Here is a 115343-nt window from a genome sequence, read left to right as displayed (position 1 = left end):
CAGACGCCCCAACAGCAACAGCGCAAAACTGCCCGCTGCCGCGCTGAGCAGGTTGGCAGCAACGAACACTAGTAATGCCGCAGACAACAGACGTCGGCGCGCCACCCTGGCGCTGACGTAGATCAGTACCGGACCGACCAACGCATAGACCAGTGCGTACAGGCTCATCAGCAAGCCCGCCTGCCCTTCAGTGACCGCAAAGGTGTTCGCCAATTGGTCGAGAATACCGGCAACTACCAACTCCACGGTCCCAACCACAAAGGCCAGCCCGGCCAGCAGCCAGACGCCGGGGGCAAAACGCTCATGGTGTGATACAGCCTGTGTGGCCTGGCTCATGTTTGCTGCCCTCCTGATGGCTGGGTAACGGTCCGGCCCGGTGTGGCAACCTGGCCCGGGTACGACGCAAAGCCCAGCAGGCTCAACGCCGCCAGTAAAAACGCGCCAGTCAATGTCCATTCGGCGGTGGCATAAGAGCCAGTCTGGTCATATAGCAGGCCCAGCAGCCAGGCCCCAAAGCTGATCGACACCGCGAAAGTAAAGGGCTGCACCGCGCCATAGATCACGCTGAAGCGGCGCAGGCCAAAGTAGCGGGCGACGAAATACTTTGTGGTGCCACTTTCTCCGCCACCGCCAAGGCCGACCAGAAACACCGCGCCCCACAGCCAGAGAAACCCGCCGTCCTGCTGAAACAGCAGCATCCCGAACACCGCGATCACCGCAAAGGGCAACGCCACTCGCGGCGTCTGAAAGCGGTCCATCAGTGCGCCCATCAACGGTTGCGACACCACCATGCCGAGCGACAGCGCCGACAACACGGTTGCCGCCTGGGCACGCGACAGGTCGCGCTCGACCAGCATGGGCACACCGTGAGTCATGATCCCCGACATGACAAACACGGTCAGCACTTGGTTGAGCAGCAACAGCCAGAAGGTCAAGGTGCGCCAGGCGTCAAACTCCGACACCCCATGCTCGGCAACGGGCGGTCCCTCGGCAGGTACCTTGACAGGCAAGGCGGGCGGCTCGCGAAACAGCCAGTACAGCAGCGGCAAGGCGATACCCAGTTCAAGCAGGCCATAAACGACATAGGTGGCGCGCCAGCCCCAGGTCTCGATGCTCAGGTGGCCAATGAACAGCCCGATCGGCCCGCCGAGACCAAAGCCCAGCCCCAACAGCCCATAAGCCATTCCGCGCCGCTGCCGGAACCAGACGCCCAGCAGTTTGCCGTAAGGCATGTTGCCCGGCGCGACCAGCCCGACCATCAAGAACAGGCCGCGCAACTGCCACACCTGCTCCACCGCCGCCAGAGCCATCAGTAACGGCGCCAGCGCGACGGTGCTGGTCAGCATGAGCCTGCGTGCTCCCCAACGATCGATCAGCCAGCCCTTGAACGGGCTGCTGAACGCCACCGCCAGGCCAAATACGCTCACCAGTAACACCGCCTCGGCCCGGTCCCAATTGAATGCCTGGCTCATGGGCTCGATGAACAGGCTGAAGGTGCCAAGCAGAATGCCTGTGGGTCCGAAGATGATCGCCACCACTGCCGTCAGCAGCAGGCCAATCGCCCTGGGCGACCATTCGCTGGCCGGCGGCGGGTCAAATGACAGCGTTTCACGTGTCATTGCTCAAGCGCCTCAGTTCACGGACCAGTTCGCGGCGCCACACTGTATCGTCTGCCTCCTCAAGGGACGCCTCGATCTGAATGATGTCGATACCCGCGCGATAGAACGCCAGCAATTGTCGCGCGACGGTCGGCACCGAGCCGACCAGCCATTGGCCGAAAGTGTCGCGTAAGTCCTCCTGCACCCAGCGTTGCAGGGCCTGCGCCTCGTGGGCGGCCTGCCCTGCCCGCTCACGGTCGCGGGCCACTTGCGGTGAACTGAACAACTGCGCCACCGAGCGCTGGGCCACCTGGGTTTCGGCAAGGCGATACAAGTGCAGCGCGCGCTCTTGGGCATGGGCATCGGTGCTGCCAAGAATGACCTTGAAATGCTTCCAGAAACGCAGATCGCGCGCATGCTGCGCAGCCAGGCCGCGCAGCCCCTGGACCACATCGGCGGCCTGTTCCGCAGTGGCGTAGGAGCCGGCATAGACCGTGGCAAAACGTGCGGCCAGGTGACGGGCCTGCTCCGACGCCCCGCCGATGGAAATCGGTGGGTGCGGCCTTTGTTGTGGCAAGAATCCCGAGCCGCCGTCGGCCACGCGGTAGAACGTGCCGGCATAATCGAATGGCTCGGTCTGCTGCAAGGTGCGGGTGAAAATTTCCAGGTACTCGACGGCCCGCTGATAGCGCTCGCCCTTGGCCAGAAAGTCACCGTCGCGCTGCACATCCGCATCGCTGGAACCGATCACCACATGCACCCCGGCGCGCCCGCCCGACAGTTTGTCCAGCGTCGCCAGGCTGCGGGCCGCTGCCGTAGGCTGAGTGACGCCGGGACGATGGGCCACTGTGATACGCAGCCGATCAGTGGCCGCCAATGCCCAACCCGCCACCAGCCACGGATCGGGCCAGGCGCTGTAAACGGTGACCAGCGCACTGTCCAGGCCATCGGCCTCCAGTTGTCGTGCCTGGGCCTGAATGAACAGCGGGTCGGCTTCACGCTCGCGCAGGTCGCCCAGCAGGCGGGCGGCCTGGCGCTCGGGAGGGGTCTGGCCAGGCAGGGCGGCAGCGCGCACGCCACCACGAATGTCCAGGGTCATGAGTAATCGTCCTTGAGGGGTTGGCAGTCAGAATTCATAGCGCGCCTTGAGGTAATAGAACGCACCGTTAAAACCGATCTGCGAGGCATAGGTGTCGTAACGCAACACGTCGCCATAGGTGGTGTTTTCAGCCGGCAGCTTGTCGGGACGAATGTCGAACACGTTGTCGGCTCCGGCGCTCAGTTGCAGGTGGCGGTTGACCGCGTAGCGCACGGCGATGTCGGTGATGTACTTGGGGCTGTTGACGAAGTGGTTGAACTCGGTGGCCGACCAGGCGTTGGGCCCTACGGTGTAGTCCAGTTCCGAGGTGGTCCGGCCATAACGGGTCACCCGCAGGCTGACGTCCAGATCGTCCAGGCTCCAGGTGCCGCCCAGCGAGACCTGGCTGCGCGGTGTCGAGGTGGTGATCCAGGCGATCTGCTGGGCATTGAGCAGCTCGGCACCATTGGCCCCACGGTGGTTTTTTTCGACTTTGGTGCGGTTGAAGTTGGCCGAGGCCTCCCAGTTGATCTCACCCCAGGAGCCCAGAGGGGTAAGGTAATTACCGGTGATGTCCAGCCCTCGGGTCAGGGTGTCGGCGCCGTTGGCCAGGTAATGGGTGCTGATGGTGTCCAGCCCGGTGGGCAGCGAAATGCCTGCGGTATTCAACGCATTGATCGCCTCCTGACCGGAATAGGTGCCGCTGTCGACGATGCGGTCACGGATACGGATCTGATAGGCATCGATGTTCAGGGTCGCGTTGGTAAATGGCTTGAGCGCCAGGCCGATGTTGAAGTTGGTGGACTTTTCCGGCTTCAGGTCTTCGGCACCCAGCAACCTGGCGGCTGATGAGTTGGCAGCCAGCAGGCCCAATGCAATGTCCGGCCCGACGCTGAGCCCGGTGTAATGCTCCTGAACCAGCGATGGTGCCCGAAAGCCGCTGCTGACACTGGCGCGTAACGCAGCCTCGGGGCTGAAGTCGTAGCGGGTCGCCAGTTTGCCGTTGGTGGTGCCACCAAACTCGCTGAAGTCTTCATGGCGGGCAGCGACGTTCATTTGCCATTGTTCAGTGATCGACGACGACAGATCGAGGTAGGCCGCCAGTACATCGCGCGACCATTTGCCGGCACTCAACGGCGACAGCCCGGCCAGTGCCTCGGCGCCCCCCTGGTCATAGGACGCCAGGTCACCAGCGCGAATCGTGTAGGTGTCGCGGCGCTGCTCCAGCCCCAAGGCGACGTTCAGTGGCTTGGCCAGAAAGCCGACATCGTAGCGGCGCCCCATGTCCAGGTTATGGGTCCATTGGGTGTTGCGGTAACTGGCCAGGTCAAAGCGCGTCGGGCTGCCGCCGGTGGCCCGATAGAGGGCCGCATTGACCGAGTGGGTCATGCTGATCTGTGGCTTGTCGACCCCGTAGGTGCTGCTCAGATCCCAGTGCCAGTGATCGAACAGCGAGTCGCCCCGCACCCCCAATACCACGGAGTAATCATCTTCGTCACTGTTGGGCCGGGGCGTAAAACCACCGGGGTACAGCGCCGGAGCCACCGACGCCAGGCGGTAGTTGGCCGCCGAGGAGCCCTGGCGTTTGGTGTAGGTGCCGAAGCCATACAACTCGATGTTTTCGCCCAGGCCGTAGCCTGCGTTGTAGGCCACCGATTGGCGGTGAAAAGCCGGGTCGCCGATGGAAATGTTGTCGCGTGCACCGGTGCGGTTGTCGATACCGCTGCGGATGGTGCGCTCCTGCTCGCGGTATTCGGCGCTCAGATTGAGAAAGCCGCTGTCGCCGAACGCCAGCCCGCCATTGACGCCCGAGCCGTGCGCCAGCCCGTCGCCGGCACCGTACTGACCGACATCGGTGGTGAGCTGCGCGCCCTGATCGGCCGACTTGAGGATGATGTTGATCACCCCGGCGATGGCATCCGAGCCGTACTGCGCCGAGGCGCCGTCGCGCAGTACCTCAATGCGCTCGATGGCGCTGACCGGGATCATGTCCAGGTCCGCGCCGGTGGTGCCCTTCTGCAAGCCACCGCTGATGTTCAGGTTGGCCGTTTCGTGGCGGCGCTTGCCGTTGACCAGTACCAGCACATGATCCGGGCTCAGGCCACGTAGCGACTGGGTACGGGTCAGGGCCGAGGCATTGAACGGTTGCGCCTGACGGGTCAGCGAAGGCAGCAGCTTGACCAGCGCCTCACGCAAATCGGTGGCACCGCTGCGTTGCAATTGCTCGCTGCCAACCACGTCAATCGGGCTCAGGCTGTCGCTGGCCTTGACCCCAGCCTGACGAGTACCGGTCACCACCACCGTCGCCAGCGCGGTGGCCGGCACAGGTGCCACACTGCGCGGTGCCTGGGGCGCCACAGCGGCCGGTACGGCAAGCGGGTGCAGGCTCAGCACGCCAGCGCCGCTGCGGCTGTAACCCAGACCGCTGCCCTGCAAGGCCTGTTCCAGCGCCTGATCGACACTCAAGGCGCCACGAATCGCCGGCCCCTGCAGGCCCTGCACCAGTTGCTGATCGAACGAGATCGGCGTACGGCTCTGACGCACGATGCTCAACAGCACCTGCGACAGGTCGCCGGCGGGAATATCGAACGTCAGCACCTGGGCATTGGCCGCAGGACTGGCCGACTGCGCCAGCGCCTGCTCGCCGCTTAGCAACCAGATAAAACCGGCCGCCATGAACATCGGTTTCAGGCGCCGGTGAAACGTACGCTCAGTGCTCTTCATCACAGTTGCCCCAAAGGATTCACGTACACAGAAGTGCAATAACCCCGGGGCTTTTTTACTGATGGCAGAGACCGATTAGGCATAAGGTTATGCCTGCGCTCGGGTCGCGCGCACCACACGCCAGACACTGACAGGAATGTCAGTGACGTGGCCCTGGCGCGCCATGCGCCGTTGCGCACTGCTGCCCAGCCGGGCAAAAAACTCCTCGACCCGCGTTTCAGGCACCAGTGCTGTGAAATAGGTGCCGAACGTGGCGGCGTGAAAACGCTGGTACTCCTCGACACTGGCAATGCGCAAGGCGGCCGAACGGCTGGCGATGGAGCTGACCTTGAAATGTCGCTGCACAATCGCGCGCAGCTCATCGGCAGGGCGGGTCCGAGTGCCCATGGGCACGACTGCATGCTCGACAAAGTACTGCCGTAGCGTCTGCGGGCTGGCCAGTTGCATCTCCAGCAGCGCCTCGGCCACCAGATCATCCTCGCCACCCAGGCCGTGCGGCGAAAGTGGGTGATGAGAGGTAAACAGAAACTCGCCTTGCTCATCCAGATGCTCGGCCACCCACTTGAACAACTGCTCTTCATGCGGGTACAGCCAATGCAGTACCGCGGTCATGCTGATCAAGTCAAAGCGTTGCTCAAAGGTCGGCAATGCCAGCAAGTCACCCTGGCGCAACACCACCTCGGCACGAGTGTCACGCAGTTGCTCGCGGGCCTGTTCAAGGCGTAGTGCCGATTGCTCGACGCCCCACACCTGCGTCAGTTGCGGCCAGCGCAGCACCGCGCCGTGCAACAACGAACCGATGCCGCACCCCAGGTCGAGCACACGAGTGGGGCGATACAGGGCGCGGTTCAAGACCCAGTCACGGTCGCGCAACTGCAAGAGCTGGCTGGTGTTTTCATAACCGCCCAGATGACGGGCCTGCTCAATGATCGCGTTCATGCTCAAGGGCTCCTGTGCGTGAATGACTAAGGCTTTGCGGGGTGATGGTCCACTCACAACCGTGGTCCTGCGCGTCGCTGAACAACGCCCAACGGGCATCGCAACCCTTGGCCTGAACCAGCGAAGACAGCAGCTTGGTGCAATAGGTACAGGCCGACTTCAGGGTGATCGGCACCCCTCTGGCGCGGGCTCGTTCGCGGTAGTCCCAGATGCCGCAGTGCTGCACAGTGAACAGGCTGGCACCCGCCCCGGACGGCTGAATATCGAAACGGGTGCCGTACAACGAGGCCTGGCGCCCCAGCCGCTCGGCAGCGGCCAGCGGCTCACCCTGCCCGGCCGGTTCCAGCGCGCGATAGATCTGCCCGGTGGCGGCCGCCCAGCTATCCAGGTCGTACGTCTCGGCCCGTTGCACGATGAACTGCTCGATCAGGGCCTGGGCGCGAAAAAATACCGCCTGCCACTCGGTACTGCTGCCCGCGTCAGGCAATGGCAGGTCATGGAAAATCCGCTCGGTGACCTGAACCCAGTCGGCCAGGTCCTGAACGCGGTGTTGTTCGACCAGGTAAGCGGTCATGGCGCTGTGTGCCTCGAACATGCGCTGACGCCAGAGGGAGCCTTGTTCGGCTTGTTCAAGCATGATGGCGGTCATGGATTCACCTTTTTCTGCACGCGCTGCAAGAACCCCAGCACCTGCTCAAGCACCGCTTGAGGTGCGTCTTCGGCAAGCATGTGACTGGACTGGATTGCTGCACCCTGAACGTCTTGCGCCCAGCCTTGCCACACCGTCAGCGGGTGGCTGGCGGGCGCATAAGGACGGTCTTGCCAGAGCACCAGCACCGGGCACTGCACCTTGCGCCCGGCCTCGCGATCCGCCTGGTCAGCCGCCGCATCGGCGCCCGCCGCCGCCCGGTAGTCTTCGCACATGGCGTGCAGCACTTCAGGACGGGCGAATGCGCGTCGGTAACTGTCCAGCGCCTGCGGGTGATAGATGTCCCGGCCCTGAGCCATGCGCTGCAAGGTCCAGTCAATAAAGTACCCAGGGTCGGCACCGATCAACCGCTCCGGCAAATCGAATGGCTGGGCCAGGAAAAACCAGTGGTAGGCGTTCAGGGCAAAGGCTTTGTTGACCCCATTCCAGGCATCCAGAATCGGCACCACGGTCAATGACACCAGCGCACTGACCGCCTGTGGATGCTCCAGCGCCAGACGATAGGCAACCCGTGCACCGCGATCATGGCCGACTACGGCAAAGCGCTCGAAACCCAACTGGCGCATGACCTCGATCTGATCCTGCGCCAGGGCGCTCTTGTCGTAGGCACCCGCCGCGTCGCCCTGCAACGCACGGGATTCGCCATAGCCGCGCAGGTCGGCCAGCACGACGGTGTAATCCTCGGCCAGGCGCGGCGCAACACGGTGCCAGGCCAGATGGTTCTGTGGATAACCGTGCAGCAGCAGCAACGGCGGCCCACTGCCGTTGACTGCCACCTGAATCCGCGCCCCGGCGGTGGTCAGGGTCGAGTAGGCAAAACCTGGAAGCAATGAATCGCTCATGAATGACTCCTGCCTTACAGAATGATGCTGATGCGCCGCTGGTCATTGATGGTCTCGTGGTCCAGGCGGATGTCACGGCGCAGAATCCGCAAACCGTCCGGGCTGTCACGCAACACATGGGTGGCCTCACCAATAAAATTCCAGCTTTGCTGGTGACGAAACTGATGCACGACAAAGTTGCTCTTGATGGTCAGTTGTTCGCCGTCGCGGGTCTTGATCCGTACATTGCTGACCTGGCGCCGGGTACGTGACAACGGCTTCTCCATCCAGGTATGGCCACTGAGCAGGCTGTCGACCCGCTCACGCAAACGGGTGTAATCGTCGGCAATGATGAACAGACTGCGGTCTGGCTCCTGCTCGACCAGGTGACTCTGCAATGGCAGCACGCGGTACTGCGCCGCTTGATCGAACAGGCCAAACCAGGTTTCCAGCTCGCGGTTATCCAGCAGTTCGGCTTCATTGATCAGAAAGTCGCTGACCCGCAGCGGCAAGCTGTGGGCGCTGTCATGCAATGGCAGGCTCATGGGTGTTCCCCCTGAAAATTGGAAGAGGCATTACAAACGGATATCCACCTGATACAGCCGTAGCCAGCGGTCCAGATTGAGCAGGTAAGCAAGGCCGGCGGTGGGACTGCTGGAGGCACGCGGGCTGGGCAGTGGCTGCCCGAATTCAAGCAACTCGCCAACCCGTCGCGCATCGATCAGCGTGAACAGCGGCGAGTCGCCATCAATCAACAGTTGCCTGACCTGGCTGCGCAAAAGCTCCAGGTAGCGCGGATCGGGATTGGCTGGAAAACCACTTTTCTTGCGCTCGACAATCTCCAGCGGCAGCTCATCGCGCAGTGCATTGCGCAACAGGGTCTTGCCCTCGCCCGCCACGCTCTTGATCGCCCAGGGCACGTTCCACACGTAGTCCACCAGCCGGTGATCACAGAACGGCACCCGTACCTCCAGACCGACCGCCATGCTGATGCGGTCCTTGCGATCAAGCATTGCGGGCAGCCAGCGGGTCAGTGCCAGATAGGTGACTTCGCGCTGCCGGCGCTCGACCGGACTCTCACCTTCCAGGTGCGGCACTTCTGCCAGCGCTTCGCGGTACCGCTGGTCGATGTACGCAGCGGGCGCCACCTTCTCGGCCACTTCAGGGCGCAGCAATTGCCACAAGCCACTTTTGCCGGCCAGCCAGGGAAAGCCGTCGTGCGCCAGCGCCTGTGCATCGTGAAAGAACGGATAGCCACCGAATACCTCATCGGCCGACTCGCCCGACAGTGCCACCGTGGTGTGCTGGCGCACCTGCTGAAAAAGCAGGTACAGCGAGCTGTCCAGCTCTCCCCAACCGGGTAAGTCACGGGCGCGCAGCACCGCGTCTTCCTGCGCCAGAACCTGTTCGGGTGCAACCTGCAACGTCGTGTGCGACGTGTGCAGATAAGCTGCGGCCTGTTGCGCGTAGGGTTCGTCCCAACTGCTTTGCCAGGGCGTCGGCACAAAGCCCTCGTCACCACGGGTGAAATCCACGGAAAAGGTCGGCAACTCACGCTTATGCGCTTTCAATGCGTGGGCGGCATAGGCGCTGATACCGCTGGAGTCCAGACCACCGGAGAGCAGACTGCCCAGCGGCACATCGGCCACCAGTTGCTCCTCGACTACCTGGCGCAATAGGTGACCTACCTGCCGAGCGGTCTGCTCCGGGCTGTCATTGTGCGCGTGGGCTGTCAGGTGCCAGTAAGGCCGCTCTTGCCAGCCGTTGGCATCGAAGCGCAACGCATGGCCGGGCTTGAGCTGATGCATGCCTTGATAAATTCCATGGCCCGGTGTGGGCGCCGTGCTTAGCGCAAACAACTCGGCAACGCCACTGGCATCGAGTACCGGGCGCACCTCGGGATGGGCCAGGATTGCCTTGGGCTCAGAGCCAAACAGCACACCACTGGCGGTTGGAAAGTAATACAGCGGCTTGACCCCGAATCGATCGCGCACCAGCCACAGGCTCTGGTCGCGGTCATCCCACAGGGCAAAGGCAAAGATCCCGTTCAGCCGCGCAAAGGCCTGCTCGCCCCATTGCAGGTAGGCGCGCAGCACCACTTCGGTATCCGATAACGTTCTGAACAGCTGCCCCAGAGCTTGCAGGTCGCGGCGCAACGCCTGAAAGTTGTAGGTTTCGCCGCTGTAGGTCAGGACGACCTCGTCACCGGCGCTGGCCATGGGCTGTGCGCCATTGGCCAGGTCGATAATCGACAAACGTCGATGGCCCAGCAGTGCATGGGGCGAGGCCCAGAGGCCTTCGGCATCCGGCCCGCGTTGCACCAGGGTACGGGTCATGTTTTCGATGATATGACGCTGGTTTTGCAGGTCCTGCGTCCAGTCGATCCATCCAGCAATTCCACACATGAATAACATCCTTGCAGTGCCCGATATTCCCCACGTAGCCAAACCTGTTGGCGCGCGGCGGATCTGCCAGGAATCAGTGAGAGGGTTGGACTAGACGGCAATGGCCAGATGACGCAACACGCCAGCGCCATGGCCGACCGGCTCGCCCAGGCGCCGGCCCCACTCGCGCCAGAAGCTGCGGTTCTGTTCTTCGTCGGTATGCCGCTGCGTGCCGGGCCCCATGCCGCGCGAAAAGTCGCTATAGCCCAATGCGGCGTGGGCATAGGCCTGCTGGCAGGATTCGAGAATTTCAACATCGTCCGGGGTGCCAAAACCTCCAGGACCGATAAACGAGATCAGGCCGTTGATGCGGGCTGCGCGCTCTTGCGGACTCTCGTCGCTGAAACCTGCGCCCCATACCGTGACATTGACCTGGCCCGACGAAACGGGAAAAAACGTGCGGATGTTAAGGCCAAGGATGTCGTTGATCACCAGGTTGGGAAAGATGAACAGGCTCTTGTTGGTGTGGGCGATGGCCTCGGCGCGCTCTCGGCCAAAACGCTGCACCAGGTGCTCGAACTTGGCAGCAATGGAGGGTTTCAGTTCCTCGGGAAACAGCGGGCTCCAGTAGGCAATCGGGCGGCCGGTGGAAGGCGGACCGCTCATGATCAGCGCATGCCCGTTGCCCAGTGCCAGCCCAAGGCCGGTGCGTTTGTGCGAGGCCGGATCCGTGCCCAGGGTGTTGAGGTATTCAAGGTAACGTTTATGCGCAAATGGCAGGTGATAGGCGTCGACCCCGTTCTCGGCCAGCAGCTTCCAGTTGGCCTGGATCGCATGTTCGAAGCCGCCCGGAATAATCTCCAGGGACGCCTCGGACTGGTCGAGGATCAGGTCAATATAATCGGTCGCTTGCCCCAGATAGTCCTCAAGCGAATTCTGCGTGCGGGCGAAGTGAACGAACACAAACCCCTTGTAGGCAGAATGCTTCACCCGGTGCAATTTCAGCCCGGCATCGCACTGGCCCTTGTACTCATAGGCAGCCTTGTCAGGCTGGCCGACCAGTGCGCCATTACCGTCATAGGTCCAGCCATGGTAGGGACAGGTGAAACGCTGGGTATTGCCTTGCGGCTCGGCACAGACCTTGGCACCACGGTGCGCACAGGCATTGAGAAACACGGTGACATCACCGCCGGCCTGACGCTGAATGATCACATTGCGCCCACCCACATTACGGGTCAGGAAGTCCCCGGCCAACGGCAGCTCACTCAAGTGCGCCAGATACAGCCAGCTTTTGTCGAAGACGACCTCCAGTTCCTGTTGGTAAAGCTGCGAAGACACGTACGCCTGCCGATGGACTTTAAAGTAACTAAGGTTATCGGTCTCTATCAATCCATTCACGCCAACACCTCCATTAACGCGCCGCGAGAAACGATTAAAAACCTAGCACGTAAAATCGGGACCAGTTATAACCTTTCACCATTACCTCATAACCGGACGACAAACTTACAACCTGTAAAAAATATTTCTTATTTTTGAGTAAAAAAACAGGACCGTTATTGCACTCTTAAGGAGGGAAGGTCTGAACATTGGGTGCACGCCGACGAAAAACCTAGCAAACACTGGACAAGAGGCTATTAGCGATTATTCATTGCCAAGCTAATCCCATGTAGCGTTTATCGAATACCGACTATCGGACACCCTGTACGACCACACGGCGAAAGTCTGTTTTTTGGGCACGGTATAAAAATTTCAAGCACGACTTATATTCAACGCGGCCTATTAAAAGCGGGCCACTGTCAGAAAAGCCACAGCACTTTATTCCCCTCTAAGAGCACTCACTGCAATCACGCCCTTTTACTCATGCCATTGCCCACTCGCGGACACGGCGACGCCTTGGCGCCCTTCAACCACACGCTTAACCAGATAGCGGCTGTCCTGGACAGATTGGCAGATCGGATTGAGCCTGCACCCTTTTGCGTGGGGGCGCGCAACAGGATCAATAGCAGATGACGCCCGAATCAATGATCGTCAGGGCGGTGGTCGCCTGGACGTGCCCGCCGGCGTCCGGTGAGCATCGACAGCGGCAGGTTTTCACGCAGGCGCAGGCTTTCTATCACTGCGGCACAGACATGCAGGCCAACCAGAGCCACCAGGCTATTGGCGATCCAGCGGTGCAGGTCTTCGGGCCAGTCGGCGCCCCACAGGGCATCGACTTCTTGCATCAGAAAGCCGGTCAGCGCCAGCGCCGCCATGGCGGCCATCATCAGCACCATCACCAGCGCACCCAGAGGCGAATGGCCCAGGCGATGAAAATCCCGGCCATGGCGCAAGGCACTCAAGTGAGCCCGCACGCGCGCAGGTGTCGGCCAGAAGTCTGCCCAGCGTGCGCTTTGCGGACCAATAAAGCCCCACACCAGCCGCAGCGTCAGCCAGCCGGCAGCGTAATAACCCAGCCAGGTGTGCCAGTCGTCACCGGCCTCGTTGAAAAAGTAATTGGCGACGAACACGCCGGCCACCGACAGGTGAAACAGTCGCACCAGCGGGTCCCAGAGGCGTATCGTCGCCGCCTTCATCAGCCTTTGATCTCGGTCTTCACCGCCTTGCCGCTGACCGGGTCGTGGTAGATCTCGACCTTGCGTTTTTCCTTGTCGAAGCCATAGATCTCGTAGCAGTTTCCATCGGTGACCTTGAACTTGCTGATCTCGTAACCGGCTTCGCGCAGCTTGGCCTGAAACGCTTCGGCGTCTTGCCAGGTGGCGCGATCGGCGGTGGTGCATTGCGGGCCGGCATAGGCGCCGACGCTGGCCAGCAATAACGTGGGGAACAGGGCAACGCGCAGCAGGCGGGACATGGTGGGGCTCTCCATTGTTTGGGAGCCCTAAAGTGCGGCGACAAGCTTAATAAAGTCTTAATGAGTAACGCGCGGTAACATTTGCTTACTGGCGGGCGGCAACCGAATCGCCATGATTGCGGGCTGAAAACAGAGGTCACACGCATGCGCGTACTGTTGGTGGAAGATGATCGCGCCCTCGCCCAAGGGATTCGCGTTGCCCTGCGCGGCGAGGGCTATGTGCTGGACTGGGTCGCCGATGGCCTGGAGGCCGAGCACGCCTTGAGCTGCGAGCCGTTCGACCTGGTGCTGCTCGACCTGGGCCTGCCGCGTCGCGACGGCATTACGCTGTTGCGCGGCATTCGTGGCCAGGCCGAAGGCAACGTGCCGGTGCTGATCCTCACCGCCCGTGACGCCGTGGCCGACCGTATTCAGGGGCTGGATGCCGGTGCCGACGATTACCTGGTCAAGCCGGTCGACCTCGATGAGCTCAAGGCGCGTATCCGGGCGTTGCTGCGCCGCAGCCAGGGCCGCGCCCAGCCGCGTCTGGAGCATGCCGGCGTCAGCCTCGACCCGGCCACGCAAGAGGTGTTCTACCAAGGTGTCACGGTGGTCATGACGCCGATGGAATATCAGTTGCTGCACCAGTTGCTGACCCGTCCCGGCGTGGTGGTCACCCGCGAACGCCTGAGCAGCACGTTGTACGGCTGGCAGGAAAGCGGCCCCGGCAACACCCTCGAAGTGCTGATTCATAACCTGCGCAAGAAGCTGTTTCCCGGGCTGATACGCACCGTGCGCGGCGTTGGCTATCTGGTGGAGCGCAACCAGTGATCTCTATCCGTACGCGCATTCTGGCGCCGACTCTGCTGCTGATGATCATCGGCAGCCTGACCCTGGTATTGCTGGCCCTGCGCGACAGCCACCGCGAAATCGAAAACGTCTACGACGCGCAACTGGTACAAGCCGCGCGGCTGATGCAGGGCGTGCTGCAGCAATCGCCCGCCGGACGCGATTGGCAGGCGCTGGAAGGTGAACTGAACAACGCGCTCAACCGCTCGGTACCGGGCATTGTTTCTCACCCGTATGAGATGAATGTCGCGTTCCAGATCTGGTCCGCCGACGGCCGCCTGCTGCTGCGCTCCGAAAACGCCCCGGCGCTGGCCGAGGTGCCCTCGCCCGGCTTGCATGACCTGATGTACGAAGGCCAGGACTGGTGCGGTGTGTTGCTCGAAGATCAGGCGCTGGGCATCCGCATCTGGGCCGGCGAGCGTGACGATTTACGCCAGGACCTGATCCAGAAAATCGTCCATCACGCGCTGTTGCCGACGCTGGTCGGCCTGCCGCTGTTGACCCTGTTGATCTGGCTGTTGCTTGGCTGGGGCCTGCACCCGTTGCAGCGTCTGGCAAAACAACTGCGCGATCGCCCGCACGACAGCCTCGAGCCGCTGCCGGTCCAGGCCCTGCCACCGGAACTGGAGCCGATGCGTTCGGCGCTGGATCATGTGCTCGACCAGTTACGCGCCCTGCTCGACCGCGAACGCCGCTTCATCGCCGATGCCGCCCACGAGCTGCGCACGCCGCTGGCCGTGCTCGACATTCATGTGCGCAATGCCCAGGCCGCCAGCGACCCGCACGAGCGCGCCGAAGCGCTGGCGTTTCTGCAACAGGGCGTGGGTCGCATGACCCGCATCGCCAGCCAGCTACTGACCATGGCGCGCCTGGAACCGGCGGCCCTGCCCAGCCAGCCCCTGAACCTGACCGAGCTGATGCGCGAAGAACTGGCCGAGCTGACACCACTGGCGTTGCGCAGGGACGTCGAGCTGGTGCTGGACAGCGAAGAAGACTGCCTGCTGCTCAGCGAGCCGGCCGCGCTGACGATCATGGCGCAAAACCTGATCAGCAACGCCCTGGCCTTCTCACCGGCCGGCAGCGAAGTGCGCCTGCACCTCAGCCGCCATGCCGACAACAGCCAGATGCGCCTGCAAGTACTGGACGAAGGTCCGGGCGTCAGCGAAGCGGAGCTTGAACGTTTGTGCGACCGCTTCTACAGCGCCGGCAACCCCGAAGGCGCAGGCCTGGGGCTGGCCATCGTCGACATGATCTGCCGCCGGCTGGGGCTGACCCTGCGGTTTTCCAACAGGGCGCAGGGCGGGTTATGCGTTGAGGTGCTGATTCCGCTGACAGGGTGATGGCGGCGATCAGCGCTGCACGTACACCCAGGCTTCAGCGCCCGAAGCCAGCACCACGGCCACGCGCTGGTAATCCGAGACCTCATAGGCATCTGCCGCCGCCAGTTCCGCCGGCGTGATTTCAAACACGCTGCCGGGCACGCGATCGTCGGCCACGCCGCTGTGGCTGACGATGGGGTGATGGGTCTTGCCGCTGGTGGCCAGCACCGCAGGGTCGGTGATTTCCACCCAGTCCTGACGAAAGCCCACCAATGCATCGGCATGATCGCTCAACCAAACGTCTGAATAAACGGCCCTGCACTCTGCCTGATCGCCGCGACTACATGTGGCGCCTGTGCACAGTGTTCGGGAAAACGGGCCAGGACTCGTTCCAAAGCATGCAGCAATCCGCGAATCACCTCTGCCGGCCGCTCGACCGCGCAATTTTCCGCAAAATCCAGAAGCCCCTGCCGCGAGGCAAACAATGATTTGTTGCCTGCCAGATCAAGCGCCAAAACGTCTTGCGGGATATAGGCAGTGGTGTTGACGATGTCGTAAGCCGGCGCCAGTCGTGCGCTGCGCTGGGTGGGGTCGGTGTACAGCAAGCCAAAGTTTTTAAGGTGCGCATCGCCGTTACCGAGGATGCAACTCAAGGCGACGATGGCGAACAGTTGCTTCAGTGAGCCTTGAACCTGATCGGGCGCGCAGTACATGCGAATCGCCTTGGCAATCGCCGAATAGCTCTTGCTGTACTTCTGCTCGGTCGCCAGCCCCATGAGCACGGCCATGTCTTCAAAACCGACAGGCTCAAGTTGCTCATTGCGATCAAAGCGGCGCATGACAAACAGCTTTGCGTTATCGGACAGGTAGAACGGAGGCACTTCAATACCCGCTTCTTGCGCAACCGACATGCAAAGAAATTCATTGATCGCCAGACCAGGGTATTCATCCCTGCCGCTTTTTATGATCAGTTCCGGGGTTTTCGAGGTGAACCTCTGCGCGTCCGCCTGGACTTGCTCGGGCACCATCACCTTGGGCTGAACGCCGGAAATTCCGGCGCGCAAAATGTATCGGTCGACCAGATCGGCAAAGATGTCTTCAGTGCCATCCCAGGTCAGGATTTCATTCAACCGTTCGCCCGCAAAGACCTGACGCTTCAATAACGCATCGACGTCGGGCGAGTTTACGAACACCCGGCCGATTGGCGAACTGCTGCCCGATAACGCCAATAGCAGCATCGGATCGACATTCACGGTTTTGGCCAGTCGATTGCGCAACTGCTCAAGTACATAGCCTTCGGGCAGGTTCATCTGAAAGATCGGCATCAGTTCGCGATGGCGATACTCATCGGCCCGCACCGGCATCAGCAAACTGATCGCGGCCTGTGCAGGCGCCTCTTCGTTGTAGCGAAACAGGTAATCCTCACCGCTGGTGAGGACCTTGCCGCTGCCACCCTGAGGCGTGGCGACCTTCAAGATTGCACGCTTCAATCAAATAACCCCTGCACTTCTTCCAGCGTGGGATATCGCGCGGGCACCACATTCAACTCGCAATCCAGCGCCGCCAGCGCCTGGGCATAAGCGGCCAGGCTGACCGACAGGCTGCCTTGCTCGATGGCAATGATCTTCTGCCGGGTCAGGCGCGACAATGCCGCAAGGCTGGCTTGGGTATGGCCGCGATTAAGGCGCTTTTCGCGTATTTGTTGGCCTAGGCGAGTGGCGATGAGTTCATAATCCATGTCTTGTATACGTGACAAACCAAATGAGATGTAACGTATACGCAACCCTGATAAAAATCAAAGTCGGCCGCTGTACGGCAGCTCAGATCACCGAAACAGCTGAACGAGCAGGTGCCTTCAGCACGTTTACCGCCGCCACCAGCACCAACAGCGCCAGACCCACACACAGCCAGTTACTGCCCTGCCAGCCCATGCCGCTCAGCAACAGCGCCGGCGCGAAGGCGCCAAGGGTCGCGCAGATGGCGATGGCCAGGTCGTTCTGGCCTTGCACCTTGAAGGCCTGCGCCTGGCCGTCAAGCTGTTGGGCGAGCAAGGCGCCGCTGCCGACGTAGGTCAGGTTCCAGCCCAGGCCCAGCAGAATCAGCGCGGCGCTGACGGCCACGTAATGGCTCGACGCGATATTGACCGCTGCGCTGGCGATCAGCAGCCACAACCCAAGGCACAAGGTGGTTTTCAGCCCGAGTCGCTCGATGATCCAGCCGGTGAAAAACGACGGGGCAAACATCGCGATCACATGCCACTGAATGGCCAGACGCATGGCGCTGAAGTCCTCATGCATGTGCTGCATGTGCATCGAGGCCTGGATCATCAGCAGGTGCATGATGAAGTAGCCCAGCGCCGCGACCGCCATGGCCAGCAGGATCGGTGGTGTCAGAGACGAGCGCTGGCTGCCGGGTTGCGATGCGGTGCGCGGCCGTACGGCCAGGCCGCTGTCGCTCGGCAGGCAAAGGGTGACCAGTGTCGCCAGCGCAGCCAGGCCGATGAACGCGACATAGCACAGTGCAAAGGCCTCATGAGCGCCCACATCGCGCAGCCATTCAGTCAGCGTCGGCCCGACCACGGCGGCGATCACGCCACCGGCGACCACCAGCGAAATGGCCTTGGGCTTGAGGTGCGCGGCCAGATTGTCGGTGGCGGCAAAGCGGTTGAAGTTAGCGAATGCGACATACACACCGAGCGCGGAATGGCAGACCACCAGCAGCAAAAAGCTGTGCTGGACGACCGCCTGATAGCCGCTGATGCCGGCAATGGCCAACGCAACGTTGCCCAGCAGAAAGGTACGTTTTCGGCCCCAACGGCCCATCAGCCAGGCCACCGGGTAGGTCGCCAGCATCAGCCATAAAAACTGAAAACCATATGGCACCGTCGACAGCGCGGGCGCGGGGGCCAGTGCAGCGCCGACGGTGGCGGCCATGGTCACCGACATGACCGCGCAGGTCAGGTTGATCGATTGAGCGGCGAAATACAGCCAGGTTCGGGCCGGGAGTGTACGCATGGGGTGTGCTCATCCAGTGGTCTGGTTGATGGAGTACCGAAACCGGATAGTGCCGTGTACCCGTGCGCAGCAGGCTCACAGTCGACACCCTTTGCAGCGAACTGTTAGGCTGTTTTTCCTAACAATAATCCGGGATCAGCCATGCCCAGCCAGCCTTTCCATGCCCAGCTCAAGGCGCGCCTGCAAGCCGGCGAATGGACCGTGGGCCAGCGCCTGCCGTCGATTCGCCGCTTCGTTGCCGACACCGATGCGACCTACCACCAGGTGGTCTCGGCCTTCGCCCGGCTGGTCAGTGAAGGCGTGCTGGAAGCCCACGCGGGCAGCGGTTATTTCGTCGCCATCGGCGCACGCCCGCAACACAGCGAGCCGGAGCCTGAGTGCATGGCCGGTGATCCGTTGTTCAACTTTCTGCAAGGCGGACCGCACTACACCAAGCTCGGTTGCGGCTGGTTGCCCGCCGGCTGGAAAGACACCGACCTGCTGACCAAGGCGATTCGCCGCACGGCGCGCCTGGAGCAGAATTCGCTGGTCGAGTACGGCGATATTTCCGGCTATTTGCCGCTGCGCAAACAGTTGTGCGTGCACATCAAACGCCTGACCCGCATCGACACCCGCCCCGGCCAGATTCTGACCACGCTGGGGGCGACCCACGCACTGGACCTGATCGCCCGGCTGTTGATCAAACCCGGCGATACGGTGCTGGTGGATGAGCCGTGCAACGGCAACCTGGTGCGCCTGTTGCAACTGAACGGCGCGCAGGTGATCGGTATCCGGCGCACTGCCGAAGGCCCCGACATTGCCGAACTCGAAAGCCTGCTGGCACGTCAGCCCGTCAGGGCGTTTTTCTGCAACAGCACGTTCCACAATCCCACCGGCGGCACGATCACGGCGAACAACGCATTCAATGTGCTGCGCCTGGCCGTCAGGCATGACTTTTTCATCATCGAGGACGATGTCTACGGCGACTTCAGCCCCACCGCCCGGCAAACCTTCGCCGAGCTGGATAACCTGGAGCGGGTCATCTACGTCGGCAGCTTTTCCAAGTGCCTGTCGGCCTCCTTACGGGTCGGCTACATCGCCTGCCCGCCAGCGCTGGTCGAGCCGCTGACGCGCCTGAAACTGCTGACCTGCGTGGCGGTGCCGGCGTTCTGCGAGCGCTTCGTCAACACCATCCTCGCCGACGGCACCTACGCAGGGCACATGAAGCACCTGCGGCAGAAACTGATCGAGCAACAGAACAAGACCCAGCGCGTACTGAAAAACCGTGGCTGGCAGTTCGAGATCGCCCCTGAAAGCGGCATGTTCATCTGGGCACAACACCCAGCCATTGCCGACCAACAGGGGTTTATCCACAGGCTTGAACAGCACGACATCCTGTTGCTGCCAGGCTCGGTATTTTCAGTGAGCCGTAACTACCAGGCCTTTCTGCGGATCAACTGCACGCACTTTTCCAAGGGTGTGGAAAAGCACTTCGTGGTCTGAAAAGGCTATGCCTGCATTATGTGCTGCACCGTCGCAGGACCGTAGGACCGACTTTAGTCGGGAACAGTCGTTACGCGGTGCCTGCTTCCCGGCTAAAGCCGGTCCTACGCACCAATACGCGCTTGGAATATATTGAAAACGCCCGCGCTTACCACTCCCGTGGTGCAGTCAGCTCTTCGATGTCGGCCTCGGCGAAACCATACGCCGTGGCGATCCAGGCAAAGTCTTCGGCCAGCGCATCGCGGGCGGTGCTTTCGATTTCGCTGCCGTGTTCTTCGAAGGTTTCCTGCAGGCCGTTAAGCCGCTCGGTGGCGGCATGGCTCAGCACGTACAGCGCTTCAAGGTCGGCCGGTTTTTGCTGCTCGATCTGTCGGCACAGGTCGACCAGCACGTCTTTGCACAGGTCGACGACCTCGTCGGGAAAGTAGTCATCGGCGTACATGCCTTGCAGGAAAACGTGGTCGCCCATAGCGGGATTATCGATGCTCATGAAAGCTCCTTGGTCGTGATTTAAAGAATGCCTTTGTCCCAGTTCAGCGTGCCCCAGGGACGGGTCTTTTTACTGTCCAGCCGCCAGGTGTCGTCGGTGCGCACGGCGGCGTAAAGCGCCTCATAACGCATCGGGCCATCCGGCGCCTGGCGCGTCATCAACGTGGCGCGCCGGCCTTTGTTTTCGATACTCACCAGCGCTTCGCCGGGGGTGTAATCGGGCGGCCAGCCGATGCTGTTGCCACGGCCCTGCGGACGCGGCTTGAGCGTGCAGAACCGCTCGAAAATGCCTGCAAGCCCTTGACGGACGAAGTCCCAGTCCAGCTCGCGAACGCCAACCTGTTCGCTGTGTTGATAGCATTCGGTTTCCCAACGATTCATGGCCAGGATAAAGCCACGCAACACGCTGGCAGGGTCGCTGTGGTCGACATCGGACAGGTTATCCGCCACGGGCGGCCACGGCAGATAAACTTCTTCGGGCAGCAGCGGCGGGCAGGCGCCACGGCTCAGCAGCAACGCCACGACCTCGGCATGCCCGCGCTCTTGCGCCATCGACAGCGCATTGCGGCCATGACGGGTCTGCGCCTGCACATCGGCACCGGCCTCCAGCAAGGCTTCGACGATCTCGACACGCCCTTGCAGCGCCGCGACCATCAACGGTGAATGCTCATAATCGTTACCGGTCAGGTCTACCCCCGCACCGGCGCCGAGCAACAACTCAAGAATATGCAGGTCACCGGAATGCGCCGCCCAGCCCAGCGCGGTAAAGCCCATGGCACGGTCGTGCAGGTCCAGGTCGGCGCCCTTGTCGATCAGCAAACACAGCGTCTCGATGTGCCCCGCAATCGCCGCTTCGATCAGCGCCGTACGGCCGGGCATCTTGTCGGCAAAATTGATGTCCGCCCCGTCGTCCAGCAACGCTTGCAAGCGCTCGTTCTGCCCCGCAGCAGCGGCCTTTAACAATGCTGTACTCATGAGATTTCTCTTATTTGTCAGTCGTCCGGCAGCGGGCAACCCTGATCGACCCACGCCAGCAACTCATCGGCCACCCCATGAAACTCCTCGCGGGCCATGCTGCCGTGATCGACCAGAAACACCGTTGCCGGTTTCAAGCCGGGCGCCACCATCACCGCCCTGCCCCCGCCATCGTCACCAATGGTTAACCAGCCTGGGCAGTAAGACTGCACCTCATAGGTTTTGTTACGTTCAAGCAGTTCATCAGGGGCGTAAAAGCGGACGTAGTCGCCATATTCGGCACCGTTGGCGTGTTTCAAGTGCTCACGTAATGACGTGGCCAGGGGCTGGCCGAGCCAGTGTTCGAGGGCCTGAAAGTGGTCTTCGTGGGGACAGGACATACGCAAAAGTCTTGTGGGGAAATGAGCCGGTGAGCATACCGCGATCGGGCAGGGTCAATGTGTGTGCGAGGGGAAGTTCAAAAGCGGTAACGCACCTGAAGATCAGGTGCGCCAGTGAGCGGTAAAAATCAGTAGGTGTACTTCAGGGAGGTCATGAAGTTGCGTGGCTCGCCGTAAACACCACAGCATCTCGGGCCGCCGGCAAAGTATTCCTTATCGAACAGATTGTTCAAATTGAACGAAGCGGTAAGGTTCTGGTTGATTTCGTAACGTGCCATCAAGCTGGCAAGCGCATAGCTACCTTGCGTGAAGTACTTGAGGTCCGTCCCGGTCTTGCTCTGCCAATTGATGCCACCGCCCACGGTCAGTTTGTCCAGCGCGCCGGGCAGACGGTACGTGGTAAACGTTTTCAAGCTATGGCGCGGTACTTGAGTAACGATACGCGCGCCTTCGTTATCTTCGATGACACTGTAGGTGTAGCCGCTGGTGAACTGCCAGCCATCGACAAGTTCGCCACTGAGTTCCATTTCCAACCCTTGGCTGGTCGTGCCCTGTTCGGAGGTGTAGTTGGTGAACGTACCGTCATCCACAAGGACGGCGAGATTATCTTGCTCGGTTTTGAACAATGAAAAGCTTGAGGTCAGGCGACCGTCGTTGAAGCTGGCCTTTGCCCCGATCTCGTAGCTACTGCCCTCTTCCGGCGCCAAAGGCGATTGGTTGATATCGCGCACATAAACAGGTTGAGGATTGAAGATCTTTGTATAACTGGCATACAACGACCAGGTCTCGTTCAACGCCTGGACCAGGCCGGCGTAGGGAATGTAGACGCCGCTTTCACGATGGCTGGTCTTGCTCGTGACTCCATTAATACTTGTGCTGTCCCTGTTGCGCTTCCAATGGGTAACCCGATTACCCAGGATTAACTGAGTCGAGTCCGTAAGGTGCAAGCGCGTGCTCAAGTAGGCTCCATACTGATATTCATGCATGTCGATATCAGCGGTCTTTGGAAAGGCAGGTTTATTGAGGCTGCCGTCCCAGTCGAGCAGGTTGGGAATACTGCCGTTATAGCCGGTGTAGGGGTACATCCAGCTTCCGTAGGCCGGGCTGTCTTCACTTAAATCCGACAACGTGGCGCCTGTGATCAGCTCGTGCTCGCGGTTGAACAGCGAAAAGGGCCCTGTGGCGTACAGGTCCAGGCTATTTTCCTTAGGGTCACCTCTGAAACGCGCCGGTGCAATATAGGCACCGGCCCCCGTTGCCTGATTAACAGAGCCCGCCATATAAGGCACCACGGCACTACTACGGTACTGGTTATATCGATACTCGGCCTTGGCGCTCCATCCCGAGTCGAATGAATGCTCCAACGAAGCGAAAACACCGCTCAACTCGTTATCGTAATAGGACCAATCGGGAGCATTGTTGGCCGAGCGCTTGAAATCGATACGCTGACCATTGTTGTAGTACATGAGGTATCCGCTGCGCATCGGCGAATTTGCATCGCTGGTCTGAAAGTTAAACCCGAGTGTCAGCAGCGTGTTTTCGCTCAGGTCGATCTCGCTGATGCCGTAAAGCACCGATTCTTCTTTTTCGAAACGATCTACCCAAGCATGCTGATTCTTATAGTCAGCCACCAGGCGACCGCGAATGTTGCCTGACTCGGTTAATGGCCCCGACAGGTCAAATCCGCTGCCGTAGCGATCCCAACTGCCCGCCTCCGCTGTAAAACTGAATTGTGGTTCCAGGGTCGGGCGCTTGCGGATCAGGTTAATGGTTGCCGAAGGTGTGCCCATACCACTGATCAGGCCGGTAGCGCCACGCACAACTTCGATGCGGTCGTAGACCGCCGCACTTAAACGCTGATTGGCCAAGGATGAGGATGTACGAACCCCATCAATTGCGTAGTTATTGAGGATGAAACCGCGTGAATAGAGCAAGTCATTGTCGATATCCACCCCGGCACGGCTGACCGTTATTCCGGCGGTCGCATCCAGCGCATCAATAACATTTTCGATCCGTTGATCATCCAGCCGTTGGCGTGTCAGTACAGTGACCGATTGCGGCGTTTCTTTAGGGGTCAGGTTGAGTCGCGTCGAGCTGCTCGTTGAGTAGGTCGTGTACAAACCCGTCCCTTCGGTAATCGACCCCGGCGCCTTGCCGGAAATCGTCACCGACGACAGCTCCAGCGCCTGCTCTGCACTGACACTCGGTACCACCGTGACATTGCCGCTGCCGGTCACCAGCACATCCAGCCCGCTGCCGGCCACGGCCTGTTGCAACGCCTGGCTGGCGGTCATTTCACCGTGGATGGCCGGCGCCTGTTTGCCGCTGACCAGCGCCGGGTCCAGTGACAGGATCAGGCCGCCCTGGCTGGCGATGCGATTGAGCGTATCGGCCAGCGCGCCGGCAGGCAGGTTGAAGGTCTGGGTGCTTTGCGCCATGACCGGGGCGCTGATGGCGGCGACGGCGATGGCCAGCGCAAGGGCGGGAAACCAAGGGTTGTGCACAGCATGCTCCTGATGATGTTTTTAATTGTCTTCAGGAGATAGGTGGGACGAAAGATGAAAACCGGACACGAATGAGAAAGACTTTCAAAAAAATGCAGAAATCCATTGATGACACGCACATCAACGTGCCCCGATCAACGTCACCCACGGCGTATAACGCTCGATCTTGATAGGCAGGGTTTCGGCCAGCGCCTGCAAGGTGCGCTGCGGGTCGTCGAGCGGGAAAACGCCCTGTACACGCAAGCCCTGAACCTCGGGCGCCAGATGCAGAATGCCGGTCGAGTACGGGCGCAAGGCGTCGATCACTTCGCTCAACGGCTCGTCAAGCACATTGAGGCGGCCGTCGAGCCAGGCGGTTCGGCGCAGTGGGTCGTCGTTCAGTGTTTCGATGCGCCCGGTGCCCATCAAGACGGCCTGGCCTTCACTCACATCGCGTTCGCTGCCGTCGAGCAGGCGGGCGCGGACGCTGTGTTCCAGCACCACCAGACGGGTGGCGTCGCGCTCTTGGCCGACCATGAAGCGGGTGCCCAGCGCGCGGGCTTCGCCTTGGGCGCTGCGTACGCGCAGTGGCCGTCGCGGGTCGGCGGCCACCTGAATGATCAGCTCGCCGCGACGCAGGATGATCAGCCGCTGGCTGGCGCTGAAATCCAGGTCTACGGCGCTGTCGGCATTCAGGCTCAGGCGGCTGCCATCGGCCAGCTCGACAGTGCGCCGCTCGCCGGTGCCAGTGTGCAAATCGGCCAGCAACACCTGCCCGGTGCTGCTGCGTGCTGCCAGCCACAAACCGCCGCCCAGCAGGCCGATGGCGGCCAGGCCGCGCAACACATCGCGGCGCGAGGTCGAGGGCGTGAGCAACAGGCGCCGGGCTTCGTCCGCCTGGCCGGGCTTGTGTCGCTCCAGCGAGCGCACCACGTTGAACGAACCGCCGATGCGATCCTGCAGGCGCTGCCAGGCTTGCGCATGGGCCGGATCGTGCTGCAGCCAGGCGTCGAATTCAGCCTGTAGACCGGGCTCGTGATGCCCGGCACTCAGGCGCACCATCCAGTCGACGGCCTGCTCGCCCAACGGATCGATCACCGGCCGGCTCACGGCAGCGCGTCCGCCAGATAGCACTGGCACAGCGCCTGTTTCATGTAGCGGCTTACCGTGCGCTCGCTGAGGTTCAGTTTGCTGGCGATGTCGACATAACTCAGGCCGTCGAGCTGGCTGTAGAGGAACACGCTTTTGACGATCGTCGGCAGGCCCTCAAGGACGCGGTCGATGGTCAGCAGCGCCTCGATCAGCAGGTGTTGTTCTTCCGGCGACGGCGCCACCCGCTCCGGCAGCAGGGCCAGACGCTCCAGATAGGCGTTTTCCAGTTGCCGGCGCCGGTGGCGATCAAGCAGCAGGCGTCGGGCGATGGTCGACAGGTAGGCGCGCGGCTGCTGAATGCTGTCGGGGTCGACCTTGGCCGCGAGCATCTGGCAGAACGCCTCGGCAGCCGTGTCCTCGGCGTCAGCGCGATTACCGGCATGGCTGCGCAGCCGTCCCTGAATGTGCTGCAGCAGCCAGCGATGATGGTCACTGAAGAAGAAACCCAGCTTGCGAGTCGAGGATGTAGACACCGTTCATGATCCGGGATTTGAAAATCGTTCTCATCTTACGGGGCCATCAGAAGGCCTGCAATGCCGTCGTCCGACGCTCGTCACCGCCATCGAACCGCATGACCGCTTAGCAGTCTACCTAGCTGATTGTTCATTGCAGGTTCCAGCGCGTGCCCAGAATCATTACCGACGAAACGCCCGAAGACGTGGTGAAAGACAAGAGCACCCGGCTGTTTGGCACCCCCAAGGAGCGCCTGGATTTCTATCGGCGCGAGATCCAGTACGAAACCACCAACCTGTCCAACCGCACCAATGCCTATCTCACGGCGCAGTCGTTTCTGGTGATTGCCTACGCCTCATCGATGGCCAACATGAATCCAGACTGGGGCATGATGTTTACCCTGGTGATCCCGCCAATGCTCGCCCTGCTCGGCCTGCTCAATACCCTGAGCGCCTGGCCGGGTATTCGCGCGGCCTGCGAGATCATTCAGCACTGGCATCACAAGCAGGCGCAGTTGCTGAGCAGCGAGCCGGTCATTGGCCTGACTTATGACGACTCGCCGCTGTTCAGCGACTGGGAATCCAGCGAAACAGGCCCGAAGAAATCCTTGCTGTTCTCCAAGCGAGCGCCGTGGTTGTTCAGCATCTTCTGGGTGTTTTTCGGATTTTTCGCGTTGTTTCTGCAGATTCTGACCCTCGACAGTTAGGGTCAGGGAATCAGGATGATCTTCTCGCTGCGGCCCTCGTTGACCTCGGCATAACGCGCCAGCCCTTCGCTCAGCGGCGACTCCACCAGGCCGCCGGGCAATGCCAGCTTCCCTTCGTCGAAGAAGCGCCCGAACTGGTCGAGCATGCCGGCACAGGCCTGGCAGTCGTAGAGCAGCGAGTTGATACCGACCACCGAACCGCCCTTGCGGTACAGCGCCAGCGACGGCAATTGCACCTGGCCGTCGACCGGGGCGGCGATGATCGCGATGCGTCCCCAGGTCGCCAGCGCCGCCACCGACGCCGGCAGCCAGAAGCCGGTGGTGTCGAAGATCACATCGGCGCCACCCTTGAAGTGCTCATTCACTTGCCCGGCCAAGGCCTGCGGCTCACCCAACACAATCGACTCGAAACCCTCGGCGGCCAGCGCCTGTTGCTGATCGGGGCGGCGCACCGCACCCAGTACCTGGGCACCGAGCACGCGGCCCAGCGCCAGTGCCGCGCTGCCGACGGCGCCATTGCCGCCGATCACCAGCAAGCGTGTTTGCGCATTGACCTGACTGCGCTGCAACGCATCCCACGCGGTGGTGTACGGCACGCCGAGGCTGGCGGCCTGGGTAAAACTCAACGCCTCGGGTTTGAGTGCCACGCCGCTGGCCGGCAGGGTCAGCCACTGCGCATGCGAGCCGTTACGGAAGAAGCCGGGCTCTTTGCCGGTGCCCCACACATCCTTGCCCACCAGGGCTTGCGGGCCTTCGACCACCACACCTGCAAAGTCGCGCCCCGGTACACGCGGCAAGGTGGTGTAGGGAAAGCGCCCGAGAACGTTTTTCACATCGCTGGGGTTCAGGCCGGCGGCTTTCACCTGAATCAACACCTCGCCTTCGGCGGGCGCAGGGGTTGGCAGCTCGACAAACTCCAGGGCTGCGAGATCGCCAGTACGGGAAAATTGCAGTGCATTCATGGGTAACTCCGATCACAAGGGAAAAAGATTCAGGACAGCCAGTGGCCCAGCAACTGCTTGCCCGCCGGCCAGGCCTTTTCACCGAGCTGCATGCCCAGCAGGCCGATCAACGCCACGGCGGGCGGTGCGGGCGAGCGAAAATCCAGTGCGCCGTAGAGCAGGCCGACAGCGATGCCAATGGCAAGAGAGATGACAAAACTCATGATGAGCTCCGGGCAATCAGGGAATGCCCGCAGTCTAGGGAGATGGCGGCCGGGCTACCGGCCAAGGACTTCTGGATATCGGTCAGGTTGGGGAATCGGCAAGGCGTTGCCGAATACTTTCACCCAAGGACGTCAAACGATACTTCTGGTTTTTACTGGTGGGTTTGTCAGGAAGCGTCATGACGATGACGCCCTGCTCCAGAGCCGGAATCAGGTAGTGTTTGCGAAAATGTTCAGCATCGCTCAGGTTCAGCAAACGCTGGAGTTCTGCCCGCCTGGCGTTTCCCGTAAAGAGTCCTGCCAACCTGACGACTTCCGGGGCAACTTCCGGGGTAACTTCCGGGGCGAAGAATGTCAGCGTCACACCTGCCGACTTGCTGGAGCGCCAAACGGGTGCCCGCAGACCTGCTGCTTTGCACGATTGTGTGATCAGCACGCTACCGCGCCCCAGTTTCTCCATATACCCCAATAGATACAGCACATGAGCGATGTCGGGATTGCGCAGTACCGAGATATGCGCGCGGTCCAGTCGGTCTGCGTCGATCCCCTCAGGCAACTCGCCTGAATTCCAGATTTCAACATGACTTGGGCTGATCTCGACTTTGATACCGCCAGAGAAGCTGCCGTAGTCCCGATGAGCAAACGCATTGACGATGCCCTCACGGATCGCAGCTTCCGGGTACACGGCAATATCTTCTCGTTGAGTGCTGCCGTGGCTGAAGCGTGCTCGCGAAGGTGTATTGCGCATGACAAAGGCAAAAAGCTGTTCGATCACCTCGTTCATGGGGCCTGAAAAGTGCTGCAGATCCTGATATTCATCAGCGGTTTTGCTGCTATAGCACACGGCACGAACCCGGCCCTGCGGGTGCCGGAGAGCGGGATCCCGAGCCAGTAATATGTCGGCCGCATTGGTTAAACGGCCGTAGTGCGACAACGACAATTTTTGCAGTTGTTGCAAGAGCCCCAGGTTCTTGAGTTGCTCAACGATACGCGAGGCAGAAATCAGCTTGCGACACGCCTGACTGGACAGTTGCTCCACTTCCAGCTCCGATGAAAGCAGGCGCTCCCAGCGTTGCGGCTCTATCTGCTTGCGCAAGACCATATCGCGAATGGTGTCGATATCTGCCTTCTGCGTACGCTCATCCTGGCGGATGTAAATGTCGTTGCTGAATGCGTAGGGAATATCCTTTCCAGAGGGCACCTCGAACACGAGCAATTGAAGTCCATCTGTTTTCTGGACCTCAACTGAAAACAGCACAGGTGGCTGAATTCGTGACTTGAGTACAACCTCAAGCTGATGCGCTACATGCAGGGCATCTTCAACGCCCAGAACCTCGCCATACTCACCGATACCGCACAGCAGGTAGCCGCCTTCGCTGTTAAGAAATGCACAGACTGCGGGGCCACAGCTTTCAATATCGGCTTGAGGCAAGCACGCGAGCACCTGGCTTTTGCCGAGCGACAACAGTGCTCTGAGTTCAGGGAGTGTCCTATTCATTCTGACCTGCCAGGCGTTGGGCAACCGCAATCACATTGCCCAGGTGGTCCTTGAGGCGCTGCTCGACATCCTGATAGCGAGAAAACTGAGCCACCACAAACAAGTCGGCGTCATCGTGGCAATCAAATTTTTGTACCCAATTGCCCTGCCGGTCTGTGAGGGGCAATTGTTCCATGGTCGCATCTTCGTACATATCGATTATTTTCAGATCTGTGATGGACGCCGATCTGGGCTTGAGCGTGAGCTGTTCGCGCTCTTCACGTTTGCGGTAGCCGAGGTCGGCCAGCAAACGCCTGGAAAATACCACCTGATCGTGAGCGAGAAACCAGCGTGGTTTTTTCAGCGACACCGCTTTCTGGATTTCCTGATGAGTAATGGAAATACCGCTGCCATCGACACCGCTGCCATATTGCGGCGTGATGATGCCCAGAAAAAGATCGCATTGTTCTACGGCGGCCAGACAACTTTGAAAGGCTGTTTGACTGGATGACACCGGAACGGTGCCTTTATGCGACATCCAGACCTCATAACCAAAACTGGTCAGCAAGGTGTAAATCCGGTCAAGAAGCTCTTCCACGCCATAAACGGTGGAAGACACCATGATGATGGGCTTTTTCTTTTTCATACTCTGGGCTTGCCTGCCTTCGCTTCCGGCCCCTCAGTCGCCTGATGACCCGGTACTCCATAGTGCTGCCATCAAACGTGCATCCGGGCTCTTGAGCCTGAAGCCGTGAAGCAACGAAGGTCGAAAAGGTACAGCGCACAGATAGCAGGACCTAGCGAAAGCTCACTACTGCATGTGAGCATTGATCAGCGTATGTAACAGGCTCAAACACCCACGCCGTACTGCGACGGCGCCACGCCCAGCTCGCGGCGAAACATGTCGCTGAAGCTGCTCGGTGAGTAGCCCAGCGTGCGGGCGATCGCGCTCACCGGCTGGCCCTGGATCAGCCGGGCCACGGCGGTGGCCAGTTGCACTTGCCGGCGCCATTCGGCGAAGCCCATGCCCAGGCGGGTCTGGAACAGACGGGCCAGGGTGCGCACGCTGGCGCCGGCGGTTTCGGCGTGTTGTTCGAAGGCAATCGCCAGCGACGGTTCGTCGATCACCGCCTGGCACAGGTTCATCAGGCGTCGATCGGCGCCGTCGGGCATGGGGATGCGGATCAACGAGCGGCGCGCGCGTTGCAGTTCCAGCAGCGCCAGGTTGACCAGTGCTTCGTAGTAGTCCACCTCGCCTTCACGGCCCTGTTCGACCAGATTGATGATCAGCTCACGCAGCAGGCCGCCGACTTCGAGCACTTGCACGCTGTTTTCCAGGATGCTGGCGATGGCCGGGCGCAGGTAGATGTTGCGCATTTCCAGATCCGACACCACGCGAATGCCGTGGTCGACGCCAGGCGGCAGCCACACCGCGCGCTGCGGTGGCACCACCAGCGCTTCGCCGGGCGTTTCGACCCACATCACCCCGGATACGGCATACAGCACCTGGCCCCAGACATGCTGGTGCGGCTCGATATACAGCCCGCGCGGGTAGGTACGCGCCAACGGCTGCACGGGGACGTCGGTGTCGGTGAGGTCAGGCGGAGCGGCCAGGGCCATAAAGGGTCATCGCAGCCAATAGGAAGGTGGCACCCATGGTAGCGAAGACCTCACGGCGCAATACATCGCTTTAAAAGATCACGGAAAATTGTCCACCATAAGTAGACAGTGAAACCTGTTTCAGCCGATTTATCCGTTCATGGCGAATCATTAATCTGTACCCATGTTGAGCGACACCCCTGATTAACGAACTTCAAATCTCTCAGATAAAGGATCTACGCCATGACCGCACCGACTTACAGCCGCCTGAACAAAGACGACGCCATCGTTCTGCTGGTCGACCACCAAACCGGCCTGATCTCGCTGGTGCAGGACTTCTCGCCCAACGAGTTCAAGAACAATGTGCTGGCGCTGGCCGATCTGGCCAAATTCTTCGAGCTGCCGACGATTCTCACCACCAGCTTCGAACAAGGCCCGAATGGCCCGCTGGTGCCGGAGCTGAAAGAAATGTTCCCGGACGCGCCGTACATCGCTCGTCCTGGCCAGATCAATGCGTGGGACAACGAGGATTTCGTCAAGGCGATTAAGGCTACAGGTCGCAAGCAGATCATCATTGCCGGCGTGGTCACCGATGTCTGCGTGGCGTTCCCGACCTTGTCGGCGCTGGCAGAAGGGTTTGAAGTGTTCGTGGTGACCGATGCCTCGGGCACCTTCAACACCACTGTGCAGCAGGCGGCGTGGAACCGTATGAGCCAGGCCGGTGCGCAGTTGATGAACTGGTTCTCGGTGGCCTGTGAGCTGCACCGCGACTGGCGCAACGATATCGAAGGCCTGGGTAACCTGTTGTCGCAGCGTATCCCCAACTACCGCAACCTGATGAATGGCTATGCCGCGCTGACCGCGCATCAATAAACCGCAACCGCCATAAAAGCCAAGGCCCGCATTATGCGGGCCTTGGTTGTATCAAATCGAAGCTACATGATCAGAAAACGTTGATCGGGTAGTCGACGAAGATACGGGTTTCGTTGCCTTCGCTGTTGTAAGCGCTGGCGTTGTCCGACACACGCAGGAACGAGTTGCGCAGGCGCAGCGACAGGTCTTTGGCCGGGCCGCTTTGTACGACGTAGGACAGCTGGCTGAAGATTTCACGCTCGGTGCCATTGCCGCGGTTGGTGCCGTCGTCAATGTTGGTACCGCGCACGTAAGCGGCCTTGTAGCTCAGGCCAGGCAGCACCAGACCGCCCAGGTCGACGCCGTAGCCCACTTGCCACGAGCGCTCGTCCTTGGCGTTGAAGTCCGACCAGAAGGAGTTGGCCAGGTAGATGGAGTTGCCGCCATCGCCGAATGCGCCGGCATTCTGGTAGAAGCCGTAGTTGTAGCCGGTGTCGCCGGTGCTACGCTGGTGCGCCAGGGTGAAGCTGTGGATGCCCACGGCCCAGGTGGCGGCCAGGCTCCAGATCTTGTTGTCACGCTCGCCGGCAGCAGCGTCGGCCGAGAAGTCGCGATCCAGCTTGGTCTTGTAGCCGTTGAAATCGAACGTCAGCGACTGCTCGGAAGGCAGGGCGAGGATGTAGTTCAGGTTGACGTACTGCTTCTTGAACACGTCTTCGTTGTCGGAGGCGTAGGCCGAAGCGCTGAATGCTTCGTTGAACTTGTAGCTGGCGCCGTAGACGTTGATGCTTTTCAGGCCGCCGCTGTCGTGGCCTGTGGCGCTCTTGCGCACTTCGCTGGTGAAGCGACCGGCAACCACTTCAAGGTTTTCGATTTCCTTGGAGCTGATGTACGTGCCGGTGAAGCTTTCTGGCAGCAGACGGCCGTTGTCGTAGCTCAGCACCGGCAGTTGCGGCATCTGGTCGCCGTACTTGATCACGGTGTTGGAGATACGCGCCTTGACTGCACCGCCTACGCGGGACAGGTCGTCGGCCGCTTCGCCGCTGTCGCCTTGCTTGAAGAAGTCGATACCGCCGGCACCGCTTTTGCCACGGCCGCCGTCCAGACGCACGCCGTACAGCGCAAAGGCGTCAACGCCGACACCGACGGTGCCCTGGGTGAAGCCGGAAGTGAAGGTACCGGAGAACGCCTGGCCCCATTCGGCCTTGTCCTGGTTACCGTTCTTGTAGTCGCGGCTGATGTAAGCGTTGCGCGCATTCAGGGTCAGATGGCTGTCTTCGACGAAGCCCTGGGATTCTGCCTGGCTTTGCGCCATGGCTTGAGTGGCGCTGAGCACGCCCAGCGCGAGGACGCCCATACGTTTGTTAAGCATTGTTGTATTCCCTTTGACGAATGATTAACGCACTGGGACCCGCAGCTCTAAGGGTCGCCCAAAGACCTTTATGCGAGGCATAAAGGCCGAACGAAATCATCGCAGTGGTCTACTGATGCACGTACGCGGCGCGTGGCCACAGGCGTTGGGGGCGAATCCTAGTCGCGCCCTTGAGGGGTGTCAAACTGCCAGAAGCTTATTCCAGAGCCTTTTCTTTTTGGCATAAGGCTCAGTTTTCGATAATCGTGACCAGTGCCTGAAGTTCTGCCTCGCTGAAAAGCCCGTTCGGGTAACGCTGGATCAGCATCGCCCGGGTGTCGGGGCGGGGCCTGGGCAGGCGCGTCCTGCTTAGCCAGTCAGCCATGATTTTACGAGCCTCGCTACTGACGGACAGACCCCGGGGAGCGTTCGGGATAATACCTGCGTTCATAGTGGGACAACCTCTTTGTCATGAGGGGGCCAACTGTACGCGTACCGTGTGACAGGCAGGCGAAACATCGGCGGCTTACCCAAAGATGGATATCCCGGTTAAATGCTACAAAGCGTTACCCGAAAAAAAGCCCATCGATAGATGGGCTTTTGCCAGCAAGAACAGGACCAACCTCGATGACACTCAGTCGGCAATGATCCGCGAGGCCGGCTGCTGTTGGGTCAGGCAGTGAATATTGCCCCCGCCAAGCAGCAATTCACGGCCAGGCACCATGACCACCAGGTGTTCCGGGAATACCCGTTGCAGGATTTGCCGTGCCGTTTCGTCCAGCGGGTCGTCGAAGGACGGCGCGATGATGCCGCCGTTGACGATCAGAAAGTTCACATAAGACCCGGCCAGGCGCACAGAAGGGTCGCGTTCCTGGCTGCCATGCACCTTATCGACGCCTGCGCACTCCTCGGTGGTTGCGTAAAGCGGTCCGGGAATCGGCATCTTGTGCACGATGAACGCACGGCCCTGGGCATCGGTCGTGCTTTCCAGCACCTGCAGGGCCGCCTGGCAGCGCGGGTAATTGGGGTCTTGCGGGTCATCGGTCCAGGCAAGCATGACTTCGCCGGGGCGCACGTAGCAGCAGAAGTTATCCACATGACCGTCGGTTTCGTCGTTGTACAGCCCATCAGGCAGCCAGATGACTTTATCCACAGCCAGGTTATCGCTGAGCACCGCTTCAATCTGCTCGCGGTTCAGGTGCGGGTTGCGGTTGCGATTGAGCAGGCATTCTTCGGTGGTGATCAGGGTGCCTTCGCCGTCGACATGGATCGAGCCGCCCTCGAGCACAAAGCCCGGCGTGGCGTAGCGCGCGCTGCGCTCGATGCCGAGAATCTTGCCGGCCACCTGGGTGTCGCGGTTCCATGGCCAGTACAGGCCGCCATCGAAGCCGCCCCAGGCATTGAAATCCCAGTCGACGCCGCGCACCTGGCCATGATCGTCGATGACGAAGGTCGGGCCGGTGTCGCGCACCCAGGCGTCGTCGTTACTGATCTCCACAACCCGGATATTTGGCGCATCCAGGCAGGCCAGTGCATTGTCGTACTGCGCAGCGGACACCCCGACCGTCACCGGCTCGAAGCGGGCGATGGCCTTGGCCAGCTCGGCGTGCGCCGCCTGCACCGGCTTGGCGCCCAGCCGCCAGTTGTCCGGGCGCTCGGGCCAGAGCATCCAGACCTGGGTTTGCGGCGCCCATTCGGCCGGCATATGAAAGCCGTCGCTGCGGGGTGTGCTGGTGAGGGTCGTCATGGCTGTCAGGACTCCGTACGCGGTCGAGAAAGGTGAATCACCATAGCAAAATGGCCATGACGATTTGAACGGTCTTTTATAGGCGATAAAAATCGGCATTTAAAGCAAAAAATAATTACAGCCTGATATTTTTTGCATAAAACACAGATATTAATCGGTAATAATCGTTAATCCAGCTCTTGCAGTACCTTCGACACGCTGTCGACGAAGAAGTCCACGCTCTGCACCGTGGTGCACATCGGCGGCTTGATCTTGAGGATGTTCAGGTAGTCGCCGGTCGGTTGCATGAAGATGCCCAGTTCACGCAGGCGCTCGCACAGGTAGGCGGTTTCTTCAGTGGCCGGCTCCAGGGTCTGGCGGTCGCGCACCAGTTCCACGCCCAGATAAAAGCCCATGCCGTGCACCGCGCCTACCAGCGGATGTTTATCGGCCAGGCCTTCGAGGCGTGCCTTGAAGTGGCCGCCGACGGTACGCGCGTTGTCCCACAGGCGCTCCTGCTCCATGACATCGAGCACCGCCAGGCCGATGCGGCAACTGACCGGGCTGCCGCCGGAGGACGAAAAGAAATAGCCCTCGGCTTCCAGCGCCTCGGCGATGTCGCGACGGGTGATCGCCGCGCCCAGCGGATGACCGTTGCCCATGCCCTTGGCCAGCGTGATGATGTCCGGCACCACGCCCTGCTCTTCAAAGCCCCAGAAATACTCGCCCAGCCGGCCATAACCGACCTGCACTTCATCGGCAATGCACACCCCGCCGCGCGCACGGACCTTGGCGTAGACCTGTTGCAGATAACCCGGCGGCAGGGAAATACCGCCGGCATTGCCGTACACCGGCTCGCAGATGAAACCGGCCACCTGCCGACCCTGTGCGTCCAGCGCGGCCAGCGTTTCGTCGACATGGCGCACATAGTCGCCAGTGCTGTCCGCGCCACGGAACGGGCCGCGATACGTGTTGGGCGCCGTCACCGGATGCACCCAGTCGGGTCGGGTGGTCAGCGCCTGCGGGTTGTCGGCGATGGAGGTCGAGATCGCATCGGTGGCCACCGACCAGCCGTGGTAGGCCTCCAGCACGCTGAGCATGTCGTGCCCGCCGCTATAAGCCCAGGCCAGACGGATCGCCAGGTCGTTGGCCTCAGTGCCGCTGTTGACCAGAAATACCCGGTCCATGCCGGCCGGTGCCAGCGCCAGCAGGCGCTCGGAAAACTCGGCAATCGCCGCGTAGTGAAAACGCGAGTTGGTGTTCAGCCGCGACCACTGGCGTGCCGCTTCCCGGGCCATGCGCGGATGACCATGCCCGAGTACCGCGACGTTGTTGAGCATGTCCAGGTACGAGCGGCCCTGCATGTCGATCAAATGATTACGCCAGCCGCGCTCGATCTGCGGGGGTGCCTGGTAATAGTGCTTTTGCGAACGGGCAAAACTCGCGTCGCGCCGGGCCAGCAGCGCAGCAGGGTCCTGCAACGCCGGGGCATCGCAATCAAAGCCCAGCAAAGCCGCCGGTGACGGCGCGATGTGACGCCAGGCCGGCGCCCAGGACGGCGTGGTGAACAACGGCGGCGTCAGCCCGGGCTCGCTGCACAATTGCAGCAATACCACGCCATCGGTGACGCCCAGTATCTGGCCGGCCGCCAGCGGGCAGCCTGACGGCACGTCACACGCCACGCCCCACAGCCGCAGGCTGAAGGTCTCGCCGACCAGCAACAGCGCCGCATCGGCGGTCTGGCGCAGGGTCGCGGTAAACGGCACATGCACCACGGTGTCCGGGGGCAGGTGCAGCTCGACGTGCAAGGCACAGGTGTCGGGCTCGCGGCTGCAGTCGGGCAAGGTCCGCGACAGGCGGTATTCGCCATAGCGGCTGGCGGCCAGTCCGGTTTGCCGGGCGGTCTGCGCCAGCAGGCGCTCGTCGATGCCGTCCTGTTCCCAGTTACCGGCCTCGAAATGCTCGCTGAGCACACCAAGGTCGACCGTGCAGAAGCCGCGCCCGGCCAGGTCCGGCAGCAGCGGGCGCCAGGCCGGCTGGACCGCAGGCTCGGCATCCAGGCCAACCGCGTGCAGGATCGCCGCTTCCATCAGCGCCATCGGCACCGAGGTGGCGACATCGAAGATCAGCCACTCGCTGTCCAGGTTCGCCCGAATGTAGGCATTGCCCGGCTCGACGCTGACCTGCTGCTCGCTGCTGAGCACCAGCACCGTGGCGCGGGCGACGACCAGCGGCCACAGCGCCTTGAGCTCTTCAAGGCGCAGCGGGTTAAGTGCGTGATAGGCGCTGATCGCCGGCAAGATGTACAGCGGATCGCCGCCGGCATGGTGCAGCAAGGCGGCGCAGGTCACCGAGAGATCGGCCACCCGCCAGGTGGTCAGCAGGTCGCCGAAGTCGATCAGCCCTTGCAGCTGCCATTGCCGATGCGCGTTGCGTGCCCAGACCACATTGTGCTCGGTGATGTCCAGGTGCACGGCCTGCAACGGCAGCGCGGGAATCAACGGCAGCAGGCGCTGGCGGGCCAGCTCGACGGCTTCGTGCAGGCAGGCGCGCTCATCGGTGTCATCGATCACCGGCAGCAAGTGGCGAGCCAGCGCATTGGCGTGGCGCGGGTCCCATTGCAGCACGCGCTCAAGGCCTGGATGGCTGAAGTCGTGCAGCGCCGTATCGACCCGCGCACACAGCTCGCCCAGCGCGACCACCACCTCATGCCCCAGATAACCGGCATGGCCCAGCGACTCGCCGTCGATGAATTCCAGCAGCCGGGCATGCACCGCTTGCCCGTCGAGGTTCAGCGACAGCAGGTTGTCGCCATCAAGGGCGCTGATCACCCGAGGCACGCGAATGCCCGGCTGGCCGGCCAGGTGTTGCAGCGCCGCATGCTGGGCGTCCAGTTCCAGCGGGCTGTAGTCGCCGTGGCAGATTTTCAGCACATAGCGGTGCGTGCCGGTGTCGAGCAGCAGGTTGCAGTCCTGCTGGCTGCCCAGCACCTTGAGCGTGCCGTTCAAACCGTAATGCTGCGCCAGAAGCGATCGGGCCTGATCGAGACTCACGTGCGGGCAAGGCAGGCTGGATCGGCGAATCAGGGTGGCAAGCGGCATGGAAGACCTCAGGTAATGGTTTCTGGAGCAGACCGGCATGACAATGCAATCGATCACTATAGGACGCTGCAGGCGCACGGCCCAAATCGGCGCGGTTTGACGACGGCGGATTACTGGCACTCAGAGCCTGTACCATCGAATAATTTCATCACCACCGCCCGTCGTCCTGGCTGATCCTGCTGGCACGCTGGGGATCGCGCTATGCTTTAACAACTTGACGATTCCCCCTACTCTTTACAAGGAAAAGGCTCACTCATGCGAATTCTCGTCACCGGCGGCGCAGGCTTTATCGGTTCTGCACTGGTCCGTCATCTGATCCAGAACACGGATCATGAAGTGCTGAACCTCGACAAGCTGACCTATGCGGGCAATCTCGAATCACTGACGAGCATTGCCAGCGACAGCCGTTATGAATTCGTGCAGGCCGACATCGCCGATCAGGCTGCCGTGAGCGCCGTACTGGCGCGCTTTGCGCCGCAAGCGATCATGCACCTGGCCGCTGAATCCCACGTCGACCGCTCCATCGACGGCCCGGCCGAGTTCATCCACACCAATATCGTCGGCACCTACAGCCTGCTGGAAGCCACGCGCGGCTACTGGCTGACACTGCCGCTGCCTGAGCGCGAGGCGTTTCGCTTCCACCATATTTCCACCGACGAGGTGTATGGCGACCTGCACGGCGTCGATGACCTGTTCACTGAAACCACCTCCTACGCACCCAGCTCGCCTTATTCGGCCAGCAAGGCGGCGTCCGACCATCTGGTGCGTGCCTGGCAGCGCACCTACGGGCTGCCGGTGATCGTCACCAACTGCTCGAACAACTACGGGCCGTTCCATTTTCCCGAGAAGCTGATCCCGCTGATCATTCTCAACGCCCTGGCAGGCAAGCCGCTGCCGGTCTACGGCGACGGCCTGCAAGTGCGTGACTGGCTGTATGTCGAGGACCATGCGCGGGCGCTGTTCAAGGTGGTCACCGAGGGCGCGGTGGGCGAGACCTACAACATCGGCGGCCACAACGAGCAGAAGAACATCGACGTGGTGCGCGGTATCTGTGCGCTGCTCGAAGAACTGGCGCCACAGCACCCGGCTGGTGTAGCCCGCTACAGCGACCTGATCACCCACGTGACCGATCGCCCGGGCCACGACCAGCGTTACGCCATCGATGCCGGCAAGATCGAGCGCGAGCTGGGCTGGACACCTGAAGAAACCTTCGAAAGCGGCCTGCGCAAGACCGTGCAGTGGTACCTGGACAACCTGGAGTGGTGCCGCCGGGTTCAGGATGGCAGCTATCAAGGCCAGCGCCTGGGATTCACTGAACCCAGGGATCTGATTGCCTGACTAACACCCACTGACAACCTGCAGGGAGAAGCCCGTGAATGTGATCGCCACCCAGTTGCCCGAAGTGCTCATCATCGAACCCAAGGTGTTTGGTGATGAGCGCGGCTTTTTTTACGAAAGCTTCAACGCACGAGCCTTTCGCGAAGCCACCGGCCTGAACCCGCAGTTCGTCCAGGACAACCACTCACGCTCGCAAAAGGGCGTGTTGCGCGGGCTGCATTATCAGATCGATAACCCGCAGGGCAAACTGGTGCGCGTCACGGTCGGCGAAGTCCTGGACGTGGCAGTGGACATTCGCCGCAGCTCGCAGACCTTCGGTCAATGGGTTGCGGTCAGGCTGTCGGCCGGCAACGCTCGGCAGATGTGGGTACCCGAAGGCTTTGCCCACGGCTTTGTGGTGCTCAGCGAGCACGCCGAGTTTCTCTACAAGACCACCGATTTCTACACGCCCGCCGCCGAGCGCTGCATTCGCTGGGACGACCCGGAGCTGGCCATCGACTGGCAACTCGAAGGCCTGGCACCGCAACTGTCGGCCAAGGACCAGCATGGCAAACGCCTGAACGAGGCCGATCTGTTCATATGAAAATTCTCATCACCGGCCAGCACGGCCAGGTTTCACAGCACTTGCAACACGGCCTGGCCGATCTGGGCGAGGTGCAGGTGCTGGGCCGCGAACAACTGGACCTGAGCCATTCGCACGCGATCATCCATGCGGTGCAGGCCGCGCAGCCGGACCTGATCATCAATGCCGCGGCGCACACCGCTGTCGATCAGGCCGAAAAAGAACCGGGCCTGGCCCGCGCGATCAATGCCACCGCGCCCGGCTTGCTGGCCGAGGCAGCGGCGGGGCTGGGCGTGCCGCTGATTCACTACTCCACCGACTATGTGTTCGACGGCCGCAAGCCCGCGCCCTACACCGAGCAGGATGCGCCGCACCCGCTGGGCGTCTACGGCAGCAGCAAGCTGGCCGGCGAACAGGCAATCAAGGCGGTCGGCGGGCAACACCTGATCCTGCGCACCAGTTGGGTGTATTCGCTGCATGGGCGCAACTTTCTGCTGACCATGCAGAAGCTGCTGCAAGAGCGCGAAGAACTGCGCGTGGTCGCCGACCAGATCGGCGCGCCGACCTGGGCCGGCAGCATCGCCCACAGCACCCGGCAACTGATCGAACGCTGGCGCGATGGCAACCCCGGCGCCTGGGGTGTCTATCACCTGACCAATAGCGGCGAGACGTCCTGGTACGGCTTTGCCCAGGCCATCGGCAAGCAGCTGCTGGCGATGGGCAAGCCCTGCGCCACGCTGGAGCCGATTGCGTCCAGCGCCTACCCGACGCCGGCCGCCCGGCCGCTCAATTCGCGTCTGGATTGCAGCCTGCTGGCGCACGAATGGGGCGTGACCCAGCCCGACTGGCAGCACGCATTACTGGAGTGCCTGGCTGGCCAGCGGCAGGCATAATGCGGGCCTGATGCCCGGGAGTTGATCCTGGGCAGTGACCCAGGCCTTGCGATCGATGAACCCACCTGCCGCTCCCGCGCGCCGCCCTCGCTGGCGCAGCCTTGCCCTGCTGGCGCTGTGCCTGGCGCCCTTGTTGTGGCCGCTGGAGCATCTGGCCGAGCGCTATTACCACAGCGAACTGACTAGCCAGAACCGCCAGACCCTGGACCTGTACGTTGCCAACCTGCTCGGCACCCTGCACCGCTACGAGTCCTTGCCGCCGATCCTGGGCGAGCTGCCGGCCCTGCGCACCGCGCTGGACAGCCCGGCCGACCTCGGCGCCATCGACAGTGCCAACCAGGCGTTGCGCGACATTACCCGGCAGACCGGCGCCGATGTCATCTACCTGATGAACAAGGAAGGCCGCACGCTGGCCGCGTCCAATTTCGATCAGCACGACAGCTTCATGGGGCGCAACTTCTCGTTCCGGCCGTACTTCAACGATGCCATTGCCGGCAAGCTGGGGCGCTTCTTCGGCCTGGGCACCACCTCGGTCAAGCGCGGCTACTTCTTTGCCGCGCCCGTGCGTGACGGCGATCAGGTGATCGGCGTGCTGGTGATCAAGATCGACCTGGACTACACCGAAACCCTGTGGGGCAAAACCCCGGTGCAGTTGCTGCTGACCGACCAGAACGGCGTGGTGATCCTGACCTCCAACCCGGCCTGGCGCTTTCATGCCACCCGCGAGCTGAGCGATGAAGAAAAGAAATCCATCGTCGCCATCCAGCCCTACCCGACCCGCACGCCGCGCCCGCTCAAGCTCGACGAGCGGGCCTGGCTGACCCAGACCCGCTCCATCGAAGAAACCGGCTGGACGGTCAACGCCCTGGCGCCGCGCGTACTCATCGACCGCCCGGTGCGCACCGTGGTGGCGGTCGGCGGCGCGGCGCTGCTGGTGCTCATGCTGCTGCTCAGCCTGGTGATGCAGCGCCGTCGTCATTACCTGGAGCGCATCGCTTTCGAGGGCAAGACCCGCCGTGAACTGGAGCGCCGGGTCATGGAGCGCACCAGCGACCTTGAAGGCCTCAACAGCCGCCTGCGCCAGGAAGTGCTGGAGCGCGAACAGGCGCAGCAGGAACTGGTGCGCGCCCAGGACGAACTGGTACAGGCCGGCAAGCTGTCGGCGCTGGGCACCATGTCGGCGAGCATCAGCCACGAGCTCAACCAGCCGCTGGCGGCGATTCGCACCTATGCCGAAAACGCCGAGATTCTGCTCGACCATCAGCGCACCGACGAAGCCCGCGGCAATCTCAAGCTGATCGCCGAGCTGACCGGGCGCATGGCCTCGATCATCGCCCACTTGCGCGCCTTCGCCCGCCGCGACGCGCATGCGCCGGAAAGCGTGGCCCTGCAACCGGCACTCGAAGACGCCCTGGCATTGCTGGCCAAGCGCCGCCGGGCCATGGAAGTGGAACTGATTCGCGACCTGCCAGCGGCGACCTTGTGGGTGCAGGCCGGTGAAACCCGCCTGCGTCAGGTGCTGGGCAACCTGCTGGCCAACGCGCTGGACGCGCTGACCGAAAAAGGCCCGCCGCGCAAACTGTGGATCAGTGCCGAAACCACCGGCGAAGGCGTCAACCTGTACATCCGCGACAACGGCCCGGGCTTCTCGCAAGAAGCCATGGCCCGCGCGCGTGAGCCGTTCTTCACCACCAAGACCCGCACGCAGGGCCTGGGGCTTGGGCTGGCGATCTGCGATACGCTGATGCGCGCCCTGGGCGGCGAGTTGCTGTTTGCCAACCACACCAGCGGCGGCGCGCTGATCACCCTGCGCCTGCGCGCCGGTTTGTCCGGCTCCAACCTTCAACCTCCCGAGGATCTTTCTGCATGAGTTCCGATACCGCCATCGACAGTCAGGTGCAAGTGGTACTGATCGACGACGACTCGCTGCTGCGCCAGGCCCTGAAACAGACCCTGGACCTTGCCGGCCTGAATGTGTTGAGCCTGCCGCAAGCGACCGGGCTTGCCAGCCGTATCGGCCGCGACTGGCCCGGCGTGGTGATCAGCGATATCCGCATGAGCGGCATGGACGGTATGGAGCTGCTGGCGCAGTTGCACGAGCAGGACCCGGAGCTGCCGGTGCTGCTGATCACCGGCCACGGCGATGTGCCGCTGGCGGTCAAGGCGATGCGCGCCGGTGCCTATGACTTTCTGGAAAAGCCGTTCCCTAGCGATGCCATGCTCGACAGCGTGCGCCGCGCCCTGGCCTTGCGCCGGCTGGTGCTCGACAACCGCAGCCTGCGCCTGGCCCTGAGCGACCGCCAGCAACTGAGCACGCGGCTGGTCGGCCAGTCGGCACCGATGCTGCGCCTGCGCGAACAGATCGGCGCGCTGGCCGGCACCCGCGCCGACGTGTTGATTCTGGGCGAGACCGGCGCGGGCAAGGAAGTGGTCGCCCGTGCCCTGCACGATTTGTCGGCGCGACGTAACGGGCCGTTCGTGGCCATCAACGCCGGCGCGCTGGCGGAATCGGTGGTCGAGAGCGAGCTGTTCGGCCATGAGCCGGGCGCCTTCACCGGCGCGCAGAAACGCCGCATCGGCAAGTTCGAATTCGCCAACGGCGGCACGCTGTTTCTCGATGAAATCGAGAGCATGAGCCTCGATGTGCAGGTCAAGCTGCTGCGTTTGCTGCAAGAGCGGGCGGTCGAGCGGATGGGCAGCAATCAGCTGATCCCGCTGGATATCCGCGTGATCGCCGCGACCAAGGAAGATTTGCGTCAAAGCGCTGATCAGGGCCGCTTCCGGGCCGACTTGTATTACCGCCTCAACGTCGCCTCGTTGCGTATTCCGCCGTTGCGCGAGCGCGGTGAAGACGCGCTGATGCTGTTCGAGCACTACAGCGATGCCGCCAGCCAGCGCCACGGCATCCCCAAGCGAGAACTGACACCCGGCCAGCGCGCCCTGCTGCTGCGGCACAACTGGCCGGGCAATGTGCGCGAGCTGCAAAACGCCGCCGAGCGCTTTGCCCTTGGCCTGGAGCTGGAACTGGAAGGCATGACCGCCACGCCTGAGCTGCTGAGCAGCGGCGGCCTGAGCGAGCAGGTCGAACACTTCGAACGTACGCTGATCGCCGCCGAACTGACCCGCCCGCACACCTCGGTGCGCAGCCTGGCCGAAGCACTGGGCCTGCCGCGCAAAACCCTGCACGACAAACTGCGTAAGCACGGCCTGAGTTTTGGCGACCACAGCACCCACCCGGACGACAGCGAATGAGCCGCCAAGCCGCCCAGGACCTGGAGCAACTGCTGCATCACGACATCCCGCTGACCCTGGACATGGGCGTGAAGGTCATCGACTGGCAGCAACACACGCTGCGCCTGCACGTGCCGCTGGCGCCCAACATCAATCACAAAAGCACCCTGTTCGGCGGCAGCCTGTACTGCGGCGCGGTGCTGGCCGGCTGGGGCTGGCTGCACCTGCGCCTGCGTGAAGCAGGCATTACCGACGGCCATATCGTGATTCAGGACGGCCAGATCAGCTACCCGCTGCCGGTACGCGGCGATGCGGTGGCGCTGTGCGAACCACCGCAAGAAGCGTCATGGCAACGGTTTGTCACCACCTACCAACGCCGCGGCCGCGCCCGGCTGGAATTGCACACGCAGATTTTCTCGCCGGACAGCACAGAAGCAGCAGTGCAGTTCGTGGGGCAATTTGTGGTGCACCGGTGATACGCCGCTTGTAGGAGCGCGCTTGCCCGCGACTGGGCGCGAAGCGGCCACAAAATTGATGAAACGCCACAAATTTACGACTGCTAACGCAGCCGGTCGCGGTGGTCCGGCATTCCGGCAAGCGCGCTCCTACGGGGGTTGTGTCAGGGCCGACGGGGATCAGGTGTTGGCCAGTTCCAGCAAGCGGGTGCGCCATGGGGCGTTGGCCGGCAGGGCCACGAAGAACGGGTTCAGCAGCGATTCACGCGGTGGGTAGCTGAACGGCTGGCCGTCGAGTTGCAACACCACGCCGCCTGCGCCTTCGAGCACGCCTTGGGCGGCGGCGGTGTCCCATTGCGAGGTCGGGGCCAGGCGCGGGTAGCAGTCGGCGCTGCCTTCGGCCAGCAGGCAGAATTTCAACGAGCTGCCGATATTGGCCAGTTTCAATTCGCCCAGGCCTTCGGCCAGCCCGCTCAGCAGGTGTTCCTGCTCAGGGCTGGTATGCCGGCGGCTGGCGACCACGGTGAAGTTCTCGGCTGGCGTTTCACGCACACTGATCGGCGCACCCGAACCATCGGCCTCACGGCGCCAGGCGCCCAGGCCCGCGCCGCCGAACCAGCAGCGGCCATTGGTGGGCATCGAGACCACGCCGAACACCACCTGGCCGCGTTCGATCAGCGCGACATTGACGGTGAATTCCTCACTGCCGGCGATAAATTCCTTGGTACCGTCCAGCGGGTCGACCAGCCACCAGCGCTCCCACGTCGCGCGCTCGGCCTGGGAAATATTGGCGTCTTCTTCAGACAACACATGAATGCTCGGGTCCAGCGCCTGCAAACCCGCCACCAGCACATGGTGGGCCGCCAGGTCGGCAGCGGTGACCGGCGAATCGTCGGCCTTGGCGGTCACCGCCACATCGTTGCGCCAGAACGGCAGAATCGCCTCGCCTGCGCGCAGGGCCAGTTCGACGACAGGCGCCAGCAGCGGATGAGGCAGGTTTTCGAGCAGGTCGGTCATGGCAAAAACGATCCACGTTGGGTCAACAGGTCACGGGCCAGGTACAGCGCGGCCAGGGCGCGGCCTTCGCTGAATTGGGGGTTTTGCGCCAGGCTGGCCAGATCGCGCAGGTTGATCTTGTCGACGCGGATCGGCTCGGGCTCGTCGCCCTCCAGACGCTCTTCATAAAGGTCGGTGGCCAGCACCACCTGGATTTTCTGGCTCATGTAGCCCGGTGACAACGACAGCTCGGTCAGGTGTTCAAGCTGACGGGCGCCGAAGCCGGCTTCTTCCTTGAGCTCGCGGTTGGCGGCGGCCAGCACGTCTTCGCCCGGCTCGACCAGGCCCTTGGGCAAGGACAGCTCGTAATCTTCGGTGCCGCCGCAATACTCTTCGATCAGGATGGCGTGGTCGGTGTCGAGCATGGCGACGATCATCACCGCGCCATACCCGGTGCCTCGTCCGACCAGCCGCTCGTAGGTGCGCTCGACGCCGTTGGCAAAGCGCAACTGCACGGCCTCGACACGGAACAGATGGCTGCTGGCAACGATTTCACGGTCAAGTACAGTGGGTTTCTGACGCATGACAAACTCCTTGGCATGAACCCGGTACTATACGTGGCTTTTTCTGCGATTTGCCGCCGATATATTCCTGTCACCTTGAAGAGAGCGCCGTATGCCCTGCCTGCCCTGGAGCGAGATCGACACCGTCCTGCTGGACATGGACGGCACGTTGCTCGACCTGCATTTCGACGAACATTTCTGGCTGCATCACTTGCCGCAGCGTTATGCCGACCTGCACGGCATCAGCCTGGCGATGGCGTGGCTGGAGATCAAACCGCTGTTCGTCGACCACGCCGGCACGCTGAACTGGTATTGCCTGGATTTCTGGAGCCGCGAACTGAAGCTGCCCATTCGCGAGCTCAAGCAGGAAGTCGCCCACCTGATCGCCCTGCGCCCCGATGCGCAGACCTTTCTGGCCGCCATCCAGCGCGCCGGCAAGCGGGTGATCATGATCACCAACGCCCACCGCGATTCGCTGTCGCTGAAGCTGGAACGCATTGAACTGGCGCCCTACTTCGAGCGCCTGATCAGCTCGCATGACTATGGCTTTCCCAAGGAAAACCAGCAGTTCTGGGACGCCCTGCACGCCGACACTGCTTTCGATCCGGCCCGCAGCCTGTTCATCGACGACACCCTGCCGATCCTGCGCAGCGCACGCACCTACGGCGTCGCGCACTTGCTGGCGGTCAGCCAACCGGACAGCAGCAAGGGCCCGAAAGACACCGAAGAGTTTGTGGCGGTGGAGGATTATCGGGAATTGATCGAGGGGTTGTAGGAGCGCGCTTGCCCGCGACTGGGCGCGAAGCGGCCACAAAATTGATGACACGCCACAAATTTACGACTGCTAACGCAGCCGGTCGCGGGCAAGCGCGCTCCTACGGGTTCGGCGTTCAGGCTATTCCGGGATGCGCAGCACCTGCCCCGGATAAATTTTATTCACGTCCTTGAGCATGGGTTTGTTGGCGTCGAAGATCTTCTGGTATTTGTTCGGGTCGCCGTAGACCCGTTTGGAAATGGCGCTCAGGGTGTCGCCGCTTTTCACCGTTTCAAAGCGCGAAGCGGTGGCCGCCGGCGCGCTGGCGGCAACGGTGATCTGATCGTCGACTTTTTCAACGCCGGCAATATTGCCCAGCGTGATCAGGATTTTTTCCTTCTCTTCCTGGCTGGCCACTTCGCCAGTCACCGTGACGGTGCTGCCCTGCACAGTGGCCTGAACATCTGGATTTCCCAACCCGACATTTGCAATGTGCTTTTTCAGGGCGTCAGTGCCGGCCTGGGCATCGCCGGGTGTCAGGGCGTCGAGAATCTTTTCTCCGGCGTCTTTCAGGAAACTGAAAATACTCATTGTTGTTCCTCCTGCGGCTCGGAAAGTCCGCACCCACAACCATAGCCCGCGACAGCCGGCGCGAGCGGCGGCCCGACAAACGTCAACCGGAGTGGGTAGAATCGCCCGACCGCCCAACCCCGGAGTGCCCATGGACATCAAGCAACTGAAATTCCTGATCGCCCTCGATGAGACCCGGCATTTCGGACAAGCGGCGGCGCGGTGCAATATCACTCAGCCCACCCTGTCGATGCGCCTGCGCAGCCTTGAGCAGGAACTGGGGCTGGAGCTGGTGACCCGCGGGCAGCGTTTCGAGGGCTTTACCGCGCCGGGCGAGCGGGTGCTGGCGTGGGCGCGCACCGTATCGGCCGCCTACGACGGCTTGCAGGCGGAAGCGGCCGCCTGCCGCGGCCATCTGGTCGGCACCTTGCGCCTGGGTGTCGTGCCGTTGTCGAGCTTCGATCCGCTGCCGCTGTTGCAGCGTCTGCATCAAGTGCATCCCAACCTGAGCTTCGAGCTGTCGTCGCTCAGCTCCGAGCAGATCCTGGAGCAACTGGCGAGTAACCGTATCGATCTGGGCGTTTCGTACTTCGAGCGCCTCGACACCAGCCGCTTCGAAGCCCTGCCGCTGGGCGAGACGCGCATGGGCCTGCTGTACGACACGCGGCACTTCCAGTTCGAGGAACCCGCGCTGAGCTGGAGCGATGTGACCGGGCTGCCGCTGGGCCTGCTGACCGGCAGCATGCATTTTCGCCAGTCCATCGATCACAACTTCCACAGCCGGGGCCTGCAACCGCAGCCGCTGTTGCAGACCGATGCGGTGCATCAGTTGATGCAGGCCGTTCAGGGCGGCCTGTGCTGCGCAATCATGCCGCTGGAAGGCGGCCTGGAAACGCTCGGCGATACGCTGCGCTTGCACCCGATAGAAGACGCCCGAACCCTCTCCCGGCTGGGGCTGATCATGCGCAGCACCGCGCCACGCTCCGCCCTGGCCGAGGTGTGTTTTGAGTTGATCGACAGCCTCTATCATCACATCGGAACTAGCGATTAGACGGATACCGGCAAGCGGCCTAGGCTTAAGGCTGTCAATCTGCCGGTATTCCAGCCATGCATGCCACGCGCACGGTCAGCACGGCGTCGGCCTTGAATGCGTCCGCGCCAGTCGCCAGTCAGTCCTACCAGTACGCCAACCTTGAGGGTTCGCAAACCGGCGAGACCGCGCTGGCCGAAGAAGTCGCGCTGGCCATCGCCTACAACGGCATCAGCCAGGCGGTGATGCTGGTCAGCCCCACGGATCTGGAAGACTTCATCGTCGGCTTCAGCCTGGGCAGCGGCATCATTGCGGCGCCCGACGAAATCTATGACTTCAGCCTCAGCGGTTGCGGCTCGTCCATGCAAGCCGAGGTCGAAATCGCCAGCCGTGCTTTCTGGGCGCTCAAGGAACACCGCCGCCAGCTGACCGGCACCACCGGCTGCGGCCTGTGCGGTGTCGAGGCGGTCGAGCAGGCGCTGCCGGAACTGGCGGTCTTGCCCGGCGCGCCCTTGCCGCCGGTCGAATGGCTCGACGGCCTGCGCCAGCGCATCAGTGCCTTTCAGCCGTTGGGCCGGCACAGCGGCGCGGTGCATGCCGCGTTGTTCATGAACAATCAGGGCGAGTTGCTGATGGGCCGCGAAGACATCGGCCGGCACAACGCCCTGGACAAACTGATCGGCGCGCTGATCCGCCAGGGCATTCCCCTGGCCGGCGGCGTGGCCGTGGTCACCAGTCGCTGCAGCCTGGAACTTATCCAGAAGGCCCTGCGCGCCGGCATCCAGACTCTGGTCAGCCTGTCGTCGCCCACCGGCCTTGCCCTGCAATGGGCGCGCAGCCATAACCTCAACCTGATCCACCTGCCGCAGCACAGTGCGCCGCGGGTTTACAGCCCTGCGATGGAGAACCGACCGTGACTCATCATCAAGCCGACAAGACCCCGACACCCCGCTACAAACCCTACAAAGGGCCGGCGGGCGGCTGGGGCGCACTGATCAGCGTGACCCAGGCGTGGCTGGGCAGCGATAACGCGCTGAAAAACCTGCGCGCCATGCTCAAGACCAACCAGAACGGCGGCTTTGATTGCCCGGGCTGTGCCTGGGGCGACTCGCCGGAAAGCGGCATGGTCAAGTTTTGCGAAAACGGCGCCAAGGCGGTCAACTGGGAAGCCACCAAGCGCCGCGTCGACAAGGCGTTCTTCCAGCGCTACAGCGTCAGCCAGTTGCTGGAGCAGAGCGATTACTGGCTCGAATACCAGGGCCGCCTGACCGAGCCGATGGTCTATGACCCGCAGACTGACCGCTACAAGCCCATTGCGTGGGACGATGCCTTCGCGTTGATCGCCAGGCACCTGAATGCCCTGCCCGACCCGAACATGGCCGAGTTCTATACCTCGGGCCGTGCCAGCAACGAAGCGGCGTACCTGTATCAACTGTTCGTGCGCGCCTACGGCACCAACAACTTCCCTGACTGTTCGAACATGTGCCACGAGGCCAGCGGTGTGGCCCTGTCGCAGAGCGTGGGCGTTGGCAAGGGCACGGTGACGTTCGATGACTTCGAGCACGCCGACGCGATTTTCGTGCTGGGCCAGAACCCCGGCACCAACCACCCGCGCATGCTCGACCCGCTGCGCGATGCGGTGAAACGCGGCGCCCAGGTGGTCTGCGTCAACCCGCTCAAGGAGCGCGGCCTGGAACGCTTCCAGCACCCGCAGCACCCGCTGGAAATGCTCACCAACAGCGACAAGCCGACCAACACGGCGTACTTCCGCCCGGCGCTGGGCGGCGACATGGCGCTGCTGCGCGGCATGGCCAAGCTGCTACTGCAATGGGAACGCGAAGCCCAGGCCAGCAATGGCGAGCCGGTGTTCGACCACGCGTTTCTCAATGAACACACCCACGGCCTGCTCGATTACCTGGCGGCGGTCGACGACACGCCATGGGACACCATTCTTGAGCAGTCTGGCCTGCCGATTGCCGATATCGAGCGCGCGGCGCGGATGTACGTCAAAGGCAAGAACGTCATCATGTGCTGGGCGATGGGCATCACCCAGCACCGCCATTCGGTGGCGACCATCCAGGAAATCGCCAGCCTGATGCTGCTGCGCGGCAATATCGGCAGGCCCGGCGCCGGCCTGTGTCCGGTGCGCGGCCACAGCAACGTGCAGGGCGACCGCACCATGGGCATCAACGAGCGCCCGCCGGTGTTCCTGCTCGATGCGCTGGAGCAGCGCTTCGGCTTCAAGGTGCCGCGCGTCAACGGCCATAACGTGGTCGAGGCGATTCATGCCATGGCCGAGAACCGCTCCAAGGTGTTTATCGCCCTGGGCGGCAACTTTGCCCAGGCCACACCCGACAGCCCGCGCACCGCTGCCGCCTTGCAGAACTGCGACCTGACCGTGCAGATCAGCACCAAGCTCAACCGCAGCCATCTGTTCCACGGCAAAGAGGCGCTGATTCTGCCGTGCTTCGGCCGGACCGACATCGACCAGCAAGCCGGCGGCCCGCAGGCGGTCACTGTCGAAGACTCGTTCAGCATGGTCCACGCCTCCAACGGCCAGTTGCAGCCGTTGTCGAAGCTGATGCGCTCGGAGCCTGCGATTCTGGCCGGCATCGCCAACGCGACGCTGGGCAAGAAGCCGGTGGACTGGCTGTGGCTGACCGAAGACTACAGCCGCATCCGCGACCTGATCGCCGACACCATTCCAGGCTTCAAGGACTTCAATGAGCGGGTCGCCAACCCCGGTGGCTTCTATCTGGGCAACTCGGCCGGCCAGCGCCGCTGGAACACCGCGACCACACGTGCCAACTTCAAGCCCAATGCGCTGCCGGGCAACCTGATCGATGAGCGCGTGCTGGCGACCGGTCAGACACCTGACCTGATCATGCAGTCGATGCGCTCACACGATCAGTACAACACCACGATCTACGGGCTGGATGACCGTTATCGCGGGGTCAAGGGCCAGCGTGACGTGGTGTTTGCCAACGAAGCCGACATTATTCGTCTGGGGTATCAGCCGGGCCAGAAAGTCGACCTGATCTCGATCTGGGGCGACGCGCACGAGCGGCGGGTCAAGGGCTTCACCTTGCTGGCGTTCGACATTCCGGCCGGGCAGGCTGCGGCCTATTATCCCGAGGTCAATCCACTGGTGCCGCTGGAAAGCGTCGGTGACGGCAGCCACACGCCGACCTCGAAATTCGTTGCCATTCGCCTGGAGCGCTCCCGCGAAACGGCACGTATTGTCTGACCCGTACGGCACCCACAAAAAAGGCCTGTTTCGTTATGAAACAGGCCTTGGTGAAGTAAAGTAGGACTGCCCAAATACAATTAAGTTCCCTATTAAAAACAGCAACTTAGCGTTTTGAGCAACAGTCGTGTTATTCGTCGGATTGGCGTTGCGTGAAGCATTTGTTAATTGCAGGATCGCGGCGTCATCAATCCGAGATTCCTTTATGAAACTCTCCTCGATTCTGTTGTTGTCTCTTTCTCTCGTAACCGGTTCTGCCATGGCTGGCGGTAACCTGGAAGCGGGCGTTGGTGGTGCATTGGGCGGGGTACTGGGTTCAGTCGTCGGTCAGCAGATCGGCGGCAGCACAGGTTCTGCCATCGGCGCAGGCCTGGGCGGCGCGGCCGGTGGTGCTGTCGGCGCCAACCGTCGTAACCGTACTGAAGCCGCCATCGGCGGTGGCCTGGGCGCTGCCGGCGGCAACGTCATCGGCCGCAGCGTAGGCGGCAATACCGGCAGCCTGATCGGCGCAGCCGCAGGCGGCGGTGCCGGTGGCGCACTGGGCAACTACATGGGTAACGAAAGCCGCGAAGACGATCGCCGCTACCGTGGTGGCAACGACCGCCGCGAATACCGTGGCCATGGCCCGCGCAAACACTACGGGCATCGCAAGAACGATCGCCACTGGCGTCATCGCTGAAACCACCACTGGCCGCTTACGAGCGGCCAGTCTGTTTTCAGGGCATGCTCAGGAAAGCGCCTGCAACGCCTCACGCAATGACTCCGGAATCGGCGCTGGCTGATTCGACACCCGGTCGACGAATACCTGCACAAAACGCCCCGCCGCGCAGGGCTCTTCTTCGCCGATCCTGAACACCGCCAGTTCGTATTGCACCGAGCTGCCGCCGAAGCGCGCGACCCGCAGCCCGACTTCGATCAACTCCGGATAGGCGATGGACGCAAAGTAGTCGCACGACGAACTCACCACCAGCCCCGCCACCTTGCCGTCATGAATATCCAGCCCGCCGCGCTCGATCAGCCAGGCATTCACGGCACTGTCGAAGAAACTGTAATAGGTCACATTGTTGATATGACCGTAGATATCGTTGTCTTGCCAGCGCGTGGTAATGGGCTGGAAGTGACGATAGTAATAGCGCTTTAGTATCTCTTCAGACATGGTTTATGCTCTTGAAAACAATAAAACGGTTCGACACGTTAAAGGGGTCATGCAAGGAGCGACATGGATTCCATCAAAGAACCGGATGACGACGGCATCATCCGCATCAAACGCCTGGAGCCGGGCCACGTCGACATCGTGCTGGGGGCGCATCCCAACAAGCATGTCATTCCCCGCCCTGCGCAACCCCGCGCTTATGGGCTGATCATTCTTTGCGCGTTACTGGCAATCCTCAGCCTGTTCCTGCTGGTGTCGCAGTTCAAACGCTACTCTGCAGACTTGTTCCCCGTTGCCGCCAGGGCTGCCAGTCCTGCCAGCCCCGCAGCGCCCATCATAGAGGCTGCTGCCAAGGTAAAAAACTGAACACCCTCGATGCGCTATAGCCAAAGGCTTACACGTAATAGAGAGAAACTGCCATTTGCAGCCCCTCAAGACAGGCCTATATTTGGATCCAACCACTGGTGAGCAGGAAGCCCGCCAGGATCAAGGACGATCGACCATGCCCGGATGCTGCTGACAGGGAGTTGGAATGGTCTTGGAAAACAAACCCGCCTCGGCGGGTTTTTTATTGTCTGCGACAAAGTAAATGCGAATGATGATTATCAGCATGTATAGCCAAAAGCTTACACGGATTTAGGATAATTGCCCTTTTATGTGCACTGAAAAACACATACATTGGATCCAATCCACTGACGAGCAGGACGCTGGTCAGGATCAAGGACGATCAACCATTGCCTGGATGCTGCTGACAGGGAGTTGGAATGGTTTTGGACAACAAACCCGCTTCGGCGGGTTTTTTATTGCCTGCGATATGCCGCCGCCTTCACGCCTGGCCAGTACGCTGCTGCAACAGCTGCCGGGCATGGCCGGCCTGTAGATAGTTGGCCACCAGCGTCACCAGTTCATCGGGGCTCAGCGACCGTCCGTTGTGACAGAAGCGCGTAAGCCTGAGGCGTATGAGGCGTTGCTTTTTATCCAGCGACACCCCTGACTTGAAATGCGATCGGGGGCTTGCCTCGGGCAACGGCGCATCATCTTCCAGCATAAAGACCAGGTACATGCCATGAGCGATGTTCAGGCTGAACTCGGCAATGTTCACGATGGGCACTGGCTCTTTTATCCTGGCAAACACCAAGTGATCGGGCGTCAGCAACAAGGCCGTTTCGTCGGCACGGCGGATCATGATCACCGCAGAAGGCAGCAAGCTGGCGATGGATGCGGCGATCACCACCCCGATAATGATGATCGGCTCTTTGACATCCCAGGTGTCCTGCGTAAACACCAAAGGCACGGCGATTGCCGCCAGGCCTGCCAAGCCCACCAGGCCGAATAAGATGCTCGTGATCCAGCCCTGAACCTGCGCACCCTCATGCAAACGCACCTCGCCCGACACCTGGCCGGCCGTCTCGTTTAAGTGCTGCACCAGTTCGGCATCCTGAGCGGCGTAATGGTCGAGAAGATCCTGACCGACAGCGGCACACACCGCCTGGGCATCGGTGAAGTAACCCTGCAACGCCGCACACGCCTGCGCCGCCACGACGGGACGCAGGCCGTGCGTGACCGCAGCGTCGGCCTCGACCTGCAACGCGGCAAAGCGCTCGCCGTTCGAGGGATGGCTATCGGACGGATGCGGCAATTGCACGGCCAGGTGTTCGGCAGGCAGCGCCAGAGTCTTTTGCGCCAGTTCTTCGAACAGACTGGCCGGCAAGTCGGCCGGCTGTGGCTGTTCGCGCTGCGGGTCATTGTGCAGGTCGATGCGCGCCTGCAAAGCGTCCAGCAACAGAGGCTCGATAGCGCTGATCCGGACCAGCGCCGAAGCCGCCGGCAGACGGCCGCCCAGCGTTGCGCCCGCCGCATCGGCCGCCAGTTCGCGCAGGCGGCTCCAGTGGCCGACCGAATGATCGAAGCACTCCAGAAAATACACGCCCAGCATGAACGCCGGGCGCAACAGCGTGCGCCTGAGCAGGCCACCTTCCACCATCAGGCCGCCGATAGCGCCGAGGCTGCGGCCGATACCGTCGTAGATCGGCAAAAAACGCAGGCTGTACTCGGTGTCCTCGCCAACGAAATGCCCCAGCTCATGGCCAATCACGGCACTGATTTCAGCCGTGTCGAGCACGCCCAGATAAATGACCGGCACATGCAGCGTGCGCCCGGACAAGACGTTCTGGCACGGCAGCAGTTCGATGTCGCTGGAGGTGACGTAAAACCCTTCGTGCAGGCCCACGACAATGTGTTCGGGCACCAGCGCGCCAAGCCGGTCGGCCAGTGCGTTGACGAAAGCCCACAGTCCGGGCGCCTGCTCACGGCTCACCGGTCGCCCATGCACCAACAACGCTGTGGGTTCGAACATGTGCAACATGACACGCAGTTGCCTGAAGACATGCCAGATCGAATACAGGCACAGCAGCATGATGATCGCCGCCACCGCCATGACCTTGACCTCGCCGGAGGACAGCCTCCCGGCATGCCAGACACCCAGGCCTTCGAAGCCCAGAATCGCCACGACTGCCGCGCCCATCACCAGAATGTGGCCGACCAGCACATAGGGCAGCACCTTGCTGGCCTGGGTGAAGATGCGCAGCAGGTGCTCGCGCGAACGTAACGCACGCGCGGCGGCGGACGAGAGGCCCATCAGCGCAGACAAGCCGATGACGGTGGCCAGCAGGCTCAAGCCGATGACCGCGATGGCCAGCACCTGCCGGCTGCGGTCAATCGCCTGCAAGGTGTCCATGCCACTGGCGAGGCTGTCGATGCGCGCCAAGACCTGTGCCGCCGGCATCTTCGTGCCGCCCACGTCGACCATCTCGGTGCCAGGCCGGGCACGCAAGGTCTTGATCGTCGGCCCCAGCCCCGTCAGCCAGGTGTGCAGTTCGGCATGTTCACGCGTGTTCGACACGCTGCGTTGCAGCTCCCAGGCGCCAAACAGCGCCAGGCACAGGGGTAACAACACCAATACTGCAACCAGCTTCAGGTTTTTCATGGGCGTCCACAGGGTCTGCTTATTTACGGCGGGTCTTGTTACGCAGCGCCTGCCGCTGCCCACGTACCTGCACCATCGCCTCGCGCATTGCCCGGTGGCGCTTGCTGTTGAGCACCAGCAAGGTCAGCAGCGGCAGCAGCAGGCCTGCGACATACATGAACAACGGCACACCGCGGTGGCCCCAGTTGAAACCGACCACCAGAATGCAGGCGACCATCGCCACCACGATCGGCCAGACGCCCCAGGGACGCCCACGGATAACCAGGAAATTGGCCGAGCACAGGTAGACCGAAAGGCCAAGGTTGGCGATGACCATGTATTTCCCGTAGTCCGAAAGCGTCGGTGGATACAGCTCCAAAAGCATGATCAAGGTCGCTGACAGGGCAAACAGCGCCAGGAAAAAGGCGCCGATGAAGACCGGGAAATGCCGGCGCAGGATCGTCATGAAGTCCATAGCGTCCCTCACTCGCCCAACTCCTCATAAAGGCCAATGACATGGTTTTGCACAATGGTGCTGCCTGCCAGTCCTGTGCCCACGCCAATCGCATCCTTGATCGTTACCGCAAACTTGGCCGAGATCTCAGCGGTCCCGTAGCGCTTGGGCAGGGTTCCAGCGGCTTGCAGCGCCTTGCGCAGCTTGGGCGTCAACGCCGGGTTTTCGATCTTGTGCAGTTCATCGGTCAGGCGCTTGCGCTCTTGCCGGTTGAGGCCCTTGAGGCTTTCGTACCAACGGCGCGCGGTCATTGCCTTGCGCGTATTCAACAGTTTGGCAATGGTCAGGCCGGCAGACCCGACACCGGCCAACGCAACGATGTCCAGCGCTTGCGACATGCCCTGGTACCACTCCTCGCTGTCGAGGGCATCGTTTCTGGCAGGGTTGTTGATCTCATTACTGACCCGGGCCAGACCAATGCCACATTGCGCGGTGCTGGCAGCGGTGGCCGCCAGCCCCAGCGTGGTAATCACCAGGCTCGCACCGCCGGTGAAGGGCACGATAGCGGTACCGCCGATCACGGCAATCCAGCCCAGCACGGCGCCGGTGCAAGCCATTGAAGCGCTGAAACCCTCATAAATCAGCCGCGATTCACGTGGGTTGGTTTGTACATGCTGGGCAAACTGCTGGGGAGAAATATTGCGTGGCGCCTCGCGCACGATGATCCGCTTGGGTTTGATGCTGCAGATCGGTGTGAACTCGCGCAGGGTCACCACATTGAAGTCGGCATCGATGTACACCACCCCGGCCCCGACAATCGCAGGCTCGGCATCGATAGCGGCATAGATTTTTCTGACATTGATCCGGGCCTCGATGCTTTGCCGGGCCAACACTTGCGAAGGGCTGTTTCGCAGCCCGATCATGACTTCTGACATGCGTCTTCCTTGAAACGCTACGACTACAACAGACGCCCGCACCTTGCGTAGGAGCGAGCGCAAGCTCGCGAATGCTGCCGTACAAACGCAGCAGATGAGCCGGTTTTACCGGCTCTTTCGCAAGCTCTACGCTCACTCCTGCGGATTCGGTGTCAGACGATTCTACAAAGCGTCAGGCGTACTTACGCAGGGCAAGGCACCGGTGCCCAGTCGCCGACGTCAGGGCTCTTGCACATGCGGTCGACGTCGCTTTGGCCGGCGGCTGCAACCTGCTTGCTCTTGTCTTGCTTGATCTTGGCCTGTTGCAGGGATTGCTCGGTGCCGACGGCTTCTTTCGGCACGTCAGGCAGCTTGTTGCGGTTGACCTTTGGCGGGTTCTTGACCGGCGGCTTCTTGCCCGACTGCGTCGAGGTGGTCACCAGGTTCGGCTGCTCGGCGGTGGCCACGACCACCACGTCGTTACGCTTGACGCCGACCTGTTGCAGGTCTGCCTCGTAGGCCTGGGTGTAGTTGTTCAGGTCTTCACTGGCGCGGCCATTCACGGCCACGATCAGGTCGTTGGACTCTTTCAGGCCGGCGACGATTTCGGCCAGGCGCTTGCGGCCTTCGACGGCGTCGATGCTGTTGGACTTGCGACCGGCCACCAGGCTGGCGAACTCGCGCTGGTAGCAGGTCTGCGAAGCCTGGGCGTAGGCGGTGCTGCGGTCGATGTCGGCCGAGCTCTTGCTGATGTCGGTGGCGTAGGACGCAATGCGCTGGTTGTCATCGGTGATCTGCTTCTGGCGCTCGGTGTAGTAACCGGCAGCGCCGCCCACCAGTGCACCGCCGGCAGCGCCGATGGCGGCATTACGGCCGCGCTTTTCAGAGTTGCCGGTCAAGGCGCCTGCCAGCGCACCGCCCACCGCGCCGATGGCGGCGCCGGTGACGACCGACTTGGTCATGTCCGAATCGGTCTGGCGCAGGTGCTGCACCGGCTCGTAGCAGCTCGGGTAGTACTCGACCTTGGTGGTCGCGCCCACCTTGGACGCCGGCGAGCTGGCGCAACCGGTCAGCAGGACAGCGCTGAATCCGGCAGTGGCCATCATCAGGGAACGGCTTTTGACGAAGCGTGCGAGGGGATTGAGGGACAAAGACATGACTGCGTTCTCTTCTTGAGGTTTCAACCAGCCCGGTACGGCCCCATGCCGTCCGGATTTTTGTGTTACATACCGGCAGCGGTCAGTCACGGGTGCTGACCGATGCGAGCAATTGCTTGAGGATCGCGTCCGGGTCGGCGCGCTTGTTCTTGCGGTACTCGCCGACATGGCGCACGAACAGCGTGGCGCGGTTGACCAGGCTCTTGCCGATCACCGGCTTGCGATTGAGTTCTTCCTTGACCCGCTGGAATTGCGCCTGAATCACCGCATCGGTGTAGCGCGTGCCGTTGGCAAGGTTGTCGATATAGATCGCCACGGCGCCATCGAGCGCACTGCGGCCATTGCTGATCGCGGCGCCGAACATCGCAGCACTCGCTTGATCCTTGGCATCGCTGGCCTGCTTCTGGCTTTTCTGCATGTTGGTCAGGCGAATGTTGTAGTTATTGATGGTCTCGGCCACCAGTGCAGCCGACTGGATCAGGTTGCCGGCGGCTTCTTCGCGTTGCAGCGCGATCAGCGCCACGTTGCGCTTGAGCTCTTCGTTGACCAGCCCCAGCTCGGCCTGCAGGCGCGGGTCGGCGGTGGTGCCGATCAAGGTGTCGAGGCGCTGGGTCGGGTCGTTGACCGCGTCGATGTCGTCGGTCAGCGAGGCCAGGCGGCCGTCCTTCTGCCATTGCTCGAACAGCTCCTTGTAGCGCGAACGCGGGGCCGACAAGGCGCCCAGCGCCACGCGGAAACCGGTGGTCTCGTTGCGCTGTTCGGTGCCGTCGGCGGCGAACAACGGGTACTCGCGGCGCATGCCGGTGAACAGCGTGCCCTCGCCTTCCAGGTAATTGCCGCCCTTGGCGACGAAGCCGCCATAAGTGCCTTGCCGGCGACCGGCATGCACCAGCTGGAAAGACTCCTGAACCATTTCGGCGGCGTTGCCGATCACATCGAACATACCGATCGGGTTGGGCAGTTTGGTGCCGATCGGCATCAGCCGTGCGGCCTGGCCGGTACCGCCGGCGACCTGGTTGAATACCGCCCAGTCGGCCAGCGGGCCGTCGCCTTGCTGGCCTTCCTGACGACGTGGGAACAAGCGGCCTTCCATGTCCTGGCGGCTGACTGCCTGGGCGCCACGGGCGGCGAATTCCCACTCGACTTCGGTGGGCAGGCGCACAAAGCCGATACCGCCGTCGTCGACGTCCTTGCCACGGCCGCTGACCGGCAACAGGTCACGGTGGTTTTTCATCAGCCAGGCGCTGTACACCGCCGCAAAACGCTCGGCTTCAAAGCGCGACAGCTTGACCTGCGGCAGGCGCCCGGCCATGCCTTCGACCGGCTCGCAGGCCGGCGCCGGATCGCCGCTGGCCAGCGATTGCGCCTGGGCCATGACCTGCGCGTACTGGCGCTGGGTGACTTCGTATTTGCCGATGAAATACATCATCGGCTTGAGCGGCGTGCCGGCCTCGGCCTTGGGCAGCATCGGGCCGATGCTCTTGCGCCAGTCGGGCGCCAGGTCCTGCAAGGTGAACTGGCCGTTGATGAAGTCGCGCCGGTAGCCGGAAATGAACGACTGCTTGTAGCCCGCCTCGCCTTCGCTGAACGGGTAGCCGAGGCTGATCTCGCGGTCGTCCAGGCTGCCCTCGGCAAGGATGTACACGTAGCGCATGACCATCTCGCCGCCGCACGGCAGCGGCAGGCTGACGTCGTCGGGCAATGGCTTGGGGTTGTCCAGTTTATTGGCGATCTCATCAGCCTGCGCGCCCAGCGCAGCCAGGCACAACGCCGCGACCGCCAGCGCCTGTGAGGCTCTGCGCAACTCAAACATCTCTGATTCCTTCCGAAGCTTCGATCCGTGACACCCGCCAGCCGCCCAGCAGTGCCGCGAAGGCACTGACCCCGAGCACAGCGGCCAGGGCCACGAGGTAATGGTGTGGCAACAGCTGACTGGCATATTGGCCAGACCCCTGAACGAATAAACGGTTCAGCCCCAGCTCGGCAATTGCATACAAAGTTGCGCCAATTGCGGACGCCATCACACCGCTGTACAACGCCTGCAGCACCACGAAGCCCAACAGCGCGCCGGTGCCGAAACCCAGCAGGCGCAGCACCGACAGCTCGCGGCGCTTGCGTTCGATGGCCGCGAGGGTGCCGGCAACGATGGCCGCACAGGCGCCGCCCATGGCCAGGGCAGCAATGATCCAGAACACGATCGACAGGTTGCGGCTCAGCGACTGCACCTGCGCAATGGCCTGCGCCTGGGTCGAGACCAGCAGGCCGGTGTCGGCGAAATGGCGGCGCAGGGTTTCGACATCGTCGAGGCTGCGGGCGTACAACCGAAACGCCGGATAGATACGCAGCGCCGCGTCGGGCCGCGCTTCGCCGGGCCAGTCCAGCGCCGGCACCGCACGGCCATCGCGGTAGTCTTCGGCCGCTTGCAGCAGGCTCAGGTCGGCAAACAACGCATCACGCTGAAACGCTTGCAATGGCAACACCGCACGCACCTGAACCCGCACCCGGCGCGACTCGACGCGCCCGGCCACCTGGCGGGTAAACGCTGCCTCGAGCCAGTCGCCGGCCCTGGCCTGAAGCTTTTCGGCGGCGGTCTTGCTCAGCAACACGTCTTGCAAGCCATCGGGTGCTGCAATGTCGCCCAGCAGCGGATCGCCGTGGGCAGTGGGGATCATTTCGACGTTCAGCGACGCTTGGCCGTTAAGGCTCACATCGGCCGTCGCGGCAATCTGCCGGGTGCGCGGCACCACGAACATCACGTCCGGGCGCTGGCCCAGCGCGGCAATCGCATCGCTGCTGAAACGCCCACCGCCGAGCGGAATCACTTCGCGCACCGCAGGGTCTTGCTCCAGGCGCTCGGTCAGGCTGCCGATCAGGCCGAACTTGAGGCCGAACAGCACCAGCAGCGGCGCGACCACCGCCACCAGCGCCAACACGCTGCACGCCGACAAGCGCGCATCAGCGCGGTAATCCTGCCAGGCCAGGCTCGCCACCAGACCCACGCTCATGCGCGCAGCTCGCCGAGCGTGGCGGTCACGCCGCCGTCGGCATCGCGCTGGCATTCGATGCGCAGCACGCTCAAACCCGCCTGACGCGCCAGGCCCTCGTCATGGGTGGCGATCACGCAACAGGCGCTCTGCTTGATCGCCTGCTTGAGCAACAACTGCATGACCCGACCGGCGTTCAGCGGGTCCAGCGCGGCGGTGGGCTCGTCGGCCAGCAGCAGTTGCGGGCTGTGCGCCAGGGCGCGGGCGCAACTGACGCGCTGGCGCTGACCTACCGACAAGGCGCCGGGTTTCTTGCGCAACTGATCACCGATTTCCAGTTGCTCGGCGAGGTGCTCGACGCTGCCGTCGTTACCCAGGCCCAACAGACGCCGCGACAACTCGATATTGCCGCGCACATCGAGAAACCCCAGCAGCCCGCCGGTTTGCAGCACATAACCCAGGTGCCGGCTGCGCAATGCGGCCAGCTGGTTTTGCCGGTCTTCGCGCCACAGCCCGCCAATGTCGAACTCGCCCTGCGGCGTCGAGAAATCGAAGCGCTGCGCGTGATCCGGCGCCAGCACCAGCGCCAGCAAATCAAGCAAGGTGCTCTTGCCGCAGCCGCTGGCGCCGACCAGCGCACACTGCTGGCCGCGTTGCAGTTCCAGGCGCGGGATCACCAGGCTGTAGCGCTGGCTGCCGACGCCGCGCGTCTTGCGCACTTCTCGCAAACTGAGCATCACGGCAGCGTCGACAAGGGCACGCGGTACAGCGCGTCACCCGGCTCGGCATCGCCGAAGCGCACCCAGTTGGCCAGGTCATTGTGGAAGGTTTCGTACAGGCGGATCTTCGATTCCAGCTCGTCGATAAAGTCTTCCTGCTCGGCCACGCTCAGCGACAGCCACAAATCCTGGGTCATGTTCAGCGATTTGCTGCGGTACGGCAGGCCTTCCAGGTACTCGCCCAGCACCCCGCCGCTGGCCAGGTTGCCGCCCGAACGCAGGGATTGCGGGTCGCGGCTCATGTAGGCGCTGGCGCTGGCGATTTCCTGGAAGAAATCCTTGGGTGAGGTCTGGGTCTTGCGCGCTGCATCGACGATCAGTTTCAGCGATTGCTGCAAGTCGTTCAGTTGCAGCTTGGTGAGCATCACGCAGACCTGAAACGCCGGCAGCGCAGGGTTGGTCAGGTCGCGATCCGCGGCCCAGGCGCTGACCAGTTGCGGCGCCTGGCTGGCCGATTTACGCCCGAGAAAATCCATGTGCATGGCGTAGCCGATCGCCGCCGATTTTTCGCCCAGGCTTGGCGCATTGGCCAGCAGCGGCACCGCCTGCGGCTGATTGCTGCGCACCTGATGCACGAGGTCGGCGAACACCGTGCCGATCTCGCCGACGCGCTGGCCGAACTGCGCCACATCGCCGCCGGCCACCGGCACATACAGGTCGCCGATGCGCGGGTTGGCGTCGGCGGTCAGCACGCGGTATTGCTGCTCGGCCGTGTCGTGGTTTTTCTTGCCGGCGTCGGTGCGCAGGTGCAGCGCATAAATCTTGATCTGCTTGCCCAGCGCGGCCTGGCGCACTTCGGCCTCGTTCATCTGCGTGCTGCTCAGCGGGTCGCTCTTGCGCAGCGCGCCGGCGTCGCTGACCAGCAGAATCAGGCGCCCGCCGTAGCCGGACCAGTCCATGCCATCGACCGCCTGCATGATCCCGGCAAAGGCATCTTCGTTGAAGGAATGGCTGGACACCGAGGTGGCCTTGACCTGCTGCGCCAGTTGCATGAAGCGCTGCGGGTCGCTGCCCTGTTCGAGGCTGACCAGGGTCTTGGCCAGGTACTGCAAACCGGGGGTTTTGCTGGTGTTGTTGCGAAAGCCCACCAGGCCAAAACTGACGCTGTCCAGTTCGCCACGCTGGGCGATCTTTTCCTGCAACTGATGCACCACGTCGCGCACCTGATCGATGTACGGCTGCATCGACACCGAGGTGTCGACGACCAGCACCACGGCAGTGCGAAAGGCTTTCGCCTTGGCGTTCGCGTTGGCGTCTGTGGAGGGGCCGGGCTGATTGGCCGCCGTTTGCGCGGCCTGGCTACCAGGGTCGATGGACGCCACGTTGAGCATCTGCACCGGCTGGCCGTCTTCGTTGAAGCTCTCTTTGGCATCGAAGATCGGCAGCAGGTAGAACTGCTCTTGCGGCACTGCGCTGGCGGTCGGTTCCAGCGCCAGCACTTCGCTGTTGTCCCTGGTGTCGTTTTGCGCCTGCATCAACAGTTTGCGCGCCGTCACCGGGTCGCCGACCAGTTTTTCCAGTTGCTTCGGATCGCGCACGAACATCACCGGCGAACGCCCGGAGCGCTCGGTGAACTTGAGCACCAGGCTCTGTTTCCAGTCGCTGACCTGATCGGCCGGCAACCAGCCTTCGCTGCGCCCGTCACTGCCGGCACCAACGCGCAGCCACTGGCCGCCGGAGGCGTCGCGGCGCTCGTAGACATACAGCACCGAAAACGCCGGCAGCGCCTGGCCGCCGGCACTGCCCGGCTCGGTCGCCAGTTGCGCGCCGGGCTTGCTCAGCACGCGCTGGTAAAGGGTTTTCTTGCCGGCCATCAGCAACGGCCGGCCGGAATCGCCGGGCGGTTGTGCGGCGGGTGTCGTTGCGCCAGCCGTCACCCGACTGGCCGGCGGATCGGAGGCGGTGACGGCATTGGGGTCTTGCGGCTTGCTGACCGCTGGCACTTCTTCAGGCGTGTCGCTGCCCAGCCACAGATAACCGCCGATGCCGAGGCCCAGCGCAGCGGCAATCGCCACCGCCAGCAGGGTCTTGCCCGATCGCTTGGGCGGCGCGGGTTGCGGCTGCGGTTTTACCTGAGGTTTATCCAGGCTCGGCGCTGGCCCTGGTTTAGCCGCTGGCGGCGGGCTGTTCGGAATCTCGATGGACACCGGCGTCAGGCCGGCCAGGTCGTCGCCGGGCGCCTGAACGGCTTTGACCGGTTGCGGATCGGGCAACGGCCGGAACTGCGTGCGCTCACTGTCGCGGGGCGTGTCGGCCAGTTCCAGTTCATCCAGCGCCGCGACCAGCGCCTGGGCATTGGCGAAGCGCTCGGCCGGATCCTTGGCCAGCAGCCGGCTGAGAATGCCCTGATAGCGGTCATGTTGCAGCGGCAGTTCCGGCAGCGGCTCGGTCAGGTGCGCCAGTGCCGTGGACAGCGCGTCGGGGCCGCTGTACGGCAGGCGCCCGGCGAGGATTTCGTAGAGCACCACGCCCAGCGCATACAGGTCGGCGCGGCCGTCGATGTCCTGGCCACGCGCCTGCTCCGGGCTCATGTAGCTCGGCGTGCCGACGGCAAAACCGGCCTGGGTGAACTGGGTGCGATCATCCAGCGACTTGGCGATGCCGAAGTCCGAGAGCACCGCCGTGCCGTCGGCGCGAAACAGAATGTTGGCCGGTTTCACATCGCGGTGCACCAGCCCTTGTGCATGGGCATAGCCCAGCGCGGCGGCGATCTGGCGGATATACACCAGGCCGTATTCGGCGGCCAGCCCGGCGCCGATGCGCTCTTTGAGCGTGCCGCTGGGCAGGTACTCCATGGCCATGTAGTACAGCGGGCCGACATTGCCGATGTCATGAATGGTCGCGATGTGCGGGTGCGACAGCCGCGCCAGCGTGCGGCCTTCACGCAAAAAGCGCTCGCAGAAGCTTGGGTCGTCGGCGAGGCTGGCGGCCATGACCTTGAGCGCGACCTTGCGCTCCAGCGAACGCTGGGTGGCCAGGTACACCGTGGCCATGGCGCCTTCGCCAATTTCACCGTCGATGTCGAATCCAGGAATCTGCATGTCCATAACGGCTCTCAACTGGCCTTGACGACGATGGCGGTGATGTTGTCCGGGGCGCCGCGGGTCAAGCCCAGGTGCACCAGGCTGCGGACCACTTCATACGGGTTTGGGTGGCCGAGCACGCCGCGAATCTCGTGGTCCTCGGCGGTCTTGTTCAGGCCATCGCTGCACAGCAGAAACGTGTCGCCGGGCAGGATCTGCACGCTGACCCGCGACAGGCTCAAACGGTCTTCGACGCCAATGGCGCGGGTGACGATATTGGCCCGTGGATGCACCCGCGCCTGGGCTTCGTTGAGCAGGCCGTTGTCGATCAGTTCCTGCACATAGCTATGGTCGCTCGACAGGCTTTGCAGCACGCCGTCGCGCAGGCGGTACAAGCGGCTGTCGCCGGCCCAGATGCATTCGCCCTGGTCCTCACGCACCGCCAGCACCACCACGGTGCTGCCCATGACCTGCACACCACGGCGCACGGTTTCTTCGCGCACCTCGGCGTTGATGTCTTGCAGGCGCAACGCCAGGGCATCGCCATAGGCCGTCAGCTCGGCCAGCGGCGGCACGCCACGCAAGGCGTCGACGATCAGGCTGCTGACATAGTCGCCGGCCGCGTGGCCGCCCATGCCGTCGGCCACCACCCACAAACCGCGTTCGGACAGCGCAAGGCAAGCGTCTTCGTTCAACGGGCGGACCATGCCGGTGTGGCTGTAGCTGGCCGCCTGGTAAGTCAACGGCATCAACCCTGCCCCTCATCGCTGGCGCCTTCGAAACCCAGCAGCGTGCGGGCAAAATCAGCTGCGGCCGGCAAGCCGATGCAACGACGCAGGCCCGGCGCGATGTGCGCGTTGCCACGTCCCCACCACAGGCTGGCACCGGCGAAATCCTGTTCGGGCGCGGCCTCGAACTCAGGCAACGCCAGGCTTTGCAGGCCGACTTCGAACGCCTCGAAACGCGCCTCGGCCGACAGGCTGTCGAGCATCAGGGCCTCGGCTTGCTCGAACCAGTCCTCGACCGCCAGCCACGAGCCCACGTCCTGCGCTGGCTCAAGGGTCAAGGCCACGGTCAGCGGAAAGTAGCGACCGACCCGGTCGATGCTCGGCATCAACACGCCGACCACCGCCTGCGGCCCGCACACACCGGGCGCCAGCGCGAAGCGCCACAGCGGGCTGACCAGATACGCTTGCAGCCAGTCGTTGCCCAGTTGCTGCTGGCTGGCATTCAAGCCTGCCGCCAGCCACTGGTCCCAGGGCTGAATGAACGAGGGCGGCAAGTCGCGGCTGACAAAGTCGCCACGGCTGGCCAGTTTTCCGTAAAACCCTGCGTAGGTCATAACCGCTCCGGCAGGCTGAAACCGCTCAGGACACGGCTTTTGAAAGGGTTGAAGGCGCTGTTGGCGCGCAGCTCATAGGCGATGCTCGCGCCGTCGACGCGCAAGCGCAGGTTGAAGCGGTCCGGCGCATTGCCGCCGGAAAGGTCCGACTGCTCCAGCAGGCGAAACCATGCCCACGGGCCATCCAGCGTCACGCCGGAGCGGCCGCTGGGCGATGGCGGGCTGATCGACAGGCGCACCACGCCGATGCTGCCGGGGTTGGGCCATTGCATGGCGACCGGGCGGCTGGGGCCGTGGTCGTAGCTGATCTGCTGGCCGTCCAGGTCGAGCAGGAACTGGCTGATCGAGGCGTCCATGGCCACCGGCTTGAGTTCGAAACGCACCACCGGCTGGGTGCCGCCGGCACGGAAAAACGCATCGCGAATCGCACTGGCGCGCTGGAAGGTTTGCAGCACGCCGCTGTTGATGCCCAGCTTCTGCGCCGCACCGGGCTGCCAGCGCCACGGGTTGGTCGAGGTGTCGACGTAAGGTTGCAGGTACTTGCGGAAGTAGTTGTCCATCACCCCGCCGACGCCGAAGAACATGCCGAAATCGTCCAGCGTCGCATCGCGGGCGCTGCCGGGCGACATCGGGTAGCGGCCGCTCAACGACTGCCGGTAAACGTTCAGCACCTCGCTGGTCCAGGCCGCGTTCAACTGGTTACGCACCCCGCCCATCATGGTGTTGGTGGTCGAATTGACCACCGACTTGACCAGCCCGCGCACCAGCGCCGGCTGACGTTCGGCGCTCAGGTTGACGCGGTTGGCGGCGGCGGTGGTCTGGTTCTTGGCCTCGCCCAGCAACGCATCGCCACTGGCGCCGACCATCGCGCTGACCTGCACGTACAGTGCGTTCATGTCAGCCAGCAGAGCGTCGATGCCGGCCGGCTGGTTATCGCCGCTGCCGACCAGCCGGCGCAGCTCGGCAAAGTGTGCGCTGACCGGGTCTTCAGTGCTCACCGGCGCCTGCGCTGCCGTGTTCTGTTGTTCCTGGCCGAGCAGCGAACCAAGGCGCTGCTTGAGCTGATCGACACCGTCTTCGGCCTTCTGGCCCTGGGCGCCAAGCAGGCGCTCTTCGGCTTGCAGGTCGGTCTGCTTCGCCACCTCGACCAGCAGTTTTTTCAGCGGCGAATCGGGACCGGAAATCACCCGCAGCACGTCGGCGGCCTGGGCCACGCTGGTGATCGGCACAAAGTCGATGTCGGCGAGCAAGGCGTCCCATTCACGGACGAAATCCTGAAAGTACAAACGCCGTACTTCGCCGGCCAGCGCCGCCACATCCATTGCTGCGCCGGCCACACCGCCTTGCGCGGCGCCCAGCACCCACTGTTCTTCCGCCAGGGTGCCGGCCTGGCTCAGGCTGTTGCGCAGAAAACCATCGCGGTAACCCTTGGCGGTAAACAGGCCGCTCAACGGCTCGCCCAACGGCTTGCCGCTCTTGCGGCTGAACACCAGCGCGGCATCGCGGCCGGCGGCTTCGTTGAGGCGAAAGTCCGGCACGCCGTCGGGCAGCTTCTGGCGCTTGACCCGGTCATAGACGCGCTGCGCCACCGGCAACTGCTGCAACTGGCGGCGCAAATCGTCGATCAATGGCTGGTCGAGCCGCGCCTTGGGCGGATGACGCTCGAACAGTGCCTGCAAGTGCTCATTGAGCGCCTGACGCTGCTGCGCCGGCAGGTCACGCGGCAGGCTGCGTTCCCAATCGAGCGCGACCCAGGCCTTGATGAAATCGGCGTCGTAATGCTCCTGGTCAGCGAGCATCAGATAAGCCTTCAGGCCTTCGTAGAGGTAGTCCGACGAGCCGCCGGAACGCAATTGCTCTTCGATGCGGCTGACCAGTCGCGGCGCGAACACCGCGATCAGCAACTTGCGGTAGACGCTGGCCGATTCGGCTTCGAGCATGTCGCCCTGATACAGGCCCAGACCTTCGGACCAGTCCGGCGCGTCGCCGGCCAGCTGGCGCGTGGCATTGAGCAGCGGCAGCACCGCCAGCACATCGCGCTGCGCCGGGCTGAGGTTTTGTACTTGCGGGCCGAGCGGCGCGACCTTGCCGTCGACCTGGGCAATGTAGTCCTGGTTGGCGCGGTAGCTGACCCACCACAAACCGGCCACGGTCAGCACCACGGCCACGGTGGCCGCGAGCACGCCACGGGCGATCCAGCGCCGGCGGCGTTCGACCTTGGGGTCGGCGCTCATCAGGCCCTGTTCGGCAAAGGCCACGCCGGTGAACAGCTTCTCGATGAAATAGCTGCGTCCGGTGCCGTTCTGCCGCGCCAGGTGCTGGCGGTCCAGGCTCATGCTCTGCGCCATGACGCCGATCAGGCGATCGATCGGGCTGCCTTCCTGGGTGCCGCTGGTGAAATACACCCCGCGCAGCAGCGGCCGCGCTTCGTACGGGTTGGGCTTGAACACGCCTTCCAGAAAGCCTTGCAGCACTTGGCGTTGCGCGGCGAACTGCTGGGCAAAGCCGTAAATCAGGTCACGGCGTGCCGGGTCGCGCTCTTGCTGCAAACGCTCGACCAGCCGCTCGTTGAGGCGTTGTTCAAGGGCGGCGAACTCGGCGGGGAAGTCCTGCAACGGGCCGGTGGCGCTGGTGCCGTCGTCCAGGTCGAAGGTGGTGCCCCACACTTGTGCGCGTTCATCCTTGCTCAGCGCGTCGAAGAACTCCATGAAGCCCGGCAGCAGGTCGAGCTTGGTGAGCATCAGGTAGATCGGAAAGCGCACGCCCAACTGGTCATGCAGTTCCTGAATCCGGCTGCGGATCGCCACCGCATGCGCGGCGCGGTCTTCTTCGCTGCCCAGCAGCAGGTCGGACAGGCTGATGGCGATAAACGCGCCATCGATCGGCCGGCGCGGGCGCTGGGTCTTGAGCAAATCGAGAAAGCCCAGCCAGGCGGCCTTGTCGACCTGCGCGTGGCTGTCTTGCGTGGTGTAGCGCCCGGCGGTGTCGAGCAGTACGGCCTGGTCGGTGAACCACCAGTCGCAGTTACGTGTGCCGCCCACGCCACGAATCGCGCCGCTGCCCATCTGCGCGGCCAGCGGAAAATCCAGGCCCGAGTTGACCAGTGCCGTGGTCTTGCCGGAACCCGGCGGGCCGATGATCACGTACCACGGCAGCTCATACAGGTTGCGCCGCTGGTCGCCGCCCAGGCGGGCCTTTTTCAGCAACGCTAAAGCCTCGTCCATGCGCTGGCGCAAGGTCGCCAGTTCTTCGGCGGTGGCAACACTGGCCGCGTCCGGCGGGGTTTCGGCGGCCAGGCTGTCGATGACCCGCGCCGCCTGACGCCGGGCCTGAATGATGCGAAACACCCGCCAGCCGATCCACGCCGCCCACAGCAGGCCGATCAGCAGCCAGCGCCGGCCTTCGGGCACCAGCGCGTCGAGCAGCGGGCCGACGAACCAGACGATCAGGCTCAGGGCGATCAGGCCCAGGACCGGGATCACCCAGCGGATTACAAACTGCAAAAACGCCTTCACTCGACGCCCTCCGCCAATACCGTGATTTCAACCCGGCGATTCTTCGCCCGCCCTTCGCTGGTGGTGTTGGGCGCCAGCGGCTCGGTGTCGCTGCGCCCTTCGGCGGTGAAGCGTTGCGGCTGGCCGGTGCGCGCGGCAAGGATTTGCAGCACCTCCTGGGCGCGCGCCTGGGACAAGGCCCAGTTGGACGGAAAGCGCAGCGTGGCGATGGGCCGGTTGTCGCTGTGGCCGGTGATGCGCACCTCGCCCTTGACCTTGCCCAGCGCCTCGGCAATGCGCAGCATCAGCGGCTGGTAGGCGTCGACGATGGTGGCGCTGCCGGAGGCGAACAGTTCGTCGCCGCGAATGGTCACCACCGAACGGTCCACCGCATCTTCCACGGCCACCTTGCCGGCGCGAATCTCGTCGGCCAGAAAGCCTGCCAGGCGCGGACGCTCGACGATTTTCGGCTGCACCACCGGACGGTCGATGGCCTGCACCGGGATCTCGCCCAGCGCGTGAATACGTTTGAACACCGGCTCTGCCTGAGAGGCCAGTTGCATGCGCAGGATCAGCAGCAGCAACAGCAACAGCGCCACGCCAATCGCCACGCCGACCCACGGCGGCATGAACTGCGCCAGCCGGTCGCGGGCCAGGGTCAGGCCGCGCCAGCGCGGCGACAGCGCTTGCTCACGCTCGCCACGGGCGCTGCGAATCGCCGCGCTGGTGCGCTCGCGCAAGGCATCGAGCTGGCTGCGGCCATTGTTCATTACCCGGTAACGGCCTTCGAAACCCAGGCTCATGCACAGGTACAACAGCTCCAGAAGGTACAAGCGCTCGCGCGGGGTTTGCAGGCAATGCTCCAGCAACTGAAAGCACTTCTCGCCGCCCCAGGCCTCGTTGTGCACGGTGATCAACAGGCTCTGCTGGGTCCACTCGCTGCTGCTGCCCCATGGCGTGCTCATCACCGCCTCATCGAGCGCGGTACACAACACATAGCGGGCCAGCAGCACATCGTTGCGCGCCACGCCGGCGGCCTCGGCGCGCTCTTCGAACTGGCGCAACTGCGCCAGCAACTGCGCACGCAGGCTGGCCGGCGCCGGATGGGCGATGGTGTTGCGCAAGCGCGTCAGCAGCGCCAGCAACGGACCGGCTGCCGCTTCCAGCGGATTGAGGCCCTGGGCCTGACCGGGCGCCAGCGCCGGACCTTGTGGCTCGGGCGCACGCGGTGCAACGGGTGCTGCCTCGCCGCTGTTGGCCGGACGGCCACCGGGGCGCGGCATGAATTGGGTGCGATCGTCAGTGGGGTGCATGGCCGCTTATCCTCGGATCGCCCAGAACGCCAGGTTCAGGCCCGGGAAGTCGCCGGCAATGTGGAAGGCAAAACCGCCGGAGCGGCTCAGTTGTTGCCAGTGTTCGCTGCCGCGATCCAGTTCGTAATACGTCGAGCCGACATGGAACGGCAACTGCCGTGGCGCCACCGGCAACGGCAACAGGCCGATGCCCGGCAGTTGCAGGTTGACCAGGTCGCGGATGTGCTCCACCGAGCCGACCTTGCTCTGCTGGCCGAAGCGCGCACGCAGGGTTTCGCCGGGGATGTCGGCGCGCACCACGAGGATGAAGCTGGCGTTGTCGAGCAGGCTCTTGTCGGCCAGCATCGCCACGTGCACGCCGTAGGCTTTCTCGACAATCGGGATCGGCACCGCCTTGCTGTCGATCAGCATCGACAGCGCCTCGCGCAGCGCCTGCATGACCGGCGCAAAGCTGGCTTGCAGGTCATTGTGCTGATAACGCGGGAATTCCTGCGGACGGTGTTCGCGGGTCGAGAACGTGGCGAACTCACCGGCCAGGCTGACCAGCTCGCTGTACAGCCGCTCCGGGTGCAACGGGCTCATGTGGCCCAGGTGCTGCACCAAGGGTTCGGCGCGGTTGACCAGTTGCAGCAGCATGAAATCGGCGATTTCCGAAGCGCCACCGGCACCGGAGGCCACCACGCGCCCGGCCAGCGCTTCGCCCCGTTGGCGCAGCAGGCCTTGCAGCTCGCTGCGAAACGCATTCAGCGGCCGGCTGACGGCAATGTCGAGCAGCGGCGGGATGTACTGATCGTCGAGCAACAGCACATGGTCGGCACGTTTTTCGATGACCCGCACCACGCCCAGCACCGCGTAATCGCTCAGGCCTTCCTGTTCGGTGAGCAGGCGCAAGGCGCGCGAACCGACCGCCACCGGTGCGCGGTTCTCGAACGGCGCGTTGTCGTCGCGCACTTCGCGCACCTGGCTCTGATAGCGCGCGGCACCCGGCGCCTCGCCTTCGTCCACGGTGTCGCGCACACCGGCGCGGCGCAGCGGCAGGCCCAGGTACACCAGGCCGTCGCGCACGTTGTCATCGAGAATCAACGGGCTGGGCGCCGGGTCGTCATGCGGAATATTGAACGGCGTACCATCGGGCAACAGGCCACGGGCACTGATGATCGCCAGCTTGCCCTGGGCCAGCAGGCCCTGGTCGATCAGCAGCTCGGAAAAGCCCCAGGCGGCGGCCGACAGCGGACGGCTGCGGGCGTCGATCAGGTTTTCCAGGTAGCGGTCATGCTGCTGGAAATGCTGGGTTCCGATGAACATGCCTTCCGACCAGACCACACGATTGTTCCAGGACATGGATTCTCCGATTGCCTATTGAGCAGGAAGGGTTACAGGGGTGCTGCGCACAGCCTGCGGGTCGAGTTCGATGCGGTATTCAAGGGCGTTAGCCGACAGCACCGTGCGCCACAGGGCGCGGTCGATTTCGCGGTAGCCGACCACCAGGCCGATCTGCCGCGTCGCCGGGTTCAGCTTGCGTTCCACACGGCGGGTTTCACCGGGACGGATCAGCACTTCGTCCTGATCGATCAGGTCAGGCCCCAAGGCATCGCTTGCGCGTTCGGCCAGGGCAAAGTAGTCGGCGCGGTTAAAGGCGGCCGTGTTTTTCAATTCGAAGATGCGCACGCGCACCGGCGCCGGCTGGCCGCTGGCGCCTGGATTGAGGCCGGCGGCGGCATGAATGTTCAGAATCACCGTGCCGTCTTCAGCAGCGGCCTGGATCGGCTGGGCCTCAGGCGCCTTGCCGGCAGGCGTCGATGAACAAGCGCCCAGCAGCAAGGCCAGGGCGGCAATGGGGGCAACTACACGCAGCATCGCAATTCTCACGGCAGGTTCTCAGGGGCGGCGCAGGCGTTGGCTGTGCGCTTCATAGGCTCGGCTGAATTCGCGGCCGAACAGGTCCTGGAAGTCGTCTTCGGCTTCCTGCGAAATGCGCTGGTACAGCGCGGTGAATTGCTGCCAGTACTGCGCCTGGCGCGTGCCGCCGAACAGGTTCGACAGGCCGCCGGGCTTGCCCATGCGGGTTTCCAGCTCGGCCGGCTCGAAGCGTTTTAGCAGGTGCTTGATCGCCGCCTCGACACCGGCCATGACCGCCAGCTGGTGGGCGCGCAGGTCGTCGAAACTGTCGTTGATCGCCTGCTCGGGGCCCATGAACGCCTGGTTGCCGTGACGCAGCAATAACAGCAGCGCTTCATCGGCGTTGGGGGCGAACTTGAGCGGGTTGTTTTCCACCGGGCGGATCATGGTCTGCTGCATGCGGAACTCGCCCTTGAGGCTGGTGCGCGCACGCAAGACATCGATCAGACCCTCGACCATCAGCCGGTAGCTGCGGCCGATGGCTTCCATCTGCGCCGCGGCCTGGGCCGGGTCGAGGGTCAACTGATCAAGGCCGGCACCGCGCAGGAAGGCTTGCAGCAGGTCCGGATTCTGCGCAACGGCAACGGCGACAGGCTGTGGCTGTGCGACAGGCGCAGGTGGCGGCTCTGCAGGGGCTGGCGGTTCAGGAATCGGTTGTGGTTGTGGCTGCGGCTGTAGTTGTGGCTGTGGCGGTTCTGGTTGCAAGCGAGGCGGCGGCGCGGCGAGTTCGGCCAGCGGGTCCCAGTCATCGGGAATCATCCCGGCGGCGGCAGGCGGCGCTGCAATCGGCGCGGCCGGCGGAACGGGCTTGTCGAGCACCACCGGCGTCGGCGGGCGGAAATCATGCTGACGGGCCGGTACGTGATCGGACTGGGTGGCCGGTGCCACGCTGCCCGGCGTCAGAAAATCGAACAGATCAGGAAAGGTGTCCTGCGCCGAACCGCCCTGCAAGCGGGCCATGCCGGGCGCAGCCGCCGCTGGGATGGCGGGCACGCTGGACGGTGTCTGCCAGTGGCTGTCCTGGCGGCTCATCAGCGCTTCGAAACTGTTTGCCGCTTCGCCCGCCTGAACGCCAGGCTCGGACACTTGCATATTGAAATCGATGCGCACACGAATCTCGTATTCGCCCAGGCGGATAAGTTCACCGTCCTGTAATACTTCACTGTTACCGCGCCGCAAACGAATGCCGGCTTCTACCAGTTCGACGCCGTTAGTGCTGTTGTCGGTCAAATAATAACGACCGTCCTTATATTGAATGACGCAATGACGCGAAGACACCAGTCGTTCGGGATCGGGAAGTACCCAGTCATTATCCGAACTACGGCCAATTGCCATTACGCCTTGTTCCAGTGTCTTTTCAGCGCACTGGCCCGGCGTAATCTTGTGGTAACTGGTGATCGTCAAACACAGCGACATCGTGCCTCCCTGCTATATCGCACTTCATGAATCCCACGGCTGAAAGCCTTGATAACCAAGGCCTGACAGGCTTTTTCCAGAAAAGTTCAAAACTGACGATGCTTGCTGAAAGTCTGAATATCGACAACTTTGCGCGCATGATAATCACGCCCCGGCAAACGATGTCAAAATAACATGCAAGCTGTTAGCTGCGTCACAACTCCCTGAAAGGGCGCCCATCCTAACCTTGACATTGCCCTTTAACTACTCCAAAAATGCACAACTTCCAACACCGCCTAGTGTCACTTTGATGGCCACGTCGCTTTTGATGACCCTGGCACTTAAAAATAGTTCCACAATTTTTCCTACAACCTCGTAGACATCATCTGAATCGATAAGGAGATCACGTTTGATGGATGTCGCACTGTTGCTCAGCGCTGTTTCAGCCAACTTCCCCTGCGGCGAAGACCTGGAATATGACGCCGACTTTCTGCAACTGGAACGTGACGCGCAAGGCAAGCCCGAGCGTGTGATGGGCGATGCCGTGCAGCCTGCCGAGCCGCCGCCCTGGCGTTTGATCGAGCAGTCGGCCAGCGGCCTGCTGCAACGCAGCAAGGACCTGCGCATCACCCATTTTCTGGTGCAGAGCGCGCTGGCCCTGGACGGGGTCGCAGGCCTGGCCAATACCCTCGAACTGATCGACCAGTTGCTGCGCCAGTACTGGGCCGAGCTGTACCCGCTGCTCGATGCCGATGACGACAACGACCCGACCCTGCGCATCAATGCGCTGGCGGGCCTGGCCTGCGATACCAACCTGCGGCTGCTGCGTGAAAGCCCGCTGGTCCGTTCCCGCGCCTTTGGTACCTTGAGCGTGCGCGCCGCCCTGCATGCCGGTGGCCTGCAACACGCCAGCGATGAATCGCTGGGCCTGGATGCCTTCAGCGCCGCCTTGCGCGACAGCGATCCGCAAAGCCTGCAAGACACTCACAACGCGCTGCGCCAGGCCCTGCAACGCGCCACGGCCATCGAAGATTTCGTCAATGAACACGTCGGCTCCGCACAGGGCATTGATCTTGCGCCACTGAAACAGCCGTTGCGCCAGGCGCTGCAAGTGCTCGACGAGCATGCGCCAGTGAGCGATGCGCCTGCCGAGCCGACCCTGGTGCTTGAAGCACACGATGCCGCGCCCGCTCAGGCACAGGCTGTTGCCGCTGTTGCCGCTGTTGCCGCGCCGCGTATCAGCGCCGAGATCAATAGCCGCGACGATGTGCTGCGCAGTCTTGACCGCTTGCTGGCCTATTACGCCCGCCACGAGCCGTCCAGCCCGCTGCCCATGCTGCTGAACCGCGCCAAGGGCCTGGTCAATGCAGATTTCGAGAGCATCGTGCGCAACCTGATTCCCGACGGCATGTCCCAGTTTGAAACCTTGCGCGGCCCGGAGCCTGACTGACCCGCGAAGCGCAACCCGTTACCGGCATTGAGGCCAACACCGTCGCACCAGCGACCAGGAGGAGCAACGTGGCGAAAACCAGTTCGCAGAAATTCATTGCGCGTAACCGTGCGCCTCGCGTGCAGATCGAGTACGACGTGGAACTGTACGGCGCCGAAAAGAAGGTCCAGCTGCCGTTCGTGATGGGCGTGCTGGCCGACCTGACCGGCAAGCCCGCCGAGCCCCTGGCGCCGGTGACCGAGCGCAAGTTTCTGGAAGTCGATGTCGACAACTTCGACTCGCGGCTCAAGGCGATGCAGCCACGGGTGGCCTTTCATGTGCCCAACGAGCTGACCGGCGAAGGCAACCTGAGCCTGGACATCACCTTCGAGAGCATGGACGACTTCAGCCCGGCCGCCGTGGCGCGCAAGGTCGATTCGCTGAACCAGTTGCTCGAGGCGCGTACCCAGCTCGCCAACCTGCTGACCTACATGGACGGCAAGACCGGCGCCGAAGAAATCATTCTGAAAGCCATCAAGGACCCGGCGTTGCTGCAGGCCCTGGCCAGTGCGCCAAAGCCTCAGGACTCCGAGCCCTCCGCTTGATCAGGACCGATCATCATGACCGATTTGCTGCGTGACAATCAGGCCCAGGCGGGCACCGTAGAACAGACCAACGAGTTCGCCTCGCTGCTGCTGCAAGAATTCAAACCCAAGACCGAACGCGCTCGCGAAGCGGTCGAGACCGCGGTGCGTACCCTGGCTGAACAAGCCCTGGCGCAGACCGATCTGGTGTCCAACGACGCGATCAAGTCGATCGAATCGATCATCGCCGCGATCGACGCCAAGCTCACCGCCCAGGTCAACCAGATCATCCACCACCCCGAATTCCAGCAGGTCGAAAGCGCCTGGCGGGGCTTGCACTATCTGGTCAACAACACCGAGACCGACGAGCAACTGAAGATTCGCGTGCTGAACATCTCCAAGCCGGAGCTGCACAAGACCCTGAAGAAGTTCAAGGGCACGGCCTGGGACCAGAGCCCGCTGTTCAAGAAAATGTACGAGGAAGAGTACGGCCAGTTCGGCGGCGAGCCGTATGGCTGCCTGATCGGCGACTACTACTTCGACCAGTCGCCACCGGATGTCGAGCTGCTGGGCGAGCTGTCGAAAGTCTGCGCGGCCATGCACGCGCCGTTCATTTCTGCCGCATCCCCGACGGTGATGGGCATGGGTTCGTGGCAGGAGCTGTCCAACCCGCGCGACCTGACCAAGATCTTCACCACCCCGGAATACGCCGGCTGGCGCTCGCTGCGTGAGTCCGAAGACGCGCGCTACATCGGCCTGACCATGCCGCGCTTCCTGGCGCGCCTGCCATACGGTGCCAAGACCGACCCGGTTGAAGCCTTCGCCTTCGAAGAGAACACCGACGGTGCCGACAGCGCCAAGTACACCTGGGCCAACGCGGCGTACGCGATGGGCGTGAACATCAACCGTTCGTTCAAACACTACGGCTGGTGCTCGCGGATTCGCGGCGTGGAATCGGGTGGCGAGGTGGAAAATCTGCCGGCACACACTTTCCCGACCGACGATGGCGGCGTGGACATGAAGTGCCCGACCGAAATCGCCATCTCCGACCGCCGTGAAGCGGAACTGGCCAAGAACGGCTTCATGCCGCTGCTGCACAAGAAGAACACCGACTTTGCGGCGTTCATCGGTGCCCAGTCGCTGCAAAAGCCTGCCGAATACGATGACCCGGACGCTACCGCCAACGCCAACCTGGCCGCGCGCCTGCCGTACCTGTTCGCCACCTGCCGCTTCGCGCATTACCTCAAGTGCATCGTGCGCGACAAGATCGGCTCGTTCAAAGAGAAGGACGAAATGCAGCGCTGGCTGCAGAACTGGATCCTCAACTATGTCGACGGCGATCCTGCGCACTCCACCGAAACCACCAAGGCCCAGCACCCGCTGGCAGCGGCCGAAGTGGTGGTCGAGGACGTCGAAGGCAACCCGGGCTACTACACCTCGAAGTTCTTCCTGCGCCCGCATTACCAGCTTGAAGGACTGACCGTGTCGCTGCGTCTGGTATCCAAATTGCCCTCGGCAAAAGGCGCCTGACCGCTAAACGACGTATGGAACAAACCCCGTAGGAGCGAGCGTGTAGCTCGCGAAGAGGCCAGTAAAAACAAACCCTCTGCGGTGAGTGTGCCGCAGCATTCGCGAGCTTGCGCTCGCTCCTACGGGTCCGGGTTTCAGTCGCATACACCACTCAGTGGCCCCACGCCACCTCAGGAGAAAACATGGCTGTCGATATCTTCATCAAGATCGGTGACATCAAGGGCGAGTCGGTAGACAAGACCCACAAGGACGAGATCGAAGTGCTGAACTGGAGCTGGGGCATGTCCCAGTCCGGCAACATGCACATGGGCACCGGTGGCGGTGCTGGCAAGGTCAATATCCAGGACCTGTCGCTGACCAAGTTCGTCGACAAGGCGACCCCCAACCTGATGATGCATTGCTCCAACGGCAAGCACATCGACAAGGTCACCCTGACCGTGCGCAAGGCCGGTGGCGACAATCAGGTCGAGTACCTGATCATCAACCTCGAAGAAGTGCTGGTCACCTCGCTGAGCACCGGCGGTTCGGGCAACGATGATCGCCTGATCGAAAACGTGACCCTGAACTTCGCCCAGGTCACGGTCGATTACCAACCGCAGAAAGCCGACGGCAGCAAGGAAGGCGGCCCGATCAAGTACGGCTGGAACATCCGCTCCAATACCAAACGCTGAGTGTTGGCGCCCCCGGCCGCACAGGCCGGGGGTAATTGGCATCAGGATGCCTGCGCGGCAGGCGGTAAGGAGACACAAAGATGGCCAAACCTTCGTTTATCAATTTGTGGAATGAATACCTCAAGATCTGGGCCGAGCACCCTGACGGAAAAATCTGTGACGGTCCGTGGGCGAACCAATGTGCCCTGCGCATGAGCTACACGCTCAATGCTGACAAGACCATCAAGGTCAACAAATCCACCTATACCGAACCCAAATGCGCGCATGACCACGCTCGTGGCGCAGAGTCGCTGGCCAACTGGCTGTGGAAACATCACCTCGGCCGCCCGCTCATTCTCGGTGGTACTGCACAAGATCGCCTCAAGCTGGCCGACAAGACCGGGCTGATATTTTTCAAGGACTGCTTCCAACAGGCAGGACAAGCGCTGGATGCGCGCACCGGTGACCACATCGATCTATGGAAGCGTGGCATCACAGCAGGCCGTTATGCCGATCCAAGGCACATGGCCAAACAGATCTGGTTCTGGGAGTTGCCATGAACAAGCACCTGCGAACCTCTGTAGCGCTGGGCAGCATGCTGGTAAGCCTGTGCGCCTGCGCCGAAACCTCGCAGCCTTCGACCGCGCCAGCCAGTTTCCCGGAACAGGTGAACCTGGCGGGTCAGACATTCCAGCTGGAAAACGATCAGCAACAGTGTGTACTGCGCAAACCTGATCGCAGCACCCTGCCACTGGACATGCCCTGGCCCTGTCATTTCAGCATCGGCAAAGCGGGACAGGCGCATGTCGAGACCTTTCAGAATGTGCCTATCGTCATGGTGCTGCACGTGACGCCGACAGCCGATAATCCGCTGGAATGCCGCTCGCAATACAAGGCCATACGCCTGATCAAGGGGCAGTTGGAGCCCTCGGTCATGGCCGAGAGCGCAAGTTGCCTGCGAAGTGTCGGTGATCAGAAAGACTACACTGCCATGTTCGATTGGTAAGCCTGACCATGACCAACATGACCCCGCGCCAGCGTTCGCAGCCTTCCCTGATCATTTGGCTTGCTGCCTGCCTGATGACATTTGACGCACAGGCCGCACAACCTGAAAGAACGGCCACAGGTTTGACCCAAGCCCGGCTCGCAGACCAGACAATCAGTTTGAGCAATCAGCAAGGACGTTGCACCCTTACTCACGCCGACAATGTAGCTGTGACGCTGGATATGAAGTGGCCTTGTCGCTTCAGTGAAGACCTACAGAAAAAAGTGCGAATAGAGGATTACCGCAAGGCGCTGGTCGTTATGGTCGAACGCAGCGAACCGCTGCCGGCACCGAGCCAAGATTGCGCAACCGACCTTCAATCGGTTCGACTGTACAAAGGGAAACTTGAGATTTCCCCTGTCAGTCGAGTTGCCGGATGCGGTCCTGCTCACTGGGATCAGAAAGCCTTGATCTGGAATTTCGACTGGTGACCAACATGACCCCGCGCGAGCGGCTGCAGCCTTCCCTGCTCGACCGCCTGACCGACGACGACCCCGGCAATCTTCAGGAAAGCGCCGACAAGCGCGTGCTGTCGCTGAACCAGCTCAAGGCGTCTGTGTTGCGCGACCTGACCTGGCTGCTCAACACCACCTCCTTGCTGGACGCCGATGCCACGCTGCACACGCCAGCCGGTACGTCGGTGGTCAATTACGGCCTGCCGGCGCTGGCCGGCAGCAGTGTGTCGGGGATCGATATCGCGGTGCTCGAAAGCCTTATCCATCGGGCGATCACTACCTTCGAGCCGCGCCTGCTGGCGCACACCGTGCGGGTTCGTGCGCATGTGGGGCATGAGCAAATGAACCATAACGCGCTGAGTTTCGAGATTCAGGGCGACTTGTGGGCGCAGCCGGTGGCGTTGCCGCTGTTGCTGCGCACCGAGCTGGACCTTGAGTCGGGGCATGTAAAGGTGCTGCCGGCCGAACAACGGAGACGTGCATGAATCCGCGCCTGCTCGGGCTGTATAACCAGGAGTTACAGCACATCCGCGAGAGCGCTCAGGAGTTTGCCCGCGAGTACCCGAAAATCGCCGGGCGCCTGACGCTGTCGGGGCTCGATTGCGCCGACCCGTATGTCGAGCGCCTGCTGGAAGGCTTCGCTTACCTGACCGCCCGCGTGCAGCTCAAGCTGGAAGCCGAATACCCGACCTTCACCCATAACCTGCTGGAGGTCGCCTACCCGCACTACCTGGCGCCCACGCCGTCGATGACCGTGGTGCAGATGCAGGCCGACCCGGACGAAGGCTCGCTGGCCGACGGCTTTCCGTTGCCACGCGGTAGCGTGCTGCGCGCAGCGTTAGGCCGCGACTCGCAGACCTCGTGCGAATACCGCAGCACCCAGGACGTCACGTTGTGGCCGGTGCAAGTCAGCCAGGCCGAGTATTTCGGCAACCCGGCCACCGTGCTCGGGCGCCTGGCGGCCAGCGAACCCAAGGCCAAGGCGGCGCTGCGCCTCACCCTGCGCACCGGCGCCGAGTTGCCGTTCAACAGCCTGGCACTGAGCAACTTGCCGCTGTACCTCAATGGCGCGGACGAACTGCCGTATCGGCTTTACGAGCAATTGCTGGCCAATACCTGCGCGGTGTTTGCCCGCCAGCCGGGCAGCGACTGGGTCGAGCGCCTGCCGGTCGAGGCATTGCGCCCGTGCGGCTTCGATGACCGCGAAGCGGCGTTGCCCGTGGTGCCGCAGGCGTTTCAGGGCTATCGCCTGTTGCAGGAATACTTCGCCTTGCCGCAGCGTTTTCTGTTCGTCGATTTCAGCGGCCTGGAGCGCGCCGTCAGCCGTTGCAACGGCCAGGAACTGGAGCTGATCGTGCTGCTGGAGCGCTTCGACCAGAGCCTGGAAAACAGCGTTGGCCCTGAGCAGTTCGTGCCCTACTGCACGCCGGCGATCAATCTGTTTCCCAAGCGCCTGGACCGCATTCATTTGTCTGACCGGGTGCATGAGCACCATGCGATTGCCGACCGTACCCGGCCGATGGATTTCGAGATTCATTCGCTGACCGGCGTCACCGGTTTCGGCACCGGCGCCGACCAGCCGTTTTTGCCGTTCTATGCGGTGCGCGAGCCGTCGCGCTATGGCCGCGACAAGGCCTATTACAGCCTGCGCCGCGAGCCGCGCGTGCTATCCAGCGAACAGCGGCGCAGCGGCACGCGCTCGACTTATGTGGGCAGCGAAACCTTTATCAGCCTGGTCGACAGCCAGCAGGCGCCGTATGGCCATGACCTGCGCCAGCTGGGCCTGACCGCCTTGTGCACCAACCGTGACCTGCCGCTGTTCATGCGCCTGGGCGGCGGCAGCGATTTCACCCTCGCCGACAGCGCGCCGGTGCAGAGCATTCGTTGCCTGGCCGGTCCCAGCCGCCCGCGCGCCAGCCATGCCCACGACAACAAGGCCTGGCGGCTGATCAGCCAGCTGTCGCTCAACTACCTGTCGCTCAGCGAACAAGGCCAGGGCGCCGCGGCCCTGCGCGAGCTGCTGCGTTTGTATGGCGACGATCAGGATGCCGCGCTGCAATTGCAGATCGAGGGCCTGCGCGAAGTCAGCAGCAAACCGTGCACGCGACGGCTGCCGATGCCCGGCCCGATCGTCTTCGGGCGCGGCCTGGAAATCACCCTGGAGTTCGATGAAAACGCCTTTCGCGGCAGCGGCGTGTTTCTGCTCGGCGCCGTGTTCGAGCGCTTCCTGAGCCGCTATGTGTCGATCAACAGCTTTACCGAAACCGTCCTGCGCAGCACCGAACGGGGCGAGATCATGCGCTTCAAAGCTCAACCCGGCCGGCGTCCGACCCTGTGAGTACGCTCGACGACATGCACACGCAGCCCTGGGAGTACGACTTCTTCCAGGCCCTGCGGCGTATCGAATGCGAGAACCCCGACCTGCCGCGCTTCGGCCATTCGCTGCGCCTGAGCGACGACCCGGTGCGCCTCGGCCAGCGTCAGGACAGCGCCTTTGCGCCCTCGACCCTGGCCAGCGTAACGCCGGGCGACGACGACACGGCGGCGCGTCTTGAGCAGTTGTTTTTCGGCCTTGGCGGACCCAACGGGCCGCTGCCGCTGCACCTGACCGAGTACGTGCGCGAGCGCCAGCGCAACCACGCCGACGGCACCAGCAAGCGCTTTCTGGATGTGTTCCACCACCGCTTGCTCAGCCTGTTTTATCGCGCCTGGGCCGAAGCACGGCCGACCGTCAGCCATGACCGCACAGGCGACGATTACTGGTCCGGGCGCCTCGCCGCCCTGTGTGGCCGTGGCCTGCCCGGACAGCTGGATCAGGGCGAGCTGCCGGGCACCGCCAAATTGCATTACAGCGGTCATCTGGCGGCGCAGACCCGTTATCCCGATGGCCTGAAAGCGATTCTGGGCGAGTACTTCGGCCTGCCGGTACACATCGAGGAATACGTCGGCCAGTGGCTGGAATTGCCCGAGCGCAGCCGCGTCGGAGTCAGTGCCAACCGGCTCGGCGTCGACCTGTGCCTGGGCAGCCATGTCTGGGACCGCCAGCACAAATTCCGCATTCGCCTGGGACCGCTGAAGCTCGACGAATACATGGGCATGTTGCCCGACGGCCAGCCATTTCGTGAGCTGGTGGCCTGGGTCGCCGAGTACCTGGGCCACGAGCTGGACTGGGACCTGAACCTGGTGCTGGAACAGCCGCAGGTGCCGCGCCTGCAACTCAACGGCCGCCAGCGCCTGGGCTTCAACACCTGGCTGGGCCAGCGCGACACCGATGCCGACGAGCTGATTCTGGCTCGGCATTATGCCGAGCAAGCCGGTTCGACACACACTTCAAGGAGCCAGTTAAATGAGTGAAATCAGTCGTGCCGCGTTGTTCGGCAAACTCAACAGCGTGGCCTACAAGGCTATCGAAGCGGCCACGGTGTTCTGCAAGCTGCGCGGCAATCCGTATGTCGAACTGGCGCACTGGCTGCACCAGTTGCTGCAACTTCAGGACTCGGACCTGCACCGCATCATCCGCCAGTTCAACGTCGAGCCTGCACGCCTGGCCGGTGACCTGACCGAGGCGCTGGACCGCCTGCCGCGCGGCTCGACCTCGATCACCGACCTGTCGTCGCACGTCGAAGAGGCGGTAGAACGCGGCTGGGTCTACGGCAGCCTGATGTTCGGCGAAAACCAGGTGCGCACCGGCTATCTGCTGATCGGCATTCTCAAGACCCCGAGCCTGCGCAATGCCCTGCTCGGCCTGTCGGCGGAGTTCGGCAAACTCAAGATTGAAAGCCTGACCGAGCGCTTCGACGAGTACGTCGGTGACTCGCCGGAAAACGCCCTGCACGCCACCGACGGTTTCAGCGCCGGCGTGCCCGGTGAAGCCAGCGGCGCCATTGCGCCCAGCGCACTGGGCAAGCAGGAAGCGCTGAACAAATTCACCATCGACCTGACCGCCCAGGCGCGCAACGGCGAGCTCGACCCGATTGTCGGCCGCGACGAAGAGATCCGCCAGCTGGTGGATATCCTCATGCGCCGCCGGCAGAACAACCCGATCCTCACCGGTGAGGCCGGGGTCGGCAAGACCGCAGTGGTCGAAGGTTTTGCCCTGCGCATCGTCGCCGGCGATGTGCCGCCGGCGCTCAAGGACGTCGAACTGCGCAGCCTCGATGTCGGCCTGTTGCAGGCCGGCGCGAGCATGAAAGGCGAGTTCGAGCAGCGCCTGCGCCAGGTCATCGAAGACGTTCAGGCCTCGCCCAAACCGATCATCCTGTTTATCGACGAAGCCCACACGCTGGTCGGTGCTGGCGGCGCGGCGGGCACCGGTGACGCGGCCAACCTGCTGAAGCCGGCACTGGCACGCGGCAGCCTGCGCACTGTCGCGGCGACCACCTGGGCCGAGTACAAGAAACACATCGAGAAAGACCCGGCACTGACCCGGCGCTTTCAGGTGGTGCAGGTCGATGAGCCCTCCGAAGACAAGGCGCTGCTGATGATGCGCGGCGTGGCCTCGACCATGGAACAGCACCATCAGGTGCAGATTCTCGACGAGGCGCTGGAAGCCTCGGTGAAACTGTCGCACCGCTATATTCCGGCGCGGCAGTTGCCGGACAAATCCGTCAGCCTGCTCGACACCGCCTGCGCGCGGGTTGCTATCAGCCTGCACGCGGTGCCGGCCGAAGTCGACGACAGCCGCCGGCGCATCGAAGCGCTGCAAACCGAGTTGCAGATCATCGCCCGCGAACACGCCATCGGCGTACACACCGGCACCCGCCAGGGCAGTGCGCAGGCACTGCTGGACACCGAACAGGAGCGCCTGACCGGGCTGGAAGTGCGCTGGGCCGATGAAAAGGCACTGGTCGACGAGCTGCTCAAACTGCGCGCGCAATTGCGTGAAAGCGTCGGCGTGGTGGACAGCGACATTGATGACAGCAGTGCCCACGAACTGCGTATCCGCCTGGTCGAATTGCAACAACAACTGAGCGAGCTGCAAGGCGAAACGCCGCTGATCCTGCCGACCGTGGACTACCAGGCGGTGGCCTCGGTGGTCGCCGACTGGACCGGTATTCCGGTCGGGCGCATGGCGCGCAACGAGCTGGAAACCGTGCTCAACCTCGACCGGCATTTGAGCAAGCGCATCATCGGTCAGGACCACGCGCTGAAGATGATCGCCAAGCGCATTCAGACCTCGCGCGCCGGCCTCGATAACCCGAGCAAGCCGATCGGTGTGTTCATGCTCGCCGGCACCTCGGGCGTCGGCAAGACCGAAACCGCGCTGGCACTGGCCGAGGCGATGTATGGCGGCGAGCAGAACGTCATCACCATCAACATGAGCGAGTTCCAGGAAGCGCACACCGTCTCGACCCTCAAGGGCGCGCCACCGGGCTATGTCGGCTACGGCGAAGGCGGCGTGCTGACCGAAGCGGTGCGGCGCAAACCGTACAGCGTGGTGCTGCTGGATGAGGTCGAAAAAGCCCACCCGGATGTGCACGAGATGTTCTTCCAGGTGTTCGACAAGGGCGTGATGGAAGACGGCGAAGGCCGGGTGATCGACTTCAAGAACACCCTGATCCTGCTGACCACCAACGCCGGCACCGACCTGATCGCGCACCTGTGCCGGGACGCGCACAACGTGCCGGACCCGGACGAGATCGCCAAGGCCCTGCGCCAGCCGCTGCTGGAAATCTTCCCGCCGGCGCTGCTCGGCCGCCTGGTGACCATCCCGTATTACCCGCTGAGCGACAGCATGCTCAAGGCCATTACCGAGTTGCAACTGGGCCGGATCAAGAAGCGTGTCGAGAGCACCCACAAAGTGCCGTTCGAATACGACGCCGAAGTCATCGATCTGATCGTCTCGCGCTGCACCGAAACCGAAAGCGGTGGTCGGATGATCGATGCGATCCTGACCAACACCTTGCTGCCGGACATGAGCCGCGAATTCCTCACCCGCATGCTCGACGGCAAGCCGCTGGCGGGCGTGAAGATCAGCCAGCGCGACGGACAGTTCCAATATGAATTCGGCGATGCACCGACATGACCCCCCGTAGGAGCGCGCTTGCCCCGCGACCGAGTGCGCGAGCACTCGCAAAATTTCGGAAACGCCACAAATTTACGACTGCTAACGCAGCCGGTCGCGGGCAAGCGCGCTCCTACTGTTCTGTACGACGAGATAACCCATGAATTTCCAGCAACTCACTCGCATGGCGCAAATCACCAGCCCTTTGGGGCCGGATGTGTTGTTGCTCAAGGATATGGGCGGCGGCGATGAGCTGGGCCGGTTGTTCAACTATGAACTGCAACTGACGTCCACCGACGGCGCGCTGGACCTTAACCAGTTGCTGGGCAAGCCCATGTGCCTGTCGCTGCAACTGGCCGGCGGCGGGCAGCGGCATTTTCACGGCATCGTCGCGCGCTGCAGCCAGAACGTCGACCGTGGCCAGTTCGCCAGTTATCAGGTGACCTTGCGGCCCTGGCTGTGGCTGCTCAGCCGCACCTCGGACTGCCGGATCTTTCAGCACCAGACCGTGCCGCAGATCATCAAGCAGGTGTTTCGCGACCTGGGTTTTTCCGATTTCGAAGACGCATTGAGCCGTCCTTATCGGGAGTGGGAATACTGCGTGCAGTACCGTGAAAGCAGCCTGGATTTTGTCAGCCGGCTGATGGAACACGAAGGCATCTATTATTTTTTCCGCCACGAAAAGGACCGCCATGTGCTGGTGCTGGCCGATGCCTACGGCGCGCACCAGACCGCGCCGGGTTACGAGTCGGTGCCGTATTACCCGCCCGATGGCCAGCACCGCGAGCGCGATCATTTCAATGACTGGCGCCTGGCGCAGGAAGTGCAGCCAGGCTCGCTGGAACTGAACGACTACGACTTTCAGCGCCCCAGTGCGCGCATGGAAGTGCGATCGAGCATGCCGCGCCCGCACACCGCAGGCGATTACCCGCTGTATGACTATCCCGGCGCCTATGAGCAGAATCAGGACGGCGAGCATTACGCCCGCACCCGCCTGGAAGCCCTGCAAAGCCTGCATGAACGGGTCGAGCTGAGCGGCAACGCACGCGGGCTGTGCGCCGGCAATCTGTTCAGCCTGACCGGCTTTGGTCGTCAGGATCAGAACCGCGAATACCTGATCGTTGCCGCACGCTATTACGTGGCCCAGGAAAGCCTGGAAACCGGCGGTGGCGGCGGTGTGCAGTTCGAGGCCGGGCTGACCTGCATCGACGCCCAGCAAAGCTTCAAGCCGCTGGCCAGCACCACCAAGCCGCTGGTTCAGGGACCGCAAACCGCGCGTGTGGTGGGCCCTGCCGGCGAGGAGATCTGGACCGATCAATATGGCCGGGTGAAGGTGCATTTCTATTGGGACCGGCATGACCAGTCCAACGAAAACAGCTCGTGCTGGATTCGCGTGTCGCAGTCGTGGGCCGGCAAGAACTGGGGCTCGATGCAGGTGCCGCGCATCGGTCAGGAAGTGATCGTCAGCTTTCTTGAAGGTGATCCCGACCGGCCGATCATCACCGGTCGCGTGTATAACGCCGAGCAGACCGTGCCTTACGACCTGCCGGCCAATGCAACGCAAAGCGGCATGAAAAGCCGTTCGAGCAAGGGCGGCACGCCAGCCAACTTCAATGAAATCCGCATGGAGGACAAGAAGGGTCAGGAGCAGCTGTACATCCATGCCGAGCGTAACCAGGACATCGTCGTCGAGAACGACGAAAGCCATTCGGTCGGGCAGAACCGCACCAAGGTCATCGGCGTCACCGAAACCGTGACCATCGGCATGGACCGGGTGCGCGCGGTCAACCACGACGACCTGCTGCTGGTGGGCAATACCAAGACCGATGCCATCAGCCGCAGCTACCTGATCGAGGTGGGCGAAAACCTGCGCCTGGTGTGCGGCAAGAGCGTGCTGGAACTCAACGCCAGCGGGCAGATCAACCTGACCGGGGTGAATATCAATATCTACGCCAGCGGCACCGCGCAGATCAACACCGGCGAAATCCTGCATTTGAACAACGGTAGCGGCTCGGGCACCGAACCCAAGGGCCAGGGCGTGAAAGGCGAGATCGATGCGGCGGTGCAGCAGATATTTCCCAAGCAGTAATCCGCGCAGCACCACAGACCTGTAGGAGCCCGCTTGCCGGCGACCGGCTGCGTTAGCAGTCGTAAATTTTCAGCGTGTCCAAAATTTTGCGAGCGCTAGCGCACTCGGTCGCGGGCAGAGCGCGCTCCTACCGGGGGGGAAGTCTCCAGTGTGTTCTACTTATACGGAATCGTTTTATGACTTACCGCCTCAATGAGTTCAGTTTTACCCTGCCCGATCCTCAGGTGCAGGACGCCAGTATCAATATCCTCAAGTTCGGCGACCTGGGCACTTCGCTGATTGTCAGCCGCAGTGTGCTGGGCGATGCAGAAACCCTGCACAGCAACTTCAACACGCAACTGGAGCGGCTGGGCCAGCAGGTTCAGGACTTGCGCCACGAGCCGTTGCAGACGCTGCACGTCGGCGTGAATCAGGAGGTCGAGGCCATCGAGCTGCGCAGTCAGTTCAGCAAGGGCAACGAGAAAATCTGGCAGTACCAGCTGGCGCTGGTGCTGCCGGGTACGCGGCGCATGCTGGCGCTCAGTTACGTCAAGGCACAGCCGCTGGGCGCTGCAGAAGCGGCGCATTGGGCGAGCATCAAGCAGTCGCTGAATTTCGATACCCGCGCCTGAGCCGCCTGAATGTCTGACGCAATCTGGGCCGCCCGGCTGGGCGACGGTCTTGAGCACACCTCGATGATGGCCGACATCGTTGGCGGGGTGCTGGAGGTCGCCGCCAGCGTGGCGATTGGCGCACTGGCCACGGCGGCGGTCGTGGCCGCCACCGGGATTACCGTCGCCACCGGCGGCCTCGGCGCGTGCCTGCTCGGTGCCGTGGTCGGCCTGGTGGTCGGTGTGGTGATGGCCAAGACCGGCGCCGACACCGGCCTGTCGCGATTATGCGAGGGCATCGGCAATGGCCTGTTTCCGCCGACGATTCAGGCGACCATCACCACCGGCTCGCTGAACACCAAGACCAATAACCGGCTGGCCGCCCGCGCCGCCGGCTGGGTGCCGCCCGGTGTGCAGGTCAGCGAACAGGAAGGAGAAGAGGACGAGGCCAGTTACCTCGACATGGCCAAGAGCTTTTTCTCGCAGGTCTGGCGCCCCACCGTCGCCGTGCCCGCACCGGGCGCGCAGCCGTTGCCCGAAGACCTGGTGCTGTGCAGCAAGCACCCGCCGATGCCGCCGCAGTACCTGGCCGAAGGCTCGGACAAGGTGACCATCAACAGCCAGCCGGCGGTGCGCAGCGGCGACCGCAGCACCTGCGAAGCGGTGGTGGTGTCGGCAGGCCCCATTTCGTCGAACGTGCGCATCGGCGGCGGCACGCTGACCGTGCGCGAGATCCGCAGCGGCAAGACGCCCGGCATCGGCCTGGCCGTCACCGTGCTGCTGATGCTCAAGGGCAGCAAGGGCAAGTTCCTCAGCAACCTGCCGTGCATGCTGCTGGGCGGGGTCAATGCCTTTGTCGTCGGCCAGGCCACCAATGCCCTGACCCACGCCATCGTCGGCTCGCCCAACCCGGTGCATGCACCCACCGGCGCCAAGGTGCTGGGCGAGGCGATGGAGCTGGATTTCGTGCTGCCGGCGCTGTTGCCCATCGACTGGCAGCGCGTCTACAACAGCCGCGACGAACGCTGCGACGGGCTGTTCGGTGCCGGCTGGAGCGTGGCCTATGAAGTCAGCGTAAGTATCGAGGCGCATGCCGACGGCGGCGAGTCGCTGCTGTATGTCGACGAGCAAGGCCGGCGCATCGACATGGGCAACATTCCCCTGGGCGGCGCGGTGTTCAGCGCCGGCGAAGGCCTGAGCGTCCGTCGCCACAGCAACGGCCAGTTGCTGATCGAAAGTGACGACGGCCTGTACCGCCTGTTCGAACCCAGCCCGCTCGATGCCCGGCACCTGCGCCTGACCCAGCAAGGCGACCGCAACGAAAACCGCATTCATCTGGACTACGACGCGCGTGGCCGTTTGCAGCGCCTGCGCGACGACGACAGCCTGGTGCAGGTCGAGCTGATCTACAGCGAGCAATGGCCGCAGCGGGTCAGCCGCATCGAACGGATTTACCCCGACCAGCAGCGCGAAGTACTGAACCACTATGCGTTCGATGAGCGCGGCGACCTGAGCGAAGTGCGCGATGCCGAAAACCTCGTGCGCCGGCGCTTTGCCTATGACGCCGGGCGGCGCATGGTCGAGCATCAGTTGCCGACCGGGCTGCGCTGCTTCTACGAGTGGGCACACATCGACGGCCGCGAATGGCGAGTGGTGCGGCACTGGACCGACGACGGCGACGAATACGCCTTCGATTACGACCTGGACGCCGGGCGCACCACCGTGCGTGACGGCCTGGGCCGCAGCAGCCAGCGCCTGTGGAACGCGCAGCATCAGGTCACCGAATACAGTGACAACCTCGGCCAGACCTGGCGTTTCGACTGGGACGACGAGCGCCAGCTGATCGGCGCCACAGACCCGCAAGGCGGCCAGTACGGCTTCGATTACGACGAGGCCGGCAACCTGACCGCCAGCCTCGATCCGCTGGGCCGGCGCACTACCACCGTGTGGCTGGAGCACTGGTCGCTGCCGCTGAGCGAGACCGATGCGGCCGGCAATACCTGGCAGTTTCGCTATGACCCGCGCGGCAACTGCATCCGTGAAACCGACCCGCTCGGCCATGCCACCCGCTACCGCTATGACGCGCACGGCCAGACCGTCGAGATCATCGATGCCGCCGGCAAGCGCCAGCAATTGCGCTGGAACCGCTTCGGCCAGTTGACCCAGCGCAGCGACTGTTCCGGCTACCCGACCGACTACGCCTACGACCGGCGCGGCAACCTGAGCTGCATCACCGACGCGCTGGGCGAACGCTCGCTGTATCAGCACGATGCGCAAGGCCGGCTGCTGTCCAGCGAGTTGCCCGACGGGCGTATCGAGCACTATCAACGCGACAGCCTCGGCCAGTTGATCGGCCACACCGATGCGGCCGGGCACACCACCCGCTACCGCTACGACCGCCGTGGCCAGGTGCGCCAGCGCATCGACGCGCAAGGCCGGCAGGTGCAGTTCGACTACGACAGTTATGCGCGGCTGCTGGCGCTGAGCAACGAAAACGGCGAGCGCTATCGCTTCGCCTGGGATGCCGCCGACCGCCTGATCGAGCAGCAGGACCTGGACGGCGCCAGCCGCCGCTATGCCTGGGACGCCGGCGATAACCTGGCCCGCGTCGAGCATCATCCGGCGCCGTTGGCCACGGGTGTGGCAGTGCCGGTCGAGACGCCACCGGCGCCCCTCGTGCATGAACTGCAACACGATGCCGTCGGCCGCCTGCTGGCCAAAGTCACCGCCGACGGACGCACCGACTACCAGTACGACGCGCTGGATAACCTGACGGCGGCAAGCTTCACCGACCGCAACGGCGAACGGCAGCAGCTCGACTTTGCCTATGACGCACTCGGCCAGTTGCAGGAAGAACGCAGCGCGGCCGGGCGCCTGCAGCATCGGCATGACGAACAGGGCAACCTGATTCAAACCTGCCTGCCTGACGGGCGCTGGCTTAACCGGCTGTATTACGGCAGCGGCCACCTGCACCAGCTCAACCTCGATGGCCTGGTGATCAGCGACTTCGAGCGCGACCGCCTGCACCGCGAGGTGCTGCGCACGCAAGGGCAGATCAGCACGCGCAGCCAGTACGACCGCAGCGGCCGGCTGCGCACCCGTTTGCGCCGCCCGACCCGACAACCCGCGCAACTTCCGGGGCTGGGCGAAACCGACTATCAGTTCGATCAGATCGACAACCTGGTCGGCAAGACCCGGCGTGATCGCCAGCCGCCCGGTGATGGCCGGCAGCTGCTGGGCTACGACAGCACCGGACGCATTATCGCCAGCCAGGACAGCCTGACTGGCCAGAGCGAAACCTTCGCTTATGACGCCGCCGCCAACCTGCTCGACAGCCCGCCAAGCGGCGGCCTGGTGCGGCATAACAAGCTGCTGACGTATCAGGACAAGCGCTATCGCTACGACGGCTTCGGCCGGATGATCGAAAAGCGCAGCACCCGCCATGGCGTGCAGCGTTTTACCTACGACGCTGAAAGCCGTCTGGTCGAGGTGCGCAATGCCAACGGCCAGCGCCTGCGTATGCGCTACGACCCGCTGGGCCGGCGCATCGCCAAGACCGAGCTGCACCCAAGCGGCCTGGTGCTGGGCGAAACCCGCTTCGTCTGGGACGGCATGCGCCTGTTGCAGGAGCACAAGAACAGCGTTACCAGCCTGTACCTCTACAACCAGGGCAGTTTTGAGCCGCTGGCGCGGGTCGATGGTCTCGGCGCCCAGCAGAAGGTGCGCTACTACCACAACGACCTCAATGGCCAGCCCGAGCAGCTCACCGACAGCGACGGCCAGCCGGTGTGGCAGGCGCAGTATCAGGTGTGGGGCAACACGGTGCGCGAAACCCGCGTCGCCCATTACGTCGAAGAGCAGAACCTGCGTTTTCAGGGCCAGTACCTGGACCGCGAAACCGGCCTGCACTACAACACCCTGCGCTTCTATGATCCCGATATCGGCCGCTTCACCACACCGGACCCGATCGGCCTGGCGGGCGGCCTGAACCTGTATGCCTATGCGCCCAACCCGCTGGTGTGGGCCGACCCGCTGGGCCTGAGCAAATGCGGCACCGGCAGCCGCAAGCGCCCGCCGGGCCCGACCCATGACAAGCGCACCACCGACAGCTTCACCGGCGGCGTGTACAAGAACCGTCAGCTGACCCGCAACGAACGCTTCTACAAGTACCATGGCGTGGATAACCGCACCGGGCGCAAGGTGTCGTGGCTGACCAAGCAGAAATACAGCTCTGAAGATGTACTGCGCAAAGACCTGGCGATCCATCGCGACTGGGGAGTGGAAATCACCAAGGTGTCCGAATTCAATGTGCCCAAGGGCACTTGGGTCAGCGAAGGGCCTGCCGCCGCACAAGGCGCAGGCTACCCCGGTGGCGCCTATCAAGGTGTCATCACCAACTTGCCCCGATCATGGGTCGTCAAAACCACAGGAGTCCCCTGGTAATGCCTTTGAACGAACTGCTGACCGCGCTGGATAACCTTATCCAGGCACTTAACAAGGCCGGCAAGCCTTCGGCCGACTTCTTTGCCGAACGCGCCGCCGAACTGCGCCAGGCCAACCTCAGCGCCGCCGAACATCAGGAAAGCCTCAAGCGCTTGTCGACCTGCATGGCGCTGGCCCAGTACGGCGATTTCTCGCTGGAACAGGAAGCGCTGCTGGGCAAGGTCGTCGACCTGGCCGGCGCGTGCCTGGCCGCCCTGCCCTCGGCCTGATGACCGCGCGTGTCTGACGCAATCTGGGCCGCCCGGCTGGGCGACGGTCTCGAACACACCTCGATGATGGCCGACATCGTCGGCGGGGTGCTGGAGGTGGCCGCCACGGTCGCGATTGGCGCACTGGCCACGGCGGCGGTGGTGGCCGCCACCGGCATTACCGTCGCCACCGGCGGCCTCGGCGCGTGCCTGCTCGGTGCCGTGGTCGGGCTGGTGGTCGGTGTGGTGATGGCCAAGACCGGTGCCGACACGGGCCTGTCGCGATTATGCGAGAGCATCGGCAATGGCCTGTTTCCGCCGACCATTCAGGCGACCATCAGCACCGGCTCGCTGAACACCAAAACCAATAACCGGCTGGCCGCCCGCGCGGCCGGCTGGGTGCCACCGGGCGTAGAGCTGGTCGAGCAGGACGGCGCTGCGCCCGAGGCCAGCTATCTCGACATGGCCAGCAACTTTTTCTCGCAGATGTGGCGGCCTACCGTGGCCACGCCCGCCCCCGGCGCGCAACCGCTGCCCGAGGACCTGGTGCTGTGCACCAAGCACCCGCCGATGCCGCCGCAGTACCTGGCCGAAGGCTCGGCCAAGGTCACCATCAACGGCCAGCCGGCGGTGCGCAGCGGTGACCGCAGTACGTGCGAAGCGGTGGTGGTGTCGGCAGGGCCCATTTCGTCGAACGTGCGCATCGGCGGCGAGAAGCTGACCGTGCGCGAGATCCGCAGCGGCAAGACGCCCGGCGTCGGCCTGGCGGTCAGCGTGCTGATGATGCTCAAGGGCAGCAAGGGCAAGTTCCTCAGCAACTTGCCGTGCATGGCGCTGGGCATGGTCAACGGCTTTGTCGTCGGCGAAGCGACCGGCGCCCTGGGCCGGGCCATGAGCGGCTCGCCCAACCCGGTGCATGCCGCCACCGGCGCCAAGGTTCTGAGCGGCGCCGATGAGCTGGACTTTGTCTTGCCCGGCATCCTGCCCATCGAGTGGCAGCGTTTCTACAGCAGCCGCGATGAGCGCCAGAACACCTTGTTCGGCCTGGGCTGGAGTGTGGCTTTCGAGGTGTGTGTCGCCATCGAGCCGCACCCCGAAGGCGGCGAACGGCTGGTCTACACCGACGAACAGGGCCGGCGCATCGACATGGGCAGCATCCCGTTGGGCGGCGCGGTGTTCAGTGTCGGTGAAGGCTTGAGCGTGCGCCGGCATGCACGCGGCCCGTTGCTGATCGAAAGCGAGGACGGGCTGTATCGGCTGTTCGAGCCCTCGCCGCTCGATGCATCGATGTTGCGCCTGAGCCTGCTGAGCGACCGCAACGATAACCGCATTCACCTGGACTACGACGAACAGGGCCGCCTGAGCGGCCTGCGCGACGGCCTGGATAATGTGCGGCTGGCGCTGCTGTATTCAGCGCAATGGCCGCAGCGTCTGGAGCGTATCGAGCGCCTGCATGCCGATGAATCACGCACGCTGCTGGCCCGCTATGACTACGACGCTCAGGGCCAGTTGAGCGAGGTGTCCGATGCCTTGGATCAGGTTCAACGGCGCTTCGCCTACGACAGCGGGCGGCGCATGGTCGAGCACCGGTTGCCGACCGGGCTGCGCTGTTTTTATGACTGGGCGCTGATCGACGACCGCGAATGGCGGGTGGTGCGGCACTGGACCGATGAGGGCGACGAATACCGCTTCGACTATGACCTGGACGCCGGCCTGACGCGCATCACCGATGGCCTGCAACGGGTCAGCGAGCGGCGCTGGAATGCACGCCGGCAGATCACCGCGTACACCGATAACCTCGGCCAGACCTGGCAATTCACGTGGAATGACGAAGACCAGTGGCTGGGTGCAACCGACCCGCTGGGCGGCCAGTGGCAGTTCAGCTATGACGACGCCGGCAACCTCAGCGAGACCCGCGACCCGCTCGGCCAGACCGAGTCGACGCGCTGGCTGGAGCACTGGTCGCTGCCGCTGAGCGAGACCGACAAGGCCGGCGGGCTGTGGCAGTACCGCTACGATCAACGCGGTAATTGCACCCGGGAAATCGACCCGCTCGGCCATGAGACCCGCTACCGCCATGACGCGCAGGGCCAGGTGATCGAGATCATCGACGCCAGCGGCAAGCGCCAGCAGTTGCACTGGAACGAGGTCGGCCAGTTGCTGCGCTACACCGACTGCTCCGGCTACCCGACCGATTACGCCTATGACCGCCACGGCCATCTGCACAGCGTCACCGACGCACTCGGCGAGCGTACCGTGCATGAGCACGATGTGCTCGGACGCCTGCTGCGCATCGAGCAGGCGGATGGACGCGTGGAACACTTTCAGCGCGAGCGCAGCGGCCTGCTGACCGGCTACATCGACCCGGCCGGGCAAGCCACGCGCTACGCCTGGAACCGCCGTGGCCAGGTGCAACAGCGCCTCGATCCGCTCGGCCACCGGGTGCAATTCGATTACGACCGCTATGGCCGCCTGCAGACCCTGAGCAATGAAAATGGCGAGCCGTACCGCTTTGCCTGGGACGCCGGCGACCGGCTGATCGAGCAACAGGCGCTGGACCGCAGCGCGCAGTGTTTTGCCTATGACGCGGCGGATCGGCTGATCGAACAAAGGCATATCCCGGCGCCGCAGGCTGACGGTGCGCAACCGTTGGTGCAGCGCATGGAGCGCGATGCCTTGGGGCGGCTGATTGCCAGAACCACGGCTGACGGCCTGACGGCCTACCGCTACACCGCGCAGGATTTGCCGGCGAGCATTGTGTTTACCGGTCACGGCGGGCAGCAACAGGGTCTTGAGTTCCGCTACGACGCCCTCGGTCAATTGCTGGAAGAACGCAGCGCGGCCGGCAGCCTGCGCCATGAGTACGATGAACTGGGCAATCTGATCCGCACACAAACACCGGACGGCCGCTGGCTCAACCAGCTGTATTACGGCAGCGGGCATTTGCACCAGATCAATCTCGATGGCCGCTTGATCAGTGACTTCGAACGCGACCGCCTGCACCGCGAAGTACTCAGGACCCAAGGGCAGATCAGCACTGCCAGCCAGTACGACCGCAGCGGCCGGTTGCGGGCACGCTTGCGGCGCCCGACCCAAGGGGCTGTTCGAGGGGCTGCGCAACTGCCCGCGCAGCGCGAAAGCCAGTACGACTTCGACCCGGCCGATAACCTGATCGGCCGCCTGCAACGCGATCGCCAGACACAACAGGATCAGCGCCAGCACCTGCATTACGACGCCAGCGGACGCATTGCTGCCAGCCAGCAAAGCCCAGGCCGCCAGAGCGAAACCTTTGCCTGGGACGCGGCCGCCAACCTGCTCGACCGGCCGCTCTCGGGCGCAGGCTTTGTGCGGCACAACCGGTTGCTGACCTGGCAGGACAAACGCTACCGCTACGACGCTTTCGGCCGCACCGTGGAAAAGCGCAGCGCTCGCCATGGCCTGCAACGCTTTGCCTATGACGCCGAACATCAACTGGTCGAAGTGCAGAACGACAACGGCAGCGTGGTGCGCATGCAGTACGACCCGCTGGGCCGGCGCATTGCCAAGACCGAACACGACCGCCACGGCCACCTGCTCGGCGAGACCCGGTTTATCTGGGACGGCATGCGCCTGTTGCAGGAGCAGAAAAACAGCCTGAGCAGCCTGTATGTCTACGTTGAGGACAGCCATGAACCGCTGGCGCGTGTGGATGGCGTCGGTGATCAACAGCACATTCGCTACTACCACAACGACCCTAATGGCCTGCCCGCACAACTGACCGACAGCGCCGGCAAAACCGTGTGGCAGGCGCAGTACCAGGTGTGGGGCAACACGCTGAGCGAAACCCGCGAGGCCTGGTATGTCGAGGAGCAGAACCTCAGGTTTCAGGGCCAGTACCTGGACCGCGAGACCGGGCTGCACTACAACACCTTCCGGTTTTACGACCCGGACATCGGCCGCTTCACCACACCGGACCCGATTGGCCTGGCCGGTGGCCTGAATCTGTACCAGTACGCACCGAACCCGTTTGGCTGGGCAGACCCGTGGGGCTGGTGTCCGAAGGGCTTTCGTAAACTCAAGAGTTCGACGAAAGGCGAATGGGGCAAACATCGGGGCCGAAACTACCTGGAGTCCAAGGGCTACAGGATAGTGGGCGAAGAAATCACCATGCGTGTCGGGCCTAAAGGCTCGCGTATTCGTGCGGATCTGGTTGGCTACAATCCAGCCACGCAAAAATTCATGGTGCTGGAAACCAAGGCCGGGCCGTTTGCACGGCTGACCAAAAATCAGAAAGCGTCGGGCGTGTTCTCGGCGAAGCACTCCACACTGTCGCAAGGGGCCGAGCTTAGTGGGCCTAAAGCGAATGCGATGATGAAAGAACTGGGCCTGTCATCGAACAAAATTACCAGCGACTTCAGCATGCAGCATTACAGAGTGCCGGGCGGCCTATTTTAGGAAGGTGTAAACACATGACAACCAAGGCTGAATTCAAGAAGACCCTTCAGGGCCAGATTAATACGGCGTTGCAAGCGCTGGGGTATGGCTACGATAAAAGTCGCGCCTCTTTTGCGAAGGCGGTGGGGCCGTGCGAGATACGAATTGCCTATACCGTGTCAACGGCCGGTTACCCGAAGAACATCGTCGCCGTCGACGTGCGGGTGTTCATCGATATACCACGGGTCAATGAAATCGGCGCGAGTCTGTTTTCACCCCCTGACGTCAACCCGGCAACGCTGTGGGGCACCCTCAGAATCTTCACGCCGGCCAACAGCACGCGGGACACCAATTATTATTTCGACATTCATAAAGACGATGACACGTCACTCGGTACGCTTATCAAGGATTTGAAAATCTTCGATAACTTTGCCGGCACGCTGACCGACCTTCATGCCTTGTCCAACGAGCGCCTCGCCAAAGTCCCAATGATTCGCAAGAACTTCGGCCAAGGCCTGAGCTGGGACTATAAGTACGGTATTCCGCAATACATTGCGATTGTGCATGCCTTGAACAAAGAGTTTGAAGATGCACGGGCGTGCGCCGAGCATGCCAACCATTTGAACGCCGAGGAGAAGCAGGCTCTGCTGGGGTTTATCGCGGACCAGGCCGATTGAAATGCAGTGAACGTATCCACTTTATTACCGAGGATAAACATTTAACTACTCAGTAAACCTTAACGTAAATTAAATGAAAAATTGACACTTGGTTTTTAAAGGGCCTGTACGATTGCGTGCTCCTGCTTATGGACAACCTACAGGTCTGGTTACATGAATCGCTTTCTATGGAAACTTATTCCAAAGCGTCAGCGCGAGCTGCTGCTCGATCGTCTTCCGGTCATTGACCGGCAAGTCGTCAACAAGACATTGTCCGGCACGTCCCGCTTTCCGGAAGTGTTCGACAACCTTGAGTGCTTGTTTATCCATGTGCCCAAGTGCGCCGGCAGCAGTGTCGCCAAGGCGTTGTTTGGCAATAACCCTGCCGGGCACTTGCCGTTGTACTGGTATGAAAAACAGTTTCAGGAACGCTACCGGCATTACTTCAAGTTCGGTTTTGTACGCGACCCGTTACAAAGGGCCTTGTCGGCGTACAACTACTTGCTCAAGTCGCGGCCGGGCCGGGATCAGGCGGCCTTTGACCTGGTCAGCAAATATGCCAGTTTCGATGCCTTTGTCGACCATTGGCTGTGCGCGGAAAATATCACCCGGCAGATCCATTTTGCGCCGCAGTATTATTTTCTGCAGAACGCCATGGGCAGTATCGACGTGGACTTTATCGGCCGTCATGAAAACCTCGAGGCGGACTTTCGGGCGCTGTGCACACACCTGCATTTGAAGGCCGAGCTGCAACATATCAATCGTTCGGCCGAGCCCGGGCCGAGCGTGCGCACGGCCTGTTCTGCCGCCTCGCGGCGCAAGGTGCGTGAGGTGTATGCCCGCGACTACGAGTTATTTTCGTATGAATGAACCCCGCCCGCTTTTGATCGCCCCGACCCTGATGGTCGACCGCGCCATGCGTCAGGCGCTGAAACAACAGCAGGCCTGCTGCGTCTGGCTGACCGGCTTGTCGGGCGCCGGCAAATCGACCCTCGGCAATCGCCTGGACCAGACCCTGCACGCCCATGGCCTGCACAGTTACCTGCTCGATGGCGACCATGTTCGCAAGGGGTTGTGCCAGGACCTGGGTATGTCTGACGCCGACCGTCATGAAAATGTGCGACGCATTGGCGAGGCGGCGCGGCTGATGGTCGACGCCGGGCTGATCGTCATTGTCTCGGCGATTTCGCCGTTCCGGGCCGATCGGGACCGGGTCAGGCAGCAACTGGCAACCGGTGCGTTCATCGAAGTGCATGTCAGCACGCCATTGGCCGAGTGCGCACGCCGCGATGCCAAGGGTCTGTACCGCGCCGTGCAGGAGGGCCGGATCCACAACTTCACCGGCATCGACAGCCCTTATGAGGCACCGCTGAACCCTGAGTTCGTGATCGATACCAGCCGCGACGATGGCGAGGTATGGATGGGACAACTGTTGAGGCGCTTGAGTGGCGCACAGGGGCAAGGCACTTCGCCTCCTGTCAAAACTGTCAGTAGACGAGGGCCTGCGCCTTTGCACAATGGAGGGTTCTGTCGCACAGGCGTGGCATGAGCATGGGTTGAGCGCCTGCGTGGCCTTACCTGCGGAGGTGCTACCTGATGGATGCGTTGAATGTCATCAATGTCGGAACCGACAAGGTCAATTCGCTGCTTAATCTGGTGCTGCAATACGGCGCCACTGTCGGCCTCAAGCTGCTAGTGGCGGCGCTGCTGTGGATTGTCGGGCGCTGGTCGATCGGCATGCTGGTCAGGATGCTGCAACGCTCGCTGACCCGGGAAGGGTTTGACCCGACGGTGCTGCGTTACCTGAGGTCGTTTGTCACCGTGACCCTGAATATCATTCTGGTGGTGGCCATTCTCAGTTACTGCGGCATCGAGACCACCAGCTTTGCGGCGCTGCTGGCGGCAGTGGGCCTGGCGATCGGCATGGCCTGGTCAGGGTTGCTGGCCAATCTGGCAGCGGGCGGGTTCATCATCGTGCTGCGCCCGTTCAAGGTCGGCGACTTCATTGCGGTGGACACGATCAGTGGGCGGGTGGAGGAGATCGGCCTGTTCGCCACATCACTCGACACGGCTGAAAACGTGCGGGTGCTGATGGCCAACAACAAGGTCTTTTCGAGCAACATCATCAATTACTCGGTCAACGATTATCGCCGTGTGGAACTCAGCGCCACGCTGCCGGCGAGCGTGGACGAACAGACGGTGATCGCCCGGTTGACCGAACAACTGAAGGCCATCCCGCATGTGCTGAGTACACCGCCGGTGGATGTGCACCTGGCCAGCCTGGGCGCCGACAGCGTGACCCTGGCGGTCAGGCCGTATTGCCACAACGATCATTACTGGCCGGTGTATTACCAGAGCATCGAGGTGATTCGCGGGTTGTTGCGCGAAGGGGGCGCGCAACGCCCCCAATAACGTCGTTACTGCGCGCCCAGTGCGCCAGTGTTGGCCATGACGAAGGCGGCGAACTCTTCGACGCTCATCTTGCGGCCGTTGAAGTCGACGCTGTCGTTGCCGTATTGCAGGGTGGTCACGATGTTGTCGCCTTCGACCTTGGCCAGTTGCAGGGCAGACGCCATGGAACCGATCATTTCGCTGGTGGTGGTGGCCTGCACGGTGATGTCCTTGGCATCGGTGATGCCTTGCAGGTTGGCCTGCAGGCCCACCAGGTCCTGAATCATTGCCTTGGACAGCACGATGCGGGCGTCGACCGCACCGACGCTGTTGTTGACCAGTTCATCCGGCGCCTGCTCGAACGAGCCCGGGTCGGTCAGGTCGATGCTCAGGCGTGCATGGCTTTCGCCATTGGCGGTGCGCAGCGAGAGTTTTTCCAGTTCGATGTGCGGCTTGCCGGCCAGCAGCTTGCCCAGCTCGGCGTTCAGCAAGGCCTGGTCGGCGGCGCTCAGTTCGATCTTCTCCAGCGGACGCTGGGCAGCGGCAGCGGCCTGCTGTTGCGGCACCACGGTCTGCTGGAACAGTTGATACAGCGACTTGGTGGCGGCAATGTCGAAATTGCCGAAACGCAGGCCCAGGTGCGCGGCCCCAATGTCCTTGCCGCTGTAGGCGATCTTGCCGATGTCGTAGTTGATCTGCGCCGAAAGCTTGTCGCCCTCTTCCTGCATCAGGTTGGTGTTGACGAACTGATCGATCTGCACCGCCGGGCGGCCCACGGCCTGGAAGCTCACCTGCTCGAATTTGAGGTTGCTGTGGCCCAGGTAGAAACCGGCCTTGCCCTTGGTGCCACCGGTGTCGAAGGTCATGCCCTTGAGTTGCATGCTGACCGGGCCTTCGGCGGCCTGGACGTTGAGCTGCAGGTTGTCCATGTTGCCGGTGACCTTGATTTTCTCGGCGTCGCCCGACATGTCGTTGTGCAGGGTCAGGCCCGAAAAGCTGAACTCGCCGTCGGCCTCTTTCATCTGCATCGGCGCAACGGTCAGTGTGCCGTTGATAGCGCGGTCATAGCCGATGCTGGCCTGGCTCTTGAAGGGCACCACGCCCTGGCTGAGGGCGAACCATTTTTCGGTGTCTTTGGTTTTTACCAGCTCGCCATTGCTGACGGCCATGACCGGCAGCAGTTTGAGCGAGGTCAGGCGCGACAGCGGCAGCGGGCCGTGCTCGATATGGTCGACAAAGTGCAGTTCCAGCGTTTGTACCTGGCCGTTCTCGTCCTTGGCCTGGAAGGTCGAACGATAGCGCGCGGTGCTGCTGAACAGGCCGCTTTCCAGCGACTCCAGTTCCACGTTGGCCTGGTAGCCGCTACCCGCGAATGCCTGGGTCAGCTCCTGATTGCCCTTGGCAAGCGTGTCGTTGAGCACGCCGGGCAGTTGCTGGCCGGTGTACCAGGCGCCCCCGGTGGCCAGTGCGCCGACTACGATGATGACGCCTGCAACGATACCTGCTGATTTATTCATGTCCGACCTGAAGATGTCCGTTCTGATGGTTGAAATAGCCTTCCCTGCACCTGGCCGGGGACCACGACCGGTCAATGAAGACCGGGCGAAAAGTCGCAGGAGATTAACATTGCTGGCGCAAAACGGCCCAGCGACGTGGCCTGAATGCGCGGTTCGACACATTTCCGTTCGTTTCGTTGCAACACAGATGATTACTCACTGGATCATTACCGATGGGTAGCCAGGGTCTTGATGGACACGTTAGGCTGGGCACGGACTGACACAGAGGCCGATCACATGAGTGCACAGCAGGATGACCGCCGGCCGATCAAGGCCGTGATTTTCGATATGGATGGTCTGTTGCTGGACACCGAGGGGATCTACACCGAGGTTACCGAACTGATTGCCCAGCGTTACGGCAAGCACTTCGACTGGAGCATCAAGCAGAACACCATCGGGCGTGGCGCCCGGGACTTTTCCGGCTACATCATCGAGACCCTGGACTTGCCGCTGTCGGTGGATGAGTTCCTCGAGGTCCGCCAGCCCTTGCTCGACGAGCGCTTCCCGCTCGCCCAGGCGATGCCCGGTGCCGAAGCGCTGGTGCGCCATCTGGCCGCGCACAATATTCCCATCGCCGTGGGCACCAGTTCTTCGGTGCGCTATTTCCACGCCAAGATCACCCGCCACAAGGCCTGGTTCGAGCTGTTCGACACCGTGGTCACCGCCGACGACCCGCAAGTGACGGCCGCCAAGCCTGCGCCGGATATTTTCCTGATCGCGGCCGAGCGCCTGGGCGTCGATCCTGCCGATTGCCTGGTGTTCGAAGACTCGCCGTTTGGCGTCACCGCCGCCAAGGCCGCCGGCATGTATGCCGTGGCCATCCCGGATGCGAACATGCCGATCGAGCGTTACCGGCACGCCGACCTGGTGCTGGGCGCGTTAAGCGAATCACCGCTGGCGCAGTGGGGCTTGCCCGCCCTGCCGGCCTGAACGTCGCCCATCTGCAATCCCATGGGCGCCTCTAAAAACGTAGGCGAGGCAGTCAGCGCAAGGCAAAAACAGGCGAGGAAGCGGAGCTTACTGGAGTAAGTGAGCATTCCGAGCCTGTTTTTAACGCAGCGATGACAACGCAGGTAGTTTTTAGAGGTGCCCATTCAATGACATGGAGGTATTGAACATGACGTATCGCACACTGGGCCAATCGGGCCTGAAGGTTTCGACCCTGACGCTGGGCTCGATGATGTTCGGCGAACAGACCGGCACCGAGGAGTCGCTGCGCATCATCGACAAGGCGTGGGATCAGGGAGTGAACTTCATTGATACGGCCGATGTGTATAACAGCGGTCGTTCCGAAGAGATTGTCGGTGAAGCGATTGCCGCACGGCGCAGTGAATGGGTGCTGGCGACCAAAGTGGCCGTGGGCCCCGGCGATGGCATTCCCAACCGTGCCGGCCTGAGCCGCAAGCACATCTTCAATGCCATCGATAACAGCCTGCGCCGGCTGGACACCGATTATGTCGACCTCTATTACCTGCACAAGGAAGACCACGACACGCCGCTGGAGGTGACGGTGTCGGCCATCGGCGACCTGATTCGCCAGGGCAAGATCCGTTATTGGGGCGTGTCGAACTTCCGTGGCTGGCGCATCGCAGAAATCGTCAATGTCGCCCAGCGCCTCGGGGTCGACAAACCGGTCATCAGCCAGCCGCTGTATAACATCGTCAACCGTCAGGCCGAGCTTGAACAGATCCCGGCCGCGGCGTTTCATGGTCTGGGCGTGGTGCCCTACAGCCCGCTGGCACGCGGCGTGCTGAGCGGCAAATACAACCCGGACATCGCGCCCGCCGGCGACAGCCGTGCCGGACGGCAGGACAAGCGCCTGCTGGAAACCGAATGGCGCGTGGAGTCGCTGCGCATTGCCCAGCGCATTCAGGAATACACCCGCGACAAGGGTGTCGGCATCGTCGAGTTTGCCATTGCCTGGGTGCTGAACAATAAGGCCGTGACCTCAGCCATTGTCGGACCGCGTACCGAACAGCAGTGGGACGGCTATCTCAAGGCTCTTGAGGTACGGATCACCGCCGAAGACGAGGCCTTCATCGATTCGCTGGTCACTCCTGGCCACGCCTCGACGCCGGGCTTCAATGATGTGCAGCACTTCGTTTCAGGTCGTTTGCTGCGCTGAATCGGCCTGTCGTGCGGGCCTGGCCCGCACGATGTGCCTGATTTTTCTGTCGTGTAGGTAAATGCTCATATCAGGCGGACCGACGAACGACATTAAAATAGGCCGCTAATGGGTTGATGAACGCCCCTCGAATACGAAAAATGCGTCTCGCTTCGCGCGCCCCACGGCGGCGCGGGGTGCTGATGGGTGCCCTGATGCGGGCCATGCAGTATTTTTTCACCAATCGCATGAGTTTTGGCTAGTCTGTTGGCAGACCGCTTGTTGATTGGATCCTATTCGGCCAGGTTGATGAAGATTTATGGCGATGCGCAAGATCGATAGAGAAGCCTTTTTGTACGAGGTGCTCGGCAACGAGCAGCCTCCTGCACACCTTGCCAGGACAGTGATCGAGGAAAAGCTGCGCAGCGCCATCATCGATGGACGCCTGCCCAGCGGCACGGCCTTGAGGCAACAGGAACTGGCCACGCAGTTTGGCGTCAGCCGCATGCCGGTGCGCGAGGCCTTGCGCCAGCTTGAAGCGCAGGGGTTGGTGCGGGTCGAGCTGCACAAGGGCGCGGTGGTGGCGCCGCTGATTACCGAGGATGCGGTCGAAGCCTACGCCTTGCGTATCCTGTTCGAGTCCGAGGCGCTGCGCCTGTCGATTCCCTTCCTCGACGAGGAGGACTACGCACAGGCGCGTGGCTATATAGAAGCGCTGGAGATCGAGACCGATTACAGCCGCATCGGCACCCTCAACCGCATGTTTCACATGACGCTGTATGCCAAGACCTCAAACAAGCGCCTGATGCGCCTGGTCGAGGCTGGCCTTAACGAAGAAGAGCGCTTCTTGCGCTTCAATCTGTCGGACATGGGCCTGGGCAAGCTGGCCCAGGATGACCACTGGGAACTGCTGCGCCTGGCGCAAGCCAGGGATGTCGAGCAGACCGTTGCGGCCCTGCATCACCACCTCAATCGCGCCGTTCAGGCCATTACCCGTTATCTGGCCAGCAAGGCTGCCGAAACCCGGCCGCCGCGCCAGCGCAAGAAAAGCCTCGCCTGAGTTAAAGCCTCGCCTCGCATGAGTTGACTCATTCGCCAGCCCGGTACATCGCCCGGGCTGGCCGCATGCCTTTCTTTTTGTTTTCTCCCGCCACCCGCTTGGCCTGCCCCATGAATGAGGCAAACTCGCGGTGACCCCAATCTGTGCCATGCGCATGACACCGGTTGGGGCACGCCTGAAATGCTGACGTGGCGTACGACAGCGTTCATCGATCTGAACGACACAGGAAAAGGAGTTCTTGCCCAGGGCAGCCCCATAGCAAGCGTTATCCAGCTATTGCCCATACGACCATCACAACCTTGATAACCCGAGTTTGAAAGTGACGCTGAGCGAGGCATTCGTTCATTTAATTAAATTTTGGCCTTTATTGGCTGAAAGGGTCACTTACGCACTTATAAAACATAAATAAATGTTTTATACGGCCACCCTCATACCTGAAAAAACAACAACTAAAATAATATAAAAAAACATTGCGAGACACATTCCAAGTGTTTTAACTTTTGTTCGCAGTCTGTTGCAGAGCTGCTTCGACAAACTTCGAGCACTCTATTACCGGGCTGAACAGCAGACAGCACACGCCAGGCAACAGGCGTCATGTAGTCCATGAAACAAGCAGAAGCCTTGAATAACGACGTGTAAAGACGTTGGCTTTCGCTCGCCTTTTATTCATGTTGTTACGGTGTTTGCGACAAACAAGGAATGTTGTCAACGGTGCGAAACAGGCATACAGAGTTGCAACTTTCCGGCGCTTTTACAACTACCGGGATACCGCCATGACTTGTCAGAAAACGCTACTTGAACGTAAGAAACAGGAACTCAGCCAACACCCGGTCTTTTCCGAAATCGATTCGCTGCCGGTGTTGCGGCGTTTCATGGAGACGCATGTCTTTGCGGTGTGGGACTTCATGTCTCTGACCAAACGCCTGCAACAGGAACTGACCTGCACGCAATTGCCCTGGCTACCGCCGCGCGATCCTGCAGCGGCCCGGCTGATCAATGACATTGTGCTCGGCGAAGAGTCGGACGACCGGCCGGGGCATGGTCACTACAGCCACTTCGAGCTGTATCTGGATGCGATGCGCGAGATCGGCGCCAGCACCGCACGGGTCGAGCGCTTCATCGAGTTGCAGCGCCAGGGCGTGCATTACGCCACCGCATTGCAGCGGGTCAATGCCGACCCGGCCGCTTCACTGTTCGTCACCCAGACCTTGGCCACGGCGCTGCATGCACCGGCGCACAGCGTGGCGGCTTCGTTTCTGCACGGCCGCGAAAGTGTGATTCCGGCGATGTTCCAGACCCTTCTTGATGAATGGGAGATCAGCACGGTGCAGGCACCAACCTTTCGCTATTACCTGCAGCGGCATATCGAGGTCGACTCCGAAGATCACGGCCCTGCGGCCGAGCATTTGCTGGCGCGCCTGGTGGCCGGCGACGAGCAGCGCGAACGTGAGGTTTACCAGGCGGCGATCGCCGCCGTCGAGAGCCGCATTGCGCTGTGGGACACCTTGCGTGCGCGCCTGCACGCCCCGTTGATGCAGGCCAGCGCATGACGCGCTGCCCAGCCCTTGTGTATGAAAGGACGCCCCTATGAAAGCTGAAGACTACGTGTCGTTTGTCGATGCCTGGGAAGCCCGCGCGACGATTCGCACGCGCCCGCGGCGGATCGTCGAGGACGATGAACGCCTGATCTACCCCTTGAGCCGCCAGCCGCTGGTGCTCAGCGACACCTTCACCCGCGAATGCCCGCAGTTGCGCGATTACGCACTGATCCAGAGCCTCTACAAGTTCATCAACGATGTGGTGATCTTCGAGACCGAGATCGTCGACAAGACGGCGCGCAGCATCGCCAAGGACCGCTTCGCGATCCGCTTCCCGTTCGCCTGCCGCTTCGATGCCATGAGCGTGGTGGTCGATGAGGATTATCACGCCCTGGTAGCGATGGACTTCATGCAGCAGACCATCGCCCTGACCGGCATCGAACCCATCGCGCTGCCCGCCGAGATCGAGCTGAGCCGGGCCATTCCGGCGGCGCTGGCGCTGGCGCCTGAACACTTGCGCAGCGCTGTCGAACTGATTTGCGTGTCGATTGCGGAAAACACCGTGACCAACGATGTGGCGGCCTTTGCCCGCGACGATTCGGTCAAGCAGTCGGTCAAGGGCCTGATGGCCGACCACCTGCTCGACGAAGGCCGCCACTCGGGCTTCTGGACGCGGCTGGTGCGCATCTACTGGCAAACCGCGCCGCAACCGGATCGCGAGGCCATTGCGCAGATCCTGCCGGTGTTCATCAATCAGTACCTGACCAACGAAATTCAGAACGGCTTCGACTTTATCCTCATCGATCATTTGCCGGTGAGCGAAACCGTCAGGCAGGCGCTGAAGGCTGAAACCCTGGCGTTGAGTTTCCCGATCAACAGCCATCACCCGCTGGTGGGCAACATTGTGCGCTTCTTCAGGAACAGCACGATGCTGGAGGCGCCGTGCGTGCGCCAGGCACTGGTCGACTATTTGCCGGCCCGCGAGGTGCTCGCATGAGACGCCTGCAGATCATTCTGATCGGCCATAGCCAGGTGCTTGCCGAACTGCACCGCGAGCTGCTGGAGCATGGTCATTCGTTGCACCACCTGAGCGATGCGCTGGCCTTGCGCGACTGCCCGGTTGAGCGTCCTGAACTGCTGATCGACGACGGTAGCCTGGCGCTGGATGACCAGCGGCTTGCAGCGTTTGCGGCAAGCCATTGCCTGAGCCTGCGGGTCGGCTTGAATACCGGCGTGGCGCCGTACCTGCCGCGCCTGGAATTGCTGGTCTGGCATGACCGGCGCCTGATCGTACGCCAGTGGCAGCCGGAGCAAGCGTCGGGCAACGGTCGGCAATTGCGCGACGCTGCGGTGGCAACGCTGGTGGATCTGCTGGCCTTGCAGGTCAGTCGCTTGTCGCGCGATGCAGACTGCTTCGCCAGCCTGGGCAACGCGCCAGCGGCGCAAAGTGAATGGCCGGAGGGCTTGCAGGCACTGGATCGCCTGCTGTTTCAGCATCGCCTCAATCACACCGCTGATGCAGCATTACTGGAGCAGGCCGCGACACCCTTGAGCGTGCGTCTGGGGCAAAGCTTTGCAGCCTTTGCCGAGCGCCCGGCCCTGACGCTGGGCAAGGACACGCGCAGCTATGGGCAACTGCAGACGCAGGCCGTTGCTATCCAGCAACGGCTGATGGCACGGCTGGCCACGCTGCGCCAGGACACGGCGGCGCCTGTAGTCGGGATCTGCCTGCCCAAGTCGGCAGCGCTGTTTGCCGGTGTGTTGGCGATTCTGGGCAGCGGCGCGATTTATCTGCCGCTGGACCCCAACCTGCCGCTGCAACGCCAGCAGTACATTCTGGAAAACTCGGGCGCCGTATTACTGCTGCACGATGGCGGCCATCCCTTGGCGGGCGCAGGCTTCGCGGCGCTGGATATCGCTGCCATCGCGGTGACGGCCAGCGAGCAGTCGCTGCTACGGGTGCTGCCTGACAGCGACAGCCCGTGCATGGCGTTGTACACCTCGGGCACCACCGGCCAGCCCAAGGGCGTGTTGCTCAGCCAGCACAACCTCAGCCATTTCACTGCCTGGTATGCCGACTATGTGGCGTTGTCCGCACAGAGCCGGGTGTTGCAGTTCTCGACCTTGAGCTTTGACTCATCGGTGATCGACATCTTCCCCACCTGGCTCAGCGGTGCCGAGTTGGTGGTCGCCGATGAAGATCAGCGCCGCGACCCGCTGCAATTACTCGACCTGCTGCGCCAGGGCATCAGCCATGCCTTTCTGCCGCCGGCGCTGCTGAGCCTGTTGCCGCTGGACGCGCCGCTGGGGCTGGCACATCTGGTGACCGGCGGCGATGTCTGCGAGCCGTATGTGATCGAGCGGCTGGCCGGCCAGTGCCGGTTTCATAACCTCTACGGGCCGACCGAAACCACGGTGCTGGTCACCGCCCGGCAGTTCGAGGCGGGCAGCAGCAACCGTAATCTCGGCCGGCCGATCGCCAACAGCCAAGTGTGGATTCTCGACGAGCACCTGCAGCCGGTGGCTGAACATGTACAGGGCGAGCTGTACATCGCAGGGCCCGGCGTGGGTCTGGGCTATGTGAACAATCCGCAACTGAGTGCCGAGCGCTATGTCGAGTTGCAGTTGCCCGGTGGCCAGCGGCTGCGCGCCTATCGCACCGGTGATCTGGGCAAGTGGACCGAGGAAGGTATCGAGCTGGGCGGGCGGCGTGACAATCAGGTGAAGATTCGTGGCTTTCGGGTCGAGCCCGAAGAGATCGAGCACTGCCTGCGCGGCACGCAATTGTTTCGCCAGGTGGCGGTGGTGGTCGACGCACAGCGACGGATTCTGGCCTTTGTCGCCCAGCCCCACGATGCGCAACTGACCACGACGCTGCAAACCCTCAAGATCCATGTGCAGCGCCTGCTGCCGGACTATATGCAGCCGGCGCTGTACAGCGTGCTGGCGCACCTGCCGTTTGCCAGTAATGGCAAGGTCGATCGTCAGGCGCTGTTGCAGATCCCGCTGAATGTGGCCGGGCCCGCCAACCGCAGGCAGCCCGACAACGAGCAGGAGCAACACCTGCTGGCGCTGTGGGCCGAGTTGCTGGAGCTGCCGCCTGGGGATATCTCCACTGACGAGAGCTTCTTCAATCTGGGCGGGCATTCGATTCTGCTGTCGCGCCTGTTGCTCGGGGTGCGCGAGCGGTTCGGGCGCAGTATTCCCATCAACCGCTTTATCGAGGCACCGAGTATCCAGACCCTGGCGCGGTTGCTGAGCAGCGATGAGGGTTCAGGCTGGACGGTCAGCCCGCAAGCGTTGCGCGATGCCAGCGCCGCGTTGCACTTGCCGGTGCTGCCGATCAGCGCCATGGGCGATGTGCATAAAGTGATCGTCACCGGCGCCAATGGGTTTCTCGGCGTACACATCGTGCAGGCGCTGCTGGAATGGGGCGCAACCGAGGTGGCTTGTCTGGTGCGCGAGGGCGATGGGGTGACGGCGCGCGAGCGGTTTATCCAGTCATGGCAGGAAAACCGCCTGGGCCATCTGGACCTGAGCCGGGTCAGCATTCATGCGGGCGATGTCACCCAGCCACAGCTGGGCCTGAGCGAGGCGGTGTACGCGCGGCTGGACCGCGAGTTCGGCGCACTGGTGCATAACGCCGCCAACGTCAACCACGTGCAGGACTATGAGGCGCTGGCCCGCGATAACGTAGCGCCGATTTTCGAATGCCTGAAGCTGTGCGAAGGGCGCAGCAAGAAGGTGTTCAATTTCGTCTCGACGCTGTCGGCGTCCAGTGCCATCGATGCCGATGGCAGCGTGCTGGAGCAACCGGCGGCGGCCACCCCGCCGATCTACATCAAGAACGGCTACAACCTGTCGAAATGGGTCGCCGAGCGCGTGCTGGAGCAGGCGCGCACGCTGGGTGTGCAGGTGAATGTCTACCGTCCCGGCAACATCGCCTTCAACAGCGTCACCGGGGTCTGCCAGCCGCAGAAGAACCGCTTGATGCTGATGCTCAAGGGCTCGCTGCAACTGGGCCAGGTGCCGGATTTCGCGATCAACTTCGACTTGATGCCGGTGGATTTCCTGGCGCGCTTCATCGGCTTTCATGCCAGCCGCTATCAGGCCGGCCGCGCGGTGTTCAACCTGCATAACCCCGAGCCATTGAGCTGGGACCGCTATGTGCAGGCCTTCCGCGACGCGGGCCGCGAGTTCGAGCTGGTCAGCGTCGCGCAGTGGCAGACGCAGCTTGACCGGGTCGACAGCCAGAACGCGCTGTTCGGTGTGCTGGGTTTTTATCTGGATGGCTTCCAGGAAGACATCGGCGACATCTCGATGATCGAGTACCGCAATGCCTTGGCGGGCATTCACCAGATGGGCGCGCACTACCCCTGCAAAACCCCGGCGCTGCTGAGCAAGGGCTGCGCCTACCTGAAAGAAATCGACTTTATCTAACCCCTGAAACACCGGAGAACGACATGACTGTATTCAATACGCTGCAACCCGATACCCGCATCCACAACGCCAGCGCCTGCCGCGTGGTGTCCAGCGTGCCGATTGCGGCCGCCGCCGAACGTGTGTGGGCCGTGGCGGGCGACTTTGGCGGCTTTCAGGCCTTCGTGCCGGGCCTGGAAAGCACCGAGGTGACTGGCCAGGGTCCGGGCTCGGTGCGTCACAAACGCTTCAAGGACGGTAATGTGGCCATCGAGCAACTCAACTCGCGCGATGACCAGGCGCGCTACATCACCTGGAGCCTGATCCACACCAGTTTGCCGGTCAGCAATCTGTGGGCGTCGATGACGGTGGAGGCGGTCGACGCGCAGGCCAGCGTGGTGACCTGGACGATCGTGGCTGATCCGTTGGCCGGTGCGGAGCAGGATCTGGCGGGCTTTGAGGCGTTTTTACAGGGCTTTGCCGATACATCGATGAACAATGTGCGCAACCTGTTTGCATGATGGCGTAATCGGCAAACCCCACCCGGTGCTTGCGCCGGGTGGGGCTGGCTTATTCAGCGGGTTGCTCGACGAGCCTGGCTGAGGTCATGACCCCGAAGTCGATCAGATAGCGCTTGTCGCCGCTCACGCAATAGTTCTTGAAGCCTTCTCGTGAGCAGGTGATATCCGACGTTGCCAGCCCCGGGAACACCGTCGGACGCGCACGGTTATCCAGATACAGAACATCGCGCCCGACCTTGCCAATCATGGGTGCGGCGTACTCGGTGGATCGGCACGACTGGATATCGCCCGTACATGGCAAGTCCAGCCACTGCACGTTGCTCAGGTCGATGAGGGGCAATGAATAGCCATCTATAAAGAGATGCTGGCTGTCCCTGGAAACTCCATAACGCTTTAGTTTCGCATCGTCTTCAAAAGGAAATATCACCTCGAAGGTTTCGGGATCTGCACCCTCAATCTTGTCCGAGATGTAGTACACCGAGGTCTGGTCCACGGCGTAGAGATCGACTCGGTCTTGCTGCGCGGGCGTCAATGCAGGCTGGCCTGACCGGGCCGGACGAAAGTGTGCAATGTCTTCAGTGACGCGCCAGTAATTACGCTGTTCGACGTTTTCATGGATTTGCAGTATGGCGGGCAGATAACAGGTGGGGGTGATTATCTGGCCCAGGGAACCGACACCCTGTCCCTGACAGGGGCTGTAACGCTTGCTTGATGATGAAACCCAATACACGTGGTCGTCGATCACTTGATAGCCGGTCTTGAGCTCCATCTTTTTGTCTTTGGGTACAGGACAGTCGTTCATCTTGTAAGCAGAACGCTTATTGTGGATCGAGTCCCTGATGCTGGTCTCGTACCAGGTTTCGGTGCAGGTATGACTCTCGAATGCCCAGGATGCTGTGGGCAGCAGGAGCAGGATGAGTATTGACCCTATTGCTGTAAGACTCACTGCATGATCCCCGTGGTTGGTACATTCCATTCCATTCAGCGCGAGGATCATAGAGGGCGGCGATCAGTCGTTACAAGCGCGGTGCTGAACAACCGTGAGGTATTCAATGTCCACTTGGGGCTATGCAGTGCGATTTAGCCTGGCGAGGCGTCCAACAGGTGTTCAGCGTTGAAAACATTCCGGCTATTACAGGCTACCCGTATTTTGATCCTGGCTTTACTGGCCGGCAGTGCAAGCGCCACTGACGAGATACCCGTGGTGAAAACCCCTTTCTATTTTGGTCGTTATACGTTGCAAGTGCCTACCGACGGGGCGGGTATCTGGTCAGCGTACAAGGTGGTCGATAAGAAGATCGAGCGCGTCAGCGATAATGGAAAACAGGATCTGGCGACCCGTCTTCCCGCTGTCATCAGTGAAATCAACAGACTGCATAAGGTTGGCTATGAGGCCTACGACCAGACCGTGCCGCTGGAGGGCGGCGGGGCCATCGTGGTGTCCAAGTCAACGAGCTACAGCTTTGATATCTACTACCTCACGGCAAACAACACCTTGTACCGGCAGGTTGTAGAGCCGATTTCGCTGAAAGGGCTGGACTCGGCGACTACTCTCGCCAGGGAGTTGAACACCTTGATCCATGATCGCAATCCTGCCCAGAGCCCGCCCAGCGGGACCTTTGCGATTGAAGCGGGGTACATGAACCTGCCGGTCGATACATTCGAAGAGCAGGTGTTGATCGGCCTGCCGGTCTCATCGATGCCGGGTATTCATTTGACCTTCGACACGCAACGGATAGGTCAACCGGAGGAGGGGCTGATCGCACGTTATGAACAGCGCTCGTTCGGGATAATGACCCCCACGTTGAAGAACTTGCTGTCCGGCACACGTGTATTGAGAAAGTCGAAGCGGACGGTTGCAGGGCTGCCGTTTGAAGAGCTGTTGCTCAAGACCAAGGTTGAGGGCAGACCCGTTTACGCCTTTCGTCTTGAGTACCCGGGTACGCCTGAATCAAGCATGGAGCCTTACACCGTTCTTGAACTGAGTACCCTCGACAAGGGGGCTGTATTTGAGAGCGATAAAGAGGCGTTGCGCTTCTGGGATGAGCTGGTTGAGAGCGTGAAGCGGATATGAATACAAGATTGCTCAAAGGCATTGGAGTGACCGCAGTGTGCATGCTTGGGGGTTTTTCCATGACGATGCCTGTGGCCCTTGCCCAGCCTGCCGAAACCGCTGCTGCGCACGACAAGGCGTGGAGGACACACTACTTTGGTCGATTTCAGCTGGACCTGCCGATCGACTCTGAGGTCCTGGCTGATTACAAACTCTACAACGAGAATGTTGAGCTCATCAGTCAGAAGGGCAAAGCCGAGATCAACACGCTTGTCGGGACGTACATAGATGAGCTCAATAAAGGCATCGCAAGGGGGACTAACAGCAACTACGAACGAACAATTGAGCTGAGCAATGGCAGCCTGCTTGTGGTGTCCAGGCTCAAGGAGTTTTATACGCTGAGGGCCTACTTGCTGACCTCACATGACACGCTTTATCAGCTTGGCACCCGTGCGATTTCTGCCAAAGGGCTGGAGGGTGCGATCAAAAAATTTGCAGGGGTCAGCGAATCGGTTTTTTTCAGGTCACCGCAGGATGCGCCGCCTCCAGGTACATTTGCCCTGGAATCGGGGTACTCGACCATTGGCTCGACGCAATCTATTGAAGGGATATTCATGGGTGCACAGATTGCTACCCATCCAGGCACTTTCGTAAGCCTGCTGACGCAACGGATCGTAGAGCACGAAGAGAGCTTGATAGAGCGCTTTGACAATCCAACCGGAAACTTCTTCACCAATGGCCTGTTCAAGCTCACGAACGGGACCAGAACACTGCGAAAGCGCGAGCGAATGATTGGCGATATACCGGTGGAGGAAGTGGCCATCAAGGCGAAGGTCGACGGGAAGCTCTTCTATACCTTCCAGGTGGAGTACAAAGGCACTCTAAAGTCCAACACCCGCCCGGCCATCGAGCTTGAGCTGGGGACCCATGAAGTGGGCAGCGATTTTAAGTCGGATGAAGAAGCCTTGATGTTCTGGGACCGGGTGGTCGAGAGCCTCAAGCCGTTGCCCTGAGTTTTTCCTGCACAAAAACAAAACCCCTGACCGCAAAGCGATCAGGGGTTTCGGAATTGAATCTTGACGATGACCTACTCTCACATGGAGAAGCTCCACACTACCATCGGCGATGCACCGTTTCACTGCTGAGTTCGGGATGGGATCAGGTGGTTCCAGCGCTCTATGGTCGTCAAGAAATTCTGTGTGCCGATCCGTTGATAACAACGTTCCAGCGAATTCGGGTGACTTCTACTAAAAGCAAAACCCCCGATCGCAGTGCGATCAGGGGTCTTGGGTTTGAATCTTGACGATGACCTACTCTCACATGGAGAAGCTCCACACTACCATCGGCGATGCATCGTTTCACTGCTGAGTTCGGGATGGGATCAGGTGGTTCCAATGC

97 protein-coding genes, 2 rRNA genes and 1 pseudogene (1 of these 100 running past the window's edge) are annotated in these 115343 nt (G+C 62.4%); 46 read left to right on the top strand and 54 right to left on the bottom strand.

Annotated features, from left to right (window positions below; genetic code table 11):
* The 12 genes from ACYAS9_RS06550 to ACYAS9_RS06495 all read right to left on the bottom strand — a co-directional run.
* Positions 1 to 336, bottom strand: the 5' end (the start) of a protein-coding gene (locus ACYAS9_RS06550; protein ID WP_463567513.1) for an MFS transporter. Its footprint begins 858 nt before the window's first position; 336 of the gene's 1194 nt are visible here — the first part of the coding sequence; it begins with the start codon at positions 334 to 336; its stop codon lies beyond the left edge, outside the window.
* Positions 333 to 1619 carry an MFS transporter gene (locus tag ACYAS9_RS06545; RefSeq protein ID WP_463567512.1) on the bottom strand — a complete coding sequence of 429 codons (1287 nt, stop codon included), beginning with the start codon at positions 1617 to 1619 and terminating at the stop codon, positions 333 to 335. The genes ACYAS9_RS06550 and ACYAS9_RS06545 overlap by 4 nt, the downstream gene beginning before the upstream one ends.
* Positions 1609 to 2697 (bottom strand): LLM class flavin-dependent oxidoreductase, encoded by a 1089-nt coding sequence (locus ACYAS9_RS06540; RefSeq protein WP_463567511.1) that lies wholly within the window; start codon positions 2695 to 2697, stop codon positions 1609 to 1611. Before ACYAS9_RS06540 ends, ACYAS9_RS06545 begins: the two co-directional genes overlap by 11 nt.
* Before the next feature lie 27 nt (positions 2698 to 2724).
* Positions 2725 to 5400 carry a TonB-dependent receptor domain-containing protein gene (locus ACYAS9_RS06535; protein ID WP_463567510.1) on the bottom strand — a complete coding sequence of 892 codons (2676 nt, stop codon included), beginning with the start codon at positions 5398 to 5400 and terminating at the stop codon, positions 2725 to 2727.
* A gap of 87 nt (positions 5401 to 5487) precedes the next feature.
* The gene (locus tag ACYAS9_RS06530; RefSeq protein WP_463567509.1) at positions 5488 to 6339 is read right to left on the bottom strand and encodes a class I SAM-dependent methyltransferase; all 852 of its coding nucleotides are present in this window, start codon (positions 6337 to 6339) and stop codon (positions 5488 to 5490) included.
* A complete protein-coding gene (locus ACYAS9_RS06525) occupies positions 6323 to 6988 on the bottom strand; it encodes a hypothetical protein (protein ID WP_463567508.1) in 666 nt (221 codons plus the stop codon). Before ACYAS9_RS06525 ends, ACYAS9_RS06530 begins: the two co-directional genes overlap by 17 nt.
* Positions 6985 to 7890 (bottom strand): alpha/beta fold hydrolase, encoded by a 906-nt coding sequence (locus ACYAS9_RS06520; RefSeq protein ID WP_463567507.1) that lies wholly within the window; start codon positions 7888 to 7890, stop codon positions 6985 to 6987. Before ACYAS9_RS06520 ends, ACYAS9_RS06525 begins: the two co-directional genes overlap by 4 nt.
* Positions 7891 to 7904: 14 nt before the next feature.
* Entirely contained in the window at positions 7905 to 8414 is a 510-nt protein-coding gene (locus ACYAS9_RS06515) for an aromatic-ring-hydroxylating dioxygenase subunit beta (protein ID WP_463567506.1), read from the bottom strand.
* Positions 8415 to 8444: 30 nt separating this feature from the next.
* Positions 8445 to 10274, bottom strand: coding sequence for an asparagine synthase (glutamine-hydrolyzing) (gene asnB / locus ACYAS9_RS06510; protein ID WP_463567505.1), 1830 nt, complete (start codon positions 10272 to 10274; stop codon positions 8445 to 8447).
* A gap of 90 nt (positions 10275 to 10364) precedes the next feature.
* Entirely contained in the window at positions 10365 to 11651 is a 1287-nt protein-coding gene (locus ACYAS9_RS06505; RefSeq protein WP_463567504.1) for an aromatic ring-hydroxylating oxygenase subunit alpha, read from the bottom strand.
* 620 nt (positions 11652 to 12271) lie between these two features.
* Complete coding sequence (locus tag ACYAS9_RS06500; RefSeq protein ID WP_463567503.1) at positions 12272 to 12826, bottom strand: cytochrome b/b6 domain-containing protein; 555 nt, start codon at positions 12824 to 12826, stop codon at positions 12272 to 12274.
* Positions 12826 to 13104, bottom strand: coding sequence for a PepSY domain-containing protein (locus ACYAS9_RS06495; RefSeq protein WP_463567502.1), 279 nt, complete (start codon positions 13102 to 13104; stop codon positions 12826 to 12828). The genes ACYAS9_RS06500 and ACYAS9_RS06495 overlap by 1 nt, the downstream gene beginning before the upstream one ends.
* Before the next feature lie 144 nt (positions 13105 to 13248).
* Here ACYAS9_RS06495 and ACYAS9_RS06490 point away from each other — a divergent pair, with 144 nt between their 5' ends.
* Positions 13249 to 13914: a response regulator gene (locus tag ACYAS9_RS06490; RefSeq protein WP_463567501.1), complete on the top strand. Its 666-nt coding sequence runs from the start codon at positions 13249 to 13251 to the stop codon at positions 13912 to 13914.
* Positions 13915 to 13955: 41 nt separating this feature from the next.
* Positions 13956 to 15272: an ATP-binding protein gene (locus tag ACYAS9_RS06485; RefSeq protein ID WP_463567584.1), complete on the top strand. Its 1317-nt coding sequence runs from the start codon at positions 13956 to 13958 to the stop codon at positions 15270 to 15272.
* A gap of 9 nt (positions 15273 to 15281) precedes the next feature.
* Here ACYAS9_RS06485 and ACYAS9_RS06480 read toward each other — a convergent pair.
* From ACYAS9_RS06480 to ACYAS9_RS06465, 4 genes and pseudogenes are all read right to left on the bottom strand, one after another.
* Positions 15282 to 15545: pseudogene (locus ACYAS9_RS06480) on the bottom strand (gamma-glutamylcyclotransferase family protein); the annotation flags it as partial.
* The gene (locus tag ACYAS9_RS06475) at positions 15542 to 16741 is read right to left on the bottom strand and encodes a type II toxin-antitoxin system HipA family toxin (RefSeq protein ID WP_463567500.1); all 1200 of its coding nucleotides are present in this window, start codon (positions 16739 to 16741) and stop codon (positions 15542 to 15544) included. The pseudogene ACYAS9_RS06480 and the gene ACYAS9_RS06475, both read right to left, overlap by 4 nt.
* Positions 16738 to 16989, bottom strand: a complete 252-nt coding sequence (locus ACYAS9_RS06470; protein ID WP_463567499.1) for a helix-turn-helix transcriptional regulator — start codon at positions 16987 to 16989, stop codon at positions 16738 to 16740. The genes ACYAS9_RS06475 and ACYAS9_RS06470 overlap by 4 nt, the downstream gene beginning before the upstream one ends.
* 82 nt (positions 16990 to 17071) lie before the next feature.
* Complete coding sequence (locus ACYAS9_RS06465; RefSeq protein WP_463567498.1) at positions 17072 to 18265, bottom strand: MFS transporter; 1194 nt, start codon at positions 18263 to 18265, stop codon at positions 17072 to 17074.
* Between the two features lie 141 nt (positions 18266 to 18406).
* On the opposite strand from ACYAS9_RS06465, the gene ACYAS9_RS06460 reads away from it, so the two are divergent.
* Entirely contained in the window at positions 18407 to 19747 is a 1341-nt protein-coding gene (locus ACYAS9_RS06460; RefSeq protein WP_463567497.1) for an aminotransferase-like domain-containing protein, read from the top strand.
* A gap of 148 nt (positions 19748 to 19895) precedes the next feature.
* Here the strand turns inward: ACYAS9_RS06460 and ACYAS9_RS06455 are convergent, their stop codons facing one another.
* The 6 genes from ACYAS9_RS06455 to ACYAS9_RS06430 all read right to left on the bottom strand — a co-directional run bounded on the left by ACYAS9_RS06455 (position 19896) and on the right by ACYAS9_RS06430 (position 25699).
* Complete coding sequence (locus ACYAS9_RS06455) at positions 19896 to 20237, bottom strand: DUF5713 family protein (RefSeq protein ID WP_463567496.1); 342 nt, start codon at positions 20235 to 20237, stop codon at positions 19896 to 19898.
* Between the two features lie 20 nt (positions 20238 to 20257).
* Entirely contained in the window at positions 20258 to 21211 is a 954-nt protein-coding gene (locus ACYAS9_RS06450) for an ankyrin repeat domain-containing protein (protein ID WP_463567495.1), read from the bottom strand.
* 17 nt (positions 21212 to 21228) lie between these two features.
* Positions 21229 to 21591 (bottom strand): SMI1/KNR4 family protein, encoded by a 363-nt coding sequence (locus ACYAS9_RS06445; RefSeq protein WP_463567494.1) that lies wholly within the window; start codon positions 21589 to 21591, stop codon positions 21229 to 21231.
* Between the two features lie 128 nt (positions 21592 to 21719).
* On the bottom strand, positions 21720 to 24095 hold the full coding sequence (locus ACYAS9_RS06440) for a TonB-dependent siderophore receptor (RefSeq protein WP_463567493.1): 2376 nt from the start codon (positions 24093 to 24095) through the stop codon (positions 21720 to 21722).
* 120 nt (positions 24096 to 24215) lie between these two features.
* Positions 24216 to 25184 carry a FecR domain-containing protein gene (locus tag ACYAS9_RS06435; RefSeq protein ID WP_463567492.1) on the bottom strand — a complete coding sequence of 323 codons (969 nt, stop codon included), beginning with the start codon at positions 25182 to 25184 and terminating at the stop codon, positions 24216 to 24218.
* A complete protein-coding gene (locus ACYAS9_RS06430) occupies positions 25181 to 25699 on the bottom strand; it encodes a sigma-70 family RNA polymerase sigma factor (protein WP_463567491.1) in 519 nt (172 codons plus the stop codon). The genes ACYAS9_RS06435 and ACYAS9_RS06430 overlap by 4 nt, the downstream gene beginning before the upstream one ends.
* A 149-nt stretch (positions 25700 to 25848) precedes the next feature.
* Here ACYAS9_RS06430 and ACYAS9_RS06425 point away from each other — a divergent pair, with 149 nt between their 5' ends.
* Positions 25849 to 26385: a hypothetical protein gene (locus ACYAS9_RS06425; protein ID WP_463567490.1), complete on the top strand. Its 537-nt coding sequence runs from the start codon at positions 25849 to 25851 to the stop codon at positions 26383 to 26385.
* Between the two features lie 2 nt (positions 26386 to 26387).
* On the opposite strand, the gene ACYAS9_RS06420 is transcribed toward ACYAS9_RS06425, so the two are convergent.
* From ACYAS9_RS06420 to ACYAS9_RS06400, 5 genes are all read right to left on the bottom strand, one after another.
* Positions 26388 to 27347, bottom strand: a complete 960-nt coding sequence (locus tag ACYAS9_RS06420) for a quinone oxidoreductase family protein (protein WP_463567489.1) — start codon at positions 27345 to 27347, stop codon at positions 26388 to 26390.
* Between the two features lie 29 nt (positions 27348 to 27376).
* The gene (locus ACYAS9_RS06415; protein ID WP_463567488.1) at positions 27377 to 27550 is read right to left on the bottom strand and encodes a DUF1427 family protein; all 174 of its coding nucleotides are present in this window, start codon (positions 27548 to 27550) and stop codon (positions 27377 to 27379) included.
* A gap of 82 nt (positions 27551 to 27632) precedes the next feature.
* Positions 27633 to 29048 (bottom strand): Fic family protein, encoded by a 1416-nt coding sequence (locus tag ACYAS9_RS06410; protein WP_463567487.1) that lies wholly within the window; start codon positions 29046 to 29048, stop codon positions 27633 to 27635.
* Entirely contained in the window at positions 29041 to 29673 is a 633-nt protein-coding gene (locus ACYAS9_RS06405; RefSeq protein ID WP_463567486.1) for a DUF4062 domain-containing protein, read from the bottom strand. Before ACYAS9_RS06405 ends, ACYAS9_RS06410 begins: the two co-directional genes overlap by 8 nt.
* Positions 29674 to 29876: 203 nt before the next feature.
* Complete coding sequence (locus ACYAS9_RS06400) at positions 29877 to 30647, bottom strand: AraC family transcriptional regulator (protein WP_463567485.1); 771 nt, start codon at positions 30645 to 30647, stop codon at positions 29877 to 29879.
* A 222-nt stretch (positions 30648 to 30869) separates the two neighbouring features.
* Between ACYAS9_RS06400 and ycaC the strand changes: the two genes are divergently transcribed.
* On the top strand, positions 30870 to 31499 hold the full coding sequence (gene ycaC / locus ACYAS9_RS06395) for an isochorismate family cysteine hydrolase YcaC (RefSeq protein WP_463567484.1): 630 nt from the start codon (positions 30870 to 30872) through the stop codon (positions 31497 to 31499).
* Between the two features lie 70 nt (positions 31500 to 31569).
* Here ycaC and ACYAS9_RS06390 read toward each other — a convergent pair whose 3' ends face one another.
* The 4 genes from ACYAS9_RS06390 to ACYAS9_RS06375 form a co-directional block, all read right to left on the bottom strand.
* Positions 31570 to 32850 (bottom strand): OprD family porin, encoded by a 1281-nt coding sequence (locus ACYAS9_RS06390; RefSeq protein WP_463567483.1) that lies wholly within the window; start codon positions 32848 to 32850, stop codon positions 31570 to 31572.
* Between the two features lie 229 nt (positions 32851 to 33079).
* On the bottom strand, positions 33080 to 33214 hold the full coding sequence (locus ACYAS9_RS06385; protein WP_463567482.1) for a hypothetical protein: 135 nt from the start codon (positions 33212 to 33214) through the stop codon (positions 33080 to 33082).
* 249 nt (positions 33215 to 33463) lie between these two features.
* A complete protein-coding gene (aguA, locus tag ACYAS9_RS06380; protein WP_463567481.1) occupies positions 33464 to 34576 on the bottom strand; it encodes an agmatine deiminase in 1113 nt (370 codons plus the stop codon).
* A 167-nt stretch (positions 34577 to 34743) separates the two neighbouring features.
* Complete coding sequence (locus ACYAS9_RS06375) at positions 34744 to 37656, bottom strand: aminotransferase (protein WP_463567480.1); 2913 nt, start codon at positions 37654 to 37656, stop codon at positions 34744 to 34746.
* 255 nt (positions 37657 to 37911) lie between these two features.
* On the opposite strand from ACYAS9_RS06375, the gene rfbB reads away from it, so the two are divergent.
* From rfbB to ACYAS9_RS06345, 6 genes are read left to right on the top strand one after another with little or no spacing between them, the layout of a single operon-like run.
* A complete protein-coding gene (rfbB, locus tag ACYAS9_RS06370) occupies positions 37912 to 38994 on the top strand; it encodes a dTDP-glucose 4,6-dehydratase (protein ID WP_463567479.1) in 1083 nt (360 codons plus the stop codon).
* Between the two features lie 34 nt (positions 38995 to 39028).
* The gene (gene rfbC, locus ACYAS9_RS06365) at positions 39029 to 39577 is read left to right on the top strand and encodes a dTDP-4-dehydrorhamnose 3,5-epimerase (RefSeq protein WP_463567478.1); all 549 of its coding nucleotides are present in this window, start codon (positions 39029 to 39031) and stop codon (positions 39575 to 39577) included.
* Positions 39574 to 40449 carry a dTDP-4-dehydrorhamnose reductase gene (gene rfbD, locus ACYAS9_RS06360; RefSeq protein WP_463567477.1) on the top strand — a complete coding sequence of 292 codons (876 nt, stop codon included), beginning with the start codon at positions 39574 to 39576 and terminating at the stop codon, positions 40447 to 40449. Before rfbC ends, rfbD begins: the two co-directional genes overlap by 4 nt.
* 55 nt (positions 40450 to 40504) lie before the next feature.
* The gene (locus tag ACYAS9_RS06355) at positions 40505 to 42319 is read left to right on the top strand and encodes a sensor histidine kinase (RefSeq protein ID WP_463567476.1); all 1815 of its coding nucleotides are present in this window, start codon (positions 40505 to 40507) and stop codon (positions 42317 to 42319) included.
* Positions 42316 to 43701: a sigma-54-dependent transcriptional regulator gene (locus ACYAS9_RS06350; RefSeq protein ID WP_463567475.1), complete on the top strand. Its 1386-nt coding sequence runs from the start codon at positions 42316 to 42318 to the stop codon at positions 43699 to 43701. The genes ACYAS9_RS06355 and ACYAS9_RS06350 overlap by 4 nt, the downstream gene beginning before the upstream one ends.
* A complete protein-coding gene (locus ACYAS9_RS06345; protein WP_463567474.1) occupies positions 43698 to 44156 on the top strand; it encodes a YiiD C-terminal domain-containing protein in 459 nt (152 codons plus the stop codon). The genes ACYAS9_RS06350 and ACYAS9_RS06345 overlap by 4 nt, the downstream gene beginning before the upstream one ends.
* 159 nt (positions 44157 to 44315) lie before the next feature.
* Here the strand turns inward: ACYAS9_RS06345 and cysQ are convergent, their stop codons facing one another.
* Together cysQ and nudE are read right to left on the bottom strand one after the other, a co-directional pair.
* A complete protein-coding gene (gene cysQ / locus ACYAS9_RS06340; RefSeq protein ID WP_463567473.1) occupies positions 44316 to 45152 on the bottom strand; it encodes a 3'(2'),5'-bisphosphate nucleotidase CysQ in 837 nt (278 codons plus the stop codon).
* Positions 45149 to 45715 carry an ADP compounds hydrolase NudE gene (gene nudE / locus ACYAS9_RS06335; protein ID WP_463567472.1) on the bottom strand — a complete coding sequence of 189 codons (567 nt, stop codon included), beginning with the start codon at positions 45713 to 45715 and terminating at the stop codon, positions 45149 to 45151. Before nudE ends, cysQ begins: the two co-directional genes overlap by 4 nt.
* A gap of 91 nt (positions 45716 to 45806) precedes the next feature.
* On the opposite strand from nudE, the gene yrfG reads away from it, so the two are divergent.
* Positions 45807 to 46469: a GMP/IMP nucleotidase gene (yrfG, locus tag ACYAS9_RS06330; protein WP_463567471.1), complete on the top strand. Its 663-nt coding sequence runs from the start codon at positions 45807 to 45809 to the stop codon at positions 46467 to 46469.
* A gap of 120 nt (positions 46470 to 46589) precedes the next feature.
* Here yrfG and lysM read toward each other — a convergent pair whose 3' ends face one another.
* Entirely contained in the window at positions 46590 to 47039 is a 450-nt protein-coding gene (gene lysM, locus ACYAS9_RS06325) for a peptidoglycan-binding protein LysM (protein WP_463567470.1), read from the bottom strand.
* Positions 47040 to 47169: 130 nt separating this feature from the next.
* Between lysM and ACYAS9_RS06320 the strand changes: the two genes are divergently transcribed.
* From ACYAS9_RS06320 to ACYAS9_RS06305, 4 genes are all read left to right on the top strand, one after another.
* Positions 47170 to 48069 carry a LysR family transcriptional regulator gene (locus ACYAS9_RS06320; RefSeq protein ID WP_463567469.1) on the top strand — a complete coding sequence of 300 codons (900 nt, stop codon included), beginning with the start codon at positions 47170 to 47172 and terminating at the stop codon, positions 48067 to 48069.
* A 56-nt stretch (positions 48070 to 48125) separates the two neighbouring features.
* Positions 48126 to 48965 carry a formate dehydrogenase accessory sulfurtransferase FdhD gene (fdhD, locus tag ACYAS9_RS06315; protein ID WP_463567468.1) on the top strand — a complete coding sequence of 280 codons (840 nt, stop codon included), beginning with the start codon at positions 48126 to 48128 and terminating at the stop codon, positions 48963 to 48965.
* The gene (locus tag ACYAS9_RS06310) at positions 48962 to 51295 is read left to right on the top strand and encodes an FdhF/YdeP family oxidoreductase (RefSeq protein WP_463567467.1); all 2334 of its coding nucleotides are present in this window, start codon (positions 48962 to 48964) and stop codon (positions 51293 to 51295) included. The genes fdhD and ACYAS9_RS06310 overlap by 4 nt, the downstream gene beginning before the upstream one ends.
* Positions 51296 to 51500: 205 nt before the next feature.
* Positions 51501 to 51974 carry a glycine zipper domain-containing protein gene (locus tag ACYAS9_RS06305; RefSeq protein WP_463567466.1) on the top strand — a complete coding sequence of 158 codons (474 nt, stop codon included), beginning with the start codon at positions 51501 to 51503 and terminating at the stop codon, positions 51972 to 51974.
* A 48-nt stretch (positions 51975 to 52022) separates the two neighbouring features.
* Here ACYAS9_RS06305 and ACYAS9_RS06300 read toward each other — a convergent pair whose 3' ends face one another.
* The gene (locus ACYAS9_RS06300) at positions 52023 to 52451 is read right to left on the bottom strand and encodes an acyl-CoA thioesterase (protein WP_463567465.1); all 429 of its coding nucleotides are present in this window, start codon (positions 52449 to 52451) and stop codon (positions 52023 to 52025) included.
* A gap of 63 nt (positions 52452 to 52514) precedes the next feature.
* Here ACYAS9_RS06300 and ACYAS9_RS06295 point away from each other — a divergent pair, with 63 nt between their 5' ends.
* A complete protein-coding gene (locus ACYAS9_RS06295; protein ID WP_463567464.1) occupies positions 52515 to 52814 on the top strand; it encodes a hypothetical protein in 300 nt (99 codons plus the stop codon).
* Positions 52815 to 53274: 460 nt separating this feature from the next.
* Here the strand turns inward: ACYAS9_RS06295 and ACYAS9_RS06290 are convergent, their stop codons facing one another.
* From ACYAS9_RS06290 to tagH, 15 genes are all read right to left on the bottom strand, one after another.
* Complete coding sequence (locus tag ACYAS9_RS06290; protein WP_463567463.1) at positions 53275 to 55434, bottom strand: M48 family metallopeptidase; 2160 nt, start codon at positions 55432 to 55434, stop codon at positions 53275 to 53277.
* 19 nt (positions 55435 to 55453) lie between these two features.
* The gene (locus ACYAS9_RS06285) at positions 55454 to 55900 is read right to left on the bottom strand and encodes a hypothetical protein (protein ID WP_463567462.1); all 447 of its coding nucleotides are present in this window, start codon (positions 55898 to 55900) and stop codon (positions 55454 to 55456) included.
* Positions 55897 to 56802 (bottom strand): NAD synthetase, encoded by a 906-nt coding sequence (locus ACYAS9_RS06280; RefSeq protein WP_463567461.1) that lies wholly within the window; start codon positions 56800 to 56802, stop codon positions 55897 to 55899. Before ACYAS9_RS06280 ends, ACYAS9_RS06285 begins: the two co-directional genes overlap by 4 nt.
* 182 nt (positions 56803 to 56984) lie before the next feature.
* Positions 56985 to 57938, bottom strand: a complete 954-nt coding sequence (gene tagQ, locus ACYAS9_RS06275) for a type VI secretion system-associated lipoprotein TagQ (RefSeq protein WP_463567460.1) — start codon at positions 57936 to 57938, stop codon at positions 56985 to 56987.
* A gap of 82 nt (positions 57939 to 58020) precedes the next feature.
* Entirely contained in the window at positions 58021 to 59751 is a 1731-nt protein-coding gene (locus tag ACYAS9_RS06270; RefSeq protein ID WP_463567459.1) for a formylglycine-generating enzyme family protein, read from the bottom strand.
* A complete protein-coding gene (locus tag ACYAS9_RS06265; RefSeq protein ID WP_463567458.1) occupies positions 59744 to 60943 on the bottom strand; it encodes an ABC transporter permease in 1200 nt (399 codons plus the stop codon). Before ACYAS9_RS06265 ends, ACYAS9_RS06270 begins: the two co-directional genes overlap by 8 nt.
* Positions 60940 to 61659 (bottom strand): ABC transporter ATP-binding protein, encoded by a 720-nt coding sequence (locus tag ACYAS9_RS06260; protein WP_463567457.1) that lies wholly within the window; start codon positions 61657 to 61659, stop codon positions 60940 to 60942. The genes ACYAS9_RS06265 and ACYAS9_RS06260 overlap by 4 nt, the downstream gene beginning before the upstream one ends.
* Positions 61659 to 64748: a serine/threonine-protein kinase gene (locus ACYAS9_RS06255; RefSeq protein ID WP_463567456.1), complete on the bottom strand. Its 3090-nt coding sequence runs from the start codon at positions 64746 to 64748 to the stop codon at positions 61659 to 61661. Before ACYAS9_RS06255 ends, ACYAS9_RS06260 begins: the two co-directional genes overlap by 1 nt.
* An 8-nt stretch (positions 64749 to 64756) precedes the next feature.
* On the bottom strand, positions 64757 to 65473 hold the full coding sequence (locus ACYAS9_RS06250; RefSeq protein WP_463567455.1) for a PP2C family protein-serine/threonine phosphatase: 717 nt from the start codon (positions 65471 to 65473) through the stop codon (positions 64757 to 64759).
* Positions 65473 to 66066, bottom strand: coding sequence for a type VI secretion system-associated protein TagF (tagF, locus tag ACYAS9_RS06245; protein WP_463567454.1), 594 nt, complete (start codon positions 66064 to 66066; stop codon positions 65473 to 65475). The genes ACYAS9_RS06250 and tagF overlap by 1 nt, the downstream gene beginning before the upstream one ends.
* Positions 66063 to 69581 carry a type VI secretion system membrane subunit TssM gene (gene tssM / locus ACYAS9_RS06240; protein WP_463567453.1) on the bottom strand — a complete coding sequence of 1173 codons (3519 nt, stop codon included), beginning with the start codon at positions 69579 to 69581 and terminating at the stop codon, positions 66063 to 66065. Before tssM ends, tagF begins: the two co-directional genes overlap by 4 nt.
* The gene (locus ACYAS9_RS06235; RefSeq protein ID WP_463567452.1) at positions 69578 to 70873 is read right to left on the bottom strand and encodes a DotU family type VI secretion system protein; all 1296 of its coding nucleotides are present in this window, start codon (positions 70871 to 70873) and stop codon (positions 69578 to 69580) included. The genes tssM and ACYAS9_RS06235 overlap by 4 nt, the downstream gene beginning before the upstream one ends.
* A gap of 6 nt (positions 70874 to 70879) precedes the next feature.
* Positions 70880 to 72214 carry a type VI secretion system baseplate subunit TssK gene (gene tssK / locus ACYAS9_RS06230; RefSeq protein WP_463567451.1) on the bottom strand — a complete coding sequence of 445 codons (1335 nt, stop codon included), beginning with the start codon at positions 72212 to 72214 and terminating at the stop codon, positions 70880 to 70882.
* Positions 72215 to 72229: 15 nt separating this feature from the next.
* Positions 72230 to 72730, bottom strand: coding sequence for a type VI secretion system lipoprotein TssJ (tssJ, locus tag ACYAS9_RS06225; protein WP_463567450.1), 501 nt, complete (start codon positions 72728 to 72730; stop codon positions 72230 to 72232).
* A gap of 21 nt (positions 72731 to 72751) precedes the next feature.
* A complete protein-coding gene (gene tagH, locus ACYAS9_RS06220) occupies positions 72752 to 74188 on the bottom strand; it encodes a type VI secretion system-associated FHA domain protein TagH (RefSeq protein ID WP_463567449.1) in 1437 nt (478 codons plus the stop codon).
* Positions 74189 to 74579: 391 nt separating this feature from the next.
* Here tagH and tssA point away from each other — a divergent pair, with 391 nt between their 5' ends.
* From tssA to ACYAS9_RS06120, 20 genes are all read left to right on the top strand, one after another.
* The gene (gene tssA, locus ACYAS9_RS06215) at positions 74580 to 75617 is read left to right on the top strand and encodes a type VI secretion system protein TssA (protein WP_463567448.1); all 1038 of its coding nucleotides are present in this window, start codon (positions 74580 to 74582) and stop codon (positions 75615 to 75617) included.
* A gap of 68 nt (positions 75618 to 75685) precedes the next feature.
* Positions 75686 to 76201: a type VI secretion system contractile sheath small subunit gene (tssB, locus tag ACYAS9_RS06210; protein WP_463567447.1), complete on the top strand. Its 516-nt coding sequence runs from the start codon at positions 75686 to 75688 to the stop codon at positions 76199 to 76201.
* A gap of 15 nt (positions 76202 to 76216) precedes the next feature.
* Entirely contained in the window at positions 76217 to 77710 is a 1494-nt protein-coding gene (tssC, locus tag ACYAS9_RS06205; RefSeq protein ID WP_459749962.1) for a type VI secretion system contractile sheath large subunit, read from the top strand.
* Positions 77711 to 77892: 182 nt separating this feature from the next.
* Positions 77893 to 78381, top strand: a complete 489-nt coding sequence (locus tag ACYAS9_RS06200) for an Hcp family type VI secretion system effector (protein WP_463567446.1) — start codon at positions 77893 to 77895, stop codon at positions 78379 to 78381.
* Positions 78382 to 78461: 80 nt separating this feature from the next.
* Positions 78462 to 78920: a type VI secretion system amidase effector protein Tae4 gene (locus ACYAS9_RS06195; RefSeq protein WP_463567445.1), complete on the top strand. Its 459-nt coding sequence runs from the start codon at positions 78462 to 78464 to the stop codon at positions 78918 to 78920.
* A complete protein-coding gene (locus ACYAS9_RS06190) occupies positions 78917 to 79366 on the top strand; it encodes a hypothetical protein (RefSeq protein ID WP_463567444.1) in 450 nt (149 codons plus the stop codon). Before ACYAS9_RS06195 ends, ACYAS9_RS06190 begins: the two co-directional genes overlap by 4 nt.
* Positions 79367 to 79374: 8 nt before the next feature.
* The gene (locus ACYAS9_RS06185; protein ID WP_463567443.1) at positions 79375 to 79836 is read left to right on the top strand and encodes a hypothetical protein; all 462 of its coding nucleotides are present in this window, start codon (positions 79375 to 79377) and stop codon (positions 79834 to 79836) included.
* A 5-nt stretch (positions 79837 to 79841) separates the two neighbouring features.
* Positions 79842 to 80345 carry a type VI secretion system baseplate subunit TssE gene (gene tssE / locus ACYAS9_RS06180; protein WP_463567583.1) on the top strand — a complete coding sequence of 168 codons (504 nt, stop codon included), beginning with the start codon at positions 79842 to 79844 and terminating at the stop codon, positions 80343 to 80345.
* Positions 80342 to 82198: a type VI secretion system baseplate subunit TssF gene (tssF, locus tag ACYAS9_RS06175; RefSeq protein ID WP_463567442.1), complete on the top strand. Its 1857-nt coding sequence runs from the start codon at positions 80342 to 80344 to the stop codon at positions 82196 to 82198. The genes tssE and tssF overlap by 4 nt, the downstream gene beginning before the upstream one ends.
* A gap of 14 nt (positions 82199 to 82212) precedes the next feature.
* Positions 82213 to 83214, top strand: a complete 1002-nt coding sequence (tssG, locus tag ACYAS9_RS06170) for a type VI secretion system baseplate subunit TssG (protein WP_463567582.1) — start codon at positions 82213 to 82215, stop codon at positions 83212 to 83214.
* The gene (gene tssH, locus ACYAS9_RS06165; protein ID WP_463567441.1) at positions 83207 to 85885 is read left to right on the top strand and encodes a type VI secretion system ATPase TssH; all 2679 of its coding nucleotides are present in this window, start codon (positions 83207 to 83209) and stop codon (positions 85883 to 85885) included. Before tssG ends, tssH begins: the two co-directional genes overlap by 8 nt.
* Positions 85886 to 86024: 139 nt before the next feature.
* On the top strand, positions 86025 to 87953 hold the full coding sequence (locus ACYAS9_RS06160) for a type VI secretion system Vgr family protein (protein ID WP_463567440.1): 1929 nt from the start codon (positions 86025 to 86027) through the stop codon (positions 87951 to 87953).
* A gap of 176 nt (positions 87954 to 88129) precedes the next feature.
* On the top strand, positions 88130 to 88564 hold the full coding sequence (locus tag ACYAS9_RS06155) for a DcrB-related protein (protein WP_463567439.1): 435 nt from the start codon (positions 88130 to 88132) through the stop codon (positions 88562 to 88564).
* A gap of 9 nt (positions 88565 to 88573) precedes the next feature.
* Entirely contained in the window at positions 88574 to 92986 is a 4413-nt protein-coding gene (locus ACYAS9_RS06150; protein ID WP_463567438.1) for an RHS repeat-associated core domain-containing protein, read from the top strand.
* Positions 92986 to 93255, top strand: coding sequence for a hypothetical protein (locus tag ACYAS9_RS06145; protein ID WP_463567437.1), 270 nt, complete (start codon positions 92986 to 92988; stop codon positions 93253 to 93255). The genes ACYAS9_RS06150 and ACYAS9_RS06145 overlap by 1 nt, the downstream gene beginning before the upstream one ends.
* Positions 93256 to 93264: 9 nt before the next feature.
* Positions 93265 to 97668 carry an RHS repeat-associated core domain-containing protein gene (locus tag ACYAS9_RS06140; RefSeq protein WP_463567436.1) on the top strand — a complete coding sequence of 1468 codons (4404 nt, stop codon included), beginning with the start codon at positions 93265 to 93267 and terminating at the stop codon, positions 97666 to 97668.
* Positions 97669 to 97682: 14 nt separating this feature from the next.
* A complete protein-coding gene (locus tag ACYAS9_RS06135; protein WP_463567435.1) occupies positions 97683 to 98324 on the top strand; it encodes a hypothetical protein in 642 nt (213 codons plus the stop codon).
* Between the two features lie 153 nt (positions 98325 to 98477).
* Positions 98478 to 99173, top strand: a complete 696-nt coding sequence (locus ACYAS9_RS06130) for a sulfotransferase family 2 domain-containing protein (RefSeq protein ID WP_463567434.1) — start codon at positions 98478 to 98480, stop codon at positions 99171 to 99173.
* Positions 99166 to 99852 (top strand): adenylyl-sulfate kinase, encoded by a 687-nt coding sequence (gene cysC / locus ACYAS9_RS06125; protein WP_463567433.1) that lies wholly within the window; start codon positions 99166 to 99168, stop codon positions 99850 to 99852. Before ACYAS9_RS06130 ends, cysC begins: the two co-directional genes overlap by 8 nt.
* Before the next feature lie 47 nt (positions 99853 to 99899).
* The gene (locus ACYAS9_RS06120) at positions 99900 to 100715 is read left to right on the top strand and encodes a mechanosensitive ion channel family protein (protein WP_463567432.1); all 816 of its coding nucleotides are present in this window, start codon (positions 99900 to 99902) and stop codon (positions 100713 to 100715) included.
* Positions 100716 to 100720: 5 nt separating this feature from the next.
* On the opposite strand, the gene ACYAS9_RS06115 is transcribed toward ACYAS9_RS06120, so the two are convergent.
* Positions 100721 to 102211, bottom strand: a complete 1491-nt coding sequence (locus ACYAS9_RS06115; RefSeq protein WP_463567431.1) for a YdgA family protein — start codon at positions 102209 to 102211, stop codon at positions 100721 to 100723.
* A gap of 276 nt (positions 102212 to 102487) precedes the next feature.
* Here ACYAS9_RS06115 and ACYAS9_RS06110 point away from each other — a divergent pair, with 276 nt between their 5' ends.
* The 7 genes from ACYAS9_RS06110 to ACYAS9_RS06080 all read left to right on the top strand — a co-directional run bounded on the left by ACYAS9_RS06110 (position 102488) and on the right by ACYAS9_RS06080 (position 111892).
* Positions 102488 to 103180: an HAD-IA family hydrolase gene (locus ACYAS9_RS06110; protein ID WP_463567430.1), complete on the top strand. Its 693-nt coding sequence runs from the start codon at positions 102488 to 102490 to the stop codon at positions 103178 to 103180.
* 187 nt (positions 103181 to 103367) lie between these two features.
* Positions 103368 to 104375: an aldo/keto reductase gene (locus ACYAS9_RS06105; protein WP_463567429.1), complete on the top strand. Its 1008-nt coding sequence runs from the start codon at positions 103368 to 103370 to the stop codon at positions 104373 to 104375.
* Positions 104376 to 104679: 304 nt separating this feature from the next.
* Positions 104680 to 105414 carry a GntR family transcriptional regulator gene (locus tag ACYAS9_RS06100; protein WP_463567428.1) on the top strand — a complete coding sequence of 245 codons (735 nt, stop codon included), beginning with the start codon at positions 104680 to 104682 and terminating at the stop codon, positions 105412 to 105414.
* Positions 105415 to 106187: 773 nt separating this feature from the next.
* Positions 106188 to 106964: a DUF3050 domain-containing protein gene (locus tag ACYAS9_RS06095; RefSeq protein WP_463567427.1), complete on the top strand. Its 777-nt coding sequence runs from the start codon at positions 106188 to 106190 to the stop codon at positions 106962 to 106964.
* A gap of 37 nt (positions 106965 to 107001) precedes the next feature.
* A complete protein-coding gene (locus ACYAS9_RS06090) occupies positions 107002 to 107949 on the top strand; it encodes a diiron oxygenase (RefSeq protein WP_463567426.1) in 948 nt (315 codons plus the stop codon).
* Complete coding sequence (locus ACYAS9_RS06085; protein WP_463567425.1) at positions 107946 to 111392, top strand: amino acid adenylation domain-containing protein; 3447 nt, start codon at positions 107946 to 107948, stop codon at positions 111390 to 111392. Before ACYAS9_RS06090 ends, ACYAS9_RS06085 begins: the two co-directional genes overlap by 4 nt.
* 23 nt (positions 111393 to 111415) lie before the next feature.
* On the top strand, positions 111416 to 111892 hold the full coding sequence (locus tag ACYAS9_RS06080) for an SRPBCC family protein (RefSeq protein ID WP_463567424.1): 477 nt from the start codon (positions 111416 to 111418) through the stop codon (positions 111890 to 111892).
* A gap of 49 nt (positions 111893 to 111941) precedes the next feature.
* Here the strand turns inward: ACYAS9_RS06080 and ACYAS9_RS06075 are convergent, their stop codons facing one another.
* Positions 111942 to 112661 carry a DKNYY domain-containing protein gene (locus tag ACYAS9_RS06075; protein WP_463567423.1) on the bottom strand — a complete coding sequence of 240 codons (720 nt, stop codon included), beginning with the start codon at positions 112659 to 112661 and terminating at the stop codon, positions 111942 to 111944.
* A gap of 345 nt (positions 112662 to 113006) precedes the next feature.
* Here ACYAS9_RS06075 and ACYAS9_RS06070 point away from each other — a divergent pair, with 345 nt between their 5' ends.
* Together ACYAS9_RS06070 and ACYAS9_RS06065 are read left to right on the top strand one after the other, a co-directional pair.
* Positions 113007 to 113966 (top strand): T6SS immunity protein Tli4 family protein, encoded by a 960-nt coding sequence (locus ACYAS9_RS06070; RefSeq protein ID WP_463567422.1) that lies wholly within the window; start codon positions 113007 to 113009, stop codon positions 113964 to 113966.
* Complete coding sequence (locus tag ACYAS9_RS06065; RefSeq protein WP_463567421.1) at positions 113963 to 114958, top strand: T6SS immunity protein Tli4 family protein; 996 nt, start codon at positions 113963 to 113965, stop codon at positions 114956 to 114958. Before ACYAS9_RS06070 ends, ACYAS9_RS06065 begins: the two co-directional genes overlap by 4 nt.
* Before the next feature lie 61 nt (positions 114959 to 115019).
* Here the strand turns inward: ACYAS9_RS06065 and rrf (ACYAS9_RS06060) are convergent.
* Positions 115020 to 115135 (bottom strand): 5S ribosomal RNA (rrf, locus tag ACYAS9_RS06060).
* 107 nt (positions 115136 to 115242) lie between these two features.
* Positions 115243 to 115343, bottom strand: a 5S ribosomal RNA gene (rrf, locus tag ACYAS9_RS06055); the annotation flags it as partial.

It is taken from the genome of Pseudomonas sp. HP_08 (assembly GCF_055284095.1).
Note: the sequence above shows the minus strand (reverse complement) of the source record. Positions and strands in the feature narration are given on the sequence as shown.

Bases quoted from the DNA above. Each gene is read 5' to 3' on its own strand.
- ACYAS9_RS06545 (WP_463567512.1), bottom strand. From the start codon at position 1,619: ATGACACGTGAAACGCTGTCATTTGACCCGCCGCCGGCCAGCGAATGG.
- ACYAS9_RS06540 (WP_463567511.1), bottom strand. From the start codon at position 2,697: ATGACCCTGGACATTCGTGGTGGCGTGCGCGCTGCCGCCCTGCCTGGC.
- ACYAS9_RS06535 (WP_463567510.1), bottom strand. From the start codon at position 5,400: ATGAAGAGCACTGAGCGTACGTTTCACCGGCGCCTGAAACCGATGTTC.
- ACYAS9_RS06530 (WP_463567509.1), bottom strand. From the start codon at position 6,339: ATGAACGCGATCATTGAGCAGGCCCGTCATCTGGGCGGTTATGAAAAC.
- ACYAS9_RS06525 (WP_463567508.1), bottom strand. From the start codon at position 6,988: ATGACCGCCATCATGCTTGAACAAGCCGAACAAGGCTCCCTCTGGCGT.
- ACYAS9_RS06520 (WP_463567507.1), bottom strand. From the start codon at position 7,890: ATGAGCGATTCATTGCTTCCAGGTTTTGCCTACTCGACCCTGACCACC.
- ACYAS9_RS06515 (WP_463567506.1), bottom strand. From the start codon at position 8,414: ATGAGCCTGCCATTGCATGACAGCGCCCACAGCTTGCCGCTGCGGGTC.
- asnB (WP_463567505.1), bottom strand. From the start codon at position 10,274: ATGTGTGGAATTGCTGGATGGATCGACTGGACGCAGGACCTGCAAAAC.
- ACYAS9_RS06500 (WP_463567503.1), bottom strand. From the start codon at position 12,826: ATGAAGGCGGCGACGATACGCCTCTGGGACCCGCTGGTGCGACTGTTT.
- ACYAS9_RS06495 (WP_463567502.1), bottom strand. From the start codon at position 13,104: ATGTCCCGCCTGCTGCGCGTTGCCCTGTTCCCCACGTTATTGCTGGCC.
- ACYAS9_RS06490 (WP_463567501.1), top strand. From the start codon at position 13,249: ATGCGCGTACTGTTGGTGGAAGATGATCGCGCCCTCGCCCAAGGGATT.
- ACYAS9_RS06485 (WP_463567584.1), top strand. From the start codon at position 13,956: ATGATCATCGGCAGCCTGACCCTGGTATTGCTGGCCCTGCGCGACAGC.
- ACYAS9_RS06470 (WP_463567499.1), bottom strand. From the start codon at position 16,989: ATGGATTATGAACTCATCGCCACTCGCCTAGGCCAACAAATACGCGAA.
- ACYAS9_RS06465 (WP_463567498.1), bottom strand. From the start codon at position 18,265: ATGCGTACACTCCCGGCCCGAACCTGGCTGTATTTCGCCGCTCAATCG.
- ACYAS9_RS06460 (WP_463567497.1), top strand. From the start codon at position 18,407: ATGCCCAGCCAGCCTTTCCATGCCCAGCTCAAGGCGCGCCTGCAAGCC.
- ACYAS9_RS06455 (WP_463567496.1), bottom strand. From the start codon at position 20,237: ATGAGCATCGATAATCCCGCTATGGGCGACCACGTTTTCCTGCAAGGC.
- ACYAS9_RS06450 (WP_463567495.1), bottom strand. From the start codon at position 21,211: ATGAGTACAGCATTGTTAAAGGCCGCTGCTGCGGGGCAGAACGAGCGC.
- ACYAS9_RS06445 (WP_463567494.1), bottom strand. From the start codon at position 21,591: ATGTCCTGTCCCCACGAAGACCACTTTCAGGCCCTCGAACACTGGCTC.
- ACYAS9_RS06420 (WP_463567489.1), bottom strand. From the start codon at position 27,347: ATGAATGCACTGCAATTTTCCCGTACTGGCGATCTCGCAGCCCTGGAG.
- ACYAS9_RS06415 (WP_463567488.1), bottom strand. From the start codon at position 27,550: ATGAGTTTTGTCATCTCTCTTGCCATTGGCATCGCTGTCGGCCTGCTC.
- ACYAS9_RS06410 (WP_463567487.1), bottom strand. From the start codon at position 29,048: ATGAATAGGACACTCCCTGAACTCAGAGCACTGTTGTCGCTCGGCAAA.
- ACYAS9_RS06405 (WP_463567486.1), bottom strand. From the start codon at position 29,673: ATGAAAAAGAAAAAGCCCATCATCATGGTGTCTTCCACCGTTTATGGC.
- ACYAS9_RS06400 (WP_463567485.1), bottom strand. From the start codon at position 30,647: ATGGCCCTGGCCGCTCCGCCTGACCTCACCGACACCGACGTCCCCGTG.
- ycaC (WP_463567484.1), top strand. From the start codon at position 30,870: ATGACCGCACCGACTTACAGCCGCCTGAACAAAGACGACGCCATCGTT.
- ACYAS9_RS06390 (WP_463567483.1), bottom strand. From the start codon at position 32,850: ATGCTTAACAAACGTATGGGCGTCCTCGCGCTGGGCGTGCTCAGCGCC.
- ACYAS9_RS06385 (WP_463567482.1), bottom strand. From the start codon at position 33,214: ATGGCTGACTGGCTAAGCAGGACGCGCCTGCCCAGGCCCCGCCCCGAC.
- aguA (WP_463567481.1), bottom strand. From the start codon at position 34,576: ATGACGACCCTCACCAGCACACCCCGCAGCGACGGCTTTCATATGCCG.
- ACYAS9_RS06375 (WP_463567480.1), bottom strand. From the start codon at position 37,656: ATGCCGCTTGCCACCCTGATTCGCCGATCCAGCCTGCCTTGCCCGCAC.
- rfbB (WP_463567479.1), top strand. From the start codon at position 37,912: ATGCGAATTCTCGTCACCGGCGGCGCAGGCTTTATCGGTTCTGCACTG.
- rfbD (WP_463567477.1), top strand. From the start codon at position 39,574: ATGAAAATTCTCATCACCGGCCAGCACGGCCAGGTTTCACAGCACTTG.
- ACYAS9_RS06355 (WP_463567476.1), top strand. From the start codon at position 40,505: ATGAACCCACCTGCCGCTCCCGCGCGCCGCCCTCGCTGGCGCAGCCTT.
- ACYAS9_RS06350 (WP_463567475.1), top strand. From the start codon at position 42,316: ATGAGTTCCGATACCGCCATCGACAGTCAGGTGCAAGTGGTACTGATC.
- ACYAS9_RS06345 (WP_463567474.1), top strand. From the start codon at position 43,698: ATGAGCCGCCAAGCCGCCCAGGACCTGGAGCAACTGCTGCATCACGAC.
- cysQ (WP_463567473.1), bottom strand. From the start codon at position 45,152: ATGACCGACCTGCTCGAAAACCTGCCTCATCCGCTGCTGGCGCCTGTC.
- nudE (WP_463567472.1), bottom strand. From the start codon at position 45,715: ATGCGTCAGAAACCCACTGTACTTGACCGTGAAATCGTTGCCAGCAGC.
- yrfG (WP_463567471.1), top strand. From the start codon at position 45,807: ATGCCCTGCCTGCCCTGGAGCGAGATCGACACCGTCCTGCTGGACATG.
- lysM (WP_463567470.1), bottom strand. From the start codon at position 47,039: ATGAGTATTTTCAGTTTCCTGAAAGACGCCGGAGAAAAGATTCTCGAC.
- ACYAS9_RS06320 (WP_463567469.1), top strand. From the start codon at position 47,170: ATGGACATCAAGCAACTGAAATTCCTGATCGCCCTCGATGAGACCCGG.
- fdhD (WP_463567468.1), top strand. From the start codon at position 48,126: ATGCATGCCACGCGCACGGTCAGCACGGCGTCGGCCTTGAATGCGTCC.
- ACYAS9_RS06305 (WP_463567466.1), top strand. From the start codon at position 51,501: ATGAAACTCTCCTCGATTCTGTTGTTGTCTCTTTCTCTCGTAACCGGT.
- ACYAS9_RS06300 (WP_463567465.1), bottom strand. From the start codon at position 52,451: ATGTCTGAAGAGATACTAAAGCGCTATTACTATCGTCACTTCCAGCCC.
- ACYAS9_RS06295 (WP_463567464.1), top strand. From the start codon at position 52,515: ATGGATTCCATCAAAGAACCGGATGACGACGGCATCATCCGCATCAAA.
- ACYAS9_RS06290 (WP_463567463.1), bottom strand. From the start codon at position 55,434: ATGAAAAACCTGAAGCTGGTTGCAGTATTGGTGTTGTTACCCCTGTGC.
- ACYAS9_RS06280 (WP_463567461.1), bottom strand. From the start codon at position 56,802: ATGTCAGAAGTCATGATCGGGCTGCGAAACAGCCCTTCGCAAGTGTTG.
- tagQ (WP_463567460.1), bottom strand. From the start codon at position 57,938: ATGTCTTTGTCCCTCAATCCCCTCGCACGCTTCGTCAAAAGCCGTTCC.
- ACYAS9_RS06270 (WP_463567459.1), bottom strand. From the start codon at position 59,751: ATGTTTGAGTTGCGCAGAGCCTCACAGGCGCTGGCGGTCGCGGCGTTG.
- ACYAS9_RS06265 (WP_463567458.1), bottom strand. From the start codon at position 60,943: ATGAGCGTGGGTCTGGTGGCGAGCCTGGCCTGGCAGGATTACCGCGCT.
- ACYAS9_RS06260 (WP_463567457.1), bottom strand. From the start codon at position 61,659: ATGCTCAGTTTGCGAGAAGTGCGCAAGACGCGCGGCGTCGGCAGCCAG.
- ACYAS9_RS06255 (WP_463567456.1), bottom strand. From the start codon at position 64,748: ATGGACATGCAGATTCCTGGATTCGACATCGACGGTGAAATTGGCGAA.
- ACYAS9_RS06250 (WP_463567455.1), bottom strand. From the start codon at position 65,473: ATGCCGTTGACTTACCAGGCGGCCAGCTACAGCCACACCGGCATGGTC.
- tagF (WP_463567454.1), bottom strand. From the start codon at position 66,066: ATGACCTACGCAGGGTTTTACGGAAAACTGGCCAGCCGTGGCGACTTT.
- ACYAS9_RS06235 (WP_463567452.1), bottom strand. From the start codon at position 70,873: ATGCACCCCACTGACGATCGCACCCAATTCATGCCGCGCCCCGGTGGC.
- tssK (WP_463567451.1), bottom strand. From the start codon at position 72,214: ATGTCCTGGAACAATCGTGTGGTCTGGTCGGAAGGCATGTTCATCGGA.
- tssJ (WP_463567450.1), bottom strand. From the start codon at position 72,730: ATGCTGCGTGTAGTTGCCCCCATTGCCGCCCTGGCCTTGCTGCTGGGC.
- tagH (WP_463567449.1), bottom strand. From the start codon at position 74,188: ATGTCGCTGTGTTTGACGATCACCAGTTACCACAAGATTACGCCGGGC.
- tssA (WP_463567448.1), top strand. From the start codon at position 74,580: ATGGATGTCGCACTGTTGCTCAGCGCTGTTTCAGCCAACTTCCCCTGC.
- tssC (WP_459749962.1), top strand. From the start codon at position 76,217: ATGACCGATTTGCTGCGTGACAATCAGGCCCAGGCGGGCACCGTAGAA.
- ACYAS9_RS06200 (WP_463567446.1), top strand. From the start codon at position 77,893: ATGGCTGTCGATATCTTCATCAAGATCGGTGACATCAAGGGCGAGTCG.
- ACYAS9_RS06195 (WP_463567445.1), top strand. From the start codon at position 78,462: ATGGCCAAACCTTCGTTTATCAATTTGTGGAATGAATACCTCAAGATC.
- ACYAS9_RS06190 (WP_463567444.1), top strand. From the start codon at position 78,917: ATGAACAAGCACCTGCGAACCTCTGTAGCGCTGGGCAGCATGCTGGTA.
- ACYAS9_RS06185 (WP_463567443.1), top strand. From the start codon at position 79,375: ATGACCAACATGACCCCGCGCCAGCGTTCGCAGCCTTCCCTGATCATT.
- tssE (WP_463567583.1), top strand. From the start codon at position 79,842: ATGACCCCGCGCGAGCGGCTGCAGCCTTCCCTGCTCGACCGCCTGACC.
- tssF (WP_463567442.1), top strand. From the start codon at position 80,342: ATGAATCCGCGCCTGCTCGGGCTGTATAACCAGGAGTTACAGCACATC.
- tssG (WP_463567582.1), top strand. From the start codon at position 82,213: ATGCACACGCAGCCCTGGGAGTACGACTTCTTCCAGGCCCTGCGGCGT.
- tssH (WP_463567441.1), top strand. From the start codon at position 83,207: ATGAGTGAAATCAGTCGTGCCGCGTTGTTCGGCAAACTCAACAGCGTG.
- ACYAS9_RS06160 (WP_463567440.1), top strand. From the start codon at position 86,025: ATGAATTTCCAGCAACTCACTCGCATGGCGCAAATCACCAGCCCTTTG.
- ACYAS9_RS06155 (WP_463567439.1), top strand. From the start codon at position 88,130: ATGACTTACCGCCTCAATGAGTTCAGTTTTACCCTGCCCGATCCTCAG.
- ACYAS9_RS06150 (WP_463567438.1), top strand. From the start codon at position 88,574: ATGTCTGACGCAATCTGGGCCGCCCGGCTGGGCGACGGTCTTGAGCAC.
- ACYAS9_RS06145 (WP_463567437.1), top strand. From the start codon at position 92,986: ATGCCTTTGAACGAACTGCTGACCGCGCTGGATAACCTTATCCAGGCA.
- ACYAS9_RS06135 (WP_463567435.1), top strand. From the start codon at position 97,683: ATGACAACCAAGGCTGAATTCAAGAAGACCCTTCAGGGCCAGATTAAT.
- ACYAS9_RS06130 (WP_463567434.1), top strand. From the start codon at position 98,478: ATGAATCGCTTTCTATGGAAACTTATTCCAAAGCGTCAGCGCGAGCTG.
- cysC (WP_463567433.1), top strand. From the start codon at position 99,166: ATGAATGAACCCCGCCCGCTTTTGATCGCCCCGACCCTGATGGTCGAC.
- ACYAS9_RS06120 (WP_463567432.1), top strand. From the start codon at position 99,900: ATGGATGCGTTGAATGTCATCAATGTCGGAACCGACAAGGTCAATTCG.
- ACYAS9_RS06115 (WP_463567431.1), bottom strand. From the start codon at position 102,211: ATGAATAAATCAGCAGGTATCGTTGCAGGCGTCATCATCGTAGTCGGC.
- ACYAS9_RS06110 (WP_463567430.1), top strand. From the start codon at position 102,488: ATGAGTGCACAGCAGGATGACCGCCGGCCGATCAAGGCCGTGATTTTC.
- ACYAS9_RS06105 (WP_463567429.1), top strand. From the start codon at position 103,368: ATGACGTATCGCACACTGGGCCAATCGGGCCTGAAGGTTTCGACCCTG.
- ACYAS9_RS06100 (WP_463567428.1), top strand. From the start codon at position 104,680: ATGCGCAAGATCGATAGAGAAGCCTTTTTGTACGAGGTGCTCGGCAAC.
- ACYAS9_RS06095 (WP_463567427.1), top strand. From the start codon at position 106,188: ATGACTTGTCAGAAAACGCTACTTGAACGTAAGAAACAGGAACTCAGC.
- ACYAS9_RS06090 (WP_463567426.1), top strand. From the start codon at position 107,002: ATGAAAGCTGAAGACTACGTGTCGTTTGTCGATGCCTGGGAAGCCCGC.
- ACYAS9_RS06085 (WP_463567425.1), top strand. From the start codon at position 107,946: ATGAGACGCCTGCAGATCATTCTGATCGGCCATAGCCAGGTGCTTGCC.
- ACYAS9_RS06080 (WP_463567424.1), top strand. From the start codon at position 111,416: ATGACTGTATTCAATACGCTGCAACCCGATACCCGCATCCACAACGCC.
- ACYAS9_RS06075 (WP_463567423.1), bottom strand. From the start codon at position 112,661: ATGGAGCTCAAGACCGGCTATCAAGTGATCGACGACCACGTGTATTGG.
- ACYAS9_RS06065 (WP_463567421.1), top strand. From the start codon at position 113,963: ATGAATACAAGATTGCTCAAAGGCATTGGAGTGACCGCAGTGTGCATG.